Source organism: Oryzomonas rubra (assembly GCF_008369015.1).
GTDB lineage: Bacteria > Desulfobacterota > Desulfuromonadia > Geobacterales > Pseudopelobacteraceae > Oryzomonas > Oryzomonas japonica.
Genome location: NZ_SRSD01000004.1, coordinates 57,672 through 172,765 on the forward strand (window position 1 = coordinate 57,672; position 115,094 = coordinate 172,765).

Sequence of the window (115,094 nt, forward strand, 5' to 3'; positions counted from 1 at the left end):
ACATCGCGCGCTTCGGGATTGACGATGAGATCCACGTACCGTTGGCGATAACGCGTTTCCAGGTCGGTGAGCCCGTGGAACTTTTCCGGCAACGGGTGCAGCGATTTGACCAGGAGACGAATCTGTTTTGCATGGAGCGACAATTCGCCGGTCTTGGTGCGAAAGGGAAATCCCTCGATACCGACGATATCGCCGATGTCAAAGGATTCGAAGGTTTCAAAGGCCTCTGCGCCGACCTCGTCCTTTTTGACATAGACCTGGATGCGCCCCTTGCGGTCCTGGAGCTGGATGAAGGCGGCCTTGCCGAAGGAACGTCGGGCAAGCATGCGACCAGCCACGATGTACTGTTCACCACTGGCATCGAATTGTTCCGTGTCGCCGTAGGCGGCAACCACATCGGCCGAGGTATGCAACGGTTTGAAATCATTGGGGTAGGGATTGACTCCGGCCTCCCAGAGGGCATCAACCTTGCGCCGTCTCTGAAGCAGGAGTTCGCTGAGTTCTTCCATGGTATTTTTTCAGCCTTTCGTGAGCAACATATCCGGGATTCGGTGGGGCAAGACTGGTAAAAATATCGCCAACATCCTGTCAGGTCAAGAAAAAAAGGAAGCGGCCGTCAAGCCCCGCCATAGGCGGTTACTATCCTGTGCGGGGACGAACCGCACGGGGACGCTACTGGTCTCCTTCGTCCTTTTTGACGCTCCGGGAACGGCTCGCGCGTTTTTTCGGTGCAACGACTTCCTCAACCACCGCCTCGGATGGAACAGGGGCCTTGACGGCCTTTTTAGCAGGAGCCCGGCGTGGTTTCGCCGGTTTCGTCGCCCCAAGGTCCGCTTCTACAGGGGCGGCATCTACCGCTGCCGGCGTCGGCTCGCTCTTCTTCCGGGTACGGGGGACTTTGGCCCGCTTGGGTTTTTCCGTCTCCGGAGCCGCCTCGGTCTTATCCGCAACGGGCGGTTCGGGGGCAACGGCCGCGGGCTGGACGATGGCCGCCTCGTCCTCCTTCTTGACCTTACGAGTAGTGCGGCGCGGCTTGGCGCGCTTTTCGGGCGCCGGTTCCCCTGCCGGGACACCAGCGGTCGGGACGGCAACATCCGCTGCCACGGCAACCGGTGTGACGGCGGCCTCCGCGACCGCCCGGGCCGTCTTGCCCCGCCGGGACCTTTTGGGGACCGCTGCCGCTTCGGGCTCCACCGGTGCAACCTGTTCAGCGGTCGCCACCGGGGCGGTTTCCACTGCCTCAGCCATTGGCGCCGCTGTTTCCGCGTTTTCCCCATCCTGCGCCTTGCCCCCTTTACGGCGGCGGCGCTTGCGCTTTTTCTTGGCCGGGGTTTCCAGCGTGGCGTCTTCTTCCTGATCACGCGCAGCTTCAGCCGATGGAGCGGCTTCCTGCCGCGATTCCTCCGGGCGCCCTTCCGCTGCCGGGGATTCGGCGGCAACGGCTACCGCCTCGACTGCCCCGTCTCCGGCTGGTTTCTTCTTCTTGCGGCGACGTTTGCGTTTCTTGCCACCTTCGGCAACGACGCCCTCGACCGCCTTTTCTTCAGCCCGTGCGGGTTCGGGCCGGTCAACCTTCCGTTCCGACGGTTCCGGTTGTTTCGGCGCCTCGGCAGCTTCGGCCTCGGATGCACGGACATCCTCCATGCGCGGTTTTTCCCGTTTGACGGTCTCCAGTTCGAGTTGGTTCATGGTAAAGGAGGGTTTCCCCTTCACCGTTACCTCGATCTCGTAATCGTTTTCGATCTGGGTCAGATCCCGCTTCTTGCGATTCAGCAGGTAATAGGCAACCTCCAGCGGCAGGGAGCCGCGCACCTCGGCCACGGTCCCTTTGGCCGCGGCGGCATGCACCTTGCGCAGGAACGAGACGGCCATGGCCTCCACCGACTTGACCTTGCCGCGCCCCTCGCAGTGGGGGCACGCCAGGTGAATGGCGTCGTTGAGCGTCTTGGCGATGCGCTGGCGCGACATCTCCAGCATGCCGAATTCGGAGATCCTCCCCAGGTTGACCCTGGCCTTGTCCATCTTGAGGGCATGTTTGAGGACCTTCTCAACATCGGCATTATGCTTCCGTTCCCGCATGTCGATGAAGTCGATCACGATCAGGCCGCCCAAGTCGCGCAACCGGAGTTGGCGCGCCACCTCTTCGGCGGCCTCCATGTTGGTCTTGTAGGCGGTATCCTCAATCCCCCGCTCGCCGCTGGACTTGCCCGAGTTGACGTCGATGCTGACCAGCGCCTCGGTCGGTTCGATGATCAACGAGCCGCCGGAGGGAAGCGCGACCCGCTTCTCGTAGATCTGGTCGATCTGCTCTTCCAGTTGAAAGCGGGAAAATATGGGGCGTTTCTCCTTGTGGAGTTTGACCCTCTTTTCGCACTTGGGCATGGTTTCGCGGAAGAACTCCTTGGCCTCCCGGTAGGCGTCCTTGCTGTCGACGAGCACCTCATCGATGTCGTCGGAGAAGTAATCACGGATGGAACGGATGATCAGCCCGCTGTCGCGGTAGACTTCGCCCGCCCCGCTGATCTCTGCTGCCCGCGCTTTAATATCTGCGTACAGCTCCAGCAGGTTTTCCAGGTCCTTGTGCAACTCCTCCGGCGCGCGCCCGACCGCCTCGGTGCGAATGATGTAGCCGATCCCTTCGGGGACATTCAGGCCGGCCACGATCTCCTTCAGTTTTTTGCGTTCGCCCTCCTGCTCGACCTTGCGGGAGATGCCGGTGGAATCGCTACCCGGCATGATCACCATGTAGCGTCCCGGAAGGGAAATGTAGCTGGTCAGGGCCGAACCTTTGTTGTCCCGCTCGTCCTTTTCCACCTGTACCACCAATTCCTGGCCGCGGCGCAGCACTTCCTGGATGCGGGGACGGCGCTTGCGCTGATCCTCCGGGACATCGTCGCGCCACTGCCAGAAGTCGGGATGTAATTCCCCCATCTGGAGAAAACCCGGCTTGGCCCGCCCGATATCGACGAAGGCGGCCTGGAGGCCGGGCTCAACCCTCAGCACGACCCCTTTGTAGATATTGCCCTTGGTCTGTTCCTTGCCGCTGATCTCGATATTGAGTTCCATCAGGCGGCCATCGTGCACGATAGCCACCCGCGTCTCTTCGGGATGCATGACATTGATCAGCATTTTTTTGCTTACGGTCTCGCTCATTGCGTATATTCCTTTCAAGTGAGACATGCCCACGTGACTACATTTAAATGAGTTATTATATAGATTCCAGCACCGAAAGCAAAGAAAAAGGGACACCTGGCGGAAATTGGCTGCCGCCCGGCGTCCCTTGGCAAGGATGGTATGAGTGTGGGCATCACCATGCCCCGCCTGTCATCAGTTTTCCGTCATGAAGTGCTGTTCGTAGAGATCTTCCAATGCCTGCAAATGGCGGCTCTCTTCCTTGAGAAGCTGTTGAAAGAGCTGCCCCATGGGGGCGCCGCTGCACCCCGATGCGACCTTGCCGTAAAAATCGACGGCCCCTTTTTCCAGATGAATGGCGTAGACCAACGCCTCCCGCACACCCGACTCGGGGCCCAGTTCCTGTTTTTTGAAGACATAGTCCAGGTGCATGGTGGGGATCGGCTTATCAAGAGCCTCGCCACCCTCCATGCGCCCTTCCAGCAACGCCTTTTCCAACTGATGCTTATGGTCGAGTTCGTCCAGCGCATTATCGCGCAAGAGTTCCCGCGCGCCCTTATTCGTCAACCTGCGGATGGCGGCAAGATAGTTGCGAAAGCCCTCGTTCTCCATTTCAATGGCCATCTCCACGGCAGCATCAAAGGTATAGCAGACCTGATCGTCGCTCATGTTGTACTCCCCTCCTCTATCTGATGTAGGCGTTACCTGCGTCTGCGTTAGCGGGAGCCATACTGTAGCTCATATTGTATACAGTTTCAAGAATGCAATTTCACTCAACGACTCATGACAAAAAAACGCCCCGATTCCGGTAGGGAAACGGGGCGACAGTGCCAACGGGCGTACTTGAAAACAGGCGTTATTCGATGACCTTGGCCGACACGATGAAAACCGGCTCCACGGGGACGTCGGAATGGCCCCTGCTGGTGCCGGTCTTGACGGTGCGGATCTCGTCAACCACCTCCATGCCCTCCAGTACCTTGCCAAAGACGCAGTAACCGTAGAGGTCCGGCTGCTTGCCCCGGTGGTCGAGAAAGGAGTTGTCCACCACATTGATGAAAAACTGGGAAGTAGCGGAATCGACCACGGAAGTACGCGCCATGGCCAGGGTGCCGCGCTCGTTGGAAAGGCCGTTGTCGGCCTCGTTCTTGATGGCGAACTTGGGCTTTTTCTGTTCCAGGTTTTCACTCATACCACCGCCCTGTACCATGAAATCCTTGATGACCCGGTGGAAGATCAACCCGTCGTAATAGCCTTCACGAACGTAGGAAAGAAAATTCTTTGCAGTTATTGGCGCCTTATCACTGAACAGCTCGATCTTGATGGAGCCTTTGGACGTTTCCAGCATGACGTGCGGGTTCTGCTCGGACATCTGCAACCTCCTTGATGCGTGAAATTCGGATCTTGTCCTGTAAAGTGGCTGTTTAACACACTGCGGCGTAAAATTAAACATTCTTTTTTCAGCGGTGCCACATGCGTGCCCAGAACCAGTAATGTCGGCCCGGCAGAAACAGATCAAAGGCAATACACTTTTCTTGCATACATATATCACTGATATTACAGGCTATTTCCAGGCATGTTAAAAAAAATAACACTTTGCCACGCTAGCAACGCACTGATATCGTTGTGTTACTTAAAAAATGTTAAAAAAATTACCACTTTCACGCTCCCCAAACCACGCCCCGTGCGGCATGAGGCCGCATCATCCCAAACAAGCATGCAATAACATTATGCTTTATAGACATGGCATGTATGTTGAGAGGACCACATCAGGCACCCCTGGCAACAGGAAGAGCCCAGGCGTTCCAAGGGACGCAAAAGGGGAACATCCCGGAAAGTTTTTTTAAGGAGGATGGCTGGTGGAAGAGAATCTGGCAACGATTTCCTGTATCTCCTGCGGCTTTGTCAGCACCGTATCGCGCAAGGTGGCGCTCCATGAGCCCGAACGGGCGGTATGTCCCAAGTGCCGCTACTCGTTTCGCCTCTCCGATTGCCCGGCGGATGTTCAGCCACGTTTCCTGCCGGCCGGCGTGCTCATGGTGTAGGGTCCCACCACTGGAGCCTCCGGCGGCATGAAAGGCGGCCGCGACCATTCAACGCCGCCCGCGCCTCTTTTTTTGTGGAGCATAGCCGCAGAATAGGTTAGTATCCGCCCATTCTTTTCGGAATGGCGACATGGCACCTCAGGAACAGTGGACAACCATCAAGGTCCTTGCCTGGACCAAAGACTATCTGGGCACAAAAGGCATCGAAAACGCCCGTCTCGAAGCGGAATGGCTGCTGTGTGCCGCCACCGGCCTGGACCGGGTCGGGCTCTATCTCCATTTCGACAAACCGCTCAACGATGACGAGTTGGCTGCATTTCGCGCCATGGTGGCCCGCCGGGCCCGGCGCGAACCGCTTCAGCACATCCTCGGCACCCAGGAGTTCTGCGGCCTGGAGTTCGAGGTCTCCCCGGACGTGCTCATCCCCCGCCACGACACGGAAACCCTGGTAACGGAGGCCCTGGCCCGCAGTCCCGAGGCGCGGAGCGTGCTGGACATCGGCACCGGCAGCGGTTGTATCGCCGTTGCCCTGGCCCATAGCCTGCCCAATGCGGCCGTAACCGCCATCGACATCTCCCCCGCAGCCCTGGAGATGGCGCGACGCAACGCCGAGCGCAACGGGGCAACGGTGGAATTCCTGGCCGGTTCGCTCCTGGAGCCGGTGGCCGGACGCAGCTTCGACCTGATAGTATCCAACCCTCCCTACATACCCAGCACCGATATCGACCGACTCGAGCCCGAGGTGCGGGACTTCGATCCCCGTGGCGCCCTTGACGGCGGCGCGGACGGGCTGGACCTCTACCGAATTCTGATCCCCGGGGCCCCGGCGCATCTGAACCCGTCCGGCTGGCTGCTGGTGGAGGTGGGGATCGGCCAGGCCCCGGCGGTTGCTGAATTATTCAAAAAAACACAAGAGTACGATCACCCCATAACGGCGTGCGACCCCGGCGGTATCGAGCGCGTGGTGGGGGCACAACGAAAGGATGTGTCATGACGGTAGATGAAGCGAACCAGGTGTTGACGGAGGCCGACCTGCTGGTTGGCGAGGCGGGCGTGGCAGCGGCCATCGGGCGGCTGGCGGGCGAGATTACGGACCAGCTCAGGGAAGCAAACCCGGTGGTGCTCTGCGTCATGAACGGCGGCTTGATCTTTGCCGGACAACTGGTGACCAAGCTGGTGTTTCCCCTGGAGATCGAGTATTGCCACGCCACCCGCTACGGCCATGAGACAGCGGGAGCGGGCCTGAACTGGATCGTGCGGCCGCGCCAGGAGTTGCGGGGCAGAACGGTGCTGCTCGTGGACGATATCCTGGACGAAGGCATTACCCTGGCCGCCATTGCCGACTACTGCCGCGAGCAGGGGGCAGCCCGGGTGCTGATGGCGGTCCTGGTGGACAAACGTCACGACCGCAAGGTTTCCCCCGGTTTCCGGGCCGACTTCACCGGCATGGAAACCGAAGACCGCTTCCTGTTCGGCTACGGCCTGGACTATAAAGGGTATTGGCGCAATGCGCCGGGAATCTATGCGGTGAAAGGCTTGTAGATGAAAAACTTTTTCCAGTTCGAGCAGCACAAGACGAGCTATCGCCAGGAGACCCTGGCCGGGGTCACCACCTTCCTGACCATGGCCTACATCATCATCGTCAACCCGGCCATCCTGGAAAACGCCGGCATCCCCAAGGGGCCGTCGGTTACGGCCACGATCCTGGCGGCGGTTATCGGCACCGTGATCATGGCCCTCTGGGCGCGGCGTCCCTTTGCCATCGCACCCTACATGAGCGAGAACGCCTTTATCGCCTTTGTGGTGGTCAAGGTGATGGGCTATCCCTGGCAGGTGGCCCTGGGGGCCGTCTTCATCGCCGGTGTGCTCTTCACCCTGCTGACGGTCTTCAAGATACGCAGTTGGCTGGCGGAATCGATCCCCCTGTCGCTCAAGGCCAGCTTTGCCGTGGGCATCGGCCTGTTTCTGACCTTTATCGGCCTCACCGAAACCGGGCTGGTGGTACTCGGGGTTCCGGGCGCGCCGGTCAAACTGGGCAACATCTCCCAGCCGTCGGTGCTGTTGGCCATGGCCGGTTTCCTGCTGGTGGTGGTGCTGATGGCCCGCCGCGTCCGCGGCGCCCTGGTGATCGGCATCATCGCCACCACCATCGGCTCCATCGCCCTGCACATCACCCCCCTGCCGACCCAGTTCGTCAGCCTTCCCCCTTCCCTCTCCCCGATCCTGTTCAAGCTGGACATCGTCGGCGCCTTGCAACCGCACTTCTTTCCGGTGGTGATGGTCATCTTCATCATGGCCTTCCTGGATACGGTCGGGACGCTGATCGGCCTTTCCATGCGGGCCGACCTGCTGGATGAGAATGGCAACCTGCCGGAGATCGAGAGACCGATGCTGGCCGATGCCCTGGCCACCATGGCGGCGCCGCTCCTGGGCACCAGCACCACCGGCGCCTACATCGAATCGGCCGCCGGCATCGAAGAGGGGGGGCGCACCGGTTTTTCGGCCCTGGTGGTGGCGGCGCTGTTCGCCCTCTCCCTGTTCTTCGCCCCGCTCTTCACCATCGTGCCGCCCCACGCCTACGGCATCGCCCTGATCGTGATCGGCTCCTTCATGATCCGCCCCATCACCCAGCTCAACTTCGACGATTTTACCGAGCTGATCCCGGCCTTTCTGACCGTGGTGCTGATGATCTTCACCTACAACATCGGGGTGGGCATGACCTCCGGGATGATCACCTATGTCCTGCTCAAACTGTTCACCGGCCGGGCGGCCGAGGTCAAGGCCGGCATGTGGGTGCTGGCGCTGCTCTCCCTGTCCCTGTTCTTCTTCCTGCCCAAAATGTAGCTTGCCCCGGCAAGTCGCCCAAACGAAAGGGAGGTGAAGCCGTTGCGCTCCATCTCCCTTTCTTTATCCTGAATTTGTGACGCCTGAACGGCGGAGCGAGCGACATGCCGGGGTCCAGCGTCGCTCATGAGGCACCATGCCAACTGTGCCGTGCGCCCTCCGCCACGGTGGAGGCACGGCCGACACTGCCGGGACTGAGGCATGCGGAGCGAGAGAAGCCGTGAAGGTGTCACGGATTCAGGATAAAGAAAGCGTCCTGTCCTGTTCGATAAACGCAAGCACCTCGGCCGGGTGCTGTTCCGCCTTGGCAACCTTGGCCCAGTGCTTCCGCACCACGCCGTCCGGGCCGATAACCACGGTGGAGCGGATGGTGCCGGTAGTCTTTTTGCCGTACATGACCTTCTCTCCAAACGCCTGGTAGGCTTGCATCATGGCGGTATCAGGGTCGGACAGCAGCACAAACGGCAACCCCTGGGCAGCGATGAATTTTCCGTGGGAGGCGATGCTGTCCTTGCTGACCCCCAGAAGCACGATCCCCCGGTCGGCGAGCTTCGTATAGTCATCCCTGAAACCGCAGGCCTCCTTGGTGCAGCCGGGGGTGCTGTCCTTGGGATAGAAATACAGGACCACCGTCTTTCCGGCATACTCCTTCAGGCTGTGGCGCACGCCGTCGCTCCCCTCCAGGTTGAAATCGGGGGCCTTCTTCCCTTCCAGCGACATGGTTTCCCTCCTCGGCACAAACAGGATAATTTTTATCTTTAACCCACCATACCATTATTTTCCAAAAGGTCAACACCGGCAGCCGGATCATTTTTGCTGCACCACGGCGCGAACTATGTTACCATTTTGTAACGCGATTTCGAACGGAGGCATCATGGGCGCAGCACCGGATATCTCGACCATCCACCGGGCGATCCTGGAGAGTATGGGAGAGGGGGTCATCTTCATCAACGCCGAGGACCGGTTGACCTTTATCAACCATACCGCCGAGCAGATCCGGGGGATCAAGGCCGAGAACTTCATCGGCCGCCACATCCTCACCATCCATTCCCCCACCACCGCGGAACGGGTCAAACAACTTCTCAGCGGCCTCAAGGACGGGTCGATCCAGCAGACGCGGCGGGTGATCGAGGTCAAGGGCAAATATTTCGAGAACAGTTACTACCCCATACGGGCAACGGAGGGCTCCTACCTGGGAGCGGTCCTGGTCAGCCGCGACATCACCGAGAAACAACTCCTCAAGGAAGAGAACCGCCTGCTGCGCGACCAGATGGGGTTGGGCGACGCTTTCAACGATTTCGTGGGAACGAGCCAGCCCATCCTGCAACTCTTCCAGACCATTGCCGCCATCGCCACCCTGGACTCCACCATCCTGATCACCGGGGAAAGCGGGACCGGCAAGGAATTGGTGGCCGCGGCCGTTCGGCAGCACAGCAAGCGGCTCAACAAGCCGGTGGTCAAGGTCAACTGCGCCGCCCTGCCGGAGAACCTGGTGGAATCGGAACTGTTCGGCCATGAGCGGGGGGCCTTCAGCGGGGCTTTTTCCAGCCATCGCGGCAAGTTCGAGCTGGCCCACGGCGGAACCATCTTCCTGGACGAGATCGGCGACCTCCCCCCCATCGCCCAGGCCAAACTGTTGCGGGTGCTCCAGGACCGGACCATCACCCGGGTGGGGGGCGAAAAAGAGATTGCCGTGGACGTGCGCATCATCGCCGCCACCAACCAGGACCTTCAATCCCTCGTGGCCTTGGGGCGTTTCCGGGAAGACCTGTACTATCGGCTCAACGTCATCACCATCCATGTGCCCCCCCTTCGGGAGCGGCGCGAGGATATCATTTCGCTGGCCGAATATTTCCTGCGGCGCTTTGCGGAAAAGATGGGACGCCCGATCAAGGGGATCAGCCAGGCGGCGGCCCATATCCTGGCAGCCTACGACTATCCCGGCAATGTGCGGGAACTGGAGCACGCCATCGAACGGGGCGTCGCCCTCTGCGGCGGCGAGAACCTCATGCCCCAGGACCTCCCCGCCGGTTTCCTCGCGGCCGGCGGCCGGACCACGCCGGTCCGGCGCGACAACGACACCCGCCCCCTGTCCCGCTCGCTCGACGATTTCGAGCACCAGGTCATCCGTGATGCCCTTGCCAAGACCGGCGGCCGCAAACAGGAAGCCGCCCGCCTTCTCAACATATCCCGCAAAACCTTGTGGCAAAAACTGAAACAGATGGAAAACGGGTAACAAACGTTACGCGAATGTTACCCTAAAGTAACATTCCCCCGCCCCGCCGCCTCAACTTTCCCCCTTCTCTCAAAAATAAATGTGTGCTTACGGATAGTTATTTATTAACCCTCTCCCTGGCACGCTCCATGTAAGTCTGTTCTCCGGATGGGGTTCCCCCCGCATTGCCAGGAACTATTCCGGTGATACACTTGGATTCGTACCCCCACACGCTAGGTAACAATCTTATCAAGGAGCATTTATGCCGGTTTCAGGAGTCGTCGTCACCTGTGTTGACGGGTGTGCCCAGGATGTGGCCCAGCGACTCGCCGCCCTTGACGGCGTCGAGGTGCATGGCGTGCTGCCGGACGGGCAGATCGTGGCCGTCCTGGAGGCGGATACGGTCGATGGGGAGGTACGGCTGTTTGCCGGCTTTCACGAGGTTGAGGGCGTGCTGGCGGTCAGGCTTGCCTACCATAATTTCGAGGATACGGAGCAGGTGCCGTCCTGAAGTCGCATTTTCGCAGCACAGGAGGAATATATGGAACTTTCCAGGCGTGATTTTCTCAAAAGCAGCGCGGCCGCGGCCGCATTTGCCGCGGCCGGCGCAGCGGCGCTGAGCCCCCTGCGACCGAAGGATGCGGCAGCGGCGGAGAGCGGCATCACCTGGGGCAAGGCCCCCTGCCGCTTCTGCGGAACCGGCTGCGGCGTACTGGTCGGCGTCAAAAACGGCAGGATCGTCGCCACGAAAGGTGACCCCCAGGCCCCGGTCAACCGTGGGCTCAACTGTATCAAGGGCTATTTCCTCTCCAAGGTCCTCTACGGCACGGACCGCCTGACCAAGCCGCTCATCCGCAAGGGTGACACCATGGTTGAGGCCTCCTGGGACGAAGCCATGACTCTCATCGCCTCGAAGTTCAAGGAGGCCATCGCCAAGCACGGTCCCGATTCGGTGGCCATGTACGGCTCCGGCCAATGGACCGTCTTCGAGGGATACGCCGCCAGCAAACTCTTCAAGGGGGGTATCGGCACCAACAACATCGAACCCAACGCCCGGCTCTGCATGGCCTCGGCCGTGACCGGGCTCATGACCACCTTCGCCAGCGACGAACCCATGGGGTGCTACGACGACCTGGACCTGGGGGACACCTACTTCCTGTGGGGCGCCAACATGGCCGAGTGTCACCCGATCCTCTTCTCCCGCATGATCGACAACCGCTTGAAAAACCCAAAGGTCAGGATCATCGATTTCGCCACCCGCCACACCCGCACCTCCCAGATGGCCGACCAGTACGTCCGGTTCGCCCCCCAGACCGACCTGGCGCTCCTGAACGCCATCGCCCACGTCATCATCCGCGACAAGCTCTACGACGAGCAATTCATCAAGGAACATGTCGTCTTCAAACGGGGCAAGGAGAATATCGGCTACGGCCTGGAGGACAATTTCAAGTTCGCCGACGAGCCGAAACTGATCGGCTTTGACGAGTATGCGGCGTTTCTCAAACCCTACACCCCGGAATACGTGGCCACTATCTCGGGCGTGCCGGCCACAACCATCGTGGAGTTGGCCCACCTGTACGCCGACAAGAAGCGCAAGGTCACTTCCCTCTGGACCATGGGCTTCAACCAGCATACCCGCGGCACCTGGGTCAACAACCTGGTCTACAACGTCCACCTGCTGACCGGCAAGATCTGCAAGCCGGGAGAAAACCCCATGTCCCTGACCGGCCAGCCCTCGGCCTGCGGCACGACGCGCGAGGTCGGCACCTTTACCCACCGTCTTCCTGCCGACATGGTGGTCACGAATCCCGAACACCGGGAGAAGACCGCAAAAATATGGGGCGTCGATCCCAAGAAAATCCCCGCCAAACCGACCTACAACGCCACGGAGATGTTCCGCGCCCTGGACCGGGGCGACATCAAGGTGGTCTGGGTCCAGGTGACCAACCCGTTCCAATCCCTCCCCAACCTGAGCCGCTACCGCACGGGCGCCCGGAAAGGGGATGGCCGTTTCGTGATCGTCTCGGACATCTACCCGACCCGCTCCACGGAACTGGCCGACGTGATCCTCCCCTCGGCCTCGTGGGTCGAGAAGGAGGGGGTCTTCGGCAATGCCGAGCGCCGCACCCAGCAGTGGTTCAAGCTGGTGGACGCCCCGGGCGAGGCCCGAAGCGACCTGTGGCAGACCATGGAACTGGCCCGGCGCCTCGGCCACGGCAACCTCTTTCCCTACAAGCAGGTGGAACCGGAGATGTGGGAGGAGTACCGCAAATTCAACGAGGGGCAGGGCAAGGATCTGGCACCCTACGCGACCTATGCCACGACCCGCGGCCTGCGCTGGCCGGTGGTGAACGGCAAGGAGACCCTCTGGCGCTACGCCGAAGGGCACGACCCCTATGTGAAGCAGGGGGAGGGGATCAAGTTTTATAAGAACAAGCCCGACCACTATAAAGCGGTCATCTGGGCCCGCCCCTATGAACCGGCGCCCGAGGTGCCGGACAGGCAGTACCCGTTCTGGCTCTGCACCGGCCGCGTGCTGGAACACTGGCACACCGGCACCATGACCGGTCGCGTGCCGGAACTCAAGCGCGCCTACCCCGCCGCAGTGTGCGAGATGCACCCCGACGACGCCAAACTACTCGGCGTCCAAAACCTCCAAAATGTGAAAATCTCCTCCCGGCGCGGCTCGATTGTGCTGCCGGTGGAGTTGAACGGCCGCAGCAAGGCCGAAAAAGGCAACATCTTCGTGGCCTTCTTCGACGAGGGCAAGCTGATCAACGAGTTGTGCATCGACGCCTACTGCCCCATCTCCGGTGAGCCGGACTTCAAGAAGTGCGCGGTCAAGATCGAAAAGGCGTAAGTAACGGCAATTTGCCACGGAGCAACAGAGGCACGGAGAAAACCAGGAGCAAGGCACAAAAGACAGTGATTCCTGTTTGGTTTACCCCGAAAAGGTTGTGCCTTTCTCTGTGGACCTCGGTGTCTCCGTGTCCCTGTGGCAGATGTCGATCCTTAATTCATGTAGGAGGTTATCCATGAAAGCTTTGCTCAGGATTCCGGCCCTGGTCGCCTGCGTTGTCGCCCTGGCGCTCCCGGCGTTGGCCCAGGAGCGGGAAAACTACGAAGCCGATGCCCGCAGCGCCGAAGACCCGCCGCCGGTGATCCCCCATTTTGTGGCGGACAGCGCCAACGGCACGGCGTGCCTGGCCTGCCACGAAACCGGCGTGAAGGGGGCGCCCGTGACGCCCCACCCCACCCGCCTCAATTGCACCCAGTGCCATGTCAGGAGCGAGATGAACGCGAAAACATCCGGGACAAAGGCAAAGACACGGCAATGAACATCAACCGCAGGGGACTCCCCGAAACGAACGGACATGCGCAACAGAGGGGTAAAATAAAAAGAGAGCGATGGGAGGAGGTGGGAGCATGTCGAGTTTTTTGAACGGGAAACAGTGGGTAGTCCTGGGCATTGCCGGTATTGTCGCGCTGTTGGTGGTTGCGTTCCTATTGGTGGGACCACCCCAGCTACTGGCAAAATCCGACTCTCCCGGTTTTTGCGCGGGATGCCATGTCATGGAGAGCGAGCATACCGCCTTCCTGCATGCCGGAGCGCACCGCAGAAACCGCTGTGTCGATTGTCATCTGCCGAATGAGAACCTGGCGATTCATTACGTCTGGAAGTCCATCGACGGCATGAAGGACGCGATCTTCTTCTATTCCGGCCACACCCCGGAACGGATCACACTTTCCGAACATGGGGCAAAGGTACTCCAGGCAAACTGTATCAGATGCCACGAAGAATTGGTTTCCATGATCAATACGGAACAAAAATGCTGGAGTTGCCATCGCAGCATTACCCATTTACGCAGCGGCGCAATAGAGACACTCTAATATAAAACAAAAGGGGGTACACCAATGAAGATGAGAACTGTGGTTTTTGTGGTTGCTGCGGCAGGTATGGGGTTGTTCGCCGGCGGCTGCTCTCCGCAAAAGGCCGAGCAGGTGAAAACGGTACAGATCGCGGACGGCACGATCGATCCGGCAGAGTGGGGAAAAGCATACCCGGTCGAATACGAAATGTGGAAAAAAACCGCCGATGCGCCGGAGACGCCCGGTCTGAGCAAATACAAAAGAGGGAACGACAACCCCAAATCCATGGTCGACAAGCTCTCCGAATATCCGTATCTGGCCCTGCTCTTTAACGGCTGGGGTTTCGGCATCGGGTATAACGAGCCCCGCGGCCATTCACACATGGTGCAGGACCAGCTCGATATCGATGCATCGCGTGTCAAGGCCGGCGGCGTCTGTCTCACCTGCAAGACCCCCTACGTCAATCATCTCGTGAAAACCATGGGCCCCGACTACTACAAGACGCCCTACAAGGAGGTCCTGGCCAAGATCCCCGATCAGAAGAACGCCACCCTCAGCGTGTCCTGCAGCGATTGCCACAACAACAAGGACATGTCCCTGATGCTCTCCCGGGATTTCACCCTCGGCGCTGCCCTTCGCGACATAGGTGTGGATACCACCAAGCTCGATCATCAGACGAAACGGACCCTTGTCTGTGCCCAGTGCCATGTTACCTATGTCATCCCCAAGGACAAGGAAATGCATTCAACCGGGGTGTTCTTCCCCTGGCAGGGCAGCAAGCTCGGCAATATCACCATCGAAAATATCATCAAGAAGATTCAGAGCGACCCTGCGTACGGCGAATGGAAGCAGACCGTTACCGGTTTCAAGCTGGGATTCATCCGCCATCCCGAATACGAGCTTTTCTCCAACAACAGCGTGCACTGGAAAGCGGGAGCGTCCTGTGCCGACTGCCATATGCCGTACACCAAGGTCGGTTCCCACAAGGCATCCGACCATCGCATCACGAGCCCGCTGAAAAACGGCCTGAAGGGTTGCCTGCAGTGCCATGCGGAGAGCCCGGAATGGCTCAAGGGCCAGGTCATCGCCATCCAGGACCGTACCGTTTCCCTGCAGATCCGTGCCGGTTATGCAACGGCCACCGTGGCCAAACTCTTTGAGATGACCCACAAGGCCCAGGCGGCCGGCAAGACCATCGATAAGGGGCTCTACGACAAGGCGAAGGAATACTACGAAGAGGCTTTCTACCGCTGCACCTTTATCGGCGCGGAGAACTCGGTAGGTTTCCACAACCCCAGCGAGTCCATGCGGGTGCTGGGAGACTCGGTTGCCTTTGCCACCAAGGCGGAAGGGCTGCTCCGTCAGGCACTGGCGCAGGCGGGAGTGAGCGTCCCGGCCAAGGTCGATCTTGAGCTTGCCAAATACCTCAACGACCGGGGGGCAGGTAAGCTGAAGTTCCGCAAGGAACTGGAACTGCCCGATCCAAGCGGTGTCCAGAATCGTTTTTAGGCTTCCGTACCGTGTGTGACACGAAAGCCCCGCAGTCAGCAACCGCGGGGTTTTCGTTTTTGGCTGTCCAGCTCTGTAAAAATTTCTACCATTGGGACGCCCACTCGTGCCATTATATTTAGAGGATGAGCCCTCCTGTACGATGGCAGACAACGCACCGGAGAGATTCCTGGCGTGACGCGAGGAATGGAGACAAAGGCACAGCAATGGACATCAGCCGCAAGGAATTTTTCAAAAAGAGCCTGTACTCCCTGGGCGAGGCGATCACCACGGTCAGCGGCGCCCTGAAGGAGCCGGAACCTGAACGGCCCACCATCCGCGACACCGCCGATTTCGTCCCGGGCGCGGAGGAAAATATGCGGGCGGTGCCCCATAACGAGCAGTGTTTGGCCAAGAACTGCGGCTGCTTCGCCTGTTTCGAACGGTGCGAACCCCAGGCCATCACCGTGGTAATGGGTGAAGGGATCAGGATCGATGCAACCAAATGCACCGGTTGCGGCACCTGCGAATATGTCTGTCCGGTGACCCCCAAGGCGGTCAGGTTGCAACCCCGTACTAAACGGGAATCACCCGCCTAAAGTACGGTTCATGGAAAAAATGCTCGGGGAACAGCCCTCCTGAAGAAAAACTGGCGGTCGCAGAAAACAGGGACCGGATTGACGCGCCACGGAAAAGCCCCGTTTCGAAAGGAACGGGGCTTTTCTTCTGCTTTGCTGGATGTGGGGAAAACCAGGCAGTCGGGAACCCGAACAGGCCCTCCCGGATATTTGCGATAACGGACGAGAACAACGACGGGCAGTCCCCGGTCCACGTCTTTCCGTCGGCCAGGGGCTGCCCGTCAAGGTTGTGCGCCGTCAGGCGAGTTTGTTCTTGCTGATGGGTAAGTGGCGAATCCGTTTGCCGGTAGCGGCAAAGACCGCGTTGCAGATAGCCGCCACCACCGGCGGTACACCCGGTTCACCGACACCGGTCGGCCGTTCACTGCTCGGTATCAGGTGCACCCGCGTCTCAAGCGGTGCGTCGCCCATCCGCGCCACCGGATAATCGTGGAAATTGGATTGTTGGATCTGGCCACCGGCCGCCGTGATCTCGCCCATCAGAGCAATGCTGGCGGCAAAGACCGCGGCCCCCTCGAATTGGGCCTTCACCCGCTCCGGGTGGACCACCAGCCCGGCATCAACGGCCACATCCACACGGTGGATACGGATCTTCCCGGCATTGTCCACCTCCAGATCCGCCACTGCGGCCACATAGGTAAGAAAACTGCGATGAGCCGCAAAGCCGAGGGCGCGCCCCTTGGCGGGCGCCCCTTTCCCCCAGCCGGAACGATCGGCCACGACCTCCACCACGCGCCGCAACCGTCCGGTATCCAGCGGGTACTGGTCCAGCGGCTTGCCGGAGTTGACGAATTTCGTCCCTTCGGCCCCAAAATCGATGATCCGCGCCGGTCCCAACAGATCCAGAAAATACTCGATCCGGTCGCGGCTGGCCTCTGCCGCCAATTCATCGACAAACGACTGCACGGCAAAGGCGTGATAGACGTTCGCCACGGAGCGCAGCCAACCGATGCGCACATGGTTTTGGGCCGGCCCGTTCTCGGCCCTCATGTTGGGGATGGCGAACGGCACGTCCACCCACCCCTGGCCCAGTTCGTTGTCCCCGCCATAGCGCGCCGAGGCGTCGAATGTGGACCCGATAGGGGGAAACACGCTGCGCTGCAACCAGGCGATCGGCCGGCCGCTTCCGTCCGTGCCCGCCTTCAGGTACATGGCCGCCACGGAGTGGTAGTAATCGAACTGGATGTCATCCTCACGGCTCCAGGCAACCTTGACCGGTTTGCCAACCTTTTTTGACAGCACGGCCGCTTCCACCGCGTAATCGGGTTTCGATTTTCTCCCAAAGCCGCCGCCCAGAAGCGTCACGTGACAGGTTACGTCCTTTGTGGCGATGCCGAGCGCCTTGGCCACCGCATCCTGCACCGCCTGGGGGTTCTGGGTCGCAACCCAAGCCTCCACCTTGCCGTTCTTGTAGTTGGCCACGGCCGCAGGTGGCTCCATGGCGGCATGGGCCAGGTGGGGGGCATAATACTCGGCCTCGTGGATGGCAACAGCCCGGGTAAACCCGGCATCCACATCGCCGATGTTTCTCACGACCTTCTGCGGTTTGCGGGCCGTTTCCTGGAGCGATTTTCTGTAGTTCTCCGATTCGTAAGTGCCATTCGCCCCCGGTTCCCACTGCACTTTGAGCTTCGAGCGCCCCTGCCGGGCCGCCCAGGTGCTGTCGGCGACTACCGCCACGCCACCCAGGGCCTGGAAGGCGTAAGGCGGTTTCGCCGGTTCCATGACCACCACCTTTTTCACCCCCTTGACCTTGCGTGCCTCCCGGTCGTCGCAGGACTTGAGCGTCCCCCCCAGGACCGGCGAGCGTTCGATGGAGGCGTACAGCATCCCCGGCAGCCGCGTGTCGTATCCGAACACGGCCGTGCCGGTGCAGATGGCGGCCAGATCAACGATAGGCACCCCCGTGCCGACGTAGCGGTACTCCGACGGCTTCTTGAAGCGCAGTTCGCCTGGTGCCGGCACCGGCTGCCGGGCGGCCGCAGCCACCAGTTCACCGAAGCCGAGGCTTCGGCCGCTGGGGAGATGCACCACCCGGTGATGGTCGGCCCTGCATTCCGAGCCCGCCACCTTCCACGTGGCGGCGGCTGCATGTTCAAGCATCAAGCGGCCCGTGGCGCCCACATCGCGCAGCGCTTCATAAAAATCACGGATCGATTTGGAGCCGTCGGTATTCTGGTCACCGTACTTGGGATCGCCGATGGCCTGTTCTATCTTCACCCGGCTCCAGTCGGCATCCAGTTCGTCGGCCGCCACCATGGGGAGCGCGGTACGGATGCCCGTACCCATCTCCGAACGGTGGGCAATGATGATGACCGTTCCGGACGGTTCGATGCCCAGATACACGCCGGGATACCATGCCGCCTGGGGATTATCCGCCACCAGGGCGCCCACCGCCTGGAAGGGGTGCAACCGGGCGCACAGGACAAAAGCCCCGGCTGAGAAGACGGTCCCAAGAAAAACCCGGCGGCTGACAAGGATCACGTTGGTCATGATCCACCTCCCGCCGCCAGCTTTACCGCCTGGCGGATACGTTGATAGGTCCCGCAACGACAGATATTACCCTGCATGGCCTCTTCTATGTCCTGGTCCGTCGGCTTCGGCTTCTGCCCCAGCAGCTCGGCAGCCTGCATGATCTGGCCGCTCTGGCAATAACCGCATTGGGGCACGTTGCACGTCTCCCAAGCCTTTTGAAGCGGATGGTCGCCACGGGCGCTCAATCCCTCGATGGTTACGACCTTCTTTCCGGCCATGCTCTTCATCGCGGTGATGCAACTGCGGGTCGCCGCGCCGTTCACCAGAACCGTGCAGGCCCCGCACTCTCCGATGCCGCAGCCGAACTTGGCCCCGGTCAGGTGCAACTCGTCCCGTAGATACCACAACAGCGGCATGTCCGGGTCACCTCCGAACGTCCGCTTCACCCCGTTTACCGTCAGTGCGATCCGTTTCATTGCGCCCCCTTCCCCGCTATTTCCTGAATGGCTCGACACACCATACCCGGGACAGAGCTGTCCCTCATCCATTTACCGCAACGGTGCGGCCCCTTGCGCCGAAATTCCCATTAAGTATACCCCCGTTCCCTCCCCCCGCAAGCAAAGGTGGCATTGATTAACCTGCACATTTTCCATCTGCTCTTGTGCTATAATAACGACATGTAGAGGAGGTGAATGATATGGACGCAATCGAATTCATGGCCCGTTTTGAAGAAGACGGCCTTCGTTTTTTTGAAGCCCTCGGCGCCGAAAGCGCCGATGCCGAACGAAAAGAGCTGTTCGACCTCCTGGCCGACAATCAGAAACGTCACCTGGGCACCCTTGAGAGTCTGAAGGTGAACGTGCACGGCATCGAAACCGATACCACCCTGGTTAACCGGGCCGAGCAGGTAATCAACGGCTTCCGGCGGACACTCAACCACCACGACCTTCTCAAGGAATTCAAACAGGATGCCGACGCCTTTGATCATATCGTGAAGGCCGAGGAAGAGATCATCGGCCTCTTGGACGGGATGGCCAAGGCCGAAGCGGAGGAAAACACGCGGGAGTTGCTGGTACTCCTGGCTGAGGAGGAGAAGCAGCATCTGTGCAGGATGGAGAATATCTACGAGTTTATCGAAGCCCCCCGCAGCTACCTGGAGTGGGGCGAATTTTCAAACCTGCAGCCGCTGTAACAGATACCGTAAGGGAAGAAACGTGGGGCGCCGGTGAGAGGCGCCCTTTTTTTATGGGTCAGTGGGCGTGGTCGTGATGGTGATGGGATACGTGGTTCAGGTCCTTGATGATCGGCCGGGCCAGGCAGGCGCTGCATTCCACCTGCAGGGTGGTATGGGTGATGTGGTAGCGGTCCAGGAGCATGTGTTCCACCTCGTGGATCACCTCGGCCTGCTGCCACTTGAAGTCGTCGTTCACGTCCAGGTGGGCGGAGAGGGCCACAATGTGGGAGCAGATGGACCAGACGTTGAGGTGATGGATATTCTGAACCCCCGGCACGCTGCGGAGGCTCTCGGCAATCTCGCTCACCTTCAACCCGCGGGGCACCCCTTCCAGCAGGATATGGGTCGATTCCCGCAATACCCGCCACGCTCCGAAGAAGACCACGAAGCCGATGCCGATGGAGATGAGGGCATCGAGCACGTACCAGTGGGAAAAGTACATGACCACCCCGCCGACGATGACGCCGACCGAGGCGGCCGCGTCGCCGATGACGTGGAGAAAGGCGCTGTGCACGTTGAGATCGTCGTGGGAATGCCGGTGGAGGGCCGAGGCGGCGATCAGGTTCATGGCCAGGCCGATCACCGCGATGACGAACATGGGGAGGCTGTTGACCGGCTCCGGGTGCAGCAGACGCCCGGCCGCCTCGTAGAGGATGCCGAAAGCGATCAGGAAGATCGATACCCCGTTGATGAAGGAGGCGAAGACCTCGGCCCGGTGCCAGCCGAAGGTGCGGGTCTCGGACGAGGGGAGGCCGGCCAGCTTGATGGCACCCAGGGAGAGCAGCAGGGCGAACAGGTCCAAGAACACATGGGCGGCATCGGACAACAGGGCCAGGGAGTTGGTCCAGATGCCGCCGATGACTTCGGCCACCAGGGTGACCACCGTGAGTAGGATGGCGTAGCGAAACCGGGCGGCGATGCTCTTGTCGGGATTGTGTGGGTTCATGATAGCTCAACCATACCATAGGTACGGGCAAAATTCAAAAACAGCGGCGGCGCAACGGCGTCCCTGACCGCACTACCCCGGGTTTCGGTACTCATGGGGTGCCTTCATCGACAGGTTCCTCGTAGGGCTGATGCAGCGTTAACGGCGCCGCGCCCCGGCGGAGACGCAGGTTGAGCATCTCCACCATGACGGAGAAGGCCATGGCGAAGTAGATGTATCCCTTGGGGATGTGCATGTCCAGGCCATCGCCGATCAGCGACACGCCGATCAGGAGCAGGAAGCTGAGCGCCAGCATTTTGATGGTCGGGTGCCGTTCCACGAAGGCGCTGATCGCTCCCGAGAAGAGCATCATGAACCCCACCGCAATAACCACCGCCGCAACCATGACCGCCAGCTTGTTGGCCATGCCCAGGGCCGTGATGATCGAGTCGAGGGAGAAAACGATGTCGAGCAACAGGATCTGGACGATGACGCCGCCGAAGGTGGTTCCGGCACGGCCGGAGGCGGCGTACTCCTCCTCCCCTTCGAGTTTGCCGTGGATCTCCATGGTGCTTTTGCCCAACAGGAACAGGCCGCCCGCGATCAGGATCAGGTCGCGCCCCGAGATCGCGTTGCCCAGCACCGAAAAGAACGGTTTGGTGAGTCCCATCAGCCAGGTCAGGGAAAACAGGAGGCCGATCCTGATGAACATCGCCAGCCCCAGGCCCACCAGCCTGGCCCGCTCCTGCTGATGGAGTGGCAGTTTGCCGGCCAGGATGGAGATGAAGATGATGTTGTCGATGCCGAGCACGATCTCCAGTGCGGTCAGCGTGGCCAGGGCCAGCCAGACCTGGGGGTCGGTGAGCCATTCCATTGCGTACCTCCTCGTTCGATTCCCGGCATCAGCGTGATTAGCCAGCGCACGGGGATGGGAAAAAACGTGTGTCTCCGACGGTTAAACTGTCGCCGGGGATAATAAAAAAGACCTTTATCCCCGGTGTGTGAACGCCTGGATAAAGGTCTTGCTTTCGAATGTCATCGTCCCCGGCCCGGGCCGTACGACCGTATTGACGGGCCCGGGGCCGGCCATGTCTCCGGCCGGTAGCTACTCCCCTTTATACGGCTATGACTATAGCCAATCTCCGTCGGGCCTGTCAAGGGGATTGCGCCTACTTCCCTCCGCCGTAGCTATGGAGACCCGACAGGAACAGGTTGACCCCCAGGTAGCAGAAGATGGTGGCGGCAAAGCCGATGATGGAGAGCCAGGCCGCCTTTTTGCCGACCCAGCCGCGGGTAAAACGGGCGTGGAGGAACGCGGCGTACACGAACCAGACGATGAGGGACCAGGTTTCCTTGGGGTCCCAGCTCCAGTAGGTGCCCCAGGCGTAGTTGGCCCAGGCCGCGCCGGTGATGATCCCCAGGGTCAGTAGGGGAAAGCCGACCATGATGGCGCGGTAGTTCAGGTCGTCCAGCACCCGGATAGGGGGGAACATGGCCATGAGGCCGCCGGAAGAGGTGTCGGCGCGCTCTTCGCCACCGGCCTTGATCAGGTACATGATGGAGATGCCGCAGGCCACGGCAAAGGCCGCATAACCGAGGAAACAGGTGACCACATGGTACAGGAGCCAGTTGCTCTGGAGCGCCGGGACGAGCGGCTCGATGCCGCTGTTCAAGCCGAGCTGCGCCCAGGCCATGCCCAGCAAGGCAAAGGGCATGACAAAGGCGCCGATGACCCGGTATTTGTACTTCAGGTCGAGCAGGGCGAAGATCAGCACGATGGTCCAGGAGAAGAAGACCACGGACTCATACAGGTTGGAGAGGGGCGCATGGCCGTACCCCATGTCGTAGGACTCCTTCCAGCGCAGCACGATTGCACCGGTCTGGGCCAGAAGGCCGGCGTAGGCGGTCACGATGCCGGCCGCGCCGAGCGCCTTGGCACGGCTGGCGAGAAAGGCGAAGAACAGCAGCATGGAGACGAGATAGGTAAACGTGGTGACATTGAACAGAAGTGAGCTTGTCATTATCTTTTCTCCCCTGAACATTCTGTTTTGAGCTTATCGGCCAGCCGGTCGAAGAAGAGCTGGAAAGCCGCCTGGTTCTTGCTGGCGTTACCGCCCATGGTGACGGTTCCGTGCTGGATCCGCACCCAGATACGGCGGTGAGAGAGGAAGAACGCGGCAAAGATGCCCGCCACCATGAGCAGGCAGCCCAGCCAGACGATCCAGACGCCCGGGTCCTTCGCCACCTGCAGGCCGGTGTACATCCGCTTTTCCTCACCCTTGAAGTGGATGACCGGCCCCTTGCCATGCTGTTTCGCATGCTCGATATTCAGTTCGGGATGATTGGCGTAGACCACCACCCGTTCCGAAGCGCCGCCGGCTCCATGAATCTCGATATTGGCCGCCGGGCCGGAGAGACCGGGGGCGAAGGGGGCGATGTCGGGCGTGGTCTCGAGCACGTGCATGCTGCTGCCGTCCGGCAGGGTTGCCGAGCCGGTGGCGGGCACCGTTACCGGGACGGCGTTCTTGCCGTCGAGATCGGTGACCAGAAAGCGGTATTCACCGGCATTGCCGTAGCTGGATTGGTAGAAGGTGATCCCCTTGTAGGTCAAGGGATCGTTGACGATGATCGCCCTGTGCTCGTAACCCGGCACCGGCTTGCCGTTCTCCAGCACGGTCAGGACGCTCCTGAACTCCTTGGGGGCGCCGCTGTCGTAAAAGGACGCACTGAACTTCTCGCAAAGCACCGAGAAGCCGAGATCGATCTCCTTCTCCGAACGGGTTACCACCTTGGCAACACTCTCCCCTTCCATGATATTGGCGAAGGCCTTGTAGCCGAAGAGCGAACCGATCATCGTACCGATGAAGATGACGATGACGCTCAGATGGACGAAGTAGACCGAGAGGCGGCACCAGGGGGTCTTCTGGGCAAACAGGTGGTGGGCTCCGTCGTTTTCCGTCGCCACCGGCTCGGCAAACTCGGCCTTGAGAAGGGCGGTCACCTTTGCCTGGAGCGCCTCGGGCTCGCCGCCCGCCTTGAAGGAAACCACATTGGGCAGCGATTTTTCCAGCCCGCTGCCCAGCACCGTCACCGGCTGGGTGATGGTCTTCCAAATATGGGGCAGGCGTTTGATGGAGCAGGCGACCAGATTGACCGTCAGCAGGTAGAGCAGCAGGATAAACCACCAGGAATGGTACATGTCGAAGAAGCCCAGGGCCTGGTACAGCTTGAATTTGACCGGAGAAATCTGTTGCAGGTACTCCTGGGGCGGCGTCCCCTGGGGGATGATCGTCCCGATGATCGAGGTGGCCGCCAGGGTGATGAGCAGGGACATGGTAAGCTTCAGAGAGCAGAAGAAGTCCCACAGGGAGTTCAGAAAACTGCGTTGATCGGTTGTCACGTTGGCAGACTCCTTTGGTAGTGTGTCCCCCTGCCGCCGGACGCCGGGGGCGTACGCAGCAACAGGGCAGTATGGTGAAAGGCTTGTCGATGCAGGGGGATGCCAAACAGGGGCGCAGCATCCCGACGGATGGCCGGATCAGGCGGTGCGGTTCTGCGGGGGCACGTAGATGGAGGGGTAGACCTGGGGCAGCTCCCCGCGGACTTCAGGGCAGCGCAGGAACGTAACCATCGGTGCATAGGCGACCGTGACGCGCTGGCCGAAGGGAGCGTGGCAGGGGCAACAGCAGGCGCTTTCGCAGCAATCCGCATGCTGCGTTCCCGAGCAGGGGCACGAGCCGCAGGGGGCCCCGTCACCGCTCCGCACGACCTGGGCCCCGGCAATGCAGGCCTCCGGGGCGTCGCAATGGGCAAAGGCCTTTACCGGCAGCAGCAGGTACAGGGCGATGACGATGATGGCAAATGGGTAATACACTGAATGGCGCATGGCTGGTTCACTTCGTATAGAATTCGGGCCGCCCTGTCAACGATTAATCGTCAGGCCCATCCTACCGCCTGTTTCGGCAGATCCCCGTGTGGGGAATATTCCACACACGCCTGGCGGATATTCCCCACACGCAAAATACATTCCAGCGCGGACAAGCCGAATATATAAACGATATTACAGCCATTTATGCAATATAACCACGCTGGCATGCTCCTTGAAAACAGGAAAACAACGTGGATCGGCCGGTGAAATGACCGTGCGCGACCGAATGGGGCGACTATGAAAAACAGAATCATCAATACGGCATTGGTCGTGACGGCGATCGTGTTCCTTGCCCTCCTGGCGGTACACGTCAGGGCCGGGGCGACCGCCGACTCGGTGGCGGTCCTGAAGACGACCGGCATGACGTGCGGAAGCTGCGCCGACAGGATTACAAAGACGCTGCGGAGTACCAAAGGCGTCGCCACGACCGAGGTGGACCTGGAAGGCGGTTGGGTCATTGTCGGCTACGACACCAAGGCGATCAAACCGGAGGTGTTGGCGGAGAACGTCAAAAAGGCCGGGTTCGCCAGCACGGTCGAGGAGGTCGTGACGCCGGAGCAGTACCGGCGGATCACCGGCAAGGACGTGGGCGCGAGCGTCGCCGGCAGACAAGGGTGTTGCGGGAACAGAGGCTGCGGGACAGGAACTATAACCAGGTAGGGGGAGCAGGGTATGCACATGAATTACACCAAAAAACTGGTTTGGGCAGGGATCATCATCGGGGCGCTGTTGATCGGCGCAGCAGGGGTGTTTGCCTTTTCCCTGGGCAAGTACGAAAAGATCAAGGCCAACAACGGCACGGTTTCCATCCCGGTCTCCCGCTTGAGTGGCGACAAGGTCCGTTTCTACCGTTTCGACGATGGGGGCAAGAGCATCGCCTTCTTCGTCGTCAAGGCGCCCGACGGCAGCTACCGCACCGCCTTTGACGCCTGCGACGTCTGTTACCGGGACAAGAAGGGGTACGAGCAGCAGGGGAACCAGATGCTCTGCAAGAACTGCAATAAGAAATTCGCCATCGACCGTATCGGTCCCAACTCGGGCGGAGGCTGCAATCCCTCCTTTCTCCCCCACCAGGTGAGCGGGGGCGCCATCACCATCAAGGCGGCCGATCTCAAGGCAGGGGCACGGTTCTTTTAGATGAAACTCCACACCATCGCCCTGAACAATCTCAAGCGCCGCAAGGCCAAGATGGCCTTTCTGACCATCGGTCTGATGGTGGGAATCGGGACCATCGTGACCCTGCTCACCCTCACCACGTCCATGTCCCGGGATATCGAACACAAGATGGACGAGTTCGGGGCCAACATCCTGGTGACCCCCCAGAGCAACGGCCTGGCCATGAACTACGGCGGCATCAGCCTGGGGGGCGTGACCTTCGACCAGCGGGAGATCCGCGAAGCCGACCTGGCCCGCATCGCGACCATCGCCAACCACCGCAACATCTCGGCCGTGAGCCCCAAGGTGCTGGGAAGCGTCCCCATCGGCGGGCACGATGTCCTCCTGGTGGGGGTCAATTTCGCCAGCGAATTGAAGATGAAACAGTGGTGGCGGATCTTCGGCGATGCCCCCAAAGGGGACAACGAACTGCTGCTGGGGAGCGACGCATCCAAGGCGCTCAACGCGGCTAGCGGGGACACGCTCCAGATCAAGGGTGAAGCCTTCAAGGTTGTCGGGGTGCTGGACCAGACCGGCTCCCAGGACGACTCGCTGGTCTTTGCGCCGCTCAGAAAGGCCCAGAAGCTGCTCGGCAAGGAAGGAAAGATCACCCTGGCCGAGGTGGCGGCCCTCTGTTCCGGGTGCCCCATCGGCGACATGGTCGTCCAGATTGCCGAAAAACTGCCCGACGCCAAGGTATCGGCCATCCAGCAGGTGGTGGAGGGACGCCTCAAGGCGCTGGACCACTTCAAGCGTTTCTCCTACGCCATGGCCGGCGTAGTGGTGTTCATCGGCTCCCTGATCGTCTTCGTCACCATGATGGGGAGCGTCAACGAGCGCACCACCGAGATCGGCGTCTTCCGCGCCATCGGCTTCAGGAAGAGCCACATCATGCGGATCATCCTGCTGGAGGCGGCCCTGGTCAGCCTGCTGGCCGGCCTTTTGGGGTACGGCGTCGGCATGGCTGGCGCCCGGTTGGCACTCCCCTTCATGGCGGAGGCCAAAGACGCCAAGCTGCTCTGGGATGCCTGGGTGGCGGGCGGCTCCATCGCCCTGGCCCTGGTGCTGGGCCTGCTGGCGAGCCTGTATCCGGCGCTGCATGCCAGCAGGATGGACCCCACCGAAGCATTACGTGCATTATGAGGCGGCCACTTTTCCGCAATCTCGGCGTCAGGCCTCGAGCCTCCTTGTGCGGCGTAGCGCTGCTACGCCTCCGCGTCGCCTCTCGCCTTCCTTGACCTTGCGAAAAATTGACCACCTCAGTAGAAGCAAAGCGGAGAATCTGTCGAATGCCACTCATTGAAATCAGCAACCTGACAAAACACTACACCAGCGGCGGCGAGACGGTCGAGGCGCTGCGCGGCGTGGACATCGCTATCGAGGCCGGGGAATTCATCACCGTCATGGGGCAGTCCGGCTCCGGCAAGAGCACCCTCCTCTCGGTGCTGGGGGGGATGAACCACCCCACATCGGGCGAGGTGGAGATGGCCGGGGTGAAGCTCTACCAGCTTCCCGGCGAGAAGTTGGCCGACTTCCGGGCCCAGAACCTGGGGTTCGTCTTCCAGTCCTTCCACCTGATCCCCTACCTGACAGCGCTGGAAAACGTCATGCTCCCCCTGGCCATCGTCAAGGCGAAGAACGCCCAGAAACAGGGCGCGGCCCGTCAGGCCCTGGAACGGGTCGGCCTGGGGGCCAAGGCCGGGCGGCTCCCCAACCAGCTCTCCGGGGGCGAGCAGGAACGGGTCGCCATCGCCCGGGCCATCGTCAACACGCCCCACATCCTGCTGGCCGACGAACCGACCGGCAACCTGGATTCCCGCACCAGCGACGAGGTCATGGCCCTGTTCCGGGAATTGAACGCCGCCGGCCAGACCATCGTGATGGTCACCCACAACCCGGACAACGGCAGGTACAGCGACCGGACCATCACCTTGAAGGATGGACGGGTAGTATAACTTACGAGCCCGAGAGAAACTGATTTGGGTTTAACTTTCCGAGAGGTTGCGCTATATAGGTACCCATGAAATCAACCATCCTGCGCACCGTACTTCTGGCCTTTTCCATCCTCGGCATCAGCCTGCTCCACTACCTGACCCCGCTGAACCTCCACTACCTGCACGACATCTTCCAGCGGTTCTACTACCTGCCGATCATCCTGGCGGCCCTCTGGTTCGGCTTCCGCGGCGGCCTGCTCTGCTCCCTGACGGTCAGCGTGGTGTACGCCCCCCACATCCTCTTCCAGTGGGGGGGCGGCTTGACCCTGGAGATGGAGAAGTACCTGGAAATCGTCATGTATAACGTGGTGGGAGGCGTCACGGGACTCCTGGCGCAGCGGGAACGCGCCCGAAGCTCTGAGTTGCAGAAAACCGCCCAGGGGCTGGAGGAATCCTACAACAAGCTGCAAACCCAGTCGGAACGGATCATGACCATCGAGGAGCAGTTGCGTCGGGCGGAACGGCTCTCCACCCTGGGGGAAATGGCGGCGGTGCTGGCCCACGAGATCAGGAACCCCTTAGGCTCGATCCGCGGCACGGCCGAGATCCTGCGGGACGACTACCAGCCCGGCGACCCCAAGCACGAGTTTATCGAGATCCAGATCAAGGAGACCGAGCGGCTCAACCGGGTGGTGGAGGAGTTCCTGCGCATGGCCCGCCCCCAGCCGACGGAGATGGTACGCTGCTCCCTGCGGGAAGAGTTGGAGACCATCGTCACCCTCACCACCAACGACGCCAAGGCCCGCAAGATCAAGCTCTCCCTGGAGCCGCCCGCAGGCGACCTCTTCGTCAGCGCCGACGGCGAAAAGCTGCGCCAGGCGTTCCTGAATATCGTCATCAACGCCCTCCAGGCCACGCCGGAGGGCGGCAGTGTGACCATCGCCACCCGACAGGCCGACGGGAACCACGAGATCCGCTTCAGCGACAGCGGCCCAGGGATCGAGGCCAGTGCCCTGGCCAGGGTCTTCGAACCGTTCTTCACCACCAAGCCGGACGGCACCGGCCTGGGGCTGGCCATCACGAAGAAGATCATCGAGGCCCATGGCGGCACGCTGGAGGTGGAAAGCCAAACCGGCACGGGGACGACGGTCATTGTCAGGTTGCCGGTGATATAGGAATTCCTTGCTCTCGTTACAAAGTGCCTGTCTGGTAACGTGGACAAAGGTATGAAGTGCTGAATGTTCTCTTGGAAAAGCCGGATTACATAGTCGTTGATGAAGAAGCACGATCAAGGCACAGCCATGCGAGGTCGATCATGAGCAACAAGCCTGCAATTTTTGAAGATTACAAAATCCGCAGAATCTACGACGAACAGACAGAGACTTGGTTTTTCTCCGTAGTGGACATTATCCAGGCACTACTGCAACAGCCTGATTTCCAGGCGGCCAGGAACTACTGGAAGGTGTTGAAAAATCGTCTGAACAAAGAAGGAAGTGAAACGGTTACAAAATGTAACCAGTTGAAAATGCCTGCCGAAGACGGGAAGATGCGGCTAACCGACGCTGCCAGCCCGGAAACGCTCCTGCGCCTGATCCAGTCCGTCCCCAGCCCCAAGGCGGAGCCGATCAAGATATGGTTGGCCAGGGTCGGTTACGAGCGTATGCAGGATATGGCCGACCCCTCACGTTCGCTTGACCGGGCCAGGGAGTACTGGCAACAACATGGCAGAAGTGAAAAATGGATTCAGCAGCGGATGATGGGACAGGAAACCCGCAACAAGCTGACTGACTATTGGAAAGAGCATGACATAAGGAAAGAATCCGAGTTTGCCATCCTGACCAACATCATCCATCATGAGTGGTCGGGATTGACCGTGCAGGCGCACAAGGAGGCAAAGGGGCTAAAAACTCAGAACTTGCGTGACCATATGAGCGAGGCGGAGTTGATCTTTACCGCCTTGGCGGAACTCTCCACTCGCCAGATTGCCGAATCGACTGAAGCCACCGGTATGGATGAAAATAAGATTGCCAGCAAAAAAGGCGGAGGCATCGCCAAAAAAGCGCGTTTGGAGTTGGAGCAAAAGACCGGCAGGCGTATTGTGACCGGGGAAAATTATCTGCCGCCGGAGGCTATTGCTATTGAGGATAAAACGAATAAAAAATGATGACCAAGAGGACCACCATGAAACCTAAAATCCTCATCATCGACGACGACACCTCCCTCCGGCGGGTGCTGGAATACAACCTCCAGGAGGCTGGCTACCAGGTGGTGGCCGCGGCCAGCGGCGAGGAGGGGCTGCGCCTGTTCGCCGATGAAGCGCCCGCCCTGGTCATCACCGACATGAAGATGCCCGGCATGGACGGGCTTCAGGTGTTGAAGGCCGTCAAGGAGCGCTCGCCCGAGACCCTGGTGATGATCATCACCGCCTTCGGCACCGTGGACATCGCCGTGGAGGCCATGAAACTGGGGGCCTACGACTACATCACCAAGCCCTTCAACCGGGACGAACTCCGGCTGACCGTGGGCAAGGCGCTGCAATTCACCGGCCTGGCCGCCGAGAACAAGCGCCTGAAGAATCAACTAGCCGACCAATCCGACTTCCGCACCATCGTGGGGGCTTCGCGCCAGATGGAACAGGTCTTCGACATCGTGCGCAAGGTGGCGGACAGCGAGGCGGCGGTGCTCATCACCGGCGAATCGGGCACCGGCAAGGAATTGGTGGCCCGCTCGATCCATACCCACAGCGGACGCTGGGACGCCCCCTTCGTGGCCATCAACTGCGCCGCCATCCCACGCGACCTGCTGGAGAGCGAACTGTTCGGCCACGTCAAGGGCGCCTTCACCGGGGCGGTAAAGGACAAGACCGGCAGGTTCCAACTGGCCGAGGGGGGCACTCTCTTCCTGGACGAGGTGGGCGAACTGCCGCTGGAGTTACAGCCCAAGCTGCTCCGGGCCTTGCAGGAGCGGGTCGTGGAGCCGGTGGGGGGGACCAAGGCCCACAAACTGGATGTGCGCCTGGTGGCCGCCACCAACCTGGACATGGAAAAGGCGCTGGCCGAGGGGACCTTCAGGGAGGACCTGTACTACCGGCTGTCGGTCATCCCGATCCACCTCCCCCCCCTGCGGGAGCGGCCGGACGACATACCGCTCCTGCTCCGCTACTTCTGCGCCAAGCACGGCTGTCCCCAGGTCAACTTCGACCGCCAGGCCCTGGATACGCTGGTGAACTACGGCTGGCCCGGCAATGTGCGGGAACTGGAGAACACGGTGGAACGCCTGCTGATCATGCGCAACGGGGACACCATCACCCTGGAGGAGTTGCCGGACAAGATCCGCTCCGGGAACGGCGCGGCGCCTGGGACGACGGCGGTATTCAACCTCCCCCCCGAGGGGTATTCCCTAGAACAGTTGGAGCACGAGGTGGTGGTGGCCGCCCTGGAGCGCAACAACTGGAACCAGACCGCCGCGGCGCGTTTCCTGCGCATCCCCCGTCATACCCTCATCTACCGCATGGAGAAATACGGCATCGTTTCCCCGGAAAAATAAACATCTGCCACAGAGACACGGAGGTTCACAGAGAAAGGCAAAACGAGGTGGAAAGCAAAAAACTTTTGAATTTCAGCCCGTGGTTTTACTCTAAAAAATATTGGTTTTCTCTCTTTTGCCTTTCCTCTGTGTCTCCGTGTCTCTGTGGCAGATTGATCTTTTGTGATTTGCCCTTTCACTATCTGAAGAATATGCTCCCCCCCTGTAGGATATTCCACAGCCTTTCACCTCCTTCTCACTGTACATTCCAAGCAATCGCTGTATAATCGCCACATTGCATCGTTGGCACACCCCTTGAAATAGATTGATGCATGACCACGAAACCAACACCGAGGCACCCTATGAAAACCCGCGTCGTTTTTCTTGCCCTGCTCGTCACCGCCATGCTTCCGGCAGGCTTCAGCCGCGCGGCTGAGACCAAACCGACGGAAAATCTCGCTGAACTGGTAAAAACCGCCCTGACGAACAACCCCGAGGTCACGGCCTCCGGGGCGCACCTCAGGATGCTTGAAAACAAAGCCAAACAGGCCGGGAGCCTGGAAGACCCCATGCTGATGCTGAAGATCCAGAACGGCGTCGTCAGCGATCCCCTCAACTTCAGGCGCGACAGCATGACCCAGAAGGTCGTGGGCATCAGCCAGCAACTCCCCTGGTTCGGCAAACGCGGCCTCAAAAGCGACGTGGCGCAGCGCGACGCCGAGGCCTCCCACTGGAACCGGGAAGAGCGCATCCTGGACATCGTCCGGGGGGTCAAGGAAACCTACTACCAGATCTATTTCACCGACAAATCCCTGGAGATCCTGGCCAAGAACAGCCGTATCCTGGACGACTTCATCACCATCGCCCAAAACCGCTATGCAGTGGGCCAGGGGGTTCAGCAGGACATCTTCAAGGCCCAGCTGGAAAAATCAAAGCTGCTCGACATGAAAATCACCCTGGAGCAGCAGCGGCGCGGCCTGGAGATCCGGCTGAACAGCCTGCTCTACCGCCCGGTGAACACCCCTGTCGGCGCCATCCCCGACCCGCAGATCGCTCCCTTCAATCACGGCGACGCGGAACTGCTGGAACAGGCCGAGCAAAACCGCCCGCTCCTGAAGGGGATGCAGGCCCAGATCGGCAAGACCCAAGCCGCCCAGGCCCTGGCCCGCAAGGAATTCTTTCCCGATTTCACCGTTTCCTTCGAGTACATGCAGCGGGAACCGGCCATGGGGAGCGACGGCTCGGACATGTACGGTCTGGGCGTCACCTTCAACCTGCCGGTGCAGCGGGAACGGCGCCACGCCATGCTGGCCGAGTCGGCCTCGGAACAGGCCATGTCCACGGCCGAGTTGAACGACGCCAAAAACGGCATCCGCAGCGCCATCGCCGACCTGATCTCCCAGATGGAGCGGCGCCGGAAGCTGGCCGAACTGTACAAGGGGGGGATCATCCCCCAGGCCGAGCAGGCCCTGGAATCGGCGGTCATCGCCTACCGGGTGGGCAAGGTGGATTTCCTGGCCCTTCTGGACAGCCGGCTGACGCTCTTCAACTACGAGCGGGACTACTACGACTCCCTGGCCGATTACCAGATCAGGCTGGCCCAGTTGGAGGCCACGGTGGGGGCCGACCTGGAAAACGGCAGCACTACGGTGAATCACGACCATCACTGACAGGTTGTTCAAAAATAGTCAGATCGTCGCACCCGCGAGACAAGCCCCGAGGAGGCGTAGCAGCGCTACGCCGCACGAAAGGGCATTCGAGGACGAAGGCCTGATGGCTGTTTTTCAACAACCTGCAAATTACGAGGAAAGGTGCTCCACATGGCCTTAAACAAGAAGATAACCATCCCCCTGACCATCCTGGTCCTGGCCATCGTCGTCGCCAGTTGGCTCTACAAGAGCGGCAAGCTGAGCAAGGTGAGCGGCTGGACCAAAAGCGACGGCGCCGCCAAGCAGGAGATGAGCGCCAAACCGCTCTGGACCTGCCCCATGCATCCTTTCATCATCAAGGACAAACCGGGGGCCTGCCCGATCTGCGGCATGGAACTGATCAAGAAACTCAACGACGCCCAGGCAACCACCACCCAGACCGCAGCGCAGAAGCAGCAGGCCGACATGCTCGGCCATGTCTCCCTTTCGCCGACCCAGCGGGTGATGGCCAATGTGGCCACGGTGGAGGTGAAGCAGGAGGACCTGAACAGGGAGATCAACGCCGTGGGCATCGTGCAGTACGACCAGTCGCGCCAGGCCAAGGTCACGGCCTGGATCGCCGGGCGCATCGACAAGCTCCACGTCAATGCGGTCGGTGCCTATGTCGGCAGGAACAGGCCGGTGGCCGAGGTCTATTCCCCGGATCTCCTGGCCTCCCAGCAGGAATACCTGCTGGCGGTGAAAAGCCGCGACCAGTTGAAGAACTCGCCCATCCCCTCCATCTCCCAGAACGGTGATGGGCTGGTGCAGTCGGCCAAGCAGCGCCTGATGCTGTTCGGGGTCAAGGAGAGCCAGATCGCCGCGCTGGAACGGGCCGGCAAGCCCAACATCCGCCTGCCGATCTACACGCCCCTGTCGGGGGTGGTCATCGAAAAGCTGGTCCAGCAGGGGCAGTACGTCAACACGGGCGACGTGCTGTTCAACATCGCCGACCTCTCCCGGGTATGGGTCGAGATCGAGGTGTACGAAAACGAATTCCCCAACATCAAGATCGGGCAGCGGGTGGAGATCCAGTCCCAATCCTTCCCCGGCAAGCCCTTCAGCGGCAGAATCGCCTTCATCTACCCCTTCCTCGACCCCAAGACCAGGACGGTCAAGGCGCGGGTGGAGATGGCCAACCCCGGCATGAAGCTCAAGCCCGATATGTTCGTGCGGGCGTCGATCAAGATAGGGCTGGGCAAGGCCATCGTCGTGCCGGTCACGGCGGTGATGGATACGGGCAAGCGCCAGGTGGCCTGGGTCGAGACCTCCCCCGGCATGTTCGAACCGCGTGCAGTGCAACTCGGCCAGCGCACCGACGACAAGGTGCAGATTCTCTCCGGCCTGAAATCCGGGGACAAGGTGGCGGTCTCCGGCGCCTACCTCATCGACTCGGAATCCCAGCTCAAGGGTGGCGGCGGTCATGAAACCATGCCCGGCATGAAGATGGACGACAAGAAACCGGCACCGGTTGCACCGACGGCACCGGCACCTGCCAAGAAGGATTCGCTGAAGATGGATGATATGAAGATGTAGCCTGACCACCCCCCAGCCCCCTCCTTATCAAGGAGGGGGAGCGCAAAAATCCCCACGAGACCTCTCCCCTCCTAGATTAGGAGGGGCCGGGGGTGGTTGAAAGGTTTTCGCCCCATGATCGAAAAAATCATCGAATACTCCGCCAGGAACCGCGTCATCGTCCTGATGATCTTTGCCCTGATCGTAGCCGCCGGGATCTGGTCGGCCTACAAGACCCCGGTGGACGCCATCCCGGACCTGTCGGACAACCAGGTGATCGTGTTCACCGACTACCCCGGCCGTTCGCCCCAGGTGGTGGAGGATCAGGTCACCTATCCTTTGGCGGTCAACCTGCAGGGGTTGCCCCAGGTCAAGGCCGTGCGCGCCTCGTCGGCCTTCGGCTTCTCCATGATCTACGTGATCTTCGAGGACAAGGCGGACATCTACTGGGCCCGTACCCGGGTCCTGGAGCGGCTCAACTACGCCGCCTCCCTGCTCCCCCCCGGTGTGGTGCCGACCCTGGGCCCGGACGGTACCGGGGTGGGGCATGTGTTCTGGTACACCATCGAGGGTAAGGGGTATGACCTGGAGCAGTTGCGCACCTTGCAGGACTGGTTCGTGCGCTACCAGCTGAACACCGTCCAGGGGGTGGCCGAGGTGGCCTCCATCGGCGGCTATGTGCGGGAGTACCAGATCGACCTGGACCCCAACAAGCTGTTCGCCTACAACATGAAGGTGGGCAAGGTGATGGAGGCGGTCAAGGCCTCCAACAAGGACGTGGGGGGAAGGCTGATCGAACAGGCCGACGCCGAGTACCTGATCCGGGGGCGGGGCTATGTCCAGTCCAAGGCCGACCTGGAGAACATCGTGGTGGGTGCCGACATGCGCGGCACGCCGATCTACGTCAAAAACCTAGGCACGGTCCAGATGGGGGGCGCCATCCGGCGCGGCATGCTGGACATGAACGGCGAGGGGGAAGCCGTGGGCGGCATCGTGGTCATGCGCTACGGCGAGAACGCCAAGGATGTCATCGACCGGGTCAAGGTCAAGATCAAGGATCTGGAGAAGGGGCTGCCGCCGGGTGTGAAGATTGCGGTTTCCTATGACCGCTCCGACCTGATCGAACGGGCCATCGATACCCTGAAACATAACCTGCTGGAGGAATCGGTCGTCGTCTCCCTGGTGATCCTGGTGTTCCTGCTCCACTTCCAGAGCGCCCTGGTGATCGTGCTGACCCTGCCGATCTCGGTTCTGATCGCCTTTATCACCATGAAGCTCATGGGGGTCTCCTCCAACATCATGTCCCTGGGAGGGATCGCCATCGCCATCGGCGTCCTGGTGGATGCCGGGGTGATCATGGTGGAGAACTGCTACCGCCACCTGTCGGAGATGCCCCCGGAGGAGCGGGCCGGGAAACGTCTTGAGGTCGTCATAGCCTCGGCCAAGCAGGTGGGGAGGGCAATCTTCTTCTCCCTGGCGATCATCGTGCTCTCCTTTGTGCCGGTCTTCCTGCTGGAGGGACAGGAGGGAAAGATGTTCCACCCCCTGGCCTTCACCAAGACCTTCTCCATGATGGGTTCGGCCATGATCGCCATCACCCTGGTGCCGGTGCTGATGTACTACTTCATGCGGGGCAAGATGCCTCCCGAGAGCGCCAACCCGGTCTCCACCTTCTTCATCAAGCTCTACTCGCCGGTGATCCGTTGGGTGCTGAAATGGAAGAAGACCACCATCGCCCTCAACCTGGTGGCGCTGGGGATCGCCATTCCCCTGTTCATGCATCTGGGGAGCGAGTTCATGCCGCCTTTGGATGAGGGGTCGTTGCTCTACATGCCGGTAACCCTGCCCAACGTCTCCATCACCGAGGCCAAGCGTATCATCCAGGTACAGGATACGATCATAAAGAGCGTGCCCGAGGTGCAGCACGTCCTGGGCAAGGTCGGCCGCGCCGAGACCTCCACCGACCCGGCGCCGGTCTCCATGTTCGAGAGCATTATCATCCTCAAGCCCAAGGAACAGTGGCGGCCGGGTATCAAAAAGGCCGACATCGTGGCGGAACTGGACGGCAAGCTCCAGCAGATCGGCGTGCGCAACGGCTGGACCCAGCCGATTATCAACCGCATCAACATGCTCTCCACCGGGGTGCGCACCGACCTGGGGGTCAAGATCTTCGGCTCCGACCTGAACGTGCTGAAAGATCTGGCCGTGCAGGCCGAGGCGATCCTCAAGCCGATCCCCGGAGCGGCCGATGTGGTGGCCGAGCGGGTTACCGGCGGCAATTACATCGACATCGACATCGACCGCGAGGCGGCCGCCCGTTACGGCGTCAACGTGTCCGATGTCCAGGACGTGATCGAGACCGCCCTGGGGGGCGCGACCCTCTCCACCACGGTTGAGGGGAGAAACCGCTTCCCCATCCGCATCCGCTACGAACGGGACTACCGGGACAGCATCCCGGCCATCCGCCAGATCCTGGTAGGGAGCGCCGACGGCGCCCAGGTCCCCCTGGCCATGGTGACCAAACTCAAGGTTTCCACCGGCGCGCCGGAAATCAACAGTGAGGGAGGCCTGTTGCGTTCGCTGGTCTTTCTCAACGTGCGTGGCAGGGACATGGGCGGGTTCGTCAACGAGGCCAAGCAGGTATTGGAAAAGAACCTCAAGCTGCCTGCCGGCTATTACGTGGCCTGGTCCGGGCAGTGGGAGAACCAGGTGCGGGCCAAGGCGCGTCTTCAGGTGCTGATACCGATGGGGATGGTTATCATCTTCATCCTGCTCTACTTCACCTTCCACTCGGCCCTGGAGGCCAGCATGGTCATGCTCTCGGTCCCCTTCGCCCTGGTTGGGGGCGTCTACCTGGTGTCTGCCCTGGGGTACAATATGTCGGTGGCGGTGTGGGTCGGCTTCATCGCCCTGTACGGCATTGCCGTGGAGACCGGGGTGGTGATGGTCATCTACCTGCACGAAGCGTTGGACAAGAAGCTGATCAATGGGCCATGCACCGAACAGGACATCTACGACGCCACCTTCGAGGGTGCCGTGCTCCGCCTGCGGCCCAAGCTCATGACCGTTGCCGTCGCCCTCCTGGGCCTGGTACCGATCATGTGGTCCACCGGCACCGGGGCCGACGTGATGAAACCGATCGCCGCCCCGATGATCGGCGGCATGCTCTCCTCGGCGGTGCATGTGCTGATCATGACGCCGGTGATCTTCGTGCTCATGAAAAAGCGGGAGCTTCGGAAGGGGACTCTCAAGTACAGCGGGATGAAACACTGAATCATAATCTGCCACAGAGACACAGAGACACGGAGAAAGGCAGGAGCAAGACAGGCAAACGAAACAACGACTTTAATATCGATTATTCTGTCTGGTTTTTCTCTGTGAACCTCTGTGTCTCCGTGTCTCTGTGGCAGACGTTGATCTTTAAGCAGCAATAACCTCGTACGTGAAAAGGAGAACAACGATGAAAAAGCAACTACTGATGATCGCAGCAGCAACACTGGCCCTCTCGGCCCCGGCGGCCTTTGCGGCCGACCATGAAGGGCATGACCACGGCTCCATGGACATGGGGCATGGCGACCATTCCATGATGGAGATGGGTAATGCGGCTCACCAGGAGGTGATCGACGGGGTCAAGGCAACCTTCAAGGTCATGAGCATGAAGGAACATATGAAGGGGATGGATATGCCCAAGGGGATGAAGGAAACCCACCATCTCATGGTCGAGTTCAAGGATGCCAAGAGTGGCAAGGCCCTGACCACCGGCGAGGTCAAGGCCAAGGTAATCGGGCCGAACAAGGCCGAGCAGACCAAGGACCTGATGGGCATGCAGGGGCATTTCGGCGCCGACTTCGACCTCTCCAAGAAGGGGAAATACGGCGTCATGTGCAAGTTCAAGCTGACGGACGGCAAGGTGCGCAGCGCCAAGTTCTGGTACACGGTAAAATAGGGCCGACGCGGACAGACGCCCCAAAAAGAACAGGCAGTCGATGTATTGCACATCGACTGCCTGTTTTTTCTTTCAGAATACCGGCGTGGGCCTAATCTATGGCAATGGCAGGTTCCAGCCGTTCTTCTACCCTCGCCATGCGGCTTCCCAGCCTGGCGAGGGTCTTGCGCATCTCCGGCAGATAGGGGAAGATGGCGGCGGACTTGAGTCGCGCCTGGTGAGGCATTGCCGGGGTGCCGCTCAATACGGCCCCTGCCGCCACGTTGCCGAATACGCCCGACTGACCGGAGATCATGGCGTTGTCGCCGATCACGGTATGATCGACGATCGCCACCTGACCGCCGAGGGTGACGTGCCTGCCCAACCGGGAGCTCCCGGCTATGCCCGCCTGGGCGACGATGATGCAATCCTCGCCGATATCGCAGTTGTGCGCCACCTGCACCAGGTTATCGATCTTGGTGCCGCGCCCGATACGGGTGGTCTCCAGGGCGGCCCGGTCAACGGTCGCATTGGCGCCGATCTCCACGTCGTCCTCGATGACCACGTTGCCGATCTGCGGGATCTTGAACCACCCCTTCCCGTTGGGGGCATACCCGAAACCGTCGCCGCCGATGACGGTGCCGTTGTGGATGGTAACGCGGCTCCCGAGACGGCACCCCTCGCGCACGGATACGCCGGAATGCAGGGTCACGTCATCCCCCAGCACCACCCCCTCGTAGAGCGATACATTCCCGTGGATGGTCACCCGGTCGCCGATCCGCACCCCGTCGGCGATGCAGGCGCCGGGGTAGATGGAGGCATCTTTGCCGATAACCACGTCCCGGCCCACAAAGGCCCCCGCCATGACCCCCTTGGCGCTGCGCGGCCGGGAGGTGAAGAGCGTCAGCAGCTTGGCGAATGCCAGATAGGGGTTGTCCACCACGATGGCATTGCGGCCGAACGTCTCTGCCGTGGGAGGCATGACGATCGCCGCGGCGCGGGTCGTCCCGACCTTGGCGCCATAGCGGGGGTTGGCCAGGAAGGTGATCTGCCCCTCCACCGCGTTGTCCAGCGTCCCAAGCCCCGTGATGACGGCAGCGGGATCGCCCTTAACCTGGCCGCCGAGATACTCGGCCAGTTCCTGCAGGGTTTTACTCACGTCACATTCCGTTCCCGGCGAAGACGATGAGAGGAGTCCGCCACGTTTATTTGATGGTGCTGCACGTACTAGAGTACCATAGCACAGAGCGGCCATCCTGTAATTGCCTTTACGTGTTACAATTAAGGAAATATGAATGAACACTGCCAAAGGTCCTGAACGCCGGCACGAAATCATCTCTTGAATCGAAACCAATCGCTGCTATCATAGGGCAATCATGCTGTCCCATCGGGAGGTCTTGTATGCGTTGTGCCGTACTGCCGTTTTTCCTGCTGCTGGCGCTGCTCCCCGGCTGCGCCTTTGTCAATGTGCCGCTGATCCCGCCCCCCAGTCCCCTGGCCGAACAGGTCCTTGAGGGGGATGGGACCAAAAAAATCCTGCTGCTGGATATCAGCGGCACCATCTCGGAGCAGGAGAAGCCGGGCGGCTTGCTGGGACGCGCCACCCCCTCCCTGGTGTCCCTGGTCCGCGAGTCGCTGCACAAGGCGGAACAGGACAAGGCGATCGCCGGGGTCATCCTGCGCATCAACTCGCCCGGCGGCACCGTGACCGCCAGCGATATCATCCGCCATGACATCACGGTGTTCAAGAAGCGCCGGAACGTCCCGGTGCTGGCATGCATCGTGGCCACCGGCGCCTCAGGCGGCTATTACGTGGCCACGGCGGCCGACGAGATCACGGCGCACCCCACGGCCATCACCGGCAGCATCGGCGTGATTCTCATGAAGTTCAACGTGGAGGGGCTTATGGGCAAGATCGGGGTGGAGGAGCAGACCGTCAAGTCCGGGGACAAGAAGGATATCATGTCACCCTTCCGCAAGGCCACGCCGGAAGAGGTGAAGCTGGGGCAGGAGATCATCGACCAGCTCTACGGGCGCTTTCTGGATGTGATCATGGAGCGGCCCAAGAACAGCCTGACGCGGGATGAACTGCGCAAGCTGGCTGACGGGCGGATCTATACCGCGAGCCAGGCGCTGGCAGCGAAACTGATCGACCGGATCGGCTACCTGGATGACGTCATCGCCCAGATTCGCACGACCGTGGGTGACGGGAAGGCGCGGGTGGTGAGCTATTACCGCCCCGGCAGCTACAAGGGGAGTATCTATGCCGGCGCGGCCGAGAAGGAAGGGCTGGCAGAGGCGCTGAGCGGCTTTGATGCCATTGGGAGCAGTAGTTTCATGTATTTGTGGCGGCCGTAGGGATCAATGGGACTTATGGGACCCATAGGACGTATAAGTCTTATACGTCCTATAGGTCCCATGAAAGGCAGATTCAGGCCGCCCCCACGAAATTTTCCAGCAGGCACCTTGCAGTTGCACCATAGCTTGTCTCGGCCCGCCAGGCAGCCACCAGTTCATCGGCGCGCCCCCGGGTGGCCGGGTCCCAGGCGCACCAGGCGCGGATGATCTCTTCGGTCACCTCGGGATGGAACTGGGTGCCCCAGGCGCACGGCCCGATACGGAAAGCCTGGTGCGGGCAGGCCGGGGAAGCGGCCAACAGGACCGCCCCGGTGGGAAGATCGAAACTGTCGTGATGCCACTGGAAGGTGCCGAGCCGGGGATCAAGCCCCGTAAAGAGCCGGTCCTCCTGCCCCGCCGCCGTAAGTTCCACCTCCAGCGTCCCCAACTCCTCCCAGCGGTTGGAGATGACCTTCCCCCCCATGGCCGCCGCCAGCAGTTGCCCCCCCAGGCAGATCCCCAGATAAGGGATGCGGCGGGCCACCACCTCCCGGATGAAGCCCTTTACCTGGATAAGAAAAGGATGGCGCTGGTCGTCGTTGGCGCACATGGCGCCCCCCAGGACGATCACCCCCCGGGTATCCTCCGGCGCGGGTAACGGTTCGTTGCGGTAGGCGTGACAGACCTTGGCCGTGATACCCATAGCCTGAAAGTGTTCAGTGATGTTGCCCGGCGGGACCTCCGGGTCGTTCTGGATGAGGTGGAACATGTACGTAACCTTTATTTAAGTGGATAGTCGGACATGCGGACGAAGTGGAAACCGCGGCGCAGCAACTCCGGGACAGCAGCCATGATCCCCGCCCCGGTGCCGCTTTCCGGGTGGTTCATATGGCAGATGATGATGTCCCCGGGGACGGCCTTCACCAGCGCCGCCGTAACCTTGGGGGCGCTGTAGGTCGCCCCGGCATCCCCAAGGATGCTGAAACCGGCCACCTCATGCCCTAGGGCGCCTGCGACCTCCACCGCCACCTCGTCGTAATAGGCCGTACCGGAGCGGTAGAGCCGGGGCCGCTTTCCGGTGATCGCCTCGATCTTCCGGGCGTTCCGTTCGATCTCCTCCACCAGCTCTTTTGCATCCTTCGTGCCCTTGATACCGTACACCGACCGGCCGATCACCGAGGCCGGTTTGTGCCACATGCCGTGGTTTGCTATCTCGAACAGCGGGTTGGCGGCCAGGCGTTTGAACAGTTCGGGGTTGGCGTCGATCCAGCGGGCGTTGATGAAAAGGGTGGCAGGTATCCGCTCCTGCGCCAAAAAATTCATCAGCGTGGCATCGACCCCGTTGCCTTTCCCGCTGCCGCAGGCGTCCAGGGTCAGGGCCACCACCTTGTCCCGCGTATCCAGACGGGTGCGCACGCCGCTGACCGTCTCGCCCCACTGGAGCGGCTTGCGGCCGGAGAAGCGGGCACTCACCTCCTGTTTCAAGGCATCCAGGGGAGGAGCGGGCTCCGTTGCCCACACCGGTACGGCCGACAGCAGCAGAACCGATAGGGCCGGATAAACCACCCTGATCTTTCCGAACAATAATCCCAACATGATACCCCCTTGTTTCATTAATCCTGAAGACGCAGTTATTCACCACAAAGACACAAAGGGCACAAAGGATTCACCGTCCTAACGGCGAAAAGGTATTCACCCTGAAGCCGAGTCCAGCCAATTACAAAATTGTCATATAACTAACTGAAATCATCCTCTGTGTAGCTTTGTGTCCTTTGTGTCTTTGTGGTGAACTGCTGTTTCTCTAGTAATGCTTCTTGACGCGCAACAGCCGCGCGGCAACCATGCCGATTCCGGCCGCGGTAATGCTCAACATGGCCCCCATCTTGGCCGCCCCCTGGAGTGAGGGGTCGGCGAAGGCCTCACCCGCCACGAACAGGGCCACGGTGAAGCCGGTGCCGGCGATGATGCCGGCCACCAGGAGGTCGCTGCGGTGCATCCCCCGGGGCAGGCCGAAGCCGAACCGGGTCGCCAGCCAGCCGAAACCGAAGATGCCCAGGCTCTTGCCACAGAGCAGGGCCGCCAGGACCAGCCAGGTGGCGGTCCCCAGGCTGGAAAACCCGACCCCGGCATTGGCCATCCCGAACAGGAACATCCCCACGTCCACCACCGCCTTCCATTCGTGTTCGAACCGGGACAGGGGCGAGCGGTCGCCCGGGTCCTCCTCGAAGAGCAACTTGGTCTCGCGGCGGCTATGGGGGAGGAAGGGAACGATGAAGACCAGGGCCAGGGCGGGATGGAGATGGGCGTGGTGCAGGCCGCTCCAGCTCAGGACGCCGCCGCAGATGACGGCGGGCCAGTAGCTTTTGACCTTCAGACGGCGCAGGCCGTAGGCGACAAGCATCCCCAGGGCGGTCAGCAGCAGCCATAGCGGCGCCACCGGGTGGCTGGGATCGGGGTAGAAGATAGCGATGATGGCCAGCCCCACCGCATCGTCGGCCACGGCCAGAAGGAGCAGATAGGATACGGCCGGGTGGGTAGCGCCGAAGACGGCCCGGGCTACCAGCCAGGCCAGGGCGATATCCGTGGCCGTGGGGATGCCCCACCCGTTGCGCAGTTCCGGTCCGCCCACCAGGGCGTTCAGCCCCAGGTAGACCGCCACCGGCCCCAGCACGCCCCCCAGGGTGCCCAGGAGCGGGTTGACCGCCCGGGAGGGAGGGTTGAGGGCGCCCCCCGGCAGGCAGCTCTGGGTGATTTCCACCGCGGCGATGCCGAAAAAAAGCACCATGAACAGTTCGTTGGTGATGAAGTGGAAGGTGAGCCCCCCCGCGAGCGGCTGGTGCAGGAAGGCATGATACCCGGTCGGGGCGAGGTTGGCCCAGGCAAGCGCCACCACCACGCCGGCGAGCATCGGCACGGAAAATTCGAGCAGCAGGTTGAAGCGTCGTTTCATGGGGCCGTCCACATGCCGTTTTCGTTAGACTCCTCCGGCATGGGTGCGGCGAATGCCCTTCCGAGCCGGTTCTTCGTTTGAACACCAAAATAGCGGCAACGCCACCGGCTTGTCAAACGTTTCCCCGACAACGGGGCCGGCAGAATCCCTTTCCGGATCCTGTTCGGCCCCGTGCTAGGCCGCCTCCCGAGAGCGGTCTCTCACATCGCTGGAAAGTTCCGGGCGATATGTAGCTTGAGTATATCCTCGAAGTCGCTTTCCCGGTCGCCGCGGTAGACCATTGAGGAGCCGAGTTCCGCCGCAAGGATGGCCGAGCGGTACTTCTGGGGCAGCTTGGCGATGCGGCGCCGATAGCGAGGCTCGTCGCGGATCATTCGGGGGAGATGGGACAGGATCACCCGGCGGAACAGCGGCTGGAGGCAGAGTTCGGGGCGCGCCTGAAAGAACCTGAACAGGCGGGCGTAGTGGCCGTTGATCTCACTGCTAATGGCGTCGGATATCTCGGTGCAGAGCAGGGTCGGCTCCTCGCGCCGGCGACGGAGGATGAGGTGCGCCTCATCCCCGGCCCGCTGTTCCAGGATGGCCAGGACATCGCCCACATAACGCAGCTTCTGCTGCAGGAACTCGCTTTCCGAGAAGAGCAGGTTGGCGATGATCTCGTAGGATGACGAGATGACGCCGCACTTGTTGGCCGAGGCGTCCCGCATGATGATGACGCCTCGCTTCTGCAACTGCAGGCGGGCATCGGGGGTAATGAAGGAGTTGGCCCCTTCCACGATAGCCCGCGCCGAGGGGGTGCCGTCTGCCAGGAAGAAACGCTCCCAGTTGTTGATGTCGATGGTTTCGGGCCGGCCGCCGCCCGGAATGAACAGGTCGGTCGGGGTATCGAAGACCAGGCCGCCGAACTCGCGGGAGAACTCGTCTACCGAGATCCACTCCTCCCTGAGTCCCGCGTCGGTCATGGTCATCTTGCGGTAGAGCGCCCGCAACCCCTCGGTGCGGCTGCCACTCCGGAACAGCATGAAGCCCCCCGGATGAAGTTTCCGGGGGTCAAAGGCATCCAGGTCCTCCTTGAGCAGGATGCGGCTGAGTTCCTGGTGATCGGCGCCCAGCAGGTCGAACAGGGCTGCGGTGCCGTCCAGGATCAGTCTGATCTGCATCACGGGGCAACGATCCAGCATGATCCGCATGGCATTTCCGGCCACATCGCCGTTGGGACCGCCGGTGAATTTGACGCTGAACGGCTCCCGGTGCACGTCGATGCCCAACTCCTGCATGGTCAGTTCGGCAAATCGCACCACGCCGGTGGAGGTGACGCCGAACTCCTTGTGGTTGATCCCCACCCGCTTGCTGGACATGATGCCGATACCCAGGAGGTAACCCCGCGCGGCGGAGAGTTTGGCGATGGACTCGATCATGCTGTCGTGCATGTTCTCGTCCGGACCAATCTCGATCGCCTCATCCTCACGGTAGTAATCCACCACCCTCTGGTGCTCCGCGACCCCGTCCCTGGTGACAAAGATATCCAGAAAGGCGTTGGTGATCCCGTACTGGAGCTTGTACAGCCGCCAGGTTTCCAGCTCCCGCTCCTGGGGGGTCAGGTCCGCAACATCCAGGAGCACGACCATCTTGGAGCCCCCTTCATAGATGTCCTTGTTTTTCAGGTGCTGAGTATGTGCCAGGACGAAATTTTCCCGGAAGATGGTGTTCCCGTTGGTGATGAAGTCGTCCGGGGTACGGGCGATGACCGTACGCCAGCCGCCGCGGGCGATGTCGGAAAAACCGATATGGTAGCCGAAGCCGAAGCGGCTGAAGAAGAAGGTAACCCGGAACGGCGTGGCCTGGGGCAGATCGCCGGTGAACTCATGGCCGAGAAGAGCCAGGTAGGAGGGGTCGAGGCGGAACGCCAGGGCCTGCTTGTCCAGGACAAAGTAGTTGGTTTTGAGGGTGTGCTGGATGAACAGCAGGGCGCAGCGAAATATGGTGCGGCGGATCTCGTCCAGGAAGCGGTGACCGGTGTTGTACTCCGCCACGATCCTCCCGGTCTCGGCAAGGGTTTGCTCGAAGACATCGGCACGGTCTGCGATGGCCGGATCAAAACGGACACAGAAGAGTTTCGCCAGTTGCATGGCTATTTCCGGGTGGGAGAGAAAGGCGCTGCGCACATCGTCCAGACCGAAGCGGTCGGGCTGGTTGTGGGCCAGATTGGTGTGGCAGAAGGCGATAAAGGCGTTGACCAGCGACCCTTCTTCGCCGCTCATGACCCCGGTGGTCACGAAATCCTGATAGGCCGGGGAGGTGGTCGCCAGCACCTGGGTGTTGTAGAGTTCGTTCTGCAGGCGGCTGAACAGTTCACTCCCCCTGTTCAGGACGTTCCCGTCCCGGCGGCGGACATAGAAGGTGCCGAGGAAATAGGGGTGAATGCCGTTGGAGACGGTCAGGCAGTAGGCGTGGTTGACCCCGAGGTCCAGGCGGTTGAAGACCTCCATCACCTGTAGCAGGAAGTCCTTTTGCGGCGGATTGGCCACCGCGAAGTGGACCTGCGACTCTCTGCCCCCTCCCATCTCCTCCACGTCCAGATAGAGCCCCCCCGCCCGATTCGCCTTCTGGAAGAGGTTCAGGACCCGGGCAGCCCGATCCGGCCTGGCGCCCCGCACATAGCTCTCGTTGTTCAGCCAGATGATGCGGAGCAGCCGGTCCAGGTCCCCCAGGGCAAAGTCGGGATGGTTCTTCCTGATGGCCGTGGCAATCCGACCCCTGATGGCGGGCGGCACAACCACATCCTTGCCGGCCTGAATCTCCTGGTTACTCTTCCGGTCGAACTCGAACCTCTGGATCTCAAGGGTCCTCTCCGTGCCGGGCAGCGGCTCCTCCGAGTGGGCGATCAGGGCATAGGATATCTCGCGCTCCGGGATACGACGAAGGGTGTCGTAGAGTGAACCAGGAACATTGGGCAGAGCCTGGATCAGCGCCTTTTCCCGGTCGGCCAGAACGAGCCGGCGATTGTGGCGCAGGGTCCCCATCTCCCGCTCCAGGAGGGCAAGCGCCTCCGGTTCGTCATTCATGGCGACAAAAAAATACGGGTTCATCTGTTTCATGAGCCAGCAGCGGTTGCCGCGCCTTTCATCCGGTTTCACCGTGGTATGTGCTCTCGGTGCCTTCATGGTGTGTCATCCCCGTTGTTACAGCCGGAGCGCGCCGTGCAAGCGCGCTCCGGGCAGGTTGTTGGTGTCAGCGCATCAGAACAGAAATTTTACCAGCAGGAAACCGATGCCGATGGAACTGAAGGTCGCCACCAGGCCCGGGATCATGAAGCTGTGATTCAGGACATACTTTCCGATACCGGTCGTGCCGGTGCGGTCAAAGTTGATGGCCGCAACGACCGTCGGATAGTTGGGGATGAAGAAGTAGCCGTTGACCGCCGGGAACATGGCGATCAGGAAGGGAGCCGGGATGCCTAAGCTGATGCCCAGCGGCATGAGCGCCCGCACCGTGGCGGCCTGGCTGTAGAGCAAGACCGACAGCGCGAACAGGGCGAAGGCGAACAGCCAGGGAGCCTGGGTAACCAGGCTCTTGATGGAGCCGCTCAGTAAATCCATGTTCCCCTGAAAGAAAGTGTCCCCCATCCAGGCGATGCCGAAGATGGCGATGACCGCCTGGACACCGGCGATGAAGACGCTCCCCTCGGCCACCTTGGCCACCTTGACCCGGCAGATCAGAAGCATCAGGGCCGCAATGGTCAACATGACGATCTCGATGACATGGGGCATGCCCATCTTTTCCTTGTTTGTGGAGGGGCGCTTGTCGTCGAATTTGACGATGTGGTAGCCGAAGGGGGTTTTGATCACCTCGGTGAGGTCTCCCGTTTTTTTCAGTTTGGCACAGGCCTTCTCGATCTCCGGGAGCAGCTTGCCCTTGGACTGCCACCCCAGGTCGCCGCCGTTGGCGGCGGTGGCGTCGATGGAGCATTGGCGGGCTACCGCCGAGAAGGTGCCGCCCGACTTCAACTGGACCAGGGCGTCCTTGGCCTCGTTTTCGCTTTTCACGAGGATCTGGCTGATCCTGATATCGTTGCCGACACTCCATTCAGGGCGCATCTGGGGGAACGAGCCGAAGAGGACCACGAGGATCGCGCCCAGCAGAAAGAGGGCCACGGCAACCTTCGCCGTCGCCGGGGTGTTCTCCAGGGAGGTGCGTTCCTCGCTGCCGCCCGCCCCATGGGGGGCGGCAACCAGCCCGTCTTTCAAACGCTGCTGATACTCGGGGTCCTTGTCCAAGTCCTTGCCCAGCTTGTTGGAGACGAAGGCGGCGATCAGGACACCGGCCAGGGTGGAGGGGATGCAGACTTTGAGGATGTCGATCAGTTCCACGTTGAAGCCGAACTTGGCCGCGGAGCCGCCCAAGAGACCGAGCAGGGCCACGGTGGCCGCTGCGATCGGACTGGCGGTGATGGCCTGTTGCGACGCGATGACCGCGATGGACATGGGGCGTTCGGGGCGGACGCCGGTTTCCCGGGATACCTCGGCAATGACCGGCAGCACCGAATAGGCCACGTGTCCTGTCCCGGCAAACAGGGTGAAAAAGTAGGTGACCACCGGCGCCAGGAAGGTGATGCGGTCCGGGTTGCTGCGCAGGATCTTTTCCGCCAGCCCGACCAGGTAATCGAGCCCGCCCGCGGCCTGGAGAACCCCGGCAGCGGTGACCACCGCGGCGATCATCAGCATGACGTCGATGGGTGGTGCGGTGGGTTGCAGGTGAAAGACAAAGGTCAAAACCGCCAACCCGATCCCCCCCATGGCCCCGAGACCGATGCCGCCCAGCCGGGCGCCGATGAAGATGGCAGCCATTACCACTGCGAATTCAAGCCAAAACATGATTGTTCTCCCTTCTCTTCCTGAATGTCGTTCGTTCTGAGTCTGCGGGCGCGGATTACGCCTTGCCGCCGGCGATGAATCGGGGGTGCATCAGGTTCTCGGTGGACAGCACCTCGTCGAGAAGCGCTTTGTCCATCAGCTTCTTTTCCAGGACCAGGTCGTACACCGACCTGCCGCTGGCCAGCGCCTCACGGGCAACGGCCGCCGAATTCTCGTAACCGATGATCGGGTTGAGAGCGGTTACGATGCCGATGCTGTTGAGCACCATGGCGCGGCAATGCTCCTTGTTGGCGGTGATGCCGTCGATGCATTTGTCGGCCAGGACCTTGAAGCCGTTGCAGAGCATGGAGATGGAGTTGAAGAGGCTGTAGCCGATGACCGGTTCCATCACGTTCAGTTCCAGCTGTCCGTTCTCGGCCGCCAGGGTCACGGTCAGGTCGGCGCCGATCACGGAGTAGGCGATCTGGTTTACCACCTCGGGCATGACCGGGTTGACCTTGCCCGGCATGATGGATGAGCCGGGCTGGAGCGGCGGCAGATTGATCTCGTTGAGGCCGCAGCGGGGACCGGAGGAGAGCAGGCGCAGGTCGTTGCAGATCTTGCAGATCTTCACCGCCACCCGTTTCAGGACCGCGGAGATCTGGACATAGGCGCCCGTGTCCCAGGTGGCCTCGATCAGGTTGGCGGAGGTGACAACCGGGATTCCGGTCAGGATACGCAGATGCTCGGTGACGATCCGCGTGTATTCGGGGGGGCTGTTGATCCCGGTTCCGATGGCGGTCGCCCCCATGTTGATCTCCAGGACCAAATTGCGGGCTTCGCGGACCCGCTCGATGTCCTCGCCGATGGTGGTGGCATAGGCGGAGAACTCCTGGCCGAGGCTCATGGGGACGGCGTCCTGGAGTTGAGTCCGCCCCATCTTGAGGACATCGGAAAACTCCGCCCCTTTGGCGGCAATGGATTTCTGCAGATACTGCATGCAATCGATCAGGCCGGACAGTTTTTGGTGCAGGGCGATGCGGAAGGCGGAGGGATAGGCGTCGTTGGTGGACTGGGAGCAGTTCACATGGTTATTGGGGTGGCAGTACTTGTACTCACCCTTTTTGTGGCCGAGGATTTCGATGGCCCGATTGGCGATCACCTCGTTGGCATTCATATTGGTGGAGGTGCCGGCCCCTCCCTGGATGACGTCCACCGGAAACTGGTCGTGAAGTTTGCCGGCGATGATCTCGTCGCAGGCAGCCACAATAGCCGCGGCTATCCCGTTCGGGAGCACGCCCAGTTCCATGTTGGCCAAGGCCGCGGCCTTCTTTACCTGGGCCAGGGACCAGATCAGTTCCGGTACGGAAGAGATGGGGATGCCGGTAATGGGGAAATTTTCCAGAGCCCGCAGGGTCTGGACGCCGTAATAACAGTCGTTGCTGATTTCTCTCTCTCCCAGAAAATCGTGTTCGGTACGATGGGTCGTGGCCATGGTCTGCTCTCCTCTGCATTTTGTGTGGTTGGCTGAAATTGATCAACAAGGTAGAGAGCATCGATGATGCCAAAACGGCCCACGATCACAACATGCCGTATTAACACACTATTTTAAAAGAAGATGGCCTTGGATACGGATGAAAGGGGTATGCCGGAGGGAAAGCCGTAGGCGGGATTAGTTATAAAACATATTAATTACGAAGAGTTATAATCAGGTATGCCGTGCGGAATAGTATTCCGCACGGCATACCCCTTTGAAATCAGGTGCGCAGATGCTTGAGGCGCTTGCTGAGGGTCGGCTGGGAGACCCCCAGCAGGCGTGCGGCGATGGATTGATTCCCTTGGGCCCGCCGGATCGCCTCGGCTACCAGCAGGTCGATGACCTCGTTGAAGCCGGGCAACCGCTCGGCGCAGAAGAACGGGTTGGCAGCCGGGTCGCCTTCCTGCCCGGCCGGGGTGGTATCGGGTCGTTCGCCGATTGCCCGCGTGAAGGCCGCCAGGGAGAGCACGCCGCCCTGGTGGGAGCTGACGGCATCGTAGACCATGGCCTTGAGTTCCCGCACATTGCCGGGGAAGTCGTAATTGGCCAGGAGCAGCGCCATCTCCTTGGGCACGGTCGGCTTTTTCCTGCCGAACTCGTGTGCCGCTTCCTCCAGGAAATGGTCCAAGAGGAGCGGGATATCGTCCTTGCGCAGGCGCAGCGGGGGGATATGGACATGGTGCGCCCGCAAGCGGAAGTAGAGGTCTTTGCGAAACTCGCCGGTTTTCTGGCGGCCGGCCAGGTCCTGGTGGGTGGCCACCACGACCCTGGCCCGCATCCGGCGCGGCCGGTCGCTGCCGACCGGGTAGTACTCACCCTCCTGAAGCAGGCGGAGCAACTTCACCTGGGACGCCGTGCTCAGATCGCCGATCTCGTCAAGGAACAGGGTCCCCTCCCCGGCCCGCTCGATCACGCCCGGCCGCGCCTCGGCGGCGCCGGTGAACGCTCCTTTTACATGGCCGAAAAGGGTATCCGATACCATGTTGTCGTCCAACCCGGCCACGTTGACCGCCACCAGTTCCCCCTTGCGGCGGCTCAGGCGGTGCAGGGCGCGCACGACCAACTCCTTGCCGACGCCGCTTTCCCCCGTGACGAGGATGGGCTGCGAACTGGACGCGATCGCCTCGATATACTGGAAGATGGACCGCATCCCCTTGTCGGCGGTGACAATGTCCCTGAACGCCTCGGGATGTTCCAGCCGGTCGTTCAGGAACCGGCGGCGCATCTCCCGGTTTTCCTGGCGGAGTTCCTGTTCATGGATGGCTCGCCGCACCCCGCTGACGATCCGCAACTCCTCCGCGGTCTTTACGTAGAAGTCGAAGGCCCCGGACCGCATGCAGTTGACCGCCGTCTCCAACTGGTTCAGGCCGCTGATGATGATGACCGTCACCTCGGGATGCTCTTCCGTGACCCGGCAGAGCAACTCTTCCCCGGAGAGATAGGGCATGGTCAGGTCAAGGAGCAGGACCCCCACGCGGTTTTCGGCGAGCATCCCCAAGGCTTGCCGGCTATCGTTGCAGGTCAGGATATTGGTGATGCCGGCCCGCTCCAGGCTGATACTCATGGAGTAAAGCCAGTCCGGCTCGTCGTCCACCAGCAGGATGCCGAAGGAAGGGTACAGGGTATCGTTCATGTCCGTCGCTCCTTTTCGGGGATAGGAAGGGTCATGCGCACGGTCGTTCCCCGCCCCGGCTGCGAGGTGAAGGTGAGCGTGCCGTTGTGCTCTTTGACGATGCCCGAAGAGACCGACAGACCGAGGCCGGTGCCGCCGTTCTCCCGCTTGGTGGTGAAAAACGGGTCCGTCAGGTGGGGCAGGTGCTCCGGGCTGATGCCGGTCCCCTCGTCGCGCACCTCAAGCACCACGACCTTTTCTTCGGGATCCACAAAGGTCGCAAGGGAAATGGCCCGGTCGGGTCCCGGCAGGGCCTGACAGGCGTTCACCAGCAGATTCACCACGACCTGCTCAATCCGTTGGGCGCTGCCCCGCACCAACGGGATAGCCTCGCCATAGGTAACGGTGAAATGCTCGGTACTCTTTTCCACCAGGTTGGCCATGAGGCGCAGCACGGTCCGCACCGTCTCGTTCAGGTCCACATCCGTCGTCAGCCCCGGTTCCTGCTGGCGGGCGAAATCCTTGAGATCCTCGACGATCATCTTGACCCGGCGGGAGCCCTCAAGGGTCTGGTTCATCAGGCGGGGCAGCGCCTCCCGCATCCGGGAGTAGCGCAATCCCGCGAAATCGAAATCGCCGTGGGTCCGGTAATACTCCTCCAGGATCGGCTCCGCATCCCGAAACGCCTCCATCATCACCGGCAGGTTGAGCAGGATAAGGCCGTTGGGGTTATTGATCTCATGGGCCACGCCGGATACCAGGACCCCCAGGGCCGCCATCTTGTCGGCCTGGACCAGTTGCTGCTGCCGGTTGCGCAACTCCTCCTCGGCATGGCGGCGTTCCGTCACTTCGCTGGCCAGCTCCGCCGTCCGCAGGGCGACCTCCCGCTGCAGGGTGCGCGACCAGAGCAATATGCCCCCCACCAGCAGGACCAGGGGGGCGACAACGATCGCCCCGTACTTGAGCGCCTGCTGCCAACTGATGCCGGGAGGCTCCATGACGCCGAGCCACTTGTTGTAGATCCGCTGGTATTCGCCGGTGTTCTTGAGGATGGCCAGCCCTTCGCTGAAACGCGCCTGGAGGGCCGCATCCCCTTTGCGCACGGCAAAGCAGTAGTTCTCGGCCGCCACCGGCGCCCCCACGGCCTGGAGGTTGGTAAGGCCGAGTTCCCGGATCAGGTATTGCCCCGGCAGTTTGGCCATCACCGCGTAATCGTGCTTGCCGGACGCCAGAAGGCGCAGCACATCGGCGTGGGTTTCCGCCCGGATGATCCGTGCGCCGACGTTCTGCGACGTGAGGTATTCCTGCATGATCCCGTCCTTCAGGACCACAACTTCCTTGTCGCGCAGGTCGGCAAGCGTCGCGACCGGCGATCCCCCCTTGCGGGCGAAGATCGAATGATGGACGACGATGTGGGGAGGGGTGAAATCCGCCGTCAAGGCCCGCTCGTCGGAATAGGAAATCCCTTCCAGCACGTCGACCCTGCCGTCCTGCAACGCCCGGCGCATATCCGACCAGGCGCCGAGGCGGATTTCGACGGTAAAGCCCATCACCCGGGCGATGGCCCTGGTCAACTCCACGTTGTAACCGGTCGAGTTGCCGTCCTTGTCGATGAATTCGTACGGGGGATAGCTCCGGTCGCCGCCGACCACAATAGGCGTCTTCGCCTCGCCGGCGGCGTAAAGCGTACCCGCAGCCAGGGTCGATACGAGGAAAAGGAGCGCGGCTGTTATGAGAAAGGGGGAAATTCTGATGATGCACCTCCACGACTTCGGACGAGGCCAACGCCGTATATTTGCATGTAATCCGCCACGGTGAAAGGAAAAATATCCGTGCCGCGCCGGGCTACCACCCCAGGGCCAGTTTCAGCCCCAACACCCCGCCCAGGGCCAGGAAAAGGGTCCTCACCAGCCGGTATCCCGTGCGGCGCCCCACCCGCGAACCGAAATACGCCCCCAGCATGGCGCCGGCCGTGGAGGGGACCATCAGCCTGCGGTCGGCAAAACCGGCGCCAGCGTAGACGGCCACGGCGAAGCAGTTCCAGAAGAAGGCGATTACGTAGTAATAGCCCAGGGCCGTGAGCAGGGGAAAGCCCCGGGCCTTCGACAGCAAAAACGAGGTGAACAGGCCGTTGCCCGAACCGAAGAACGATTCGTAGACCCCCAGGGGAAAGGCCAGTGCGCCGGTCGTCCGGCGGGAGAGGCGCGGTTCCGCTTCCGAGCGCCCCAGGCTGGGGTTGAGCCCGACCGCCGCCACCAAGGCGATGATGATGAGCCCGATAGCCCGCTTCAGGATCTGCTCATCCACGTTGCGCATCACGAGGGTGCCGACATACGCGCCCCCAAGCCCGAAGCAGACCATGAGCCTGATGAGCGGCCAGTCCAATACCCTGCCCCGGAGATAGTTGCGGGCGGCGATCAGGGTCCAGGCCGCGCCGTTCATCTGGTTGGAGGCGATGGCCACCGGCAGGGGGAAACCGAGGGAGAGCCAGACCGGGGTGGTCAGCATGGCAGCGCCGGCGCCGCTCATGGAACTGAGCAGGGAGGCCAGGAATGCGACGGTAAAAACGATCATGGAGTGCATGCAAGAAGGCTTTCCACGGCAATAAGATTGCTTTCAGTGTGTTTTTCGGATAATTTTACCACAGTATGGCAACGGACACTATGCCGTTATGAACCATCCGCGCAGCCTGCGTCAGCCTCCCGCATTCTTCCCGGCCTGCGCAGCGAACCGTGGGGGAATCCCACGCTACAGAGAAACGAACCACCAGGAAACCAACGTGCCAAAAAAACTGCCCAAAATGCTGTACGCCGATGAAAAAGGGAATATCTACGATCACCCCGAACTGTGCATGGCCGGGATGAACGGAAACGTACCGGTGCTGCCCGAGGATGTGGAGTTGATCCCGCTGCCCGAGGACAGCCGGATGTTCACCATGCCCGCCATGCCGCCCATCGCCTGGGACGAGCGCAAGAAGAGCTTCGTCACCCTGGACAGCGTCAGGGAGGGGAAGCGGACGCGGCGCATCCAGGCGGTCTCCGCCTTCATGGCCCCCGGCTACGTGCGCACCCTGCTGCCGGCCTGCGACTATTCCCGCAAGGCGGTCCAACTGCCGCTCTGGTCCTACACCGCCGTGGGGTGGGACGAGGAGCGGGACTGCTTCGTGGTGGCCGCGTCCAAGGTGGACAGCAACAGCAACTGGAACCCGGTCAACTACGACGACCGCACCCTCGACCCGCTGGTGCGCCAACGGCTGGCGGAGATGCCGGGCAACCGCCTGTTGGAACAGTTGTCCCGCTGCGCCGTGGACTACCACTGCTTTGCCGCGAAAAACCTCTTCTACCGCCGCTGGGAAGCGCCGTTGCCCACCTCGCCGGTGTGCAACTCGGCCTGCCTGGGGTGCATCAGCCTGCAACCGTCCGAATGCTGCCCGTCCAACCACGAGCGCATCGGCTTCGTGCCGACCCCGGAAGAGATCTGCCAGATCGCCCTCCCCCACCTGGAACAGGCCGAGCAGGCCATCGTCTCCTACGGCCAGGGGTGCGAGGGGGACCCGATCCTCCAGGCCGACACCATCGCCGAGGCGACGCAACGCCTGAAAAAGGCCACCAGCCGCGGCACGATCAACTTCAACTCCAACGGGTCGATACCGGAGCGGGTGCAGCTTTTGTGCGACGCGGGGATGGACTCCTTCCGCTTCTCCATGAACTCGGTGCGGGAGGATCTGTACAACCGCTACTACCGCCCCAAGGGGTACAGCTTCGGGGACGTGCTCCGCTCCGTGGCCATCGCCAAGCAGGCGGGGCGTTTCACCATGATCAACTATCTGGTCTCCCCCGGCGTCAGCGACGCCCCGGAGGAGGTGGAGGCACTGCTGCGCTTCGTGGGCGAGACCGGCATCGACATGATCCAAATGCGCAACCTGTCCATCGACCCGGATTTTTATAATAAAGAGATGGGGGTAGAGGGCAAAGGGATCGGCATGTATCGGCTGCTGGAGCGGTTGAAGCAGGAGTTTCCCAAGTTGCAGTTTGGGTATTACAACAGGACTAAGGAGAATTTTTTCCCGGAGGGGTTTGAGCAGGGGTGGCCGATCAAGGGATAAGAGGAGGGCGCATCGCGGCGGGATGTGCATTTTTTGTGGTTTGTAGACCTATCTCTGTGTTTGCTTATGCAGAGGATGACAGGCAAAGGGAGATGCCAATTAAGTATCCTGTCCCTGGAATTCCCAAGCGATAATGGCGGGAAATTTGAAATTAAGGAGACTGTTCCCGGATTAGTGACAACTTTAATTGCATCAAAAAGATACAATTCAAGACTTTCTAGCATGTTCCGAGTGCTATTTATGTATATGATATTGTATAGTTAGGCAAAATGCTCATGGAATGTTATTTTTTTTAACACTTTCCGAATAGTGTTGAAATTTTTAACATATTGATATTTATAGTTGAAATTTGAATTCGTATTGTGTAGAAGCATCACTGGTTCAAAATGTTGCCCTATCATGTATAGAGGGGTGACATAAACAATATTTACGGATGCGATTGATGCGAATGGGTGTATCATGATAAGGGAAAGAGGCGTAAATCGCGATTTTTCCTCTCACATTACGATGCAACGGCAAGGAGGCGAGCCATGCTTATGCCCATGACAGCAGAGGATGTTGTCGTAGGGATATTTTGTCACCTCAAGCAACACGACAAAGTTAAACTCAGTGCGGATCGAGAGTCCCTGCACAGGGCTTTCTTCGACATAAAAAAGAAGTTTCCTCGCACAATGTCGGTTTTCACATTCAGGGAGCGCGAACAGTTTCCCGAAAGTGTCCAGCTTGACCAAGCCTTGTCCAACTTGGATGCCGCCGGCCTCATCTCGCGGCAGAATCTCACCCCGAGATATTATCTCTTTGAAAATCCCCTGGTGAGCAGTTACGACAAGTTTTCAAAAAAAATTCTGAGTGATGCGGGGATAAAAGATGAGGATGTTGAGGCGCTCGCCCGCGAAATCGAAACCCTAGCGATTTGCGGACGATGATGGCGGACTCGTTACCTACTCCGCTTGAAGCGTTTTACAGCGGGCTTCATGATTTCGCGCAGGAGTTTGCCGGCAACAAGCGTTATCACAAAAAATTCCCCAAGGATGCCAAGATAATTCACGATCCCCTTTGGGGGACCATCAAGCTTGAACCATGGGAGGTCGCTTTACTGGATCTCCCACTTTTCCAGAGACTGCGACAGATACACCAAACCTCCCTCGTCTCCTATGTCTTTCCAGGGTGCAGCCACACAAGGTTCGAACATACTCTCGGCGTAGTTCAGCAGGCGCAGCGCCTCATTGACGCTGTGAACAAACAGTACCCTCTCGATAAACCCCGTTATGAGCCAACCACTGTGAGAAGTCTCCGTCTGGCCGCTCTCTTCCATGATTGCGGGCACTCATGTTTCAGTCACATCAGCGAGGAGCTTTATGAGGCGTGCCCCGATATGGTCGCCTTCCGCGAAACTGAGAAATTCTCCAAATGCCATCCGCATGAGGCGTTCAGCGCGCTGATTCTGCAGTCTGAACCGGTCAGGCAATATATCGCCGAGATAGAAAAACAATATGAGATCGAATTTGACATTCAGAAGGCTGCTGATTGGATAACAGGCAAGCCCGATACCGAAAATGGAAAACGACATTATGAAACACAGGTGATCAATGGGCCTTTTGATGCGGATAAATTGGACTACATCTTTCGAGATGCCCATTATAGTGGGGTCCCTGTCGGCCTGGACCTAGACAGATTATGGGCATCATGTCGTGTAGATAAGACGGAAGCGGACGAGAAGGTACTCACCCTTCATCAGGCAAGCGTGGCCCCGTTAGAGCAAATCCTTTTCAGCAAGATCAATCTTTTCGCCATAGTATATCAACACCCAAAAGTCCGTGCTGCGGAAAAGATGTTCCAGTCCATCATAGAGGAGGCCAAGGAGAACCCTAAGGCCTGTCATTTCATGGTCTCTGGGCGTGCGTTGGACCTGAACAAGGCGACGGATTATCTGTGGCTCACTGATGAGGTTTTTTTTGCGGAGGCGTTACACCGAGATCATGATGATCGACTGCACAGAAAGCTACATGATATCAGATATCGGCGTTTTCTGGTCAGAGCGCTCACCATAAGCAATGACTCGGTAGACAAGGATTGCCATGAAGGTTTCATACAACTGCGTAAACTCAACCAGAGGGGACCTGAGATTTACAAGGCGAAGCGAGAAATCGCTCAAGAGATTATAAATGCCGCGGGCCTTAGGGGCGAAGTTGAATTGCGGGATGTATGGGTTGACTTGCCATCAGACCCTTCCTTCGGGGAGGCGGATAGGACGTTTGTGAGAACGTCTGCTGGCACACTGCGCAAGGTCAGTGATCTGTTCCCCATCCACTATTGGACCGAGTTGTATCAAAAATACAAATGGCGTGGGCATGTATTCTGTCCTCAGGAATTCCAGCAAAAAATCCATGAGGCGGCTTTGGATGTGTTTAATAGTTGCTTCGGACTGAAATTCAATAAGTCGGCGGGCGAATCGGCACATGTTCCAGAGCCGAAAGCGACGGCATAAAAAGCAAGGAAGATGATGTTTAGAACGTTATTAAAATACATATCCCCTCGATATTTTCAAACCAAATCCACATAATCTGAAAAAGAAATTATAATTGAACGCCTCCAAGAACAAGAATTCCGGGGACAGTATACCTAATTGTCTTGGCGTCAATTTGGGCCTCGTCTGTTTCAAACAAGACGAGCACCATAACACACCCATCGCACTTCTACATTCCCACAAACCCAAATTTCAACGTAAAACAGAGTGTTAAAAAAATAACCGTAAAACACCCAATCCCCTATTCCCTTGATATCACGCGATAAAAGGCCCCATAAACCCACCCCGCAACTCACCATTGCGTCATTTTGAAACAAAAAAAGCCCGGAGGATATCCGGGCTTGTGGGTGCCTTTTTCAAAAATGCCGCAGGGTCCATCCCTCTCAGGCAATAGTATGCCGGATATCCTTCCCCTTGACCATGAAGATCACCATCTCGGCGATGTTGGTGGCGTGGTCGGCAATGCGCTCCAGGGACTTGGCCACGTAGTTGAGCTTCATGGAACGGGAGATGGTACTGGAGTCCTCGATCATGAAGGTCAGCAACTCCCGGTGGATCTGCTCGTTGATCTCGTCCACGAAGTTGTCGTCGTTGCAGACCTTGATGGCCAGATCGTCGTCGCCGTGCACGAAGGAGTCCAGGGACTCCTTGACCATCACCTCGGTCCAGTGGGCCATGCGGGGGATGTCGATATACGGTTTGAGCTGCGGCTCCGCGTTCAACTCCTTGGCCCGCTTGGCGATGTTGGTGCACTGGTCGCCGATGCGCTCCAGGTCGGTAACGATCTTGAGGGCCAGGGTGATGAACCGCAAGTCGCGGGCGGCCGGCTGGCGCAACGCCAGGAGTTCCAGGCAGCGCTCGTCGATGTTCACCTCCAGGTTATTCACCTCGTGGTCCATGGCGATGATACTGTCGGCCAGGGGGGTATCCCGCTCCACGAGCGCCTTGACCGACCCGGAGATCATCATCTCTACCTTGCCGCCCATGGCCAGGAGCATGCTGCGCAGCTCGTCCAGCTCTGTGTCGAATGTTGCACTGAAGTGTTCACGTTCCATATATCGTCATCCTTTCCATCCCGGCAACCGGTTGGTGTGTTTTTTTGTTCATGGGGGCCGGGATAGAGCCCGCCGGCCGGTTCCTCTAGCCGAATCTCCCCGTGATATAATCCTCGGTCTGCTTCTTCTCGGGGTTGGTGAAGACCTTGCGGGTCTCGCCGATCTCCACCAGTTCGCCGATGTAGAAGAAGGCCGTCACGTCCGACACCCGCGCCGCCTGCTGCATGTTGTGGGTAACGATGACGATAGTATACTTTGATTTCAAGTCCTCGATCAACTCCTCGATCTTGAGGGTCGAGATCGGGTCCAGGGCCGAGGCCGGTTCGTCCATCAGGATCACCTCCGGCTTGACGGCGATGGTCCGGGCGATGCAGAGGCGTTGCTGCTGGCCGCCGGACAGTTCCACGGCCCCCGTACGGAGGCGGTCCTTGACCTCGTCCCACAGGGCCACCCGCTTCAGGCTCGACTCCACGATCTCGTCCGCATCCCCCTTCTTCAACACGCCGTTCAGCTTGTAGCCGGCGATCACGTTGTCGTAGATGGACATGGCCGGAAAGGGGTTGGGCTTCTGGAAGACCATGCCGACCCGGCGGCGGATCGTGACCGGGTCCACGCCGCGGCCGTAGATGTCGGTGTCGTCCAGCATGATGGTGCCGGTCACCCGGGCGGAGGGGGTCAGGTCGTGCATCCGGTTGATGCTGCGCAACACCGTGGATTTGCCGCAGCCGGACGGGCCGATGATGGCGGTCACGCTGTTCTCGGCGACCTCCATGGCGACATTTTTGACGGCATGGTTATCTCCGAAGTGGATATTGAGGTCTCGTATGGCTAATTTGCTGTTCATGAAATGCCCTTTCAGGAATGTTTGCTTCTGCCGAGCCAGCGGGCGGCCAGGCTCAGGCCGAACATCAGCACCACCAGCACCAGGGCTCCGGCCCAAGCCAGACGGTGCCAATCCTCGTACGGCGAGATGGCGAAATTGAAAATCTGCAGCGGCAGGGCGGCCATGGGTTCCGTAAGTTTCTTGCTCCAGAACTGGTTGCCGAGCGCCGTAAAGAGCAGGGGGGCCGTTTCCCCGGCCACCCGGGCGATGGCCAGCAGGACGCCGGTGATGACGCCGGTCAGGGCGCTGCGCAGGGTAACCTTGATGCTGGTGCGCCAGAGCGGTACCCCCAGGGCCAGGGACGCCTCCCGCAGGGTGGCCGGCACCATTTTGAGCTGTTCCTCGGTGGTGCGCAGCACGATGGGGATCATGATGAGCGACAGGGCAAAGGAACCGGCCAGGGCCGAAAAGCCCTTGAGCGGCACCACCAGCATGCTGTAGGCCACCATGCCGGTGATGATGGAGGGGATGCCGGACAGGACGTCGGCGCAGAACCGGATGGCGGTGGCAAGCTTGCCGGTGCCGTACTCCGTCAGGTAGACCGCGCCGAAGATACCGATGGGGAGCCCCACCAGCGAGGCCATGCCGATCATGATGGCGGAGCCGGCGATGCCGTTGGCCATGCCGCCCCCCGCCTCGCCGGTCGGCTTGGGTATCTGGGTGAAGAAGTCCAGGGAGATGGAGCTGATCCCCATCTTGACGATGTGATAGAAGATGATGATGAGCGGCAGCAGTACCAGGAGCGTCGCCCCCCCCATCAACAGGGTGGCGGACAGGTTGGCCGTCCGGCGCAGGGTAATGGAACGCAGGATCATGCCACGCCTCCTTTCCACTTGCGGGTGACGCTCCAGAGCAGCATCCGGGCCAGGAAGTTGATCACCAGGGTCACGAACAAGAGGATCAGGCCGATCTCCATCAGCGCCGAGGCATGCATCTTGGTGGTGGTTTCGGCGAACTCGTTGGCAATGACGCTGGGCATGGTGTAGGCCGGCGACAGGAGCGACAGGGAGATTTGGGGGGTGTTGCCGATCACCATGGTGACCGCCATGGTCTCGCCGATGGCCCGGCCGAGGCCGAGGATCACCGCGCCAAGAATCCCGGAGCGGCCGTAGGGGAGCACGGCCATGCGGATCATCTCCCAGCGGGTCGCCCCCAGGGCGATGGCCGCCTCCTTCTGGCTCGACGGCACCGCCATCAGGACCTCCTTGGTGATGGAGGTGATGATCGGCACGATCATGATCATCAGGATAAAGACGGCGGCCAGCATGCTGACCCCGTAGGGCGCACCCCTAAAAAAGGGGAGAAAGCCGAAATGCTCGATCAAGAACGGCTGGATGGTGCTCTGAAGCCAGGGGGTCATGACCAGGATGCCCCACAGGCCGTAGATGACGCTGGGGATGGCGGCCAGGAGCTCGACCAGGGCGGCGGTGGCAGCGCCGACCTTGCGGGGCGCCAGTTCGGTGATGAACAGGGCGGTGCCGATACTCAGCGGGGTGGCCAGCAGGATCGCCAGAATCGAGGAAACGATGGAGCCGTACAGGTAGGGGAGCGAGGCGAACTCCTCCTGGACGGCGTCCCAGGTGCTGCCGCTGATGAACCGCCAGCCGAAACGGCTGATGGCCGGCAGGCTCTCCTTCACCATCTCGGCGGTCATGAGCAGAAGGATGACGATAATGCTGCAGGCGAGGAGCAGGGTGAATCCCCGGAATATGGCGTCCCCCTTGATGCCTTGTGCGCTGTTCTGCATGTCTGGTTCCTATCTTTTTACTCGTTTGTATCTGTTCGGATCGTATCAAGAACATGTTACGGACATGTTACGGAGCGGGAACTATCCAGCAACATTGTCAAGTTTGTAACATGTCGCCATTTTGTCAAATTCAGGGGACTGCCGGGGGGCGAGGGTTTTCCTCGCCCCTGCTCGGCGGCATACGGCAGCTGTTACACATGTCGGGCAAGAAAAAAGCGCGGGCGCCGTGTTGACGGCCCGCGCTCGGGATGACGGGGTAAATACATCTGCCCCTGAATTGATTAGTATTTAATGGTCTTGATGGTTTTTTCAACCATCTTCGCGACCGCTGCGGGGAGCGGCGCATAGAGCATCTCGGGAGCCATCCTCTGCCCCTTGTGCAGTTCCCAGTTCAGGAATTCCACCAGTTTCTTCCCCTTGACCGCATTCTTCTGGTGTTCGTACACCACCAGCCAGGTGAAACCGACGATGGGATAGGCGTCGTCGCCCGGCTGGTTGACCAGGGATACGCGGTAGTCGGCCGGCATGTGCTTGACCGCGCCTGCTGCGGCAGCGCTGGTGGTCTTGATGGAGGGCTCGACAAACTTGCCGTTTTTGTTCATCAGCGTGGCATAGGGGAGCTTGTTTTCGAAGGCGTAGGCCAATTCGACGTAGCCGATGGAGTTCTTGGTGTTCTTGATCTGACCGGCAACACCCTCGTTACCCTTGCCGCCCAGGCCGATGGGCCAGTTCACGGAAGCACCCTTGCCGACCTTGCCGTGCCATTCCTGGTTAACACTGGAGAGGTAATCGGTGAAGATGCTGGTGGTGCCGCTGCCGTCGGAACGGTGCACTACGATGATCGACTCATTGGGGAGCTTCACACCCGGGTTGTCGTCGGCGATGCGCTTGTCGTTCCACTTGGTGATCTTGCCGAGGAAGATATCGGCAACATCACTGGAGCGGAGTTTGAGCCCCTTGTGAACGCCGGGCAGGTTGTAGGTGACGACCACGGCGCCCATGACGGTCGGGATGTGCAGGAGCTTGCCCGGGGCGGCCTTGAGTTCGGCGTCGGAGAGGAATTTGTCGCTGGCGCCGAAGTCCACGGTGCCGGCGGTGATCTGCTTGATGCCGCCGCCGCTGCCGATGGACTGGTAGTTGAATTTAACCGAGGTATCGATCTTGGCGTACTCGCTGAACCACTTGGAGTAGAGCGGATAGGGGAAGGTGGCCCCGGCGCCGTTGATGAGCGTCTCCGCGGAAGCCTGGCCCGCAACGCAGACCGACGCCACCAGGGCGAGGGTCAGTACGGTCTTACGGATGGTTGAAAACATCATAATCCTCCTTGTTTTTGTAATCGTTATCGAAACAGTACAGGAGAAATATTACAGCGATGTTACGGACAGGCAAATTACCCGTAACAGAAACGGGCCGGATCAGGCAGCGGCAACGGGCAGGGTGAACGAGAAGATGGACCCCTTGCCGAACTCATTGTTGGTCACGGAGATCTCCCCGCCGTGCAACTGAACGATGTGTTTGGCGATGGCCAGCCCCAGTCCGGTCCCCCCCTGGTCGCGGCTGCGCGCCTCGTCCACCCGGTAAAAACGTTCGAAGATGCGGGGGAGATCCTTGAACGGGATGCCGATGCCGGTATCGGCGACGGCGATCTTCAGAAACCCCGGGTCATCGCCCTGGCGTACCGAGAGGGTCACCATACCCTGGGGAGGGGTGTACTTGATGGCATTGTCCAGCAGGTTCACGATCACCTGCTCCACGCGCCCCTGGTCGGCCAGCACCCGCGGCAGGCCGGCCGGGATGTCGAGCTGCATCCTGATGTCCTTCTTGTTGGCGTTCTCCTCCAGCAGCATGTAGGTCTTGCGCATGGTGCCGGAGATGTCCAGCGGGTGGCGGTCAAGGACCAGCGCCCGGGACTCCAGGGTCGAGAGGGTGAGAATGTCGTTGATCAGCGCGGCCAGCCGTTCGGAATGGCTGAGGATGATCTCCACAAAGCGCGTGGCCCGGTCCCCATCCGACTGAAGCGCCCCGTCCAGCAGCGTCTCGGCGTACCCCTTGATGACCGACACCGGGGTGCGCAATTCGTGGGACACATTCGCGACGAAATCGCGGCGGATATTCTCCACCTTCTTCATGTCGCTGATGTCGTGGAACACCGCCACGACACCGCTCTTCCTGCCATCCACGGCGAGCGGCGCCCAGTGGGTGAGCAGGGTGATCTCTCCCGGCTGGATGGTGATCTCCCGGATAAGCTCCTCCCCCTCGGCGGCCCCCAGGGCCGTAAAGGCCGCCAGGAGATCGGGATGGCGGGAGATCTCGATCAGCTTCTTCCCCTCCACGTCGCCCGAGAGGGAAAAGAGCCTGCGGAACGCCGGGTTCACCAGGGTGATCGCCCCCTCGGGCGAGGTGACCATCACCCCCTCCCCCATGCCGCGCAGGATCGTGTCCAATTGCTGCTTTTCCGAGGAGAGCCGCTGCATCTGCTGCTCGATCCGCTCACTCATGTCGTTGAGCACCCGGGCCAGGTCCCCCACCTCGTCATGGGCCGCCGCCGGTATCCGCACCGGCGATTCGCCGCGCCCGATGCGGGCGGCCGCCGCGGCCATGTTCCGCAGGGGACGGGAGGTCAGGTTGGAGAGGATATAGCTCAGCAGCAGGGCGGCCAAGGTGGTCAGCAGTACGGCGACGCCCACCACGCGATGCAGGGCATTGCTGGAGTTGGTGAGGTAGGACAACGGCATGGCCAGCCGCACAAAACCGTCGGTCCTGCCGCTCCCATAGGTCATGGCCACGTAGAGCATATCGGTCTTGAGGGTCTCGGAGTAGCGCAGGGCGATGCCGGTCCCCGAAGCGAGGGCCGCCTGCACCTCGGGGCGGTCCAGGTGGTTCTGCAACTCACCGAGCTTGGCGCCATTGACGTCCGAATCGCCGATAACCCGGCCATCGGGGGCGATCAGGGTCAGCCGCTCCCTGATGGTGGAGCCGACCATCTCGGCCAACTGCTGGGGAGGCAGCTTCATATGGTCGGACATCACCAGAAGGCGGGCCAGCTTGGCCTGGCTCTGCAGGTTCGTCCGGCTCTCCTCCACCAGGTTCGTCTCCAGGACATGGTCCATGTACAGATAAAAACTGCCGGCGATCGAAACGATCAAAAACAGATACGACAGCATCAATTTCAGGCGGAATCCCATCATCACTCCTCTATCTTGTAGCCGAAGCTGCGTACGGTCTTGATCAGATCGCCCGGTTTGCCCAATTTGCCGCGCAAGCGGGTGATATGGGTATCAACGGTCCGGGTGTCCCCCACATTGTTGTAACTCCACACGTTCTGCAGGAGCAGTTCCCTGCTCAGCACCCGGCCGGGGCGCTCCGCCAGGTAGAGCAGAAGCTTGTATTCGGTGCTGGTCAACTCCACCTCGTTCCCGGCGCTCAGCACGCGGTGGCGTTCGGTCTCTATGGAAATATCCCCGATGGAGATTCCCCCTTCGGCCGCGGATGCCGGCTGGCTGTCGCACCGTCTCAGGATCGCCCGGATGCGCAGCAGCAGTTCCCGCATGGAAAACGGCTTCACCAGGTAGTCGTCGGCCCCCACCTCGAAACCGACCACCCGGTCGATCTCCTCACCCTTGGCGGTGAGCATCAGCACCGGGACCTGGCTGGTGCGGCCGTCCTTGCGCAACTCCTTGCACACATCCGTCCCCATCATGCCCGGCAGCATCAGGTCGAGCACAACCAGGTCCGGGGGGTTGCGGCGCGCCGCTTCAAGGCCTTCCAGACCGTCATAGGACCACTGCATCTTGAACCCTTCCTTCTCCAGGTTGAACACGAGCAGTTCGGTCAGATCTTTTTCATCCTCGATTATCAGGATATTTTTCATCGGGGCCTCCCTGAGGCGCAGCAGAAGAATTTTCTTGTATTTTTACCCTTTTTTGCTTTCTTGTAACATAGTATTATTGCGATCATGTTACGAAAGGCCAACATATTTGTGTGGCTTATGGTTTTTTATTCGCTTTCCCACGGAAAGCACTATACTGGCCGAATCCCGATGCTGGCCGCGGTATTTTTTACTCTTCCTAAACGTACCATGGCTGCCATAATTTTGGCTTGCATTTTTCAAAGCATTTGTGTAAACAATAATAACTGTATTAAATTATGTTATAAACTCCACAGTTAGACAAATTCTACGGTACGCATATCCACCAGTCAACGATCGACTGGTGGAATTTTAGTTTAACTAAAAAAGGCATTCCTGTGAAAAAGAAGAAGATGCTTCTTTCGACCGAGACCATGGACGTGGATTTCGTCCGTAAGGTCGAAGCCCTTTCAGGGACATCGGTCCGGCGCTGCTTCCAGTGTGGCAAATGTTCGGCCGGTTGCCCCATGGCCACCTTCATGGAGCATCCCCCCAACCGGGTCGTGCGACTGCTCCAGCTCGGCCAGTGGCAACGTATCCTGGCCGGCCGCTCCATCTGGTACTGCGCCTCCTGCGAGACCTGCTCCACCCGCTGCCCGAACAAGGTGCACCTGGCCTCCATCATGGACGCCCTGCGCAAGCTCTCGTGGGACGCCGAAGGGCCGTCCAAGGAGAGTTACGTGCAGTTGGCAAACCGGCTCTTCCTGCAAAACATCCGCACCTACGGCCGCCAGTACGAGATGCGTCTGGCCGCCGTGTTCAACGTCAAATCCGGTCAGTTTTTGAAGGACCTGATGCTGGGGCCCAAGCTGATCAGCAAGGGCAAACTCAAGATGTTCCACCAGAAAAACAAGAACATGACCGAGATCGAAAAGATCTTCGGCCGCATCGAGGAGATGCGTAAAAACGGGGAGGCCCTGTGACCCCCAAGAAGACCCTCAACTACGCCTACTATCCCGGCTGTTCCCTCCATGCCTCGGCCGGCGAATACGATCTTTCGACCCGGGAGCTGTTCAAGAAACTCAACATCGGCCTGACGGAGGTGCCGGACTGGTTCTGCTGCGGCGCCACCCCGGCCCACAACGTGGACGAACTGCTCTCCCTCTCCCTGTGCGCCAAGAACCTGGAACTGGCCGAACAGGTGGAGGGCGATCTGGCGGTCGCCTGCGCCGCCTGCTTCTCGCGGCTCAAGACCACCCAACACGTCCTCTCGGAAAGCGATGTCAAGCGCAGGCAGGTGGAAAAGGCCATCGACGCCCCGGTGCCCCTGACGAGCAACGTCAAACACCTGCTGGACATCCTGGCCCGCGACCTGGGGCTGGAACAGCTGGAACAGGCCGTCACCAAGCCGCTTGCCGGCCTGAAGGTGGCCTGCTACTACGGCTGTCTCCTGACCCGCCCCACCGACGTGCCGAACCTGGATTGCGTCGAGGCGCCGACCATCATGGAAGATATCCTGAAAGCGGCCGGGGCTGAAACAGTGGCCTGGAGCCACCGCATGGAATGCTGCGGCGCCAACTTCACCCTGTCGCGACCCGGCGTGGTCATCCAGCTCTCCCACGCCATCCTGGATTCGGCCAAGGAGGCCGGCGCCGACTGCATCATGGTGGCCTGCCCCCTGTGCCACGGCAACCTGGATATCCGCCAAAAGGAGATAGAGGGGGTCTACAATACCGAGTACGCCATGCCGGTTTTCTACATCACCCAACTGGTGGGCCTGGCTACCGGCCTGGGAGCGGACAAACTCGGCCTGGACGCCCTGATCGTCAACCCCATGCCGCTGCTGAAAGAGAAAGGTTTAGTGTAGATGTCCAGAATAGGCGTATTTATCTGCCACTGTGGTGAAAACATCTCCCGGACAGTCGACGTGGAACGGGTTGCGGCCCAGGTCGGCACCCTGCCCGGCGTGGCCTTCTCCACCGATTACAAATACATGTGTTCCGACCCCGGTCAGGGGCTTTTGAAAAAGGCCATCCAGGAGCAGCGGCTCTCCCACGTGGTGGTGGCGGCCTGCTCCCCCCGCATGCACGAGAAGACCTTCCGCAAGGCGGTGGAGTCGGCCGGGCTGAACCCCTTCCTCTGCGAGATGGCCAACATCCGCGAGCACTGTTCCTGGGTCCACGAGGACCGGGAAGAGGCCACCCAAAAGGCCATCGAGATCGTGGGGATGATGGTGGAGCGGGTCAAGAAAAACCGCGTGCTTCCCACCATCACCGTGCCGGTCACCAAGCGATCCCTGGTCATCGGCGGCGGCATCGCCGGCATCCAGGCCGCCCTGGACATCGCGGACTGCGGCCACGAGGTGGTGCTGGTGGAGCGGGAACCCTCCATCGGCGGGCACATGGCCCAACTCTCCGAGACCTTCCCGACCCTGGACTGCTCCCAGTGCATCATGACCCCCAAGATGGTGGACGTGGCCAATCACCCCAAAATCAAGCTCTACACCTATGCCGAGATAGAACACGTGGAAGGGTACATCGGCAACTTCCAGGTCACGGTGCGCAAGAAGGCCCGGTCGGTGGACGAGGACAAGTGCACCGGCTGCGGGGTCTGCATGACCAAGTGCCCCCAGAAGAAGATTCCCAACACCTTCGACCGGAACCTGGGCATGCGCCCGGCCATCTATGTGCCGTTCCCCCAGGCGGTGCCCAACACGCCGGTCATCGACCGGGAGAACTGCACCAAGTTCAAAACCGGCAAATGCGGGGTCTGCCAGAAGGTATGCGGCCCGGGCGCCGTGGATTACGAGCAGGAAGACCAGTTGATCGTGGAACCGGTCGGCGCCATCGTGGTAGCCACCGGCTTCGACCTCTACTCCATCGAGGAGAAGCCCAAAGGCTCCCCCATCAAGGGGTACGGGGAGTTCGGCCACGGCAAGATCCCGGACGTGATCGACGGCATGACCTTCGAGCGCCTGGCCTCCGCCTCCGGCCCCACGGGCGGCAAGATCCTCCGCCCCTCCGACGGCAGGGAACCGAAGCAGATCGTCTTCATCCAGTGCGTCGGCTCCCGGGCCCGGGAAAAGGGCATCTCCTACTGTTCCAAGATCTGCTGCATGTACACCGCCAAGCACACCATGCTCTACCACCACAAGGTGCATGACGGCCAGGCCTATGTCTTCTTCATGGACGCCCGCACGCCGGGCAAGAGCTACGACGAATTCTGGCGCCGCTCCATCGAGGAGGAAGAGGCGGTCTACATCAGGGGCATGGTCTCCCGCCTCTATCAGAAGGGTGACAAGATCGTGGTCATGGGGAGCGACATCGCCGTGGGGGTGCAGGTGGAGATCGAGGCCGACATGGTGGTGCTGGCCACGGCCGTGCAACCCCAGAAGGGAGCCGATACCCTGGCCCAGAAGCTGGGCATCTCCTACGACAAGTATAACTTCTATTCCGAGGCCCACGCCAAGCTGCGCCCGGTGGAGTGCGCCACGGCCGGCATCTACCTGGCCGGCGCCTGCCAGGGGCCCAAGGATATCCCCGACACCGTCAGCCAGGCCTCGGCCGCCGCAGCCAAGGTCATGACCCTCTTTGCCAAGGACAAGCTGGAGCGGGAGCCGATCGTGGCCCGCGTACGCGAAGCGGGCTGCGTGGGATGTTTCTACTGCCGGAAGGTCTGCCCCTACGGGGCGGTGGAGGAGAAGGAGATCCGCGACCGCCAAGGCAACCTGGTCAAGGTGGTGGCCTACGTCAACCCCGGCGTCTGCGGCGGCTGCGGCACCTGCCAGGCCACCTGCCCGTCCAAGAGCGTGGAGTTGGATGGGTATACCGATGAGCAGATAGTTGCGATGATTGAATCTTTGTAAAAACTTTAGTCTGCCACGGAGACACAGAGACACGGAGAACGTCAAAGACAAATACGAGGGGAAACAAAAGGCTTTGTAGAATTATGCTTTCAGCATTTTGCTTTACCCTTAAAAGTATTAGTATTGGTTTTCTCTCTTTTGTTTTTCCTCTGTGTCTCTGTGGCAAAACGGTTTAAGGATTTTAAATGCATCCTAAAGAAAAACACGCATTCGAACCGAAGATCATCGCCTTTGTCTGCACCTGGTGCACCTATGCCGGGGCCGACCTGGCCGGCACCAGTCGCATGCAGTACCCGGCCAACGTGCGGGTGCTCAAGTTCCCCTGCACCGGGCGCATCGATCCGGTCTTCATCCTCAAGGCATTCCAGCAGGGGGCCGACGGCGTCCTGGTGTCCGGCTGCCACCCCGGCGACTGCCACTACATTGCCGGCAACTTCCACGCCCGACGCAGGTTCGCCGCCTTCAGGAAGCTGTTGGAGTTCGTGGGGGTCGATCTGGGCCGCCTGCAATTCTCCTGGGTCTCGGCCGCCGAAGGGGGCAAATGGGTGGAGATGGTCACCGACCTGACCGAGCGGGTCAGGGCTATGGGGCCGATGCAGGAGTTCAAGGAACTGGCCCTGGAGGAGCAGTGGTCCGGGGTTATCGACACACCGGAGTTGAAGGAAGTTTATAACTCAATCTAACAGCTTTGCTCACCACAAAGACACAAAGAGCACAAAGAAAGACTCAAATGACCAGAGAAGAAATCGATTCTTTATCGAATAAGGTCATTGGAGCGCTGATTGAGGTTCACCGGTGTTTGGGACCGGGACTTCTGGAATCGGCTTACGAAGAATGTCTTTGTAGAGAGCTTGAGTTGCGAGGAATTGCATTTGAAAGGCAAGCATCATTATCCATAGCCTATAAAGGCATACAGATTGATGCAGCGTATCGAATTGACATTCTTGTCGAGAATGCCTTGATTCTTGAGTTAAAGTCAGTTGCTAAGCTTGAATCCATCCATGAAGCTCAGGTGTTAACATATTTAAATTTGAAGAATCTATGGCTGGGGCTTCTTATAAACTTCAATGTTTCTGTCCTTAAAGACGGCATCAGACGAATGGTCAATGGTTAGATCTTCTTTGTGCCCTTTGTGTCTTTGTGGTGAAACAATAAGGTGTTGAATCTATGAATGACAATCCCATCGACACAACCATCTACGCCGCCGTCACCGAGGCGATCCAGGACGAGGCACGACGTATTCTGTCGGAAGGCAGCGTCTCCGCCGTGGTCGGCTATGCAGCCGCGCGGCGTAAAGGTTCTGCCCAGCCGGTGGTCATTACTCAGGCCGACGATGCCGGTAAACTGATCTTCTCCCCCGCCTGCGTCAACAATCTGGCCGTCTACCTGACCAAGGCCAAGAAGGAGATTCCCAAGGCCGGGAAGATCGGCATCGTGGTCAAGGGGTGCGACCTAAAGGCGCTGGTGGGGCTGATGGGTGAGTCCCAGCTGAAGCGGGAGGAGTTGTACCTGATCGGCGTTCCCTGCGCCGGGGTGCTGGCCTCCACGGCCCAGCCTGCCCGGGAACTGACCGGCGACACCATCGCCCCCAAGTGCCGCGAATGCGATAACCACCTGCCCCAGGGATGCGACTTCGTGCCGGATCAGCGACCGGTCACCCTCGAGTTGGCGGGGAAATACAGCGCCGAGATCGCCCGCCTGGAGGCCATGACCCCGGCCGAGCGCTGGGCCTACTGGAAAGAACAGTTCAAAAAGTGCATCAAGTGCTACGCCTGCCGCCAGGTCTGCCCGTTCTGCTTTTGCGAGCAGTGTCTGTGCGACCGCAACAAGCCACAGATGGTGGAGACCACCCCCCGCCCGGCCGGCAACACGGCCTGGCACATCGTCCGGGCCATGCACCTGGCCGGCCGCTGCGCCGGTTGCGCCGAGTGCGAACGAGTCTGCCCCATGGACATCCCGCTCAACCTGTTGAACCGCAAGATGGCCAAGGAGTTGAAAGAACTGTACGACTACGAGGCCGGGTTCGAGGTGCGGGAAAAGGGGCCGTTGGCGATGTACGACGAGAAGGATGACCAGAGTTTTATAAAATAACTGCGGATTTACCTGCGGTGAAAAAGGTTTTACATGCACAAGTACATCTCGGAAAACAACCTGAAGGCACTCCTCGATCATTTGATTGCCGACGGCAAGCGGGTCATTGCGCCGCGCATGGATGCCGGGACGCCCCTGTACGGTCCGCTGGCGGACTCCGCCGGGATCGTGCTCGACCAACTCCCCCGCCGTTCGGCCAAGGAGACCTTTTTCCCGGTCTGCGAGGACATCATGTCCTACGACAAGGAGGGGCAGCAGGTCACCCTGAGGGATGTAAGCCCCGCAAGCTTCCCGGAGACGATCCTGGTAGGGGTGCGCCCCTGCGACGCCGCCGCGATCCCGGTTTTGGACGCCGTATTCTCCTGGGACTACAAGGACGAGTTTTTCCTGGAACGCCGCAGGAAAACCACCATCGTCGGCCTGGCCTGTACGCAAGCGGACGACGCCTGTTTCTGCACCGCCGTTGGGCTTTCCCCGGCCGATCCCAAGGGGAGCGACCTGTTCCTGACCCCGGCGGAGGGGGGCGGCTACGCCTGCGAGACTTTCACCGACAAAGGTGAGGCGTTAGTCAACAACCACGGGGAACTGTTCGCCGAACCGAACGGCGCACAGGCGCTTCCCCTGGCCGAACCGCAGACGGAGAAGTTCGACCTGAAAAAGGTCAAGGCCTGGCTGGACGACCATTTCGAAGACCCGGCCTGGGACAGCATCGCCGTGCGCTGCGTCGGCTGCGGGGCCTGCGCCTTCCTCTGCCCGGCCTGCCACTGCTTCGACATCGTGGACGAGGGGACCGAGACGGCGGGCAAGCGCCGCAAGAGCTGGGACGCCTGCGGTTTCTGGAAATTCACCCACCACGCCTCGGGCCATAACCCGCGCGACCTCCAGCCCAAGCGCTACCGCAACCGCATCATGCACAAGTTCAAGTACTACGACGACAAGTTCGGCCAGACGCTCTGCACCGGCTGCGGCAGGTGCATCCGCTTCTGCCCGGTGGGGATCGACATAGCCGCTATCGTTTCTGAGATCGGCAAGAAGTAAAACAACACCATACCCGCCACGGAGCCACAAAGGCGCAGAGATCGGCAACGGCGCGAAACAGAAGGGAAAGACACGGAGATTAAAAATGTTATCCTGGCCTTTCTCCAAGTTTCTGTGGTTCTGTGACAAAAATGAGGTTTCGAATAATGGAACGATTCATCAACATACGGCACGTCATCGCCGCCCAGATGACCACCCCGGAGGACAACCCTCTGGTATCGGACACCACCCGCATGATGGATGTGTGGTTCGGCGGCCCGGTGGTCAGGAAGCAGCTGTTCAAGAAGGTATCCAAGGTTGAGCAGGAGGCGTTCGTGACGGCGCTCCACGAGCGGGGTTTCATCCAGTCCGGCAACCTGCTGGTGGACCCGGCGGCGGTCCTGTTTGCCGAGATGGAGCATCAACTGGTGGGGGGCGTCATCACCATCGGCTTCGGCGACAACAACCGGCCGGTGGAGTTGAAGGTCAAGGCCCAGGCATTTGCGGAGATGGCCGCAAAACTACAAACATCATAAATCTGCCACAGAGACACAGAGGCACGGAGAAAACCGTAAAGCAAAATGTAAGACGCTTTTGTTTGTGGCGTTCTCCGTGCCTCCGTGGCAAAAAAGGTTTCCTGAATGTGTAATCACAGCAAGAACATCTACCTCCCCCACCTGGCCACCGTTGCCGAGGTCATCGACGAGACGCCGGATGTACGCACCCTGCGCCTGGTTTTCCAGGACGAGGCGGTCAGGGACGATTTCGCCTTCCGGGCCGGACAGTTTGCCGAGTATTCCGCCTTCGGCGCCGGCGAGTCCACCTTCTGCATCGCCTCCTCGCCGACCCGCACGGGTTATATCGAGTGCTGCTTTCGCGCCGTCGGCCGGGTGACCGAGGCCCTGCGGCGCCTGGAACCGGGAGACACCATGGGGGTGCGCGGTCCCTACGGCAACTCCTTCCCCATCGAGGAGTTCTTCGGCAAGAACCTGGTCTTCGTGGCGGGAGGCATCGCCCTGCCGCCGCTGCGCACCCTGATCTGGAACTGCCTGGATTGGCGCGACAAGTTCGGCGACATCACCATCGTCTACGGCGCCCGCACCGAGGCGGACCTGGTCTACAAGCGGGAGTTGCAGGAATGGCAGGAACGGGCAGACGTGCGGCTGGTGAAAACCGTTGATCCAGGGGGCAACGAGCCGGACTGGGACGGCAAGGTAGGTTTCGTGCCGACCATTCTGGAGGAAACGGCCCCCAGCGCAGAGAACACCATTGCCCTGGTATGCGGCCCGCCGATCATGATCAAATTCACCCTTCCGGTGCTGGAACGGCTGGGCTTCACGGACGAGCAGGTCTACACCACCCTGGAGAACCGCATGAAGTGCGGCCTGGGCAAATGCGGCCGCTGCAACGTGGGCAACGTCTATGTCTGCAAGGACGGCCCGGTGTTCACGGCGAAACAGGTCAAGGCCATGCCTGCGGAGTTTTGAACCGGACGAGCCGGGGGGCTGTCTCCCGGCTCATCTCGTGTCATGCGACCCTCAACCTCGACAACAATCCTGGATATCGTATTTTTTTGCCACAGCACCGATCCTATCCTTAAGATCCTTAATCTCGGCTTCAAGCTGGCGTACTTCAATGATCGTGGAATCGTACCCAAACAATTGGGACAACTCCATCTCCTTGATCCTCACGGCATCGGACAGCGGAGCAGTCTCCTGCTTATACTGCTGCGCGGACGGTTTATCGAAGCAGGCGCCCTCGTTGCAGCAAGACGCGGTGGTGGCGGCTGAAGCGCCCACGACGCCGGTTGAAAGCACCCCCAGCGCAACGGCAATCCCCATGACAATATTCCTTTTCATTGTGTCGTTCTCCTTTTCTTGAAAATGTGATCTGTTTGATCCGTTGTCATGGGATATCTCAATTAGCATGCCAAACCGGAGCGATCAGCATAACACGTACTAACGACTACGCTATTTCCCAACCACCCTTCTTTGCCACCGGTTGTACCGCTAACGAATATGCGACAACCTGTGGGGAAAATCCTACAGGCAGCTGTTCGGTACGGCAAACGGGCGCAAAAAAAACGGGAGCTGGCTCGTAAGCCTGCTCCCGTTGATCTAGCTGCTGAAATCTGCGCGAATCTATCTGCCCAGCGCCTCTTCGATCTTCTTCTGATCGAAGCCTTCGATAATCCTGCCGAACAGCATGAAGGTCGGCGTGGCGGAGACATTGTTCTTCTTGACGATCTCGTACTGTTCCTCCTGCAGCTTAATCCCCGCGGGCGTAATGGTAAAAGTCTGTTGGCTGTCCAATTTGCCCGACATGACGTCATGATAGGCCTTGGCCTTGTCATGCTGGGAGAGGATGAATTGGGCCTTTTCCTTCGCCTTGGGATGGCGGGGAAGCGGCCAGAAAAAGATATACTGGGTGACGTCCGTGCGCCCCGCAAAAAACTTTGCCGCCTTGCGGCAGAAGGGGCAGTCGGGATCGGTGAACTCAACGACCTTCTTGGGGCCGGAGCCGATGACGATCGCCTTGTCGAAATCGATACCCGAGGCGGACGCCGTCCCTACGTACAACACCAGGGCGGCGATCACAAACAGAACATACTTGAAACAGTTCATGAAACCTTCCTTCTTGTTCATTTTCCGGTACACTCCGTGCCGTTTAAATAGCAGGGCAACAGGATGACGAAGATACTCCCCAACCCGGCCTCGCTTTCCACCCAGATGATCCCCCCGCAGCTCTCCACCGCCATCTTGCAGAACGCCAGCCCCAGCCCGGCACCGCCGCGCTCCCGGCCGACGCCGCTGCGCGACTGGACATACCGTTCGAAGATGCGCCCCAGGTCGTCCGGCGGGATACCGCTGCCGGTGTCGCGAATGCTCACCTGCACGAAACAATCTTTCTCCGCAAAGCCATCGGGTACCGTCACATAGCTTGGCAGTCGCGTCCAAGGGACCTCAGCGCCTTTCAGGCAACGGCAGGACACCACGATCTCGCCCCCCTCGGGGGTAAATTTGACGGAGTTTGCCAGCAGGTTGGCGATAACCCGGCTGAAAGCGTTTTTGTCGACGGCAATCCTGGGCGTTTCATGGGAAAGCCGTTCCCTCAGCCTGATGCCGTCGTGCTCGGCAATCCGCGTGAAGCGCCGCGTACCCCCCCGCAGGATTTCCACGGCGCTGTACGCGGCGATCTTCATCTGCATGCGGCCCGCCTCGAAGCGATGGATGTCCAGTAGGTTGTCGATCATGGCAATGACTTCATTGCAACTGTCGATGGCCGCGTGGAGATACTCCGCCTGCTCCTGGTTCACCGTCCCAAGCCGCCCCTCGCGTATGATGTCGATGGAGCCAATCACGGCGGTCAGGGGGTTTTTCATATCGTGGGAGAGCATGGAGACGAAATCGTCCTTTTCCTGCTCGAGGCGCTGTTTTTGCAACAACACGCGCCGGTTGGTCATGGCGCGCATGACCCGCTGGAGCATATCGTCCATGGCGAAAGGCTTGGAGAGGTAATCCACGCACCCGGCCTTCATGCACTCAACCGCCAGGTTTTCGTTGCCGTGGGCGGTCATCATGATGGCCGCCGTATCCTTGCCCGATTCGCGGATATGGCTGAGCACTTCGATTCCATTGGCCTTGGGCAGCCTGATATCCAAGAGCGCCAGGGAGTAGTCATCCCCGTCCAGCATGCCGATGGCCGCTTCCCCGTCCCTCGCCCAGACAGCGGCGAAGCCGGCCTCCTGGAGTTGCAGCACGATAAGTTTCGCACTATCGGCCTGAGCGTCCACTACCAGGATCTTTTCGGAAGGCTGCTGTGCGGCCATCAGAGAGCTCCATTCTGTCCGCTACCGGCCAGGAACGCCTCGGCCAGAACAATATCTTCGGGCGTCGTAATTTTGATGTTGCGATAGTCCCCGCGTACAATGCGGACCGCGCCGCCGCGCCTCTCAATCAGGGAGGCGTCGTCGGTCCCCGTGAATCCTTCCTGTTCCGCCGCCAGATGTGCTGCGTAGATGACGCCAAAACGGAACGCCTGGGGGGTCTGGGCCTGCCAGAGGGTTTCCCGGTCCGGGGTTGCGATGACGAATCCGTCCCGGACGGTTTTGATAGTATCCTTGGCCGGAACCGCCACCAGGGCGCCGTCGCAGGCGCGGGCCACAGCAATGGATTCCTGCAGTAGTTCAGGGCTAATGAGCGGCCTGACCCCGTCGTGGATCAATACGACGTCATGCTCCCCCATCCGTCCCTGAAGCGCCCGCAACCCGTTCATGACCGAGTTCTGCCGTTCCTTGCCGCCCGGCACGATGTCCACAACCTTGCGGAACCCGTAGGCATCAACCACATGTTCGCGGCAGTAGGGGATCTCGTCAGCCGGAGTCACCAGGAGGATACCGTCGATACAGGGGGCGTTTTCAAATACGGAGATGGTCCGGGCCACGATCGGCATGCCTGCCAGTTGCAGGTACTGTTTGTTGATGGAAGCGCCCATGCGCTTGCCCATGCCGGCGGCCGGGATCACGGCAAAGGTTCTGGAAGTTGTCATTGGTCTCCCCCTGACAATGAGGCCGCCGCCTCGCCGAGCGCGAGCGCCAGGCCGGGAAGGTCGTGGTCGAGGATGGTGCGCACATCCAGCAGAAACCGGTCCCGCTGGATACGACCCACGACCGGGATCGATGTCCGGCGGAGGCCCTGTTCGATCTGCTGCACGGAGGCGCCGGCAATGCGCACCTCAATGAGGCTTGTGGGCAGGCGAAGCAGGGGCAGCGATCCCCCGCCGGCGCTCGACTCCCCCGGTTGTTTCGCCAGGGTGACCGTTTTGGGGAGGCGGCGGCGCAGCATACCGAGGATGCGGTCGGCCCGCCGCGACAGATCTGCGGGGGTGGCCGTCAGCATAGACAGCGTCGGGATCTCGCGGATTGCGCGCCGCTCGTCGCGGTAGAGCCGCAACGTGGCCTCCAGTGCCGCCAGGGAGAGCTTGTCCATACGCAGGGCGCGCAGGAGGGGGTGGCGTTTCATGGGCGCCACGAGGTCCCGGCGCCCGGCGATGATCCCGGCCTGGGGACCGCCCAAGAGCTTGTCGCCGCTGAAGGTCACCACGTCGGCACCTGCGGCCAGGTAGCGGCGGATGGTCGACTCCCCGGCAATGCCGTAGGGGGCCAGATCGATCAGACAACCGCTGCCGGCATCCACCATGACCGGGACCCCGGTCTCGCGCCCCAGGGCCGACATCTCTTCCACCGTAACCTCGGCAGTGAAGCCGACCACGGCAAAATTGCTGGTATGCACCTTGAGCAACAGTGCCGTGGCATCGTTGATCGCAGCACGGTAGTCCCGGGGATGGGTGCGGTTGGTCGCACCGACCTCTACCAGATGGGCTCCGCTCTGGAGCATCACCTCGGGAATGCGGAACGACCCGCCGATCTCCACCAACTCACCACGGGAGACGATCACGTCCCGCCCCTGGGCCAGGGACGATAGGGCCAGGATGACCGCGGCGGCATTGTTGTTGACCACCAGGGCGGCCTCGGCACCGGTCAGCTCACAGATCAGTCCCTCCACATGGACGTAGCGGGTGCCCCGCTCGCCGGCGGCGAGGTCGAACTCAAGGTTTGAATAGCCGCGGGAGGCCCGGTGGATGGCCTCTTCAGCGGCGGCGGCCAAGGGTGAGCGCCCCAGGTTGGTATGAATCACCACGCCGGATGCATTGACGACCTCCCGCAGGCTGGGCGTGGAACGCTGATCAAGCTCGGCCCCCACCAGAGAGACGACCCGCTCCTCGGAAAAATCGACGGGATCGCCGTTTCGAACGGCAGAGCGCAACCGGTCCAGCACCGAACGTATGGCTGCAAGCAGTTCCGGACGCTGATGCGAAGCCGCAAGCGGCGCCATCAGGTCCCATGACAGGACACGGTCAACCTTCGGTATATGCCTCAATGTCTCTTTTTGCACAGTGGCGACCTTGATCATGGTGTACTACGGGATTGTGGATAAAACTGGAATATAACCAGGATATACTACAGAGAAACAGAGTTGATTAAATCATACAAATGGGGAAAGTGCAAAAGGAATCAGGGGATAGCAGACAAGGGAGACTACGGGGGTGGCACAGCCACGGGAGAATATCTGCGCCGGTTCCGGGCACTGCCCGCCTGGAACGCCCTTTGTCAAAGGTCCATCGGCATGGCGTCGGACGGGGAAAAAACCGCAATGCCGCAATCCATGAGCGCCTTGCCGCCGTACACGGCATTCTTGCGCACCAGCGTCTCGGCGGCCTCAGCATCTTTGCGGCGGAAGGCTTCGATGATCTTTTCGTGTTCCTGCACCGAGCTTTCCATGCGGCCGGGCAGGGAGAGCGACATGAGACGCAGCCGCTGAAAGCGGGTCACCAGGCTGTTGATGAGTTCGCGAAGTTTCTCGTTGTCCGCGGCCTTGATGAAGACGTCGTGAAAATCGTTGTGGATCTTGAAAAAGGCCTTGATATCGTTATGCGCAGCTAGTTCCGCCAGACGGTCATTGATAGATTGCAGCCGGTCCAACTCCTTGGGGGTCAGTTTCTCGCAGGCCCGACTGGCGGCATACCCTTCCAGGATGCTCTTTATGGCGTAGAACTCTTCAACGTCCTTCTCGCTGAAGTCGCTGACCACCGCCCCCCTGCGGGGGATTACCGTCAGGTATCCTTCCGATTCCAATTGGCGGAAGGCCTCACGGATGGGGGTCCGGCTGATGCCGTAGCGTTCGGCCAGATCCGGCTCCGAGACCCGGCTGCCGGCCTTGAGAGCCCCAGAGATGATGGCGTCGCGGATATTTTCCAGTATCTTTTCCCGCAGGGTGAGGTGTTTTTCCATCGGTTTTTTCATGGATGGCCGGACTCCGGAACAGTTTTTACGTATTGTATACAGTATGCACCATTTGTCAACCGTAACCTTACGGTATTGCAGTTTTTTGCATGTTTGGCATCACTAAAAAATGATTTTGACCCACTTATTGGCGCAGGAGACACTCTCGGCATGGGGAGGAAAAGAATAATCATCCTTGAATTTTACGGGCTCTGCGGGTAATCTTCTTAAAATTTGGCAGGTTGCTGAAAATCGTCATGGCCCGGCCGTTGCGTACCGATCGGCACGTTGGGTTCCTGAACGAACTGCGACGCCGCAGAACGGCCTCGCAGTGGATTTTCAACAACCTGCTTGAGGAGATTCATGGAATGGACCCTGTCAGGCACCTGAAAATATCCGTGTTGGTGCTCCTGCTCTTGGTATCGGCGGGCACCACCGGCTTTATGACCATCGAAAAGTGGCAACCGCTCGATGCCCTCTACATGACGGTCATCACCCTGAGCACCGTGGGGTTTCGGGAGATACACGATCTGTCCGACGGCGGCAAGATCTTCACCATGTGCCTGATCGTGGTGGGGGTGAGCGTCCTGGGCTACATCGTCGGCAGCTTGGCCCAGATCATGTTCGAGGGTCAGATTCAGCGGGTTATCGGGAGGAAAAAAGTGGAGAAGATGATCGAAGCGCTCAATGACCATTACATCATCTGCGGCTTCGGCCGGATCGGCTCACTGATCTGCAAGGAGTTCAAGGCCAATGGCCTTAAGTTCGTGGTGGTGGAAAAGGACGGCGACACCCTTGAGAAGATCAAGGAGGAAAGCTACCTGCACATGAGAGGCGACGCCACCCAGGACGAGAGCCTGCTCAAGGCCGGGATAAAACGGGCCAGGGGGCTCATCTCGGTGGTCACCTCCGATACGGAGAATGTCTACATCACCCTGACCGCCCGCGGCCTCAATCCCGACCTGTACATCCTGGCCCGCTCCGGCGAGGAGGGTTCGGACATCAAACTCAAACGGGCCGGGGCCAACAAGGTGGTTTCCCCCTACCTCATCGGCGGCAGCAGGATGGCCCAGTCGGTGCTGCGCCCCAACGTGGTCGATTTCATCGAAATCGCCACCGGCAGCGAGCATATGGATCTGCAGATGGAGGAGATCACCATCCCCCATCACTCCGCCTTTGTGGGGGAAACCCTGGTCAGCTCGGGATTCCGCAAGGAGATCGGCGTCATCATCGTCGGCATCAAAAAGACCCACGGCAAGATGGTTTTCAACCCCCATTCCCAGGCCAAGATCGAGGGGGGCGACACCCTGATCATCCTGGGTGAGCCGGGTGCCATCACCAAGCTGGACGACCTGGTGGCGCGACCTGCCACGGATGAGGTTATAAAACAACACCGGAGAGAGCACAGCGACCATGAAAAATAAGATTCACGCCCACGTCCCCTACCCCCAGCTTTCCGAACACCTGGCCTATCTGGTGGAGCGGCGCATCAACCCCGAGATCTATCTGCCGGCCGAGGCCCTGGACCGCATGGTTTGGGAAGAGCTGGGCGTCCAGGCCCAAACCCTTCATTCGGCGGGGCTTGCCGTTACCATCCATTCCCCCTTCATGGACCTGAACCCGGGCGCCCTGGACGCCAGCATCCGGGAAGCGACCCGGCGGCGCATCAGGCAGGTATTCAAGGCGGCGGAACTGCTGCGGCCGCGGGTGATCGTGGTGCACCCCGGTTTCGACGAATTGCACTACGGCGAGAACCGGCTGGTGTGGCTGAACAACAGCATCGACTTCTGGCGGGAATTCGTCCCCTGCGCCAAGGAACTGGACACGGTCCTGGCCGTAGAAAATATCTTCGAAAGAGAACCCTCCACCCTGCGGGCGCTCCTGGAAAGCATCGATGCCCCTTGCTTCCGGCACTGTTTCGACGTGGGGCACTGGAACATGTTCACCACCGTGCGGATGGAGGAGTGGTTTGCCGAACTCGGCCCGTACATCGGCGAAAGCCATATCCACGACAACCACGGCCAGACCGATGAGCACCTGCCCCTGGGCGATGGGGAGATCGACTTCGACCTGTTCTTCGGCCTGCTGAAGCATTACGCACCCGACGCCGTCTGGACCATCGAGGCCCACAGCATCGAACACCAGCAACAGGCGCTAAAGAACATCGAAAAATACCTGTGAGACGTGAATGGTGAATCGTGAAAGAAGAAAATTCACCATTCACGGTTTACTATTCACGTTTCACCATTCACGCTTTTCAAAGGAGTTCCCATGCCTGAAACCATTCTCGTAAGCGGAGGCTGCGGCTATATCGGCAGCCACGTCGTCCGTCAACTCAGCGAAGCGGGACGCAAGGTCGTTGTCTACGACAACCTCTCCACCGGATCCCGCGACGCCCTGCTCCACGGCGAAGAACTGATCGTGGGTGACCTGGCCGACCGCCAGACTCTGGAGGCGGCCTTTGAGCGCCACAGATTCACCACGGTCCTGCACTTTGCCGCCTCCATCGTGGCCCCGGAGTCGGTCTCCCAGCCGCTCAAGTACTACGGCAACAACACTCGCAACACCTTGGGACTCTTGGAGACGTGCACGAAGTTCAAGGTGCAGCGCTTCATCTTTTCCAGCACCGCCGCGGTCTACGGCATCCCCGACGGCGGGGCGGCCTCCGAGGAGAGCACCCTGGCCCCCATCAACCCCTACGGCACCTCGAAGCTGATGAGCGAATGGATGCTGCGGGACACCTCTGCCGCCCACGGCATGCAGTACGTGGCCCTGCGCTACTTCAACGTGGCCGGCGCCGACCCCCAGGCCCGCATGGGACAGCGCACCCCCGAGGCGACCCACCTGATCAAGGTGGCCTGTCAGGCCGCCCTGGGGTTGCGGGAGAGCGTTTCCATCTACGGCACCGACTACCCGACCCCGGACGGCAGCGGCATCCGCGACTACATCCATATCGAAGACCTGGCGGCCGCCCACCTCTGCGCCTTGCAGTACCTGGAAAAGGGTGGCGAGCCCACCGCCATGAACGTCGGCTACGGCCGGGGGGGCAGCGTGCGGGAGGTGCTTGCGATAGTAAAGGAGGTCAGCGGGGTGGATTTCAAGGTGGTAGAGGCGGAGCGCCGTCCCGGCGACCCGGCCTCGCTGGTGGCCAAGGCCGATAAAATCAGACGGCTGACCGGTTGGCAGCCCCGGCATGATGATCTGCGGACGATTATCGCCGACGCCTGGAGGTGGGAGAGCAAACTGGCGGGCAGGTAGAGATCATGGTTATGGCGCCGTGTGCTCCACAAGGAGTTCCACGGCGGCCTTTACCGCATCCCGAATCCTGCGGACCTCCGCCAGCTTCTGTTCATGCGTTCCCTCCAGCGCCGCCGGATCTTCGAAACCCCAGTGGAGCCTCCTGGTGATGCCGGGAAAGACAGGGCATCTCCCGGCACCGGCATCATCGCACACGGTAACGACATAATCGAAGAGCATCCCGCCCTTGAAAAAATCAAAAACGCCTTTTGTCTGATTGGCAGAGATATCTATACCCACCTCAACCATAGCCTCCACCGCCAGTGGATTGAGTGTGCCCGGCTCCAATCCTGCACTTTGCGCCTCAAAACGATCACCGGCCAAGTGGTTGAGAAACGCTTCGGCCATCTGGCTGCGGGCGCTGTTGTGGACACACACAAAAAGCACCTTGATCTTTTTTTCCATGAACTATATCCCCTCTTTCACTGGTGTTGTGAGAGCTTACAAAAAGCGGACGAAGGGCACGTTACCGGCCGGACACGATGGCGTTACAGATCCCGTGACGGGACATCGGTGGTGAACATGCGCTTTTGAAACCAGAAGGCAACGTTGACCAGGCCGATCATCACCGGCACCTCCACCAGCGGCCCGATCACGGCGGCAAAAGCGGCTCCGGAATTGATCCCGAACACCGCCACCGCCACGGCGATGGCCAGCTCGAAGTTGTTGCTGGCAGCGGTGAAAGCCAGGGTGGTGGTCTTGCCGTAGTCGGCCCCCAGCCGCTTGCCCATCCAGAACGATACCAGAAACATGACCACAAAGTAGATCAGGAGCGGAATGGCGATGCGCAGCACGTCCAGGGGCAGTTGCACGATCAGCTGCCCCTTGAGGCTGAACATGACTACGATGGTGAAGAGCAGCGCCACCAGGGTGATGGGGCCGATCCTGGGGACGAAGTTCGCGTGGTAGCGTTCCTTGCCCACCAGTTTCAGGCCGACCAGACGGGTCAGGGCCCCGGCGATGCAGGGAATACCCAGGTAGATGAAGACGCTCTTTGCAATCTGGGCGATACTCACATCCACCACCACCCCTTTGAGGCCGATCAGCGGCGGCAGTACGGTGATGAAAAACCAGGCATAGACGCTGTAAAACAGCACCTGAAAGATGCTGTTGAAGGCCACCAGGCCGGCGGCGTACTCGGTGTTGCCCTTGGCCAGCTCGTTCCAGACGATCACCATGGCGATGCAGCGCGCCAGGCCGATCATGATCAATCCCACCATGTACTCCGGCTTGTCCGGCAGAAAGACCGCCGCCAGCACGAACATCAGCACCGGCCCGATAAACCAGTTCTGCACCAGCGACAGCCCCAGCACCTTCCCGTTTCGGAAGACCTGGGGCATCTCCTCGTACTTCACCTTGGCAAAAGGGGGATACATCATCAGGATCAGCCCCGCGGCAATGGGGATATTGGTGGTGCCGACCTGAAAGCTGTTGATGAAGCCCTCCACTCCCGGCACGAACCAGCCGAGCCCCACCCCCAGCGCCATGGCGGCGAAGATCCACAGGGTCAGCCAGCGGTCGAGAAATGAAAGTTTCCGGGATACGTGTTCGCCCATGGTATGCGCTCCTGAAATCGAGATCGAGATTGGTCCATAACCGAGCCTGTCACCATGATGTACATAATTTAGTTGCAAAATGCAAATAAATTATGTAGCGTTATTTTTCAGGAGAACATTGAATGGGATCAATCAGGGAAGAACTACAGGTATTCGTGCGCCGTTTCGGCCTGCTGAATGCGTCCTGCTGCGACGAATGCTGCGGCGAGCAGGTGTCCATGGTGCAGAGTCACATCCTGTTCGAGATCAGGAGGATGGGCCAGCCTTCCATGCAGCAGGTGGCCGAGGAGTTGGGCATGGACGTCACCACCTTCAGCCGCCAGGCCAAGGGCCTGGAAGGGAAAAACCTCATCACGCGGCAGGTTTCGCCCGACGACCGGCGGGTAAACCTCTTGGGGTTGACCGACGGCGGGAGCGAGGTCCTGAAAAAGATCGACCGTTACATGGCGGCAACACTTGAACGGGTCTTCTCCCACATGAGCGGCTTCGAGCGGGATACGGTGGTCAGGTCGCTGGAACTCTTGAACGAGGCCGTGGCCAAGGCCGGCGATGACGCTTCACAGCAGGAGGGCAAAATTGCATGTTGCAACTAAACGACGGAACAGGCGGCCCCATGAAGATCAAGAGCATCCGCAGGGCCACGGAGGTGGAGCGCACCCCGGCTGCCACCGCTTGCGGCGACGTCTCCGGTGACGGCTTGGAAAAGCCCCCTTGTTGAGGGCCCCCAACCTCCGCCGGGGGCGGAGCGATTACGGACAAGGTGCCCGGTTTCATTGAATGGCTGGAGACCCCGGTCGGGCGGGTACCTAGGATCACGTCGGGGCTTGGGTTCAAAGACCACCTGGGCGCCTGCAAGGTCCGTTGGGGCATCGGCCGCATGAGCTACATGGTGCCGCCCGGCCTCTACGCCATCGGCCGACCGACGCCGGAAGACCCGGTGCTGGTGACCGCCAACTACAAGATGAGTTACGACATCATCCGTCATACACTCTCGGGGCGCAACCTCTGGCTCTTGGTGTTGGAGACCTACGGCATCAACGTCTGGTGCGCGGCCGGCAAAGGCACTTTCGGCACCGGCGAAGTGGTGCGCCGGGTCACGGCCACCGGCCTGGCCCGGGTCGTCAACCACCGCCGCCTGATCCTGCCGATCCTGGGGGCGCCCGGCGTGGCGGCCCACCAAGTAGCCCGGCGCTGCGGCTTTTCGGTCAGCTATGCCGCCATCCGGGCCGCCGACCTGCCCGAGTATCTGGACAACGGCATGGTCACCACCCCGGCCATGCAGCAGTTGACCTTCACCCTCTACGAGCGGCTGGTGCTGGTGCCGGTTGAGTTGGTCATGGCCCTCAAATCCGCCGCCATCATCGCAGGTGTCGTGTTTCTGCTCGTAGCCGCACTGGGCGGCCTCACGGCGGGCATCACGACCCTTATCGCCTATGTGGGCGCGGTCGTGACCGGGACCGCCATCGGGCCACTGCTCCTCCCCTGGCTCCCCGGCAAAAGCTTTTCCGTCAAGGGTGTCGTCGCCGGGCTGATCTGGAGCGGGGCATTCTATCTTCTTGCCGACGGCCCTGCCTGGGGCATACCGGCGACTGTTGCGCTCTTTCTGGCGTTGCCCGCGGTGAGCGTTTTCCACACTCTCAACTTTACCGGGTGCAGCACCTATACCTCCCGTTCGGGGGTGAAGAAGGAGATGCGTATCGCCTTGCCTGCCATGGGTGGCGCGCTGCTGGTGAGCGTGGTCTTGCTGTTGGTGGGAAGATTTCTGTAAGCACCAAAGGAGCGAGTGATGAAAGGCTTCCGATATTTGCAAAACGTGGTCACCCTGGAACTTGACCAGGCAGCCTGCATCGGCTGCGGCAGGTGCCTGGAGGTCTGCCCTCACCAGGTATTCTCCCTGGCGGAGAAGAAGGCCTCCCTCGCGGACCGGGACGCCTGCATGGAGTGCGGCGCCTGCGCCCTCAACTGCCCGGTCAAGGCCATCACGGTGGATGCCGGGGTCGGCTGCGCCTCAGGGATGATCAATGAGTGGCTCCAGGAACGCAAGCTGCGCGCGCCGAGCGGAAACTGCTGTTCCTGATCACTTTGGCTTAGCGGTTCAAATGTTTTTAGGTTTAACAAATCTGTAGAAAAACCGAGGTTGTTCAAAAATAGCCAGATCGTCGCACCCGCAGAACGCCCTGAGGAGGCGTAGCAGCGCTACGCCGCACGAAAGGGCTTTTGAGGACGGCGGCGAGATGGCTGTTTTTCAACAACCTCTTAATGGAGGTGGTGGTGCCGGAACTCCCCGAGGTGGAACTAACCCGACGCAGGCTGGAACCGGATCTGACGGGCAAGAGGATCGAGCGGGTGGAGGTGCGGGTGCCGAAGCTTCGCCTCCCCATTCCCGAAGAACTGGCAACGGTCCTGCCGGGGCGGACCATCCGCTCCGTGGCACGGCGGGGCAAGTACCTGCTGTTCGACTGCGAGGCCGGCTGGCTCATCATCCACCTGGGCATGACCGGCTTTCTCCGGTTCCTCCCCGAACCGGCCCCTCCGGGAAAGCACGACCATCTCAATATCCTCTTTGGCGACGGCTCGCTGCTCCGCTTCCACGACCCGCGCAAATTCGGCACCGTGGCCTGGACCACGGCCGTCCCGACGGGGCATCCGCTCCTGGCCGGGATCGGCCCGGAACCGCTTACCCCCGCCTTCGACGGCGACTACCTCTTCCAGGCGAGCCGTTCCCGCAGGGTTGCGGTGAAGCAGTTCATCATGAACGCGGCAACGGTTGCCGGGGTCGGCAACATCTACGCCAACGAGGCGCTGTTCCGCGCCGCCCTCCGCCCCGACCGGGCCGCCTCCTCCCTCTCCCTTCCGGAGTGCGAGCGGCTGGCCCTCACCATTCAAGAGGTGCTGCAGGAGTCCATCGACCAGGGAAGCACCTACCGGGTGGCGGAGGATTCGGTCGCCTACCACCCCCTGGAGTTTGCCGTGTATGGCCGCGGCAAGGGGAGGTGCGCCCGTTGTAACGGGGCCCTGGAAGAGATCCGGCTGGGGAACCGGAGTACCGTCTTCTGTCCCCGCTGCCAACGGTAGACCTCGGATCGAGGCCGTACGACGCCCACACACTCCCGCATCTCCAGGAAGTCGCAAAGAATCCACCGAAACGCGATGCACCAACGCAAAAAGGGCTGCCGGTCGGCCAGCCCTCGCGGTTTCAGACTTGAATGGCCGTTTCAACCTCGCCCGACATACTCCCGCAGGCTGGCGATCATGGACGAATCAGGGGTCGGATCGATGTGCGGTATCTTGGTCTGTCCACCCAATTTGCCCCGCACCGTTTTGGACCACTCGTAGATCGTCCCCTCCCCCGCCGTCAGCACCTGGGGTGGATTGATGCGTCCCTGGCTGCGGAAGGTGGCATAATCCGCGTTCATGCCACACAGGGCGGCATCCAGCAAATGGGCGGCCTGTTCCCAGTTTCCCTCATCCGTCGTGGCCAGGACCCAGACATGCCGTCGGGCCTGCACGTCGGCCCCCACCATGAACTCCCGCACGCTCCATCTCCCAAAGGTATTCAGTTCCGCAATGGCCCGTTCCACCTCCCCTTGGGTCACCTTTTCCTCCAGCTTGTCCAGAAAACGGTCTCGGCCGGTGAACTCGATGAAGTGCGGGGCAAGGGAGGTAAAACGGATGGTGTCACCGATGTGGTAGCGCCACAGTCCGGAACAGGTACTGAGTATCACGGCATAACGCTGTCCCACCTGCACCTGTTCCAGGGGGATCGCCTCGGCATTTCTCGCCGGCCTCCCCCGCTCGTCCAAATCCTCGAAACGCACGAACTCGAAGAACGCCCCGTAGAAGGGGGTCAGGCGCATCTGCGCGTCCCCCTGGTGCTGGAAGGCCATGAAGGCCTCGGAGGAGGGGAGCAACTCCAGCAGGTTGGGGAGCCGGTCGTGGAACAGTGCCTCGAACTCGCTGCGATAGGGCTTGATGCTGGTGCCGCCGTGGATGATCAGCTCCAAGTGCGGCAGCAGTTCGCCGAGCGGCCTGCCACCCAGTTCGGCGCAACGCTTCAGGAGCAGGATGATCCAGGGGGGCACGCCGGAGATGACCCGGATGTCCGGGTCGCCCAACAGCAGTTCGGCCATGGCCTGGAGCTTCTCCTCCCAGGGGAGGGCCGACACATGGGCCTGGGGCTCCACGAAGGGGTCGAGCCAGCGGGGCCGGAAGCGGAGCGTGAGAGCGCTCATGTCGCCGGAGCAGATACCGGCACCCATGTCGTTCAGCTCAGTGGAGCCGGACATGTACAGGATCTTGCCGGAGCCGATACGCGATGCCCTTTGGGTGGCCAGATAGCAGGCGATCATGTCCGTGGCAGCCCTGCGGTTTTCCTGGAACATCTGGTCGGAAAAGGGGATGTACTTGGTCGGAGCGGTGGTGCCGGAGGTTTCGCAAAACATGCGCACCCTGCCGGGCCAGGTGACGTCATCCAGGCAAATCCGCTTTCTGCCGTCAAGGCCGGTGCGGCAACCGGCCTGGAAATAGTCGTTCCAGAAATCCTGGTAGGTACGGATCGGCACCAACTGCTGGAACCGCGCATAGGCTTGATCATAGGGGAGGCGCGCCAGGACCGGGAAGTCGTGGTCGCGGCCGAAGCGGGTCCCGGCTGCCGTGCAGACGAGGTATTGGAAAATCGCTTGCTGGGCCGCGAGCGGGTCGCGCTGTTGAAAACGCTGGGCCCGGAGGGCCGCCGACCGCTTGATCAGCCCCTGAACGGGCCGCGTTCGTAATGCCTGTTTGAGAAGGGCCATGGGTCAGACCGCCATCTGGAGCAGGGGCGCCGAAAGCCTGCTGTACCAGCTTTCCAACAGGGGATTGTAGGCGTCGTGGTGAAAGATCATGGAGGCGTGGGGCACGCTGTCCCCTTCATTCTTTGATATGACCTTCTTCACCCGACAGTTGGGAAACAGCTTGGTGTAGCGTCTCGAATCGGAAAAAAGAGCGAGGGTCGGCGACAGGGGGACCAGAATATCCCCCTCGTTCTCCGCCATGAGCGCCAGCACCGGCCCGGCGAAGACAGAGCCGTCGAGATCGGGGAATTCAAGTTCCCGCAGCGCCTTGACCCGCTCGTACCCTCCCAGGGCCGAGGTGCGGGCCAGTACGTCCATTATCTTGCGGCGAATGGCCAGGTGTTTGCTGCTCAACACCCGGTTTTCGGCCCCGGCGGCGAACAGTGCCTGGAAACAACGCCGGGAGCGTTCCACCTGTTTTTCCAACTCGTCCTGCTTGGCCGGGTCGGCGGTGATGATCTTCTGCAGGCTGCTCTCCAGGAAACGGATGCCGTCCCGCTTTTCCCCCTTGGGGCGGATCAGGTCGTCGGTGCAGATCACCGGGCTGATCAGGAGCAGGCCGCGAATCTTTTCGTGGATCTGCTCGTCGGCCTGCCGGAGAAAATCCACCAGCAGGCCGGAACCGAAGCTGACGCTCATGATCAGCGGCTTGTTGCCCCCGGCGTGGATATCGTCGATCAGGTCGGACAGTTGGGCGGAAAACATCTCTGCCGAGAAGCCGTTACGGGGATAGTTGAAATAGTAGATACTGCCGTATCTGCGCAACAGCGGACGTTGGAACTCTATCGTTTCCGTGGAGTCCGGCACGAAACCCGCGACCACGATGGTCGGCATGGAGCCGCCCCCCTTTTCCCGGAACAGTTGGCAACGGACGCTGTGCATGCTGTGGATATTCTTCATCTGGCTGAACTCGCGGCGGCGATCCCGCGGTGCGTAGGGCTTGATGGCCATGGAGCGCATGAAGCCGTGGGCCATGGTTGCTGCCGAAACAAGTACGGGGTGGGCCTCTTTCGCAGGGCCGCTCTTTAACGAAACGGACTTCATGTCGCCTCCTGGTCTTCGTGTTTACTCCCGTCAGTAAAGCACGGCGACGTTACACGCGGGAGGCGAATGGGAAACAGTTGGTGGAGGATCTGTTGCGATCGTGAAAAAAACGCCGGGACCATGACTTCGATCCCGGCATAACATGGGGGGAACTACTGGTGCAACACTGGTCCGCCAGGCTGGTCAGGCCGCCCGGCCGCACTGGAGGATGGTACTGTAGGCGTCATCGCTGGCGGGGGCCCTGAGCAGGGTGAAGCTGCGGGCATTGCGGCTCATCTCGGCCAGTACCGCCCGGTTGGTGAGGAAATACCGGATGGCAGCGGCCAGCTCCGCCCCGCTGCCGGCACTGAAGACCATGCCGGTTTCGCCATCCGCCATCAACTCCTTCGGGCCCCCGGCATCGGAGACGATCACCGGCAGCCCGGAGGACTGGGCCTCCAGTACCACATTGCCGAAGGTATCGGTGGCGCTGGGGAAGACGAACAGATCGGCCGAGGCGTACCCGTCCTGCAACTCCTCCCCCGCCAGGTAACCGGTAAAGAAAGCCGGGTACCCATTCAGGCGAGCCTCCATCTCCTGGCGGTACGGCCCGTCGCCGACGATCACCAGGGAGGCGTCGAAGCCGGAGTCGATCAGTTCGCGGAACGTTTCAGCCAGCAACTCCAGCGCTTTTTCCCGCGATACCCTTCCGACGTACAAGAGCCTGATCCCCTCAGGGATGCCGCGGCTGGTCCAGAAATCCGGCCTGCGTCTGACCGGCGTGAACTGCTCCGTGTCCACCCAGCGCGGCAGCGGCTTCATCTTCTCCTCCGCCAGGCCGCGGGAGAGGAGCTGCTGCCGGGTTCCGTTGGACGGCACCATGACCTCCTCCATCTGGTTGTAGAACCAGATCATATAGCTCCAGGCGGCCTGCTCCAGGAATTCGTCGTTGGTCAGGCTGCGCACGTACTGGGGGATGTCGGTGTGATAGGTGCCTGCCACCGGGATATCCATCATGCGGGCGATCAAAAGCCCCAGCAGTCCTACGGTTCCCGGGGTGCTGATATGGATGCGGGTGAAGCCGCCCTGCTCGATATAATCCATGACATCCAGGATCGGCGGGAAGGAAAATTTCAATTCGGGGTATTCGGGCAGCACGAAATCACCCACCGATTCGAAGCGCTTGACCCCCTCCGGGAGCGGAGCGTCGGCATTCCCGGCGGTGATCACCGTCAACTCCACCCCACGGTTTCTGGCGGTCTGGATCAGGCGGTGGATGGTGATGGCCACCCCGTTGATCTCGTCCAGGGTATCGGTGAACAGGGCGATCTTCTCTCCGTCACCGTCGCCGGCATCGGGAAAGGTCTCCTTGAGGCCGCGCATGATATCCTTGCCCTTGTGCTGGTGATGGAAGGCCAGGTAGTAGGGGGTCACCAGCAGGTGTACCAGGCCGATGGTGCTCACGGTGGTGACGTAATCGAAGAACCCGGCGGAGAGCGGCAGCGACATCAGACGGTTGGTATAGATGTAGATCATCCGGTTGGCCAGATAGCTGGTCACGGCGAAGATGGTGCGGTTCTGGTCGGCTCCCTTGAGGGATGCCAGGAAAACGCTGTCGTTGAGCAGCACCCGGGCCTCCCGGTCCAGAATTTCCTCGAAGCTGCGGCTCCGGTGGCTCCGGGACTCGGGGATGTTCTTCAGGATGAACAGCCGGAGCTTTTCCACGAACGATTCCCGGGCCGACCCCACATTGAAGAAGCGGTTCAGCAGGGCGCTGATGAAGGGGGTCGAACTGCGACGGCGGTCGCCGAAGCGCTCCCGGTAGAAACTGTGGGCGATGCCGTACATGCTGTGGGCCATGGTCAGGGGGCCGCCATTATCCCCCTCAGGGCGACTCTGCCCCGCTTTTACAGCCTCGATGAAGCTGTCCACGCTGTCGGCGCCCTCCGCGGCCGTGTGAGCCCGGCTGATGAACAGGCCGCCGTGGTCGTCCGAGCCTCCCACCATCCCTTTGATCCATGGCGTGGCGCCGTAGGGGCGGATATCGTGCCGGTTGGCGAGCCGCTCCAGGGTTTCCCGGTCGAGGCTGGTGACAATCTGTTCGGTAAAGGCGTTGAACCGCCGTGCCCGGCAGCCGTTTCTGACCTCGAAGGTGGAGAAGAGCACCAGGGATTTCTCGATGATGGCGGTGGTCAGCTTGTCGTTCTGCGCGTAGAGCGGATGGGCCAGGAAATGGGCGACCCCCTCCCTCTGGAGGTAGGCCACCATCTCGTAGATGTTCCTGCGCAGTTCCATGATCTGGCGGAACTGGGCCTCGGTGATGTGCAGCACCACCACATGGACCTTGCAGCCGGTCTCCGGGAAGTAGGCGGTGATCTCCGAACTGACGAACGCACCGGGCAGATGGGCGATCTCCAGGGCGCCGTTGATGCTGTTGTGATCGCTGATGGTGACGAAATCCATCCCCCGGCTCCGGGCGGTCTGGTAGAGATACTCGGGCGAGGTATAGCTTTCGGGGCAGTTGAACTTGCGCATGGCCCAGTAGGTAGGCTTGTTGGAGTGACTCGAATGGACGTGCAGGTCCGCTTTGTAGGTTCTCATGGTTGCGATCCTAGCAGGCAATGATTACAAACATGTGAAGGCTCTGCAATAAGTATGTTGCTGTTCAGGGCGTGGTACGGCAGGGACCTTTTTTCAGTGCCCTGTTTTTTGTCCTTGACAGCCAGAATGTCGATCGGTATATTGATTTCAGTTTTCAATATCATGAACAAGATCGCCAGCAGCGCCAACTACCCACACCAGAGGAAGCGGCAGACATGACCCATCACATCGACAGGCCGGCATACACGACTGTACGAACGTATGTCGGCCGTTGTTGTTCAGCGGGCGTGCCGGCCATGGGAATGCCTCGACAGCGAACGGCCACCGGCGGCAGGTTGTTCTCCGCCATGGCAGCCAACGACTTCCGCAGCCCCCATTTCACCGACGTGAATCAGAACCGTTAAGCGTACCATGTGCACCATGAAGGGCATCGCTGTCCTTTTTTTTTGCCACACTAATGATAATGAATATCAATACCTTATTCCAAGAAGGAGATAACCATGAGTGTCGTGCTGATCGGCGGGATGGACCGCCTGGAGCCACAGTATCTGCGGGAGGCCGAGAGGGCCGGCGTGGAGTTGAGCGTGTTCACCACCGCCCAAAACGGCATCGCCGCGAAACTGAGACATGCCGATGCCGTGGTGATCTTCACCAACAAGGTCTCCCATCGGGCGAAAAACGAGGCTATGACGGCGGCGCGCGCCAATGATATCCCGGTTTTCATGCACCACGCCTGCGGGGTCTGCACGCTCCGCGAGTGTTTGAAATGTATGCATATCATCAATCACACAGGGGGAAGTAACGATGTCTGAGACCATCACCACAGGGAAAAAGGAACGCACCGCGGGGAGAACCATGCGGCGGGGGATCACGGCGGCACTGCTGGCGGGCATGGTAACCCTGGGAGCGGCCCCGTCCTTTGCCGGGCCGCCGCTTGTCACGGACGACACCGGAACCGTCCTGCCGGGCAGGGCCGAAGTGGAGTTTAACGGCGGCTACGCCTACGACAAGGAGTCGGAAAACGGCGTCGCCACACGCAGCGAGGTCTTCGACGGCGAAATGAAGATCAACACCGGCATCACCAAGGATCTGGGCGTGTCCCTGACAGTGCCCTATCTCTTCAGCGAGCGGGTCAGGGAAGATGGCCAACTGGCCGGGACCAGCGACGGTTTCGGTGACATAGCCCTGGAGTTGAAGTACCGCTTCTTCGAGCGCGATGGTTTGAGCCTCGCCGTCAAGCCGACCATCCTGCTGCCGACCGGAAAATACCGCGCCGGACTCTCGGACGGCCGTTGGGGCTTTGGCGGCGCACTCATCGCCACTAAAGAGTTCGCCGAGGGAAAGTATCTGCTCCACGCCAACCTGGGCTATGAACACCACAGTTTCCGCACCGACATCCAGAGAGACGAGAACCGCTCCGACCTCTGGTCCGGCTCCCTGGCCGCCGAGGTGCAGGTCATGAAGGGGCTGACGCTGATGACCGACTTCGGTGTAGCCACGACCCGGGAGAGGTCAACCAGCGAACTGTGCAGCTATGGTCTGGTCGGTGCCCGGTACGAGGTTTCCCCGTTCCTGGATGTGAACGCCGGCGTCAAGGTCGGGCTCACCCAACCGGAGGATGATCTGGCCCTGCTCTACGGGGTGGTGCTCAAGTTTTAGAAAGCAGGTAGTCGTCCGCTCCCCTGGCGGGAACGGGCGAAGAAAGGGAGTTATGCAGATGATGCCATTGGGACTGATGGGCCCCGGGGAACGGGGCGAGATCGTCGAGGTTGGGCAATGCACGCCGGAGTGCGGCGAATGCCGCTGCAAAGAGGAACGCAAGCCGGGAGACGTGCGGGTGGAAGACATGGGGCTCAGGGTCGGCAAGCAAGTGGAGATGCTGAACAACAGCAGTAACCTGGTGTTGTTGAAGGTGGACGAATCACGGATTGCCATTGATCGCGGCGTGGCTATGAAAATAAAGATACGGAGGTAGGGGATGCATCTGGCGATGATGAAACCGGGGCAGCAGGGGAAGATTGTTCACATCGGGACGGCCGTCGGCCCCATAAAGCGGCGGCTGATGGACATGGGGGTACTGGCCGGCGAGCCGGTCAGGGTGGAAAAAGTGGCCCCTCTGGGGGACCCGATCGAGGTGACCATCAAGGGGTATCATCTCTCGTTGCGCAAAAAGGAGGCGGAAGGGATCGAAGTGGAGGTGGCATCATGACGGAGCAGGCATCGCACACCGGCCACACCGTTTCGGCCGCGGGGGCACGCCCCCTGGTAGTGGCCGTGGCGGGCAACCCCAACGTGGGCAAGTCCACCCTGATCAACGCCATTGCCGGCACGCGGCTCCAGGTGGGCAATTGGCCCGGCGTAACCGTGGAAAAGAAGGAGGCCCTGTTCGAGCATAACGGCCGGAAGATCCGGCTGGTTGACCTGCCCGGCACCTACTCCCTCTCCCCCTACACCCAGGAGGAGATCATCGCCCGGGACTACCTGGTGAAACAGCGGCCCGACCTGATCGTCAACGTGGTGGACGCCACCAACCTGGAACGCAACCTGTACCTGACGGTGCAGCTCATGGAGTTGGGCATCCCGGTGGTCATGGCCCTGAACATCTACGACGAGGCCGAAGCCAAGGGGTACCGCTTCAACCTCCACGACATCGAGATGATGCTGGGCGTCAGCGTGGTCCCCACCTCGGCCACCCGGAGGAGCGGCCTGACGGAACTGTTGGACAAGGTGCTGGAGACGGCCGCGCAACCGGCCGACCACACCCCGCGCATCCTCAACTACGGCGACGACGTCGAGACCGCCGTGGCACTGCTGGGTGATACGCTGCGCCGGGAGCATCCCGCCCTGTTCGCGTTGTACCCGGAACGCTGGCTGCTGCTCAGACTCATGGAGGGGGACGAGCGGCTGGGCCAGGAGACCGACCTAGCCCAGGACGCCCTGCCGGAGGAGATCTTCCACCACCTGCGCCGGGGGCATGGCGAAGACCTGGAGGCGCTCATGGCCGACGCCCGCTATTCCCAGGCCGCCGGATTGGCCCGGGAGGTGCTTTTCAAGAAGGAGGAGCGCCGGGTCGAGATGACCGAGCGGATCGACCGGGTGGTGCTCAACCGCTTTCTCGGCATCCCGATCTTCCTGGCCGCCATGTGGCTGGTGTTCAAGCTGACCTTCGACCTCTCCAAACCTTTCGGCGATTGGATCAACGACATGGCAGGCGGCCCTTTCAAACACTGGACGACGGTCCTTTTGGGGCTGGTGGGCGCCCCGGACTGGACGGTTTCCCTGGCCACCGAAGGGGTCATCTCCGGGGTAGGCTTCGTGCTGGTGTTCGTCCCGGTCATCTTCATGATGATGTTCTTCATCACCTTCCTGGAGGGGAGCGGTTACATGGCGCGGGCCGCCTTTGTCATGGACCGGGCCATGCACGCCATGGGGCTCCACGGCAAATCGTTCATACCGCTTCTGCTCGGCTTCGGCTGCAACGTGCCCGGCATCTACGCCACCCGGACCCTGGAAAACCCACGGGACAAGGTGTTGACCGCTCTCCTGATCCCGCTCATGTCCTGCGGGGCAAGGCTGCCGGTCTACGTACTCTTTGTGGGGGCCTTCTTCCCCAACAATCCGGGCACGGTGATCTGGTCCCTGTACGTACTGGGCATCGCCCTGGCCATCGTCATGGGCGTGTTCTTCAAGCGCACCCTCTTCCGGGGAGAGGCCCCCATGTTCATCATGGAGTTGCCCCCCTACCGGATGCCCTCCTTCACCAGCCTCTGCCTGCACACCTGGGAGAAGGGGAAACATTTCCTCATCAAGGCCGGTACCTACATCCTGGCGGTCTCCATCTTTGTCTGGTTCCTCCTGAACCTCCCCTGGGGGGTGGAGCACAAGAAGGATTCCTACCTGGGACAGGCCGGGCAGGTGATGGCCCCGGTCCTGAGCCCCCTGGGATTCGGCACCTGGCAGGCGGCCTCATCCCTGATCACCGGCGTCATCGCCAAGGAGATCGTGGTCGGCACCATGGGCGAGATCTATGCCCCCAAGAAGGAGGAACAGAAAAAACCCGAGGCGAGTTTCGGAGAAGACCTGCAAGAGATTGCCGTCTCTTTTGGCAAGGCGGTCAAGGAATCCGCCTCCAATGTGGTCTCCACCTTCGGCGTCTCCAGCCTGGCGGCGGACGAGAAGGAGGACCGGGGTCCGCTGAAAGCCACGATTCAGCAGACCTTCACCCCCCTTTCCGCCTATGCCTTCATGGTGTTCGTCCTGCTCTACATGCCGTGCGTGGTGGTCGCCATCGCCATGCGCCAGGAGTTCGGCTCGTGGAAATGGTTCGGGGTAGCCTTTGCCTATCAGAGCGCGTTGGCCTGGGGCATGGCGATGATCGTCTACCAGGCGGGACGACTCCTGGGACTGGGGGTGTGACATGGGAGCATTCGATATCGTGCTGATGATCGCCATACTGGCTGGCGCTGCCTGGCTGCTCTATAGTTCCCTCTGGAAGAAAAAGGGGCATTGCCCCGGTTGCGACGGCGGCAGTTGCGGCGGCAAGTGAGAGCGGATGGAAGGCTGCCCGGCGGTGGGTTGCGGACGAATTCTTCCGGGAACAGCGAGCCCACAACCACGCCCTGGCGGCCATCTACCGCAGGAACGACACTATCTTCGGATAAGCTAAATGCCCCTGTTTCTGCACCGGTAACGGGCAGAAACAGGGGAAACAGGGAAGGCGCTACAGCGTGGGGTGAGGTGTTACATCGGTACTGGCCGGTAACAGCGGATAGACGATCTTGGGCTGCTTGCCGGTCAGGCTGCCAAGAAACGCGACAATGGCGCTGCTTTCCTCATCGCTGAGTTGGATGCCGAATTGGGCCGAACCCATGACGTCAACCGCCTCTTTCAGGCTCCAGACCACGCCGGAGTGAAAATAGGGGGCCGTGATAGCCACGTTGCGCAACGAAGGTGCCCGGAAGACGTACTCATCCGCCGAGGTATTGGTGACGGCAAACCGCCCCTTATCCTTCCGCGGCATGATATTCTCGGCCGGCTTGGCCACCACGCCGAAGGGGAAATAACCGGAACCGCCCAGATTGAGGCCACCATGGCAGGCAACACATCCCTTGTCGATGAAGAGCTTGAGCCCGGCGGTTTCCCTGGCGCCCAGGGCCTTGCGGTTCCCCTTGAGGTAGCGGTCAAAGGGTGCATCCGGCGTGACCAGGCTCGCCTCGAAGACCTCGATTGCCCGGGCCATGTTGTCGAAGGTCAGCGGCTCCTTTTCACCGGGGAAGGCTTTTTTGAAGAGCTTGACGTACTCGGGGATGCTGTTCAGGGTCTGCAACACCAGTTCAGGTGTGTTGTTCATCTCCACCGAGGCTTGCACCGGCCCCTTGGCCTGCTCGGCCAGGTCCTTGGCACGGCCGTCCCAGAACTGGGCAATATTGTAGACGGAGTTGAGGACGGTCGGGGCGTTACGCGGCCCCTTCTGCCAGCCGTGGCCGGTGGAGGTCACCTGGAGGTCGGCTCCGCCCAATCCCGCATTATGGCAGGTGTTGCAACTGATGAGCTGGGACCGGGACAGGCGTGGATCAAAGTAAAGCTTGGCCCCCAGTTCAACTTTGGCAGGCGTGGCCGGATTGCCCTTCAGAACCGGCGGCTTGGCCGGGATCGGCTTGAAGAGGGCTTTGGCGCGGGCCTGAAGATCATCTGCGGCAGCGGATTGGCCGGCGACGGCGGCCAATGACAGCACGAAAGCAAGCGACAGACAAATTCGTTTCATGGGCATTCCTCCTTGAGTTTGGGATAAGACGTCCAATCCGACTACCGTGACAGCCCCCTCACGGAGGCGCACAGTCCACGTCAAAAATAGCTGCCCACCGGCTTGATAACAACACGTCCGGCAACTTCTTCGCGTCCCTTGCGCCTCAGCGAGGGGTTCTTCTGGTCGGTCAGTAGTTCTCGGCCAGCAGCTCGAAATGGGCCTTGGGGTGGGCACAGGCGGGGCACAGTTCCAGGGCGGCAGGTCCTTCGTGAAGGTAACCGCAGTTACGGCATCTCCAGACCACCGGCTCGTCCCGCCGGAAGACCCGGTCGTTCTCGATATTGGCCTGGAGGGCCCTAAAACGTTTTTCATGCTGTCTTTCTGCAACGGCGATGGCCGTGAACACGGCGGCCAGCACCGGGAAGCCCTCTTCCTTGGCGATGGCGGCGAATTCCGGGTACATCTCCGTCTGTTCGTGGTGCTCTCCTTGGGCCGAGGCCAGCAGGTTTTCCGCGGTAGTCCCGACCACACCGGCCGGAAACGCGGCAGTGATCTCCACATCGCCCCCCTCCAGAAATTTGAACAGCCGCTTGGCATGCTCCTTCTCCTGGTTGGCCGTTTCTTCGAAGATCTCGGCAATCTGCACGTAGCCGTCCTTCTTCGCCTGTGCGGCAAAATAGGTGTAACGGTTGCGGGCCTGGCTCTCGCCGGCGAATGCGGTGAGGATGTTTTTCTCGGTGCGGGTTCCTTTTAATGACATCTGTTCGGTTCCTTTCTGTGGTTGGTGTGGGTCCCTTCGAGGAAATGCCGCAGGCAATTTCAACGTGATGGGACGGTACAAAGAGCTTGGTGGCAAACAGGAACGATTCCTGCCTGTTCGATAAAAAAACTCGTTAGGGCTTACGGCACTGCTTGCACAGCCCGTAGTACTCAAAACGCATATCGTGGGGGGCAAAGCCGGTGTGCTGTTCCACCACCTCGGGCGGCACGGGAACGGCGTCGGTAAAGTCCTCGATCCTTCCGCAATTGGTGCAGATCAGGTTGAGGTGGTTGGCCGTATCCATATCGTAACGGTTGTCCATGGTCTCGAACTCCAACTCCTTGATCAGCCGGTGTTTCTTGAGCAGAGCCAGGGTATAGTACACGGTGGACAGGCTTATGTTGGGATATTTCTCCCGCGCCGTTTTAAAGATGGACAGGGCGGACGGATGACTCTTGTCGCGGGTAAGCACGCTTATGACCTCAAGGCGCTGGGAGGTCAGCTTCAACCCCTTTTCCTTGAGCCCCAGGATGATGTTTTTTTTGATCTGTTCCCGTTTGATGGCGCGCTCCTAATCAGGAATCATTCCTGAATAAAAAAGGATACGTCCTTGCGGGACGTCTGTCAAGGGCCAAAAGGACAAAAATACGTCATACACAACGGGAACGGCGCCCTCATCGAGGTGCCCGCTCAACGGAAAACGCTCCCCAACCCGAGAGTGCGTCGAAAATCCCACAGGTTCATGAAGAAGGCATCGAAGCGCCTGTGACGGACCTGTTCCTCCTCGCGTTCCCAGTAGAACAGTCGGCTGACCGGATAGAGGTAGCCGAAGGAATAGGCCGTCAGGTTGGTGGTGCGGCGGGCGATCCGCTCCAATGGGTAGCGATACCCCTGTTCCTGCCGGGCTACCAGCGTCAGGGCCTCGCCCCGCACCATGGCGGCCCGGGCAAGGAGCGCTTCCGAACGGTTGGGGGCTTCCCCCTCCTCCGGCCGCTTTGCCACAAGGGCCCGCAGGGTAAGGGCGCGATGGCGGGCGCGCAGGGCCGTTACCCTCAGGCCGATATTCAACTCCCTGGCTACGTGAAGCGGTGCACGAAAACGGTCTCCCTGCGCCGCTTCGAAATGGGCGAGCCTGGCGTCGATGCGCTCCGCAAGGGCACTCATGGCAACGTCATAGGCCTCCATATCGGCCACCGGACCGGTGAGGACGGCCGCCGCCTCCCCACGCGGCGCAGCGTTGAGCAGCCACGAGTACCGGAAGCCCGGATCGGGCTGAAAAGGGCGGTCAAAGGGATGGGGTAGCTCAGAGAAGGGGGCCAGCGCCGCAAGGTAGCGCATCAGGCCGCGCTCCTTCAGGTAGCGGTTCTGCAGGCGCAGCGCTTCGCTCCACAGACCATGCAACCGTTGGTCCGGCAACAGGTCGTCGAGCGGGGTAAGCGGGCCATTGCCCTGCGGGCAGCCATCATCGCTGAAACGCCACGACCAGCGGGCGATACTCCAGTCCATCAGCCAGTAGCCCCACTCCCAGCCGGAGGTGAAGGTGAGGTGACCGGCCACCCCCAGGCGGGCCATCTGGTCCATGTCGCTCCAACGACTGTCCAGGTAAGGGAGCAGGAGCAGTGGCACCGGACTGTCGAACCCGACCCAGTAAGACGACTCCGGCCAGTACCAGGTTTCCCGGCGGCGGGCCTCGTCCCGGGCGGCATCGAGCATGAAGCACTGGTTGACGTTGCCGTAGACCGGGGCGTGGGGCTCGGAAACGGAATAGCACATAACCGTATGGATCAGGATGCCGCTGGTCGGCTCTAGGGGACGGCGCACTTTCGCGCCGCTGTCGGAGGCGATGACGTGGGTGGCGAACATGAGCCGGCTGCCGTAGCGCCGCACCACTTCGCGCTCCATATGGCGCTGCACGCCGGGAAGTAGACGGCTCAGAACCGGGAGGTACTCACCCATGGTCGGTTCGAGCGTGACAAAATCCCACGGAACCCGGAACAGCCAAGCCAGGGTGGCATCCACCTGGCTGGTATAGGATGGATACGGGCGCAACAGGACCAGGGATTGAAAGGCCTGCTGCTGGAGCATGGCAAGGGAGATTTCCACCCCGCAGCGCACCCCACGCCGGTGGGCATATTCGACGATACGGGCGGCATGGCCAATCCAGACCGTGCGGTCGATCCCCCGCAACAGAAAAAATTGCATGGTGTTCTGACCGTTGCGGGCCAGCCAGTCGATGTACTCCCTGACCGCGTCGAACCCGCCGGGCAGCGCAGGATTCAGCAGCGGTTCAGTCAATTCAATGGGGTGCAGGGTGTGGAGGTGAAAACCGCGGTTGGAGAAACGCGGAGATCCCTCGAAGGTAAAAACGGGCTTGAGCGGCCAGGAACGGTAGGAGGGGTAGAGGGTCTCCCGGGGGTGGATGAAGCGTATAGCCAATTTTTCCTGCAGGAGCGCATAGAGTCCGCAGGCCACTCCCTCGGGGGTCGAGGCGGTCAGTTTAAGGGTCGTGACACCGCGACGCCGCGTCGAGCGCCAGCGATAGGAGCTGTCGGCTGGGGAGGGAGCATGGGCGGGGGCGCCTGGTGCCGGGACCTCCGGCAGGCGGATGACCACATCCGCCCCCCCTGGGGCACGGCCGATGGAAGCGGAGGGAAATGCCCGGCTCAATAGGGCGCTGCTATCGTCAATGGCCAACCGCGCCGTAGGCCGGTCGAGAAGGGATGGGGGAACGGAGATGGCGATCGTGAACGGCCGGCTTGAAGCGGCCAGACAGCTGCCGGGCCAAGCCGTGAAGGCGACAAGGCCGCAGAACAGAAGAAGGAGGCGGCTACAGAATGAGCCGGGCAAAATCGGCCACCGCCGTGATCCGCGCCGGACCGTGCCCGACGAAATCCCCATCGAGCTGGATCGGCTTTGCTCCACGCAGTTCGATCTCCGTGGCGGTGAGCCAGGTGAGAGCCGCATCCGGCATCGGCTGTCCCAGGAAGAGGTTGCGGATAATCGCCAGGTATCCCCTCCGATGGTTGTTCGTGACGCAGGCGATCTCAAAACCGGGGCGGAACAGGTCGCTGTCGGGCGAGAGCCTGAAGTTCCCCCCATAGCGCGAGGCGTTGCATACCACCGCCGTGTGGCAGAGACAAAGTTTCCCGTCCGCGACGATCTCCTGCATGCCCCTATCCCACCCAAGCGCCGCTCTGAGCGCCGACAGGGCGTAGGCCCCCTGCTTCAGCGCCCGTTTTTCCCCCGCCCTGACGCCGCCCACCACGGCGCCGTCCAGTCCACTGCCCGCCATGAGTGCGAAATAGCGACGGCCCGCTTCGAACTCCAGGAGCCCCACCGAGAGCGGCCCGGTCTTGCCCGCGCATATCCGCGCAATGCCGTCCTCAAGTGAGGCGATCCCCAATTCGGCGGCCAGGACATTGGACGTGCCCAAGGGGAGCACCGCCAGGGTTGCCGGTCCGGGGCCGAGCCCGTTCAAGACGGCGTTGAAGGTGCCGTCTCCGGCGGCCACGATGATGAAGGGATGTTCGCGTACCCGGCGGATGGCCTGGCAACAGGGGAGCGCCTCGGCGGGGTTCCTGACCGGGTGGATGACGGGGGGCAGACCGGCTCGCTTGAGGCTGTCAACCACCCGCGCAATGCGTCTGCGGCTGAAGCTGCCGGAATCGGGGTTAATGATCAGGAAAGGTGTGGTGTGCATGGGCCTGGACGTTTCGCTGCCGGTCCGGTGCGGCGGACAGCATACCTTTGGCGGAGTGAGAATCCCCCGGAGACGGCACCCCGACCGGATGTCGCCCATGGGGTTGTCCCTGCATGATACCAAAGTCGCAGGTTATATCCAGACTTTAAATAGATTTGCGGGGTGTGCCCGGTAATCTGCCGTTTCAGCAGAGACCCGCAGCGATGGAGTTGTCGATAACCACGCCCTGCGGGCTGTCGGGCAGATTCATGGGGCGGTGGCAGGCACCGCAGTAGGCGCCGGTGTGCAGCCGCGCCCAAAGGACGAGGTTTTCCGTGTCGCACCAATCGCAGCACCAGTAGTAATAGTCTTCATCGAGTCGAATTTTCATGGCGAGTCTCCTTTGCATGTTTATAGCAACCTACATACAGGCGGATTGTTACAGACATGTGGAGAGAGGACAACATGTAGGCAATTTTACGGCATGGCGGCCGGACAAAGGCGGGGCTTGCAGAGTGCCCCCCTGGGGGGATAAAATATATTCAGGAAAAGAGAAAAGGGGGAAAGGCCATGAAAACGAAACAATACGATCAGGTCTGCTACTGGACCGAGCAGCGCGAAGAACACGTTCCCCTCCGCAACCTGAAAAACGGGCAGCTCGGATACTCGTTCGGCTGCACCTACGAAGGTGAAACCGTTCAGGTACGACTTGAAAACGGTGAACTGGATTCGTGGGAGCGCAAGGAATGCGCCGAGGTCACCCACTGAACACTTGGTAACGATCATCCCAAAGGCCTGCCGCACGGCAGGCCTTTTTCGCGGGCGCACTCCCCGCGGACGTGTTTCCGGCAAAGGTCAGGGAGATGCTGGCGCAGAGTTGCCTGCACCTAAGCGGGCCATCTGCCGGAGCGCCCGGTAGCAGCCGCGGGGCGTGCCGTCGAAGGTCAGCACCGGGCGGCCGAGGCGCCCCTGCAACTCCTCCAGGGGCACATCGTCCAGAAACAGCCCCTCCCCCTCCTTGAGCATCACGTCCGGCACCAAAAGCCCCGCACCGATCTCCACCCCCTCAAGCGCCGCCATGATGTCGTTACCCGCCACCAGGCCGCTGACCGTCACGCTTTCGCCGAACAGGCGGTTTTTCACCGCCAGCGGTACGATCCGGGCGCCGGTCCGCTCCTCCAACCGGGCCAGGAATGCCCCCACGAAGCCCACGGCCGAGACGCCGGTCACCACCGTGACCCGCAGGTCGCCCACCGGCCGGGCCGTTCGCAGCACCTGTGCGGCGTCCCGCAGGAACAGGGGCACCATGCCGACCCCGTTCTCTATCTGGGGGAGGTCGCCGTACTCCCGCAGCGGGGGAAACGGAACGCCTCCCTTGAGGTAAAACTCGTCGGCCAGGAAGAGAAACGGCTCGCCCAGACGTTTTTTCAGGGCCTTGGCCCGCGGCCCCCAGGTAGTGACGAAGGCCCGGGCATAGTCGGTATCCACCGGCGTGAGCTGCGGCAGGCGCCCACGGTGGCGGGTCAACCCCAACGGCACGACGGCCAGGGATTGCACCGCAGGGTAGAGTCCCGCAAGATCGTCGACGGTCCGCTCCAACTCAAGACCGTCATTGAGGCCGGGGCAGAGCACCACCTGGGTGTGCATGCTGATGCGCGCGGCGGCCAATTCCCGCAACTGGTCGAGGATGGGTGGGATGCCCGGCCGGCCCAGCAACTGTTCGCGCAGCGCCGGGTTGGTGGCATGGACGGAGATGTACAGGGGCGAGAGGCGCTGGTCGATGATGCGGGCCAGTTCGGGAGCCTTCAGGTTGGCCAGGGTGACGTAATTGCCGTTGAGGAAGGAGAGGCGGTAGTCCTCGTCCTTGACGTAGAGCGGCTTGCGCAGCCCGCGGGGAAGCTGATGGACAAAGCAGAAAACGCAGTTGTTGCGGCACCGGGCCGGTTCCGGGGCCGGGAAGGTGAGCCCCAACGGCTCCCCCGGCTCCCGTTCGATCTCCAGCTCCCAGACCTCGCCGTCCGGCTTGGCGACCTCCAGCAGCAGTTCGTCGGCGGCGGCGGTGTGGTAGCTGTAATCGATGATGTCCCGCAGGGGATGATTGTTGACCGCCAGTAGCCGGTCCCCCGGCTCCACCCCCATCTCCTCGCAGATGGAGCAGAGTGTGACCGTTTCGACGATAAGCCCGTTCATCATTGCCCCCGGTAGAAGTCGGATTCGCGATACCAAGCTGCCAGAGAGCGCAGGAATACCTGTAGCACGGCGGTAACCGGCACGGCCAGCAGCATCCCCATGAGGCCGAACATCTGCCCCCCGATCAAGAGCGCAATGATGGCCACCAGGGGGTGCAGGCCGACCGTGTCCCCCACCACCTTGGGGGTGATGACCGTCCCCTCCAGGGTCTGGACCAGGCCGAACCACCCCAGGCAGAGCAGGGGATGGAGGATGTCGTGGAATTTGAGCAGCGCCATGGCGACCGACAGACAGATGCCGATGATGGTGCCCACGTAGGGGATGATGAAGGTGATGCCGGCCAGGGTGCCGATGGCGATGGCCAGGTCGATGCCGATGAAATACAGGCCAATGCTGTAGAGCACCGCCAGGATGGCGCAGACCGATAGCTGGCCCCGGATGAACCCGCCCAGCACCCTGTCGATTTCCCCAAGCTTTGCGTTGTAAGCCCGGTGGTGGCGCTCGGGGACAAACGACTGAACGAACGCCTTCAACCGGGGCAGGTCGGCCAGCAGGTAGAAGAGATAGACCGGGATGATGAAATAGCCCAACAATGCCAGGATGAGGGCGACCGTGGAAGAAAACGCCTCCCGCAGGAAATTCAGGAGCGGCTTGGCGATGTCCGGTGCCACGCCTTTGGCCTGGGTCAAGACATCATTCAGGCGTAGCGAGAGCTTGTCCGGGGTCTCTACCCCCAGGTAGGACTTGACCGCCGCCGGGGTGATCTCGTAGAGGTGCTGGGCATAGGCGGGCAGGTTGAGCTGCATGTTGGAGAACTCGCTACCGAGGGAGACGACGAAGAACACGGCGATGCCGACACAGATAACCAGCGCGGTGGTGAAGACGACCAGGATGCTGGGGATGCGCCCTACCCCTTTCCGCTCCAGGAATATCACCGCCGGGTTGAGCATGTAGGCCAGGGCAAAGGCGATGAACAGTTGCAGGAATACGGAGGACGAAAAATAGAGGATGACCGCAGCCAGGGCCGCGAGGGACAGGGCCGTTGCGAGAAGGAGCTTTGTACTCTTGTTCATGGGAACCTGATTCATGATACCGTCTCCGGGGATGCGACGCCCCCGGAGACGGTTGAACGGATTATTGGTGCAGCCGGAAAGCGCCGTCAGCCGAGGTGATGGTGGATATGGCATGTTTATAGATAAGGATGTCGCCGTTGTAATCCAGCAGCACGGAGAAGTTGTCGAACGACTTGATGTGGCCTTCCAGCTTATCGCCCGACATCATGGTAACAACCACGCGGACACGCTCCTTACGGGCCTGATTGAGGTACTGGTCCTGAATGTTGAAGGGTGCTTTTGCCATGAGGGGCGTTCCTCCTGTTATTCAAAAAATTCAATAGCATGCTGTAAAATACTAGCAAACTTTCCCGGATATTCAAACCATAATATATCCGGGTCGGCATTGAACCACGTCAATTGGCGTTTGGCATAGCGGCGCGTGTCCCGTTTCATGATCTGCACGGCCTCATCCAGGCCGCATTCTCCGGCAAGATACGCGGCCGACTCCTTATAGCCGATGGCCCGCATGGCTTTCAATTGGCGGTCATACCCCTGAGTCAAGAGCCCCTGCACCTCTGCCACTAACCCCGCCGCCAGCATCTGATCAACCCGGGCCTCGATACGTCGATAGAGCTCCTGGCGGTCGATACGGATGCCGATCTGGAGGCTGTCGTAACGCCGGGCACCAAAGGCATGTTCCTGCTGGTGGCGGGAGAGGGGGACGCCGGTCAGGCTGTGCACCTCCAGGGCGCGGATAATGCGCACCAGGTTGTTGGGATGCATGCGCGCCGCCAATTCCGGGTCCACCTGCCGTAACCTGTCCAGCATGGCCTCGTTGCCCAGCTGCGCGGCCTCTTCCTGCAACGCCTTCCTGACAGCACCCGCACCGCTAGGGGAGTCCACCAACCCCTTGAGCAGGGCGCGAATGTAGAGCCCGGTACCGCCAACCACAATGGCCCGCTTGCCGCGGTTGGTGATGGCGCGGATGGCCTCGTCGGCGGCCTCGGCGAAATCGGCGGCGGAGAAGAGACGGTCCGGTTCCGCCACGTCGATCAGGTGGTGGGGCACGCCGGCGCGCTGCTCCGGCGGCGGCTTGGCGGTGCCGATGTCCAGGCCGCGATAGACCTGCATGGAGTCGGCGTTGACGATCTCGCCATCCAGTTCGCGGGCCAGGCGCAGGGCCAGTTCGCTCTTGCCCGAGGCGGTGGGACCGACGACGACCAGTATCTTGGGCCTGTTGTGAGGATTCATGATTACATACCCGTTGGCAGGGGGTCAGGTCCGCTTGAAGATCTTTTCCAGCTCCCCCAGGGTGATGGTGTGGGATACGGGCCGGCCGTGGGGGCAGCTGGCGGCAAAGTCGGTTTCGTCCATGGCCCGCAGCAACTCAGTGATCTGGCGGTTCTCCAGAGGGTGGAAGCCGCGCACCACCGAATGACAGGCGATGCGGGCCAGCAGGTCGTCGATGGCGCCGTCGAAGGCGGCGCTGGTCCCCAGTGCGGCAAGTTCGGCCAGGATGTCCCGCACCAGCTGCATGCCGTCCCGGCCCGTAGCCAAGCGCGGCAGGGCGGCAACGATAACGGTGGTGCCGCCGAACGGCTCAAGGTCGAAGCCGATCCGGGCGAGGTCCTCGCGGAAACGTCCCACCACGGCCGCCTCCCCAAAAGAAAGCTCCAGGGTCTCGGGAAAGAGCAAACGCTGCGACTCCACCCCGCCGGCCCGGAACTGCTGCCGCAGGCGCTGGTAGGCGACCCGCTCGCTGGCGGCGTGCTGGTCGATGATCACCAGTTCGGCGCCTGACTGGCACAGGAGGTACTCCCCGTGGAACTGACCGATGATCGCCAGTGCGGAAAAATAGCCCGCGGATTCCGCCGACGCGGGCTCCGGCTGGAACGGTTCCGCCGGTTCCCGGACCGAAACGGGGGTCTCGGGGGGAGCAACGGCAGCAACCGGCGTGGTACACGTGCCGTCTCCGGAAGCGGAGGCAAGGGGAAAGGACGAACGCGGCGGTTGCTCCACAAACCGCAGGGATGCCTGAGCCGCGGCGGCGATCCGCTCGCGATAGGCCTGACCGGTGGGAGGAGCGGCCTGTGCCGGGGGGGCCGGTTCCTGACGGTGCGCCAGCCAGGGGGAGCGGCGCAGTACCCCTTCCAGGGCAGCCTGGAGGGCGTCGTGCACGGCGGATTGGCGGCGGAAGCGCACCTCGTGTTTGGTAGGGTGGACGTTGACGTCCACCTCGCCCGGGGGCAGTTCGATGAACAGGGCCAGGATCGGATAGCGGCCACGGTCAATCACGCCCCGGTAGGCTTGCATGATGGCGTGCTGCACGACCTTGTCCCGCACGAAACGGCCGTTGATGTAGGTGAACATGGCCGAGGTGGTGGAGCGGACAGACTGGGGGCCGGAGATGAACCCCGTGACCGTGATGCCCCCCTCGGTGCCGGCGACCTCGTGGAGAGCGGCAGCGGCGTCCTTGCCCACGGTCTGGGCGATGCGTCGGCGCAGGTCGCTGCGTTGCACCCGCAGCATCTCCCGGTCGTCGCTGGCCAGCCGGAAGGCCACCTCGGGACGGGAAACGGCCATGCGGGCCACCGTGTCCCCCACGTGTCCCGTCTCGGTCTCGGCGCTGCGCAGGAACTTGAGGCGTGCCGGGGTGTTGAAGAACAGCTGCTCCACGCTGATGACCGTGCCGGGGGCCATGCCGCAGGCCTTCACATCCTTGACCCGCCCCCCTTCCACGATGATCTCGGTCCCCTCCAGGCTGCCGGCTTCACGGGTCGCCAGCCGGAAACGGGAGACCGAGGCGATGGAGGGGAGCGCCTCGCCGCGGAATCCCAGAGTCAGGATGCCGTCTAGGTCGCTGTCGGTTCTGATCTTGCTGGTGGCGTGGCGTTCCAGGGAAAGCAGGGCGTCCTCCCGGGACATGCCGTGGCCGTTGTCCGTGATGCGGATCAGCCGCCTCCCACCCGCGGCGATCTCCACGGAGACATCGCTTGCGCCGGCATCCAGGGAATTTTCAAGCAACTCCTTGATGACCGAGGCAGGCCGTTCGACCACCTCGCCGGCGGCGATCTTGTTGGTGATGGTTTCGGGAAGGATGGCGATGCGTTGGGACACGTGAAGACTCCGGGGAAGCGTTTTTCACTCGGGATTGCATTACGGATACGTCAAAGCCCGTCCGCCCTGATATGAGGGGGAACGGGCCCTGGGACTGCCGCGGCGTAACGGGCTACTTCTTGGTACCGCCGAACAGGCTGCCGAAGTCATCTTCACGGGGCTTGCTGCCGCCCTTGTCGTCGCTGGCGGAACCAGGCGTGTCGTCCCAGGAAAAATTTTCCAGATCGAACTCGTCGTTCGCGGCAACGGCAGCGGGCTTGCCTGCCGGCGCGGCAGTGCTCTTGTGCGGGGTCGTCTCCAACAGACTGGAGAAGGCGTCTTCTTCGGCCTTGGCCTGGGCCGACTTCTGTTCCTCGCCGAAGGAGAGGTCGCCGAACCCCGTCCCCAAGGAATCGCCCGGCTCGTCATCGAAGCTGAAGGGGTCATGGACGGCACCGCCTCCCTGGGACGACGCTTCCGGCCCATCATCGCCCAGGTCGAAGGAGAAGATATCTGCGGTCATATCCGTATCCTCCGCCGAGTGATTGTCTGCGAGAGCCTCGCTCGCCATGGACCGGGCCATATCCGTCCGGGCCGCGAGGGGCAGCACCATGGCCTTGAGCCCGTAGGTCGCCTTATAGTCGGTGAGATCATTGAGGCACTTGGGGCAATTATCATTGTACTCAAAGCTGTTGTATCCGCACTTGGGGCATTTCATCGGCGGCTCCTTGCGACCTGTAATTCTCGTTACTGAGTATCCCAAATATACTGTAAAATTGCGGTAATGGCAATAGCGGCGGTTTCGGTCCTCAGAATCCGGTTTCCCAGGGAAACCGGCAGGTACCCCTGCTGGAGAAACTGCTGCACCTCAAGGGGGTCGAAGCCCCCCTCCGGCCCCACAGCCACGATGACTGAGGCGGGACAGGCCCGGTCGGCAAGGGCCGCCTTCAGGCCCTGTTTCCGCTCCCCCTCCCACAGCAGCAGGCGGAGTTCCTGGGAGGTGGAGCCGGCCGCCTCGGCCGCCGACGGCGACCAGGAAACGCCGGGAATGGAGCGCCGATTGCACTGGCGGGCCGCCTCGGCCGTTATCCGCTGCCAGCGTTCCAGCTTGGCGGCGAGCTGTTCCTCGCGCACCCGGGCCACGGAACGCCGACCGCCGAACAGGCTGAAGTCGTGAGCCCCCAACTCTGTCCCCTTCTGGAGAATCAGATCGATCTTTTCCCCCTTGGGCAGGGCCTGGCAGATGGTGATCCGCGCCCCCCCCTCTCCGGCCGGGGCCGCCTGACGGGGAGCCTCGACCCTGACGGCGACCCACTCCCGGGACACCTGGTCGATAACCCCCTGGTGCTCGTTGCCCGCCTCGTCCACCAGGGTCACGCCATCACCGGTGCCGAGCCTCAGCACCCGTACCATGTGGTTGAAGAGATCGCCATTAAAGGAGGCATACCCGTCCCGGATATTCCGGGACGATACCATGAAGCGCCGCTGGCTCATGCCGGTGCGGCATCCTTGCTGTAGAGCATCGCCACCCACTCCCCCTGGTGCGCCGTTTCCCGGTAGACCAGGGGCTGGGCCGCGAACCCGTTGCGCACAAAGGCCTCCTTCTCGGCCAGGATGCCGGACAGGATCAGCACGCCGCCCGCGGCCAACCGCTCCGTGAGTTGGGGGGCCAAACGGACCAGCTCCTCGGCCAGGATGTTGGCCAGGATGACGTCGAAGGGGCCAGCCAGGGATTCCAGGGGGGTCGCGCTGCACTCGATCCGCTCCGCCAGGCCGTTGATCGCCATATTTTCCCGCGCCACCTCAACCGCATCCGGGTCGATGTCCACGGCGCAGATGCGGCCCGCGCCCAGGCGTGCTGCGGCCATGGCCAGAATGCCGGAACCGGTCCCCAGGTCCAGCACCGAGGGGGGAGGGGCGACCGGGCGGCCAAGCAGGACCGTTTCCAACTGCTCCAGACAGAGCCTGGTCGTCTCGTGCCCGCCGGTGCCGAAGGCCATGCCCGGGTCCAGACTGAGGACGATATCATCCGGCCCGGCCTCCGCCTCCTCCCAAGACGGCACGATCAAAAGCCGCCGGCCGACACGGAGCGGTTTGAAGTTGACCTTCCAACTCGTGCTCCAATCCTCGCTTTTCACCGTCGTAACGGCAGGCTTCCCGATGGCTGCGCCGGGGTTGGCGGCGGCCAGGTCATCCAGAAAGGCCGAGATCTCGGCCACGCGGGCAGCCATATCGTCGGCGGCGCTAAAATAGGCCTTGACGGTCATGAGCGGACTGTGGGTTATTTCGGAAGGGGAGAAGGCATCAACATTCAGGTTTTCGACGCAGACGCCGGCGCCCGAGACGCCGGCCAGGTATTCGGCCAGGATATCGGCAAGTTCGCTGGGCAGCTCGCAGGCCACCTCCAACCAGGTATCGTTCATATACGTCAGGGACTCCTCGATTATTTTCACGTTATTTCGGAAAGTTAGCAGAACAGCCCGTCATTGGCAATAAAAATTAGGCCGCGGTTCCGGACAATGAGACCTCCAGCCGGAGTACACATAGAATACTTGACGGCGTATCCCGCATCACATAAACTGTACGGTCAGGCGTTGCATACCCCTTTCAGAAATCGGGAGCATTAATGCAGATGGATAACGTTGCCGCAATCATCCTTGCCGCAGGTAAGGGAACCCGTATGAAGTCCGGCCTGGTAAAGGTCCTGCACCCGGCGGCCGGGAGGCCGATGATCGATTACCCGGTAACGGCGGCCCGGACTGCGGGCGCGACCCCGGTGGTGCTGGTGGTCGGGCACCAGGCCGAGGCGGTGCAGGAGCATTTCCGCGCCGCAGAGGATATCCGCTGCGTGATCCAGAAGGAACAACTCGGCACCGGCCACGCCGTGGCCTGCACCCGTGAGGCGTTGGCCGGTTTCGACGGCACGGCGCTGATCCTGTGCGGAGACACCCCCCTGTTGAGGGCGGAGACCCTGGAAAAACTGATCGGGTTCCACCGCGCCCAAAGAGCGGCGGTGACGGTCCTGACCGCCACGGTGAAGGATCCCTCTGGTTACGGCCGGATCGTGCGCGACGACAGCGGAGCGGTGCTGCGCATCGTCGAGCAGAAGGATGCCGCCCCGGAAGAGCAGGCCCTCCGCGAGATCAACAGCGGTATCTACTGCATGGATGCGGCCTTCCTGTTCGAGAACATCGGCAGTATTGGCAGCGACAACGCCCAGCAGGAGTTCTACCTGACCGACCTGGTGGCTGTGGCCGTCCGCAAGGGGCTGACCTGCCTGGCTCTGTGCTGCGACGATGCCGAGGAGATCATGGGGGTCAATGATCGCAGCCAGTTGGCCGAAGCGGGACGCATTCTGCGCCGACGCACCAACCGGGAACTGATGCTCTCCGGCGTGACCATCATCGATCCAGACCAGACCTACATCGACGATGGTGTCGCCATCGGCGCCGACACCATCGTCCACCCCAACTGCCAGATCAACGGGAGAACGGTCATAGGCTCCGGCTGCGTGATCGAAAACGGCGTCACCATCTCCAACTGCCGCATCGCCGACAACTGCCATATCAAGGCGGGATCAGTCCTGGAGGATTCGGAACTGCACGAGGCGGTAGCCGTGGGTCCCATGGCGCATCTGCGTCCCGGAACGCTGCTCTACGCCCACGTCAAGATCGGCAATTTCGTGGAGACCAAGAAGGTCGTCATGGGTGAAGGCTCCAAGGCGTCCCACCTGACCTACCTGGGTGATGCCGAGATCGGCCGCGACGTCAATATCGGCTGCGGCACCATCACCTGCAACTACGACGGGGTCAACAAGCACCGCACGGTCATCGGGGACCAGGTGTTCATCGGCAGCGACGTCCAGCTCGTGGCCCCGGTCACCGTGGGGCGCAACTCCCTGGTGGCGGCCGGGACGACCGTCACCATCGACGTGCCGCCCGACTCGCTGGCGATCTCCCGTGTACCGCAGGTGAACAAGGATGGCTGGCGGCTGAAGAAAAAATAGTCCCCACAGGGTTCCACGGGTGACGAAGAGAGAGCGCATGACGGGATCGCCTTACACTATAAAGGCCGGAAGCACCATCCTCATCATTGAGGACGACATCGCTTTTGCCGAACTGACATCGGGCACCCTCCAGGAGCACGGTTTCAAGGCCATTGGGGCGACCAGCGGCCAGGAGGCCATGGAGCTGCTCTCCGCCACGATCCCTTCCCTGATCATCCTCGACTATTCCCTCCCCGACATGACCGGTATCGCCATCCTGGAGCAGATCGCCGACCGCGGGCTTTCCGTCCCGTTCATCATGGTAACCGGCCGGGATGACGCCTTGCTGGCGGTTCAGATGATGAAGACCGGCGCCTGCGACTACCTGTTGAAAGACACCAGTTTTCTGGACCGCCTGCCGGCGGCGGTCCTGCGAACCCTCCATGACGCCGAAACCCGCGAACGGCTGCTCCGCGCCGAAGAGTCCCTGCGCCAGAGCGAGACCCGCTTGGCGCGCGCCCAGAAGATCGCCCGCATGGGAAGTTGGGAATGGAATCCCCTGACCGGGGAGACCTACTGGTCCGACGAGTTGTACCGCATCTTCGGGTTCACCCCCGGCGAGCCCCACCAGGTGGAGATGGAGTGGTTCATCAACCTCATCAACGAGGCGGACCGTCCGGCCTTCAAGAAGGCCATCACCAACGCCGCCCGGCAGTGCCAATCGTTCAGCCTGATCTACCGCATCAAATCGTGCAACGGCGACGAACTGGTCGTCAACAGCCAGGCCGAGGTGGAATGCGACAGCGAAGGCAGGGCCCAGCTCGTCTCCGGTACGACCCTCGACATCACGGCCCGTATCAGAGCCGAGAACGAGATCCAGCAACTGATCAACTACGACACCCTGACCAGCCTTCCCAACCGCACCCTGCTCAACGACCGCCTCAGGCACGCCATTGCCCAGGCGTTGCGGGATCGCCAGATGGTCGGCGTACTGTTCCTGGATCTGGACCGCTTCAAGGGGATCAACGAGACCCTCGGCCACCGGGCCGGCGACAAGCTGCTCAAGACCATCGCCAAACGCCTCAAGGCCTGCGTCCGGGAGACCGATACCCTGGCCCGCATCGGCGGCGACGAATTCGCCGTCGTCCTGATGGGCGTATCCAACGAAGAGGTCATCACCGCCATTACCAAGAAGATCCTGGGGCTGATCTCCGAGCCGATCTGCATCAACGGCCATGAGATCTACACCACCGGCAGCATCGGCATCGCCGTCTACCCCATGGACGGGGAGGACGGTCCCACCCTGCTCAAGCATGCCGACCAGGCCATGTACCAGGCCAAGGAGCGGGACGGCAACAACTTCCAGTTTTTCTCCAGCGAGATGAACATCAAGGTGCTGGAGCGGATGATGCTGGAAAACTCCATGCGCAAGGCCCTGGAACGCGAGGACCTCTTCCTGCTGTACCAGCCCCAG

108 protein-coding genes (2 of these 108 cut by a window edge) are annotated in these 115,094 nt (G+C 61.0%); 53 read left to right on the plus strand and 55 right to left on the minus strand.

Translation table 11 applies throughout. The features are described from left to right. The 4 genes from lysS to ET418_RS07515 form a co-directional block, all read right to left on the minus strand. Positions 1–509 carry the 5' portion of a lysine--tRNA ligase gene (lysS, locus tag ET418_RS07500; RefSeq protein WP_149306983.1) on the minus strand. 970 nt of this gene lie to the left of the window's left edge, so the window shows 509 of its 1,479 coding nt (coding positions 1–509); its start codon is at positions 507–509; its stop codon lies beyond the left edge, outside the window. Between the two features lie 163 nt (positions 510–672). Next, positions 673–3,153 carry an Rne/Rng family ribonuclease gene (locus ET418_RS07505; RefSeq protein ID WP_149306984.1) on the minus strand — a complete coding sequence of 827 codons (2,481 nt, stop codon included), beginning with the start codon at positions 3,151–3,153 and terminating at the stop codon, positions 673–675. A 174-nt stretch (positions 3,154–3,327) separates the two neighbouring features. Further along, positions 3,328–3,801, minus strand: coding sequence for a ferritin-like domain-containing protein (locus tag ET418_RS07510; RefSeq protein ID WP_149306985.1), 474 nt, complete (start codon positions 3,799–3,801; stop codon positions 3,328–3,330). A gap of 187 nt (positions 3,802–3,988) precedes the next feature. Further along, positions 3,989–4,501 carry a peptidylprolyl isomerase gene (locus ET418_RS07515; RefSeq protein WP_149306986.1) on the minus strand — a complete coding sequence of 171 codons (513 nt, stop codon included), beginning with the start codon at positions 4,499–4,501 and terminating at the stop codon, positions 3,989–3,991. Positions 4,502–4,988: 487 nt separating this feature from the next. Here ET418_RS07515 and ET418_RS07520 point away from each other — a divergent pair, with 487 nt between their 5' ends. From ET418_RS07520 to ET418_RS07535, 4 genes are all read left to right on the plus strand, one after another. Continuing rightward, the gene (locus ET418_RS07520) at positions 4,989–5,174 is read left to right on the plus strand and encodes a hypothetical protein (RefSeq protein ID WP_149306987.1); all 186 of its coding nucleotides are present in this window, start codon (positions 4,989–4,991) and stop codon (positions 5,172–5,174) included. A gap of 130 nt (positions 5,175–5,304) precedes the next feature. Continuing rightward, positions 5,305–6,168 (plus strand): peptide chain release factor N(5)-glutamine methyltransferase, encoded by an 864-nt coding sequence (gene prmC, locus ET418_RS07525; RefSeq protein ID WP_149306988.1) that lies wholly within the window; start codon positions 5,305–5,307, stop codon positions 6,166–6,168. Continuing rightward, complete coding sequence (locus tag ET418_RS07530) at positions 6,165–6,716, plus strand: hypoxanthine-guanine phosphoribosyltransferase (protein WP_149306989.1); 552 nt, start codon at positions 6,165–6,167, stop codon at positions 6,714–6,716. Before prmC ends, ET418_RS07530 begins: the two co-directional genes overlap by 4 nt. Then, positions 6,717–8,018, plus strand: coding sequence for an NCS2 family permease (locus tag ET418_RS07535; RefSeq protein WP_149306990.1), 1,302 nt, complete (start codon positions 6,717–6,719; stop codon positions 8,016–8,018). Positions 8,019–8,255: 237 nt separating this feature from the next. Here ET418_RS07535 and ET418_RS07540 read toward each other — a convergent pair whose 3' ends face one another. Continuing rightward, positions 8,256–8,738 (minus strand): peroxiredoxin, encoded by a 483-nt coding sequence (locus ET418_RS07540; RefSeq protein ID WP_149306991.1) that lies wholly within the window; start codon positions 8,736–8,738, stop codon positions 8,256–8,258. A 154-nt stretch (positions 8,739–8,892) separates the two neighbouring features. Here ET418_RS07540 and ET418_RS07545 point away from each other — a divergent pair, with 154 nt between their 5' ends. The 7 genes from ET418_RS07545 (at position 8,893) to ET418_RS07575 (ending at position 16,190) form a co-directional block, all read left to right on the plus strand. Next, positions 8,893–10,254: a sigma-54 interaction domain-containing protein gene (locus tag ET418_RS07545; protein WP_149306992.1), complete on the plus strand. Its 1,362-nt coding sequence runs from the start codon at positions 8,893–8,895 to the stop codon at positions 10,252–10,254. A 241-nt stretch (positions 10,255–10,495) separates the two neighbouring features. After that, entirely contained in the window at positions 10,496–10,744 is a 249-nt protein-coding gene (locus ET418_RS07550) for a chaperone NapD (RefSeq protein WP_149306993.1), read from the plus strand. A 30-nt stretch (positions 10,745–10,774) separates the two neighbouring features. Then, the gene (locus ET418_RS07555; RefSeq protein WP_149306994.1) at positions 10,775–13,093 is read left to right on the plus strand and encodes a molybdopterin-dependent oxidoreductase; all 2,319 of its coding nucleotides are present in this window, start codon (positions 10,775–10,777) and stop codon (positions 13,091–13,093) included. Positions 13,094–13,268: 175 nt separating this feature from the next. Continuing rightward, positions 13,269–13,571, plus strand: a complete 303-nt coding sequence (locus tag ET418_RS07560; RefSeq protein WP_149306995.1) for a hypothetical protein — start codon at positions 13,269–13,271, stop codon at positions 13,569–13,571. 88 nt (positions 13,572–13,659) lie between these two features. Next, complete coding sequence (nrfH, locus tag ET418_RS07565) at positions 13,660–14,124, plus strand: cytochrome c nitrite reductase small subunit (RefSeq protein ID WP_149306996.1); 465 nt, start codon at positions 13,660–13,662, stop codon at positions 14,122–14,124. Positions 14,125–14,148: 24 nt separating this feature from the next. Then, positions 14,149–15,612, plus strand: a complete 1,464-nt coding sequence (locus ET418_RS07570; RefSeq protein ID WP_149306997.1) for an ammonia-forming cytochrome c nitrite reductase subunit c552 — start codon at positions 14,149–14,151, stop codon at positions 15,610–15,612. 206 nt (positions 15,613–15,818) lie between these two features. Then, complete coding sequence (locus ET418_RS07575) at positions 15,819–16,190, plus strand: 4Fe-4S binding protein (RefSeq protein WP_188055406.1); 372 nt, start codon at positions 15,819–15,821, stop codon at positions 16,188–16,190. 276 nt (positions 16,191–16,466) lie between these two features. Here ET418_RS07575 and ET418_RS07580 read toward each other — a convergent pair whose 3' ends face one another. Both ET418_RS07580 and ET418_RS07585 read right to left on the minus strand, forming a co-directional pair. Next, on the minus strand, positions 16,467–18,722 hold the full coding sequence (locus ET418_RS07580; RefSeq protein WP_149306999.1) for a xanthine dehydrogenase family protein molybdopterin-binding subunit: 2,256 nt from the start codon (positions 18,720–18,722) through the stop codon (positions 16,467–16,469). Continuing rightward, positions 18,719–19,180, minus strand: coding sequence for a (2Fe-2S)-binding protein (locus tag ET418_RS07585; RefSeq protein WP_149307000.1), 462 nt, complete (start codon positions 19,178–19,180; stop codon positions 18,719–18,721). The genes ET418_RS07580 and ET418_RS07585 overlap by 4 nt, the downstream gene beginning before the upstream one ends. Before the next feature lie 221 nt (positions 19,181–19,401). Between ET418_RS07585 and ET418_RS07590 the strand changes: the two genes are divergently transcribed. Continuing rightward, positions 19,402–19,896, plus strand: a complete 495-nt coding sequence (locus ET418_RS07590; protein WP_149307001.1) for a ferritin family protein — start codon at positions 19,402–19,404, stop codon at positions 19,894–19,896. Between the two features lie 58 nt (positions 19,897–19,954). Here ET418_RS07590 and ET418_RS07595 read toward each other — a convergent pair whose 3' ends face one another. The 5 genes from ET418_RS07595 to ET418_RS07615 form a co-directional block, all read right to left on the minus strand. Beyond that, positions 19,955–20,884 carry a cation diffusion facilitator family transporter gene (locus tag ET418_RS07595; protein WP_149307002.1) on the minus strand — a complete coding sequence of 310 codons (930 nt, stop codon included), beginning with the start codon at positions 20,882–20,884 and terminating at the stop codon, positions 19,955–19,957. Positions 20,885–20,975: 91 nt separating this feature from the next. Further along, positions 20,976–21,737 carry a TerC family protein gene (locus ET418_RS07600; RefSeq protein WP_149307003.1) on the minus strand — a complete coding sequence of 254 codons (762 nt, stop codon included), beginning with the start codon at positions 21,735–21,737 and terminating at the stop codon, positions 20,976–20,978. 295 nt (positions 21,738–22,032) lie between these two features. After that, complete coding sequence (gene ccsB / locus ET418_RS07605; RefSeq protein WP_149307004.1) at positions 22,033–22,884, minus strand: c-type cytochrome biogenesis protein CcsB; 852 nt, start codon at positions 22,882–22,884, stop codon at positions 22,033–22,035. Then, complete coding sequence (gene resB, locus ET418_RS07610; protein WP_149307005.1) at positions 22,884–24,263, minus strand: cytochrome c biogenesis protein ResB; 1,380 nt, start codon at positions 24,261–24,263, stop codon at positions 22,884–22,886. Before resB ends, ccsB begins: the two co-directional genes overlap by 1 nt. A gap of 138 nt (positions 24,264–24,401) precedes the next feature. After that, a complete protein-coding gene (locus ET418_RS07615; RefSeq protein ID WP_149307006.1) occupies positions 24,402–24,749 on the minus strand; it encodes a hypothetical protein in 348 nt (115 codons plus the stop codon). 279 nt (positions 24,750–25,028) lie between these two features. Between ET418_RS07615 and ET418_RS07620 the strand changes: the two genes are divergently transcribed. The 11 genes from ET418_RS07620 to ET418_RS07670 all read left to right on the plus strand — a co-directional run bounded on the left by ET418_RS07620 (position 25,029) and on the right by ET418_RS07670 (position 38,554). Next, positions 25,029–25,451, plus strand: a complete 423-nt coding sequence (locus ET418_RS07620) for a heavy-metal-associated domain-containing protein (protein WP_149307007.1) — start codon at positions 25,029–25,031, stop codon at positions 25,449–25,451. Positions 25,452–25,463: 12 nt separating this feature from the next. Then, a complete protein-coding gene (locus ET418_RS07625; RefSeq protein WP_149307008.1) occupies positions 25,464–25,928 on the plus strand; it encodes a DUF2318 domain-containing protein in 465 nt (154 codons plus the stop codon). Then, positions 25,929–27,089 (plus strand): ABC transporter permease, encoded by a 1,161-nt coding sequence (locus tag ET418_RS07630; RefSeq protein WP_149307009.1) that lies wholly within the window; start codon positions 25,929–25,931, stop codon positions 27,087–27,089. A 146-nt stretch (positions 27,090–27,235) separates the two neighbouring features. Next, positions 27,236–27,901: an ABC transporter ATP-binding protein gene (locus ET418_RS07635; RefSeq protein WP_149307010.1), complete on the plus strand. Its 666-nt coding sequence runs from the start codon at positions 27,236–27,238 to the stop codon at positions 27,899–27,901. Between the two features lie 65 nt (positions 27,902–27,966). Beyond that, complete coding sequence (locus tag ET418_RS07640; protein WP_149307011.1) at positions 27,967–29,055, plus strand: two-component system sensor histidine kinase NtrB; 1,089 nt, start codon at positions 27,967–27,969, stop codon at positions 29,053–29,055. 140 nt (positions 29,056–29,195) lie between these two features. Next, a complete protein-coding gene (locus ET418_RS07645; RefSeq protein ID WP_149307012.1) occupies positions 29,196–30,044 on the plus strand; it encodes a BRO family protein in 849 nt (282 codons plus the stop codon). Between the two features lie 17 nt (positions 30,045–30,061). After that, positions 30,062–31,426, plus strand: coding sequence for a sigma-54-dependent transcriptional regulator (locus ET418_RS07650; protein ID WP_149307013.1), 1,365 nt, complete (start codon positions 30,062–30,064; stop codon positions 31,424–31,426). A gap of 341 nt (positions 31,427–31,767) precedes the next feature. Continuing rightward, a complete protein-coding gene (locus ET418_RS07655; protein WP_149307014.1) occupies positions 31,768–33,075 on the plus strand; it encodes a TolC family protein in 1,308 nt (435 codons plus the stop codon). Positions 33,076–33,225: 150 nt separating this feature from the next. After that, positions 33,226–34,629, plus strand: coding sequence for an efflux RND transporter periplasmic adaptor subunit (locus ET418_RS07660; protein WP_149307015.1), 1,404 nt, complete (start codon positions 33,226–33,228; stop codon positions 34,627–34,629). Positions 34,630–34,743: 114 nt separating this feature from the next. Beyond that, entirely contained in the window at positions 34,744–37,881 is a 3,138-nt protein-coding gene (locus ET418_RS07665; RefSeq protein ID WP_149307016.1) for an efflux RND transporter permease subunit, read from the plus strand. 187 nt (positions 37,882–38,068) lie between these two features. Then, positions 38,069–38,554 carry a hypothetical protein gene (locus ET418_RS07670; RefSeq protein WP_149307017.1) on the plus strand — a complete coding sequence of 162 codons (486 nt, stop codon included), beginning with the start codon at positions 38,069–38,071 and terminating at the stop codon, positions 38,552–38,554. Positions 38,555–38,645: 91 nt separating this feature from the next. On the opposite strand, the gene lpxD is transcribed toward ET418_RS07670, so the two are convergent. Next, positions 38,646–39,692 (minus strand): UDP-3-O-(3-hydroxymyristoyl)glucosamine N-acyltransferase, encoded by a 1,047-nt coding sequence (gene lpxD / locus ET418_RS07675; protein WP_149307018.1) that lies wholly within the window; start codon positions 39,690–39,692, stop codon positions 38,646–38,648. Positions 39,693–39,934: 242 nt separating this feature from the next. On the opposite strand from lpxD, the gene sppA reads away from it, so the two are divergent. Further along, on the plus strand, positions 39,935–40,891 hold the full coding sequence (gene sppA, locus ET418_RS07680) for a signal peptide peptidase SppA (RefSeq protein WP_149307019.1): 957 nt from the start codon (positions 39,935–39,937) through the stop codon (positions 40,889–40,891). Between the two features lie 73 nt (positions 40,892–40,964). Here the strand turns inward: sppA and ET418_RS07685 are convergent, their stop codons facing one another. From ET418_RS07685 to ET418_RS07725, 9 genes are all read right to left on the minus strand, one after another. Then, positions 40,965–41,639, minus strand: a complete 675-nt coding sequence (locus ET418_RS07685; RefSeq protein ID WP_149307020.1) for a type 1 glutamine amidotransferase — start codon at positions 41,637–41,639, stop codon at positions 40,965–40,967. 11 nt (positions 41,640–41,650) lie between these two features. Then, positions 41,651–42,466: a polysaccharide deacetylase family protein gene (locus tag ET418_RS07690; RefSeq protein ID WP_149307021.1), complete on the minus strand. Its 816-nt coding sequence runs from the start codon at positions 42,464–42,466 to the stop codon at positions 41,651–41,653. A 205-nt stretch (positions 42,467–42,671) separates the two neighbouring features. Then, entirely contained in the window at positions 42,672–43,820 is a 1,149-nt protein-coding gene (locus ET418_RS07695; RefSeq protein ID WP_149307022.1) for a Na+/H+ antiporter NhaA, read from the minus strand. 200 nt (positions 43,821–44,020) lie between these two features. Next, positions 44,021–46,984, minus strand: a complete 2,964-nt coding sequence (locus ET418_RS07700) for an NAD-glutamate dehydrogenase domain-containing protein (RefSeq protein ID WP_149307023.1) — start codon at positions 46,982–46,984, stop codon at positions 44,021–44,023. Positions 46,985–47,059: 75 nt separating this feature from the next. Continuing rightward, complete coding sequence (locus tag ET418_RS07705; RefSeq protein WP_149307024.1) at positions 47,060–48,694, minus strand: anaerobic C4-dicarboxylate transporter; 1,635 nt, start codon at positions 48,692–48,694, stop codon at positions 47,060–47,062. A gap of 55 nt (positions 48,695–48,749) precedes the next feature. Then, complete coding sequence (gene aspA / locus ET418_RS07710) at positions 48,750–50,168, minus strand: aspartate ammonia-lyase (protein ID WP_149307025.1); 1,419 nt, start codon at positions 50,166–50,168, stop codon at positions 48,750–48,752. 262 nt (positions 50,169–50,430) lie between these two features. Continuing rightward, on the minus strand, positions 50,431–51,843 hold the full coding sequence (locus ET418_RS07715) for a sigma-54-dependent transcriptional regulator (protein WP_149307026.1): 1,413 nt from the start codon (positions 51,841–51,843) through the stop codon (positions 50,431–50,433). Then, entirely contained in the window at positions 51,840–53,474 is a 1,635-nt protein-coding gene (locus ET418_RS07720; RefSeq protein WP_246152981.1) for a transporter substrate-binding domain-containing protein, read from the minus strand. Before ET418_RS07720 ends, ET418_RS07715 begins: the two co-directional genes overlap by 4 nt. A gap of 193 nt (positions 53,475–53,667) precedes the next feature. Next, on the minus strand, positions 53,668–54,405 hold the full coding sequence (locus ET418_RS07725; RefSeq protein ID WP_149307028.1) for a sulfite exporter TauE/SafE family protein: 738 nt from the start codon (positions 54,403–54,405) through the stop codon (positions 53,668–53,670). 217 nt (positions 54,406–54,622) lie between these two features. Here ET418_RS07725 and ET418_RS07730 point away from each other — a divergent pair, with 217 nt between their 5' ends. The 3 genes from ET418_RS07730 (at position 54,623) to ET418_RS07740 (ending at position 58,415) form a co-directional block, all read left to right on the plus strand. Next, positions 54,623–55,927 carry a radical SAM family protein gene (locus tag ET418_RS07730; RefSeq protein WP_149307251.1) on the plus strand — a complete coding sequence of 435 codons (1,305 nt, stop codon included), beginning with the start codon at positions 54,623–54,625 and terminating at the stop codon, positions 55,925–55,927. Positions 55,928–56,457: 530 nt separating this feature from the next. Further along, entirely contained in the window at positions 56,458–56,853 is a 396-nt protein-coding gene (locus ET418_RS07735) for a hypothetical protein (RefSeq protein WP_149307029.1), read from the plus strand. After that, on the plus strand, positions 56,850–58,415 hold the full coding sequence (locus ET418_RS07740; RefSeq protein ID WP_149307030.1) for an HD domain-containing protein: 1,566 nt from the start codon (positions 56,850–56,852) through the stop codon (positions 58,413–58,415). The genes ET418_RS07735 and ET418_RS07740 overlap by 4 nt, the downstream gene beginning before the upstream one ends. Positions 58,416–58,837: 422 nt before the next feature. Here ET418_RS07740 and phoU read toward each other — a convergent pair whose 3' ends face one another. The 7 genes from phoU to ET418_RS07775 form a co-directional block, all read right to left on the minus strand. Beyond that, entirely contained in the window at positions 58,838–59,509 is a 672-nt protein-coding gene (gene phoU / locus ET418_RS07745; protein ID WP_149307031.1) for a phosphate signaling complex protein PhoU, read from the minus strand. A gap of 85 nt (positions 59,510–59,594) precedes the next feature. Next, a complete protein-coding gene (pstB, locus tag ET418_RS07750) occupies positions 59,595–60,353 on the minus strand; it encodes a phosphate ABC transporter ATP-binding protein PstB (RefSeq protein ID WP_149307032.1) in 759 nt (252 codons plus the stop codon). An 11-nt stretch (positions 60,354–60,364) separates the two neighbouring features. Continuing rightward, positions 60,365–61,207, minus strand: a complete 843-nt coding sequence (pstA, locus tag ET418_RS07755) for a phosphate ABC transporter permease PstA (protein WP_420819515.1) — start codon at positions 61,205–61,207, stop codon at positions 60,365–60,367. After that, entirely contained in the window at positions 61,204–62,139 is a 936-nt protein-coding gene (gene pstC / locus ET418_RS07760) for a phosphate ABC transporter permease subunit PstC (protein WP_149307033.1), read from the minus strand. The genes pstA and pstC overlap by 4 nt, the downstream gene beginning before the upstream one ends. A gap of 281 nt (positions 62,140–62,420) precedes the next feature. Beyond that, on the minus strand, positions 62,421–63,452 hold the full coding sequence (gene pstS, locus ET418_RS07765; RefSeq protein ID WP_149307253.1) for a phosphate ABC transporter substrate-binding protein PstS: 1,032 nt from the start codon (positions 63,450–63,452) through the stop codon (positions 62,421–62,423). Positions 63,453–63,554: 102 nt separating this feature from the next. After that, a complete protein-coding gene (locus ET418_RS07770; protein WP_149307034.1) occupies positions 63,555–65,324 on the minus strand; it encodes an ATP-binding protein in 1,770 nt (589 codons plus the stop codon). A 2-nt stretch (positions 65,325–65,326) separates the two neighbouring features. Continuing rightward, positions 65,327–66,010 (minus strand): response regulator transcription factor, encoded by a 684-nt coding sequence (locus tag ET418_RS07775; protein WP_149307035.1) that lies wholly within the window; start codon positions 66,008–66,010, stop codon positions 65,327–65,329. Positions 66,011–66,384: 374 nt separating this feature from the next. Between ET418_RS07775 and ET418_RS07780 the strand changes: the two genes are divergently transcribed. The 9 genes from ET418_RS07780 to ET418_RS07820 all read left to right on the plus strand — a co-directional run bounded on the left by ET418_RS07780 (position 66,385) and on the right by ET418_RS07820 (position 74,446). Next, complete coding sequence (locus tag ET418_RS07780; RefSeq protein ID WP_149307036.1) at positions 66,385–66,969, plus strand: 4Fe-4S dicluster domain-containing protein; 585 nt, start codon at positions 66,385–66,387, stop codon at positions 66,967–66,969. After that, positions 66,966–67,853, plus strand: a complete 888-nt coding sequence (locus tag ET418_RS07785) for a CoB--CoM heterodisulfide reductase iron-sulfur subunit B family protein (RefSeq protein WP_149307037.1) — start codon at positions 66,966–66,968, stop codon at positions 67,851–67,853. Before ET418_RS07780 ends, ET418_RS07785 begins: the two co-directional genes overlap by 4 nt. Then, positions 67,854–69,851: a CoB--CoM heterodisulfide reductase iron-sulfur subunit A family protein gene (locus tag ET418_RS07790; RefSeq protein WP_149307038.1), complete on the plus strand. Its 1,998-nt coding sequence runs from the start codon at positions 67,854–67,856 to the stop codon at positions 69,849–69,851. It abuts the gene before it with no gap. A gap of 185 nt (positions 69,852–70,036) precedes the next feature. Then, on the plus strand, positions 70,037–70,534 hold the full coding sequence (locus tag ET418_RS07795; protein WP_149307039.1) for a hydrogenase iron-sulfur subunit: 498 nt from the start codon (positions 70,037–70,039) through the stop codon (positions 70,532–70,534). A 47-nt stretch (positions 70,535–70,581) separates the two neighbouring features. Then, a complete protein-coding gene (locus ET418_RS07800) occupies positions 70,582–70,965 on the plus strand; it encodes a GxxExxY protein (RefSeq protein ID WP_149307040.1) in 384 nt (127 codons plus the stop codon). A gap of 53 nt (positions 70,966–71,018) precedes the next feature. Continuing rightward, positions 71,019–71,942: a ferredoxin family protein gene (locus ET418_RS07805; protein ID WP_149307041.1), complete on the plus strand. Its 924-nt coding sequence runs from the start codon at positions 71,019–71,021 to the stop codon at positions 71,940–71,942. A 33-nt stretch (positions 71,943–71,975) separates the two neighbouring features. Continuing rightward, the gene (locus ET418_RS07810; RefSeq protein WP_149307042.1) at positions 71,976–72,980 is read left to right on the plus strand and encodes a 4Fe-4S dicluster domain-containing protein; all 1,005 of its coding nucleotides are present in this window, start codon (positions 71,976–71,978) and stop codon (positions 72,978–72,980) included. 146 nt (positions 72,981–73,126) lie between these two features. Continuing rightward, entirely contained in the window at positions 73,127–73,495 is a 369-nt protein-coding gene (locus tag ET418_RS07815) for a hypothetical protein (RefSeq protein WP_149307043.1), read from the plus strand. 105 nt (positions 73,496–73,600) lie between these two features. After that, the gene (locus ET418_RS07820) at positions 73,601–74,446 is read left to right on the plus strand and encodes an FAD/NAD(P)-binding protein (RefSeq protein ID WP_149307044.1); all 846 of its coding nucleotides are present in this window, start codon (positions 73,601–73,603) and stop codon (positions 74,444–74,446) included. 51 nt (positions 74,447–74,497) lie between these two features. On the opposite strand, the gene ET418_RS07825 is transcribed toward ET418_RS07820, so the two are convergent. The 7 genes from ET418_RS07825 to ET418_RS18120 form a co-directional block, all read right to left on the minus strand. Beyond that, positions 74,498–74,818 (minus strand): hypothetical protein, encoded by a 321-nt coding sequence (locus ET418_RS07825; RefSeq protein WP_149307045.1) that lies wholly within the window; start codon positions 74,816–74,818, stop codon positions 74,498–74,500. Positions 74,819–75,100: 282 nt separating this feature from the next. Continuing rightward, positions 75,101–75,583: a thioredoxin fold domain-containing protein gene (locus ET418_RS07830; RefSeq protein WP_246152982.1), complete on the minus strand. Its 483-nt coding sequence runs from the start codon at positions 75,581–75,583 to the stop codon at positions 75,101–75,103. Between the two features lie 17 nt (positions 75,584–75,600). Beyond that, a complete protein-coding gene (locus ET418_RS07835; protein WP_149307047.1) occupies positions 75,601–76,788 on the minus strand; it encodes a hybrid sensor histidine kinase/response regulator in 1,188 nt (395 codons plus the stop codon). Further along, the gene (gene ispD, locus ET418_RS07840) at positions 76,788–77,507 is read right to left on the minus strand and encodes a 2-C-methyl-D-erythritol 4-phosphate cytidylyltransferase (protein WP_149307048.1); all 720 of its coding nucleotides are present in this window, start codon (positions 77,505–77,507) and stop codon (positions 76,788–76,790) included. The genes ET418_RS07835 and ispD overlap by 1 nt, the downstream gene beginning before the upstream one ends. After that, positions 77,504–78,931, minus strand: coding sequence for an L-seryl-tRNA(Sec) selenium transferase (selA, locus tag ET418_RS07845; protein ID WP_149307049.1), 1,428 nt, complete (start codon positions 78,929–78,931; stop codon positions 77,504–77,506). The genes ispD and selA overlap by 4 nt, the downstream gene beginning before the upstream one ends. Positions 78,932–79,128: 197 nt before the next feature. Beyond that, the gene (locus ET418_RS07850; RefSeq protein WP_149307050.1) at positions 79,129–79,821 is read right to left on the minus strand and encodes a GntR family transcriptional regulator; all 693 of its coding nucleotides are present in this window, start codon (positions 79,819–79,821) and stop codon (positions 79,129–79,131) included. 206 nt (positions 79,822–80,027) lie between these two features. Next, the gene (locus tag ET418_RS18120; RefSeq protein ID WP_188055413.1) at positions 80,028–80,165 is read right to left on the minus strand and encodes a hypothetical protein; all 138 of its coding nucleotides are present in this window, start codon (positions 80,163–80,165) and stop codon (positions 80,028–80,030) included. Positions 80,166–80,168: 3 nt separating this feature from the next. Here ET418_RS18120 and ET418_RS07855 point away from each other — a divergent pair, with 3 nt between their 5' ends. From ET418_RS07855 to galE, 3 genes are all read left to right on the plus strand, one after another. Then, the gene (locus tag ET418_RS07855) at positions 80,169–81,224 is read left to right on the plus strand and encodes a potassium channel family protein (protein ID WP_149307051.1); all 1,056 of its coding nucleotides are present in this window, start codon (positions 80,169–80,171) and stop codon (positions 81,222–81,224) included. Next, a complete protein-coding gene (locus ET418_RS07860) occupies positions 81,214–81,981 on the plus strand; it encodes a sugar phosphate isomerase/epimerase family protein (RefSeq protein WP_149307052.1) in 768 nt (255 codons plus the stop codon). The genes ET418_RS07855 and ET418_RS07860 overlap by 11 nt, the downstream gene beginning before the upstream one ends. A gap of 90 nt (positions 81,982–82,071) precedes the next feature. Beyond that, the gene (gene galE, locus ET418_RS07865; RefSeq protein ID WP_149307053.1) at positions 82,072–83,058 is read left to right on the plus strand and encodes a UDP-glucose 4-epimerase GalE; all 987 of its coding nucleotides are present in this window, start codon (positions 82,072–82,074) and stop codon (positions 83,056–83,058) included. Between the two features lie 9 nt (positions 83,059–83,067). Here the strand turns inward: galE and ET418_RS07870 are convergent, their stop codons facing one another. Next, entirely contained in the window at positions 83,068–83,502 is a 435-nt protein-coding gene (locus ET418_RS07870) for an arsenate reductase ArsC (RefSeq protein WP_149307054.1), read from the minus strand. Positions 83,503–83,585: 83 nt separating this feature from the next. Continuing rightward, complete coding sequence (gene arsB, locus ET418_RS07875) at positions 83,586–84,653, minus strand: ACR3 family arsenite efflux transporter (protein WP_149307055.1); 1,068 nt, start codon at positions 84,651–84,653, stop codon at positions 83,586–83,588. A gap of 122 nt (positions 84,654–84,775) precedes the next feature. On the opposite strand from arsB, the gene ET418_RS07880 reads away from it, so the two are divergent. The 4 genes from ET418_RS07880 (at position 84,776) to mutM (ending at position 87,728) form a co-directional block, all read left to right on the plus strand. Next, entirely contained in the window at positions 84,776–85,246 is a 471-nt protein-coding gene (locus ET418_RS07880) for a MarR family winged helix-turn-helix transcriptional regulator (protein ID WP_149307056.1), read from the plus strand. A gap of 20 nt (positions 85,247–85,266) precedes the next feature. Further along, positions 85,267–86,421 (plus strand): mercury methylation corrinoid protein HgcA, encoded by a 1,155-nt coding sequence (gene hgcA / locus ET418_RS07885; protein ID WP_274596129.1) that lies wholly within the window; start codon positions 85,267–85,269, stop codon positions 86,419–86,421. A gap of 18 nt (positions 86,422–86,439) precedes the next feature. Beyond that, entirely contained in the window at positions 86,440–86,730 is a 291-nt protein-coding gene (hgcB, locus tag ET418_RS07890; protein ID WP_149307057.1) for a mercury methylation ferredoxin HgcB, read from the plus strand. Between the two features lie 194 nt (positions 86,731–86,924). Next, a complete protein-coding gene (mutM, locus tag ET418_RS07895; RefSeq protein ID WP_149307058.1) occupies positions 86,925–87,728 on the plus strand; it encodes a bifunctional DNA-formamidopyrimidine glycosylase/DNA-(apurinic or apyrimidinic site) lyase in 804 nt (267 codons plus the stop codon). 140 nt (positions 87,729–87,868) lie between these two features. Here mutM and ET418_RS07900 read toward each other — a convergent pair whose 3' ends face one another. From ET418_RS07900 to ET418_RS07910, 3 genes are all read right to left on the minus strand, one after another. Next, entirely contained in the window at positions 87,869–89,446 is a 1,578-nt protein-coding gene (locus tag ET418_RS07900) for a GH3 family acyl-acid amido synthetase (protein ID WP_149307059.1), read from the minus strand. A 3-nt stretch (positions 89,447–89,449) separates the two neighbouring features. After that, positions 89,450–90,529: an alpha/beta hydrolase gene (locus tag ET418_RS07905; RefSeq protein ID WP_149307060.1), complete on the minus strand. Its 1,080-nt coding sequence runs from the start codon at positions 90,527–90,529 to the stop codon at positions 89,450–89,452. A 183-nt stretch (positions 90,530–90,712) separates the two neighbouring features. Beyond that, complete coding sequence (locus ET418_RS07910; protein ID WP_149307061.1) at positions 90,713–93,109, minus strand: glycosyltransferase; 2,397 nt, start codon at positions 93,107–93,109, stop codon at positions 90,713–90,715. A gap of 215 nt (positions 93,110–93,324) precedes the next feature. On the opposite strand from ET418_RS07910, the gene ET418_RS07915 reads away from it, so the two are divergent. From ET418_RS07915 to ET418_RS07945, 7 genes are all read left to right on the plus strand, one after another. Then, entirely contained in the window at positions 93,325–93,513 is a 189-nt protein-coding gene (locus ET418_RS07915; RefSeq protein WP_149307062.1) for a hypothetical protein, read from the plus strand. Between the two features lie 96 nt (positions 93,514–93,609). Beyond that, entirely contained in the window at positions 93,610–93,921 is a 312-nt protein-coding gene (locus tag ET418_RS07920) for a DUF2325 domain-containing protein (protein WP_149307063.1), read from the plus strand. Next, positions 93,914–94,768, plus strand: a complete 855-nt coding sequence (locus ET418_RS07925) for a transporter (RefSeq protein ID WP_246152984.1) — start codon at positions 93,914–93,916, stop codon at positions 94,766–94,768. Before ET418_RS07920 ends, ET418_RS07925 begins: the two co-directional genes overlap by 8 nt. Before the next feature lie 58 nt (positions 94,769–94,826). Further along, positions 94,827–95,084, plus strand: coding sequence for a FeoA family protein (locus tag ET418_RS07930; RefSeq protein ID WP_149307064.1), 258 nt, complete (start codon positions 94,827–94,829; stop codon positions 95,082–95,084). Between the two features lie 3 nt (positions 95,085–95,087). Then, entirely contained in the window at positions 95,088–95,318 is a 231-nt protein-coding gene (locus ET418_RS07935) for a FeoA family protein (protein WP_149307065.1), read from the plus strand. Then, complete coding sequence (feoB, locus tag ET418_RS07940; RefSeq protein ID WP_149307066.1) at positions 95,315–97,525, plus strand: ferrous iron transport protein B; 2,211 nt, start codon at positions 95,315–95,317, stop codon at positions 97,523–97,525. The genes ET418_RS07935 and feoB overlap by 4 nt, the downstream gene beginning before the upstream one ends. 1 nt (position 97,526) lies before the next feature. After that, positions 97,527–97,655: a FeoB-associated Cys-rich membrane protein gene (locus tag ET418_RS07945; protein ID WP_149307067.1), complete on the plus strand. Its 129-nt coding sequence runs from the start codon at positions 97,527–97,529 to the stop codon at positions 97,653–97,655. Positions 97,656–97,829: 174 nt separating this feature from the next. Here the strand turns inward: ET418_RS07945 and ET418_RS07950 are convergent, their stop codons facing one another. From ET418_RS07950 to ET418_RS07975, 6 genes are all read right to left on the minus strand, one after another. Then, positions 97,830–98,873, minus strand: coding sequence for a cytochrome-c peroxidase (locus tag ET418_RS07950; protein ID WP_149307068.1), 1,044 nt, complete (start codon positions 98,871–98,873; stop codon positions 97,830–97,832). Between the two features lie 169 nt (positions 98,874–99,042). Continuing rightward, the gene (rbr, locus tag ET418_RS07955) at positions 99,043–99,615 is read right to left on the minus strand and encodes a rubrerythrin (RefSeq protein ID WP_149307069.1); all 573 of its coding nucleotides are present in this window, start codon (positions 99,613–99,615) and stop codon (positions 99,043–99,045) included. Between the two features lie 133 nt (positions 99,616–99,748). Then, entirely contained in the window at positions 99,749–100,123 is a 375-nt protein-coding gene (locus ET418_RS07960) for a Fur family transcriptional regulator (protein WP_188055419.1), read from the minus strand. 182 nt (positions 100,124–100,305) lie between these two features. Continuing rightward, a complete protein-coding gene (locus ET418_RS07965) occupies positions 100,306–102,462 on the minus strand; it encodes a hypothetical protein (RefSeq protein ID WP_246152985.1) in 2,157 nt (718 codons plus the stop codon). After that, a complete protein-coding gene (locus ET418_RS07970; protein ID WP_149307071.1) occupies positions 102,443–103,315 on the minus strand; it encodes a diacylglycerol/lipid kinase family protein in 873 nt (290 codons plus the stop codon). Before ET418_RS07970 ends, ET418_RS07965 begins: the two co-directional genes overlap by 20 nt. Positions 103,316–103,499: 184 nt before the next feature. Next, complete coding sequence (locus ET418_RS07975) at positions 103,500–103,685, minus strand: hypothetical protein (RefSeq protein ID WP_149307072.1); 186 nt, start codon at positions 103,683–103,685, stop codon at positions 103,500–103,502. Positions 103,686–103,864: 179 nt separating this feature from the next. Between ET418_RS07975 and ET418_RS07980 the strand changes: the two genes are divergently transcribed. Beyond that, positions 103,865–104,062: a hypothetical protein gene (locus tag ET418_RS07980; RefSeq protein WP_149307073.1), complete on the plus strand. Its 198-nt coding sequence runs from the start codon at positions 103,865–103,867 to the stop codon at positions 104,060–104,062. Between the two features lie 87 nt (positions 104,063–104,149). Here ET418_RS07980 and ET418_RS07985 read toward each other — a convergent pair whose 3' ends face one another. The 8 genes from ET418_RS07985 to prmA form a co-directional block, all read right to left on the minus strand. Further along, entirely contained in the window at positions 104,150–105,484 is a 1,335-nt protein-coding gene (locus ET418_RS07985; protein WP_149307074.1) for a DUF512 domain-containing protein, read from the minus strand. After that, a complete protein-coding gene (locus ET418_RS07990; protein ID WP_246152986.1) occupies positions 105,484–106,572 on the minus strand; it encodes an AI-2E family transporter in 1,089 nt (362 codons plus the stop codon). The genes ET418_RS07985 and ET418_RS07990 overlap by 1 nt, the downstream gene beginning before the upstream one ends. A gap of 46 nt (positions 106,573–106,618) precedes the next feature. Further along, complete coding sequence (gene hfq, locus ET418_RS07995; RefSeq protein WP_149209068.1) at positions 106,619–106,843, minus strand: RNA chaperone Hfq; 225 nt, start codon at positions 106,841–106,843, stop codon at positions 106,619–106,621. Between the two features lie 17 nt (positions 106,844–106,860). Beyond that, positions 106,861–107,790 carry a tRNA (adenosine(37)-N6)-dimethylallyltransferase MiaA gene (gene miaA / locus ET418_RS08000; RefSeq protein WP_149307075.1) on the minus strand — a complete coding sequence of 310 codons (930 nt, stop codon included), beginning with the start codon at positions 107,788–107,790 and terminating at the stop codon, positions 106,861–106,863. A gap of 24 nt (positions 107,791–107,814) precedes the next feature. Continuing rightward, complete coding sequence (gene mutL, locus ET418_RS08005) at positions 107,815–109,656, minus strand: DNA mismatch repair endonuclease MutL (RefSeq protein ID WP_149307076.1); 1,842 nt, start codon at positions 109,654–109,656, stop codon at positions 107,815–107,817. 112 nt (positions 109,657–109,768) lie between these two features. Beyond that, complete coding sequence (locus ET418_RS08010) at positions 109,769–110,353, minus strand: hypothetical protein (protein ID WP_149307077.1); 585 nt, start codon at positions 110,351–110,353, stop codon at positions 109,769–109,771. Between the two features lie 29 nt (positions 110,354–110,382). Then, positions 110,383–111,129 (minus strand): 16S rRNA (uracil(1498)-N(3))-methyltransferase, encoded by a 747-nt coding sequence (locus ET418_RS08015; protein WP_149307078.1) that lies wholly within the window; start codon positions 111,127–111,129, stop codon positions 110,383–110,385. Next, positions 111,126–112,058: a 50S ribosomal protein L11 methyltransferase gene (prmA, locus tag ET418_RS08020; protein ID WP_149307079.1), complete on the minus strand. Its 933-nt coding sequence runs from the start codon at positions 112,056–112,058 to the stop codon at positions 111,126–111,128. Before prmA ends, ET418_RS08015 begins: the two co-directional genes overlap by 4 nt. A 209-nt stretch (positions 112,059–112,267) precedes the next feature. On the opposite strand from prmA, the gene glmU reads away from it, so the two are divergent. Further along, positions 112,268–113,641 carry a bifunctional UDP-N-acetylglucosamine diphosphorylase/glucosamine-1-phosphate N-acetyltransferase GlmU gene (gene glmU, locus ET418_RS08025; RefSeq protein WP_149307258.1) on the plus strand — a complete coding sequence of 458 codons (1,374 nt, stop codon included), beginning with the start codon at positions 112,268–112,270 and terminating at the stop codon, positions 113,639–113,641. A 37-nt stretch (positions 113,642–113,678) separates the two neighbouring features. Beyond that, positions 113,679–115,094: the 5' portion of an EAL domain-containing response regulator gene (locus tag ET418_RS08030; protein ID WP_149307080.1), read on the plus strand. The gene runs 702 nt beyond the window's last position; the window shows 1,416 of its 2,118 coding nt (coding positions 1–1,416); the start codon lies at positions 113,679–113,681; the stop codon falls past the right edge of the window.

Bases quoted from the DNA above. Each gene is read 5' to 3' on its own strand.
- ET418_RS07790 (WP_149307038.1), top strand. From the start codon at position 67,854: ATGTCCAGAATAGGCGTATTTATCTGCCACTGTGGTGAAAACATCTCC.
- ET418_RS07815 (WP_149307043.1), top strand. From the start codon at position 73,127: ATGGAACGATTCATCAACATACGGCACGTCATCGCCGCCCAGATGACC.
- ET418_RS07935 (WP_149307065.1), top strand. From the start codon at position 95,088: ATGCATCTGGCGATGATGAAACCGGGGCAGCAGGGGAAGATTGTTCAC.
- ET418_RS07730 (WP_149307251.1), top strand. From the start codon at position 54,623: ATGCTGTACGCCGATGAAAAAGGGAATATCTACGATCACCCCGAACTG.
- ccsB (WP_149307004.1), bottom strand. From the start codon at position 22,884: ATGACAAGCTCACTTCTGTTCAATGTCACCACGTTTACCTATCTCGTC.
- ET418_RS07655 (WP_149307014.1), top strand. From the start codon at position 31,768: ATGAAAACCCGCGTCGTTTTTCTTGCCCTGCTCGTCACCGCCATGCTT.
- ET418_RS07860 (WP_149307052.1), top strand. From the start codon at position 81,214: ATGAAAAATAAGATTCACGCCCACGTCCCCTACCCCCAGCTTTCCGAA.
- ET418_RS07545 (WP_149306992.1), top strand. From the start codon at position 8,893: ATGGGCGCAGCACCGGATATCTCGACCATCCACCGGGCGATCCTGGAG.
- ET418_RS07620 (WP_149307007.1), top strand. From the start codon at position 25,029: ATGAAAAACAGAATCATCAATACGGCATTGGTCGTGACGGCGATCGTG.
- ET418_RS07700 (WP_149307023.1), bottom strand. From the start codon at position 46,984: ATGAAGGCACCGAGAGCACATACCACGGTGAAACCGGATGAAAGGCGC.
- ET418_RS07770 (WP_149307034.1), bottom strand. From the start codon at position 65,324: ATGGGATTCCGCCTGAAATTGATGCTGTCGTATCTGTTTTTGATCGTT.
- ET418_RS07980 (WP_149307073.1), top strand. From the start codon at position 103,865: ATGAAAACGAAACAATACGATCAGGTCTGCTACTGGACCGAGCAGCGC.
- ET418_RS07590 (WP_149307001.1), top strand. From the start codon at position 19,402: ATGGACGCAATCGAATTCATGGCCCGTTTTGAAGAAGACGGCCTTCGT.
- pstC (WP_149307033.1), bottom strand. From the start codon at position 62,139: ATGCAGAACAGCGCACAAGGCATCAAGGGGGACGCCATATTCCGGGGA.
- ET418_RS07930 (WP_149307064.1), top strand. From the start codon at position 94,827: ATGATGCCATTGGGACTGATGGGCCCCGGGGAACGGGGCGAGATCGTC.
- pstB (WP_149307032.1), bottom strand. From the start codon at position 60,353: ATGAACAGCAAATTAGCCATACGAGACCTCAATATCCACTTCGGAGAT.
- pstS (WP_149307253.1), bottom strand. From the start codon at position 63,452: ATGTTTTCAACCATCCGTAAGACCGTACTGACCCTCGCCCTGGTGGCG.
- sppA (WP_149307019.1), top strand. From the start codon at position 39,935: ATGCGTTGTGCCGTACTGCCGTTTTTCCTGCTGCTGGCGCTGCTCCCC.
- ET418_RS07555 (WP_149306994.1), top strand. From the start codon at position 10,775: ATGGAACTTTCCAGGCGTGATTTTCTCAAAAGCAGCGCGGCCGCGGCC.
- ET418_RS07850 (WP_149307050.1), bottom strand. From the start codon at position 79,821: ATGAAAAAACCGATGGAAAAACACCTCACCCTGCGGGAAAAGATACTG.
- ET418_RS07660 (WP_149307015.1), top strand. From the start codon at position 33,226: ATGGCCTTAAACAAGAAGATAACCATCCCCCTGACCATCCTGGTCCTG.
- ET418_RS07695 (WP_149307022.1), bottom strand. From the start codon at position 43,820: ATGAAACGACGCTTCAACCTGCTGCTCGAATTTTCCGTGCCGATGCTC.
- selA (WP_149307049.1), bottom strand. From the start codon at position 78,931: ATGATCAAGGTCGCCACTGTGCAAAAAGAGACATTGAGGCATATACCG.
- feoB (WP_149307066.1), top strand. From the start codon at position 95,315: ATGACGGAGCAGGCATCGCACACCGGCCACACCGTTTCGGCCGCGGGG.
- rbr (WP_149307069.1), bottom strand. From the start codon at position 99,615: ATGTCATTAAAAGGAACCCGCACCGAGAAAAACATCCTCACCGCATTC.
- ET418_RS07515 (WP_149306986.1), bottom strand. From the start codon at position 4,501: ATGTCCGAGCAGAACCCGCACGTCATGCTGGAAACGTCCAAAGGCTCC.
- ET418_RS07835 (WP_149307047.1), bottom strand. From the start codon at position 76,788: ATGGCCGCACAGCAGCCTTCCGAAAAGATCCTGGTAGTGGACGCTCAG.
- ET418_RS07810 (WP_149307042.1), top strand. From the start codon at position 71,976: ATGCACAAGTACATCTCGGAAAACAACCTGAAGGCACTCCTCGATCAT.
- aspA (WP_149307025.1), bottom strand. From the start codon at position 50,168: ATGGCCACGACCCATCGTACCGAACACGATTTTCTGGGAGAGAGAGAA.
- ET418_RS07740 (WP_149307030.1), top strand. From the start codon at position 56,850: ATGATGGCGGACTCGTTACCTACTCCGCTTGAAGCGTTTTACAGCGGG.
- ispD (WP_149307048.1), bottom strand. From the start codon at position 77,507: ATGACAACTTCCAGAACCTTTGCCGTGATCCCGGCCGCCGGCATGGGC.
- hgcB (WP_149307057.1), top strand. From the start codon at position 86,440: ATGAAAGGCTTCCGATATTTGCAAAACGTGGTCACCCTGGAACTTGAC.
- ET418_RS07530 (WP_149306989.1), top strand. From the start codon at position 6,165: ATGACGGTAGATGAAGCGAACCAGGTGTTGACGGAGGCCGACCTGCTG.
- ET418_RS07805 (WP_149307041.1), top strand. From the start codon at position 71,019: ATGAATGACAATCCCATCGACACAACCATCTACGCCGCCGTCACCGAG.
- ET418_RS07985 (WP_149307074.1), bottom strand. From the start codon at position 105,484: ATGAACGGGCTTATCGTCGAAACGGTCACACTCTGCTCCATCTGCGAG.
- ET418_RS07870 (WP_149307054.1), bottom strand. From the start codon at position 83,502: ATGGAAAAAAAGATCAAGGTGCTTTTTGTGTGTGTCCACAACAGCGCC.
- arsB (WP_149307055.1), bottom strand. From the start codon at position 84,653: ATGGGCGAACACGTATCCCGGAAACTTTCATTTCTCGACCGCTGGCTG.
- ET418_RS07950 (WP_149307068.1), bottom strand. From the start codon at position 98,873: ATGAAACGAATTTGTCTGTCGCTTGCTTTCGTGCTGTCATTGGCCGCC.
- ET418_RS07600 (WP_149307003.1), bottom strand. From the start codon at position 21,737: ATGGAATGGCTCACCGACCCCCAGGTCTGGCTGGCCCTGGCCACGCTG.
- ET418_RS07705 (WP_149307024.1), bottom strand. From the start codon at position 48,694: ATGTTTTGGCTTGAATTCGCAGTGGTAATGGCTGCCATCTTCATCGGC.
- ET418_RS07510 (WP_149306985.1), bottom strand. From the start codon at position 3,801: ATGAGCGACGATCAGGTCTGCTATACCTTTGATGCTGCCGTGGAGATG.
- prmA (WP_149307079.1), bottom strand. From the start codon at position 112,058: ATGAACGATACCTGGTTGGAGGTGGCCTGCGAGCTGCCCAGCGAACTT.
- ET418_RS07775 (WP_149307035.1), bottom strand. From the start codon at position 66,010: ATGAAAAATATCCTGATAATCGAGGATGAAAAAGATCTGACCGAACTG.
- ET418_RS07615 (WP_149307006.1), bottom strand. From the start codon at position 24,749: ATGCGCCATTCAGTGTATTACCCATTTGCCATCATCGTCATCGCCCTG.
- pstA (WP_420819515.1), bottom strand. From the start codon at position 61,207: ATGATCCTGCGTTCCATTACCCTGCGCCGGACGGCCAACCTGTCCGCC.
- ET418_RS07975 (WP_149307072.1), bottom strand. From the start codon at position 103,685: ATGAAAATTCGACTCGATGAAGACTATTACTACTGGTGCTGCGATTGG.
- ET418_RS07735 (WP_149307029.1), top strand. From the start codon at position 56,458: ATGCTTATGCCCATGACAGCAGAGGATGTTGTCGTAGGGATATTTTGT.
- ET418_RS07825 (WP_149307045.1), bottom strand. From the start codon at position 74,818: ATGAAAAGGAATATTGTCATGGGGATTGCCGTTGCGCTGGGGGTGCTT.
- ET418_RS07910 (WP_149307061.1), bottom strand. From the start codon at position 93,109: ATGAGAACCTACAAAGCGGACCTGCACGTCCATTCGAGTCACTCCAAC.
- ET418_RS07990 (WP_246152986.1), bottom strand. From the start codon at position 106,572: ATGAATCAGGTTCCCATGAACAAGAGTACAAAGCTCCTTCTCGCAACG.
- ET418_RS07725 (WP_149307028.1), bottom strand. From the start codon at position 54,405: ATGCACTCCATGATCGTTTTTACCGTCGCATTCCTGGCCTCCCTGCTC.
- ET418_RS07715 (WP_149307026.1), bottom strand. From the start codon at position 51,843: ATGAACGATACCCTGTACCCTTCCTTCGGCATCCTGCTGGTGGACGAC.
- ET418_RS07855 (WP_149307051.1), top strand. From the start codon at position 80,169: ATGGACCCTGTCAGGCACCTGAAAATATCCGTGTTGGTGCTCCTGCTC.
- ET418_RS07820 (WP_149307044.1), top strand. From the start codon at position 73,601: ATGTGTAATCACAGCAAGAACATCTACCTCCCCCACCTGGCCACCGTT.
- ET418_RS07900 (WP_149307059.1), bottom strand. From the start codon at position 89,446: ATGGCCCTTCTCAAACAGGCATTACGAACGCGGCCCGTTCAGGGGCTG.
- ET418_RS07880 (WP_149307056.1), top strand. From the start codon at position 84,776: ATGGGATCAATCAGGGAAGAACTACAGGTATTCGTGCGCCGTTTCGGC.
- ET418_RS07945 (WP_149307067.1), top strand. From the start codon at position 97,527: ATGGGAGCATTCGATATCGTGCTGATGATCGCCATACTGGCTGGCGCT.
- phoU (WP_149307031.1), bottom strand. From the start codon at position 59,509: ATGGAACGTGAACACTTCAGTGCAACATTCGACACAGAGCTGGACGAG.
- ET418_RS07915 (WP_149307062.1), top strand. From the start codon at position 93,325: ATGACCCATCACATCGACAGGCCGGCATACACGACTGTACGAACGTAT.
- ET418_RS07570 (WP_149306997.1), top strand. From the start codon at position 14,149: ATGAAGATGAGAACTGTGGTTTTTGTGGTTGCTGCGGCAGGTATGGGG.
- ET418_RS07650 (WP_149307013.1), top strand. From the start codon at position 30,062: ATGAAACCTAAAATCCTCATCATCGACGACGACACCTCCCTCCGGCGG.
- ET418_RS07905 (WP_149307060.1), bottom strand. From the start codon at position 90,529: ATGAAGTCCGTTTCGTTAAAGAGCGGCCCTGCGAAAGAGGCCCACCCC.
- ET418_RS07685 (WP_149307020.1), bottom strand. From the start codon at position 41,639: ATGTTCCACCTCATCCAGAACGACCCGGAGGTCCCGCCGGGCAACATC.
- ET418_RS07670 (WP_149307017.1), top strand. From the start codon at position 38,069: ATGAAAAAGCAACTACTGATGATCGCAGCAGCAACACTGGCCCTCTCG.
- ET418_RS07575 (WP_188055406.1), top strand. From the start codon at position 15,819: ATGGACATCAGCCGCAAGGAATTTTTCAAAAAGAGCCTGTACTCCCTG.
- ET418_RS07540 (WP_149306991.1), bottom strand. From the start codon at position 8,738: ATGTCGCTGGAAGGGAAGAAGGCCCCCGATTTCAACCTGGAGGGGAGC.
- ET418_RS07690 (WP_149307021.1), bottom strand. From the start codon at position 42,466: ATGTTGGGATTATTGTTCGGAAAGATCAGGGTGGTTTATCCGGCCCTA.
- hfq (WP_149209068.1), bottom strand. From the start codon at position 106,843: ATGGCAAAAGCACCCTTCAACATTCAGGACCAGTACCTCAATCAGGCC.
- ET418_RS07645 (WP_149307012.1), top strand. From the start codon at position 29,196: ATGAGCAACAAGCCTGCAATTTTTGAAGATTACAAAATCCGCAGAATC.
- ET418_RS07625 (WP_149307008.1), top strand. From the start codon at position 25,464: ATGCACATGAATTACACCAAAAAACTGGTTTGGGCAGGGATCATCATC.
- ET418_RS07550 (WP_149306993.1), top strand. From the start codon at position 10,496: ATGCCGGTTTCAGGAGTCGTCGTCACCTGTGTTGACGGGTGTGCCCAG.
- ET418_RS07970 (WP_149307071.1), bottom strand. From the start codon at position 103,315: ATGCACACCACACCTTTCCTGATCATTAACCCCGATTCCGGCAGCTTC.
- ET418_RS07830 (WP_246152982.1), bottom strand. From the start codon at position 75,583: ATGAACTGTTTCAAGTATGTTCTGTTTGTGATCGCCGCCCTGGTGTTG.
- ET418_RS07505 (WP_149306984.1), bottom strand. From the start codon at position 3,153: ATGAGCGAGACCGTAAGCAAAAAAATGCTGATCAATGTCATGCATCCC.
- glmU (WP_149307258.1), top strand. From the start codon at position 112,268: ATGGATAACGTTGCCGCAATCATCCTTGCCGCAGGTAAGGGAACCCGT.
- galE (WP_149307053.1), top strand. From the start codon at position 82,072: ATGCCTGAAACCATTCTCGTAAGCGGAGGCTGCGGCTATATCGGCAGC.
- ET418_RS08015 (WP_149307078.1), bottom strand. From the start codon at position 111,129: ATGAGCCAGCGGCGCTTCATGGTATCGTCCCGGAATATCCGGGACGGG.
- ET418_RS07535 (WP_149306990.1), top strand. From the start codon at position 6,717: ATGAAAAACTTTTTCCAGTTCGAGCAGCACAAGACGAGCTATCGCCAG.
- nrfH (WP_149306996.1), top strand. From the start codon at position 13,660: ATGTCGAGTTTTTTGAACGGGAAACAGTGGGTAGTCCTGGGCATTGCC.
- ET418_RS07560 (WP_149306995.1), top strand. From the start codon at position 13,269: ATGAAAGCTTTGCTCAGGATTCCGGCCCTGGTCGCCTGCGTTGTCGCC.
- ET418_RS07925 (WP_246152984.1), top strand. From the start codon at position 93,914: ATGTCTGAGACCATCACCACAGGGAAAAAGGAACGCACCGCGGGGAGA.
- ET418_RS07585 (WP_149307000.1), bottom strand. From the start codon at position 19,180: ATGAAACGGATCGCACTGACGGTAAACGGGGTGAAGCGGACGTTCGGA.
- ET418_RS07640 (WP_149307011.1), top strand. From the start codon at position 27,967: ATGAAATCAACCATCCTGCGCACCGTACTTCTGGCCTTTTCCATCCTC.
- ET418_RS07630 (WP_149307009.1), top strand. From the start codon at position 25,929: ATGAAACTCCACACCATCGCCCTGAACAATCTCAAGCGCCGCAAGGCC.
- ET418_RS07920 (WP_149307063.1), top strand. From the start codon at position 93,610: ATGAGTGTCGTGCTGATCGGCGGGATGGACCGCCTGGAGCCACAGTAT.
- ET418_RS08010 (WP_149307077.1), bottom strand. From the start codon at position 110,353: ATGAAATGCCCCAAGTGCGGATACAACAGCTTTGAGTACAATGATAAT.
- miaA (WP_149307075.1), bottom strand. From the start codon at position 107,790: ATGAATCCTCACAACAGGCCCAAGATACTGGTCGTCGTCGGTCCCACC.
- ET418_RS07635 (WP_149307010.1), top strand. From the start codon at position 27,236: ATGCCACTCATTGAAATCAGCAACCTGACAAAACACTACACCAGCGGC.
- ET418_RS07800 (WP_149307040.1), top strand. From the start codon at position 70,582: ATGACCAGAGAAGAAATCGATTCTTTATCGAATAAGGTCATTGGAGCG.
- ET418_RS07595 (WP_149307002.1), bottom strand. From the start codon at position 20,884: ATGAACCCACACAATCCCGACAAGAGCATCGCCGCCCGGTTTCGCTAC.
- ET418_RS18120 (WP_188055413.1), bottom strand. From the start codon at position 80,165: ATGAATCTCCTCAAGCAGGTTGTTGAAAATCCACTGCGAGGCCGTTCT.
- prmC (WP_149306988.1), top strand. From the start codon at position 5,305: ATGGCACCTCAGGAACAGTGGACAACCATCAAGGTCCTTGCCTGGACC.
- ET418_RS07795 (WP_149307039.1), top strand. From the start codon at position 70,037: ATGCATCCTAAAGAAAAACACGCATTCGAACCGAAGATCATCGCCTTT.
- ET418_RS07665 (WP_149307016.1), top strand. From the start codon at position 34,744: ATGATCGAAAAAATCATCGAATACTCCGCCAGGAACCGCGTCATCGTC.
- ET418_RS07580 (WP_149306999.1), bottom strand. From the start codon at position 18,722: ATGACCAACGTGATCCTTGTCAGCCGCCGGGTTTTTCTTGGGACCGTC.